This is a genomic window from Bacillus sp. RK1064 (assembly GCF_051488405.1).
Classification (GTDB): domain Bacteria; phylum Bacillota; class Bacilli; order Bacillales; family Bacillaceae; genus Bacillus.
The window spans coordinates 863,964-978,587 of the sequence record NZ_JBPSCZ010000001.1 but is presented as its reverse complement, the minus strand read 5'-3'; the positions used below and the strand labels follow the sequence as shown (position 1 = coordinate 978,587).

120 protein-coding genes, 1 pseudogene and 1 riboswitch (2 of these 122 running past the window's edge) are annotated in these 114,624 nt (G+C 41.0%); of the genes and pseudogenes, 88 read left to right on the top strand and 33 right to left on the bottom strand.

Annotated features, from left to right (window positions below; all coding sequences use genetic code 11):
- From ACSSTM_RS05125 to ACSSTM_RS05110, 4 genes are all read left to right on the top strand, one after another.
- Positions 1–144: the end of a 2-hydroxy-3-keto-5-methylthiopentenyl-1-phosphate phosphatase gene (locus tag ACSSTM_RS05125; RefSeq protein WP_034662901.1), read on the top strand. It extends 552 nt beyond the left edge of the window; the window shows 144 of its 696 coding nt (coding positions 553–696); its start codon lies off the left edge, out of view; it ends in the stop codon at positions 142–144.
- Entirely contained in the window at positions 108–746 is a 639-nt protein-coding gene (locus ACSSTM_RS05120) for a methylthioribulose 1-phosphate dehydratase (protein WP_437404009.1), read from the top strand. Before ACSSTM_RS05125 ends, ACSSTM_RS05120 begins: the two co-directional genes overlap by 37 nt.
- 16 nt (positions 747–762) lie before the next feature.
- On the top strand, positions 763–1,293 hold the full coding sequence (locus ACSSTM_RS05115) for a 1,2-dihydroxy-3-keto-5-methylthiopentene dioxygenase (protein ID WP_034662895.1): 531 nt from the start codon (positions 763–765) through the stop codon (positions 1,291–1,293).
- A 301-nt stretch (positions 1,294–1,594) separates the two neighbouring features.
- Positions 1,595–1,837, top strand: a complete 243-nt coding sequence (locus ACSSTM_RS05110; RefSeq protein WP_034662891.1) for an aspartyl-phosphate phosphatase Spo0E family protein — start codon at positions 1,595–1,597, stop codon at positions 1,835–1,837.
- Between the two features lie 46 nt (positions 1,838–1,883).
- On the opposite strand, the gene ACSSTM_RS05105 is transcribed toward ACSSTM_RS05110, so the two are convergent.
- Positions 1,884–3,389: an ATP-binding protein gene (locus tag ACSSTM_RS05105; protein ID WP_034662888.1), complete on the bottom strand. Its 1,506-nt coding sequence runs from the start codon at positions 3,387–3,389 to the stop codon at positions 1,884–1,886.
- Positions 3,390–3,594: 205 nt separating this feature from the next.
- Here ACSSTM_RS05105 and ACSSTM_RS05100 point away from each other — a divergent pair, with 205 nt between their 5' ends.
- Positions 3,595–4,050 (top strand): MarR family winged helix-turn-helix transcriptional regulator, encoded by a 456-nt coding sequence (locus tag ACSSTM_RS05100; RefSeq protein WP_034662884.1) that lies wholly within the window; start codon positions 3,595–3,597, stop codon positions 4,048–4,050.
- Between the two features lie 29 nt (positions 4,051–4,079).
- On the opposite strand, the gene motB is transcribed toward ACSSTM_RS05100, so the two are convergent.
- The 3 genes from motB to ACSSTM_RS05085 form a co-directional block, all read right to left on the bottom strand.
- A complete protein-coding gene (gene motB, locus ACSSTM_RS05095; protein WP_060596120.1) occupies positions 4,080–4,844 on the bottom strand; it encodes a flagellar motor protein MotB in 765 nt (254 codons plus the stop codon).
- Positions 4,837–5,631: a flagellar motor stator protein MotA gene (gene motA, locus ACSSTM_RS05090; protein ID WP_034662877.1), complete on the bottom strand. Its 795-nt coding sequence runs from the start codon at positions 5,629–5,631 to the stop codon at positions 4,837–4,839. Before motA ends, motB begins: the two co-directional genes overlap by 8 nt.
- A 375-nt stretch (positions 5,632–6,006) precedes the next feature.
- The gene (locus ACSSTM_RS05085; RefSeq protein WP_309415478.1) at positions 6,007–8,109 is read right to left on the bottom strand and encodes an ATP-dependent Clp protease ATP-binding subunit; all 2,103 of its coding nucleotides are present in this window, start codon (positions 8,107–8,109) and stop codon (positions 6,007–6,009) included.
- Positions 8,110–8,352: 243 nt separating this feature from the next.
- On the opposite strand from ACSSTM_RS05085, the gene ACSSTM_RS05080 reads away from it, so the two are divergent.
- The 6 genes from ACSSTM_RS05080 to ACSSTM_RS05055 all read left to right on the top strand — a co-directional run bounded on the left by ACSSTM_RS05080 (position 8,353) and on the right by ACSSTM_RS05055 (position 12,496).
- On the top strand, positions 8,353–9,396 hold the full coding sequence (locus ACSSTM_RS05080; RefSeq protein WP_309415479.1) for a YkvI family membrane protein: 1,044 nt from the start codon (positions 8,353–8,355) through the stop codon (positions 9,394–9,396).
- Between the two features lie 71 nt (positions 9,397–9,467).
- Positions 9,468–9,512: riboswitch (PreQ1 riboswitch) on the top strand.
- Between the two features lie 159 nt (positions 9,513–9,671).
- The gene (gene queC / locus ACSSTM_RS05075) at positions 9,672–10,328 is read left to right on the top strand and encodes a 7-cyano-7-deazaguanine synthase QueC (RefSeq protein ID WP_024424683.1); all 657 of its coding nucleotides are present in this window, start codon (positions 9,672–9,674) and stop codon (positions 10,326–10,328) included.
- Positions 10,329–10,769, top strand: a complete 441-nt coding sequence (queD, locus tag ACSSTM_RS05070) for a 6-carboxytetrahydropterin synthase QueD (protein ID WP_095285072.1) — start codon at positions 10,329–10,331, stop codon at positions 10,767–10,769. It abuts the gene before it with no gap.
- Positions 10,762–11,493, top strand: a complete 732-nt coding sequence (gene queE / locus ACSSTM_RS05065; RefSeq protein ID WP_034662862.1) for a 7-carboxy-7-deazaguanine synthase QueE — start codon at positions 10,762–10,764, stop codon at positions 11,491–11,493. Before queD ends, queE begins: the two co-directional genes overlap by 8 nt.
- A gap of 15 nt (positions 11,494–11,508) precedes the next feature.
- Entirely contained in the window at positions 11,509–12,006 is a 498-nt protein-coding gene (gene queF, locus ACSSTM_RS05060) for a preQ(1) synthase (RefSeq protein WP_003211403.1), read from the top strand.
- 271 nt (positions 12,007–12,277) lie between these two features.
- On the top strand, positions 12,278–12,496 hold the full coding sequence (locus tag ACSSTM_RS05055) for a hypothetical protein (protein WP_034662856.1): 219 nt from the start codon (positions 12,278–12,280) through the stop codon (positions 12,494–12,496).
- Between the two features lie 123 nt (positions 12,497–12,619).
- Here ACSSTM_RS05055 and ACSSTM_RS05050 read toward each other — a convergent pair whose 3' ends face one another.
- Positions 12,620–12,808: a YkvS family protein gene (locus ACSSTM_RS05050; protein ID WP_003211747.1), complete on the bottom strand. Its 189-nt coding sequence runs from the start codon at positions 12,806–12,808 to the stop codon at positions 12,620–12,622.
- Positions 12,809–12,976: 168 nt separating this feature from the next.
- On the opposite strand from ACSSTM_RS05050, the gene ACSSTM_RS05045 reads away from it, so the two are divergent.
- The 6 genes from ACSSTM_RS05045 to ACSSTM_RS05020 all read left to right on the top strand — a co-directional run bounded on the left by ACSSTM_RS05045 (position 12,977) and on the right by ACSSTM_RS05020 (position 19,718).
- Positions 12,977–13,171, top strand: a complete 195-nt coding sequence (locus ACSSTM_RS05045) for a hypothetical protein (protein WP_034662854.1) — start codon at positions 12,977–12,979, stop codon at positions 13,169–13,171.
- Positions 13,172–13,478: 307 nt separating this feature from the next.
- Entirely contained in the window at positions 13,479–14,132 is a 654-nt protein-coding gene (locus ACSSTM_RS05040) for a cell wall hydrolase (protein WP_095285075.1), read from the top strand.
- Positions 14,133–14,445: 313 nt separating this feature from the next.
- Complete coding sequence (locus ACSSTM_RS05035; protein WP_034662848.1) at positions 14,446–15,762, top strand: polysaccharide biosynthesis protein; 1,317 nt, start codon at positions 14,446–14,448, stop codon at positions 15,760–15,762.
- 54 nt (positions 15,763–15,816) lie between these two features.
- A complete protein-coding gene (gene stoA / locus ACSSTM_RS05030) occupies positions 15,817–16,305 on the top strand; it encodes an endospore biogenesis thiol-disulfide oxidoreductase StoA (protein WP_034662845.1) in 489 nt (162 codons plus the stop codon).
- Positions 16,306–16,599: 294 nt separating this feature from the next.
- Positions 16,600–18,519: a heavy metal translocating P-type ATPase gene (locus tag ACSSTM_RS05025; RefSeq protein WP_034662843.1), complete on the top strand. Its 1,920-nt coding sequence runs from the start codon at positions 16,600–16,602 to the stop codon at positions 18,517–18,519.
- Between the two features lie 104 nt (positions 18,520–18,623).
- On the top strand, positions 18,624–19,718 hold the full coding sequence (locus tag ACSSTM_RS05020; protein ID WP_095285079.1) for a M24 family metallopeptidase: 1,095 nt from the start codon (positions 18,624–18,626) through the stop codon (positions 19,716–19,718).
- Between the two features lie 53 nt (positions 19,719–19,771).
- On the opposite strand, the gene ACSSTM_RS05015 is transcribed toward ACSSTM_RS05020, so the two are convergent.
- Positions 19,772–19,915, bottom strand: coding sequence for a hypothetical protein (locus ACSSTM_RS05015; protein WP_162839370.1), 144 nt, complete (start codon positions 19,913–19,915; stop codon positions 19,772–19,774).
- A 93-nt stretch (positions 19,916–20,008) separates the two neighbouring features.
- On the opposite strand from ACSSTM_RS05015, the gene ACSSTM_RS05010 reads away from it, so the two are divergent.
- The 10 genes from ACSSTM_RS05010 to ACSSTM_RS04965 all read left to right on the top strand — a co-directional run bounded on the left by ACSSTM_RS05010 (position 20,009) and on the right by ACSSTM_RS04965 (position 31,563).
- On the top strand, positions 20,009–20,998 hold the full coding sequence (locus ACSSTM_RS05010) for a LacI family DNA-binding transcriptional regulator (RefSeq protein WP_034662836.1): 990 nt from the start codon (positions 20,009–20,011) through the stop codon (positions 20,996–20,998).
- 55 nt (positions 20,999–21,053) lie between these two features.
- Positions 21,054–21,908: a glucose PTS transporter transcription antiterminator GlcT gene (glcT, locus tag ACSSTM_RS05005; protein ID WP_034662832.1), complete on the top strand. Its 855-nt coding sequence runs from the start codon at positions 21,054–21,056 to the stop codon at positions 21,906–21,908.
- Positions 21,909–22,110: 202 nt separating this feature from the next.
- Positions 22,111–24,210 (top strand): glucose-specific PTS transporter subunit IIBC, encoded by a 2,100-nt coding sequence (gene ptsG, locus ACSSTM_RS05000; protein WP_095285080.1) that lies wholly within the window; start codon positions 22,111–22,113, stop codon positions 24,208–24,210.
- A 93-nt stretch (positions 24,211–24,303) separates the two neighbouring features.
- Positions 24,304–24,570, top strand: a complete 267-nt coding sequence (locus tag ACSSTM_RS04995; protein ID WP_003211078.1) for a phosphocarrier protein HPr — start codon at positions 24,304–24,306, stop codon at positions 24,568–24,570.
- Positions 24,570–26,288, top strand: coding sequence for a phosphoenolpyruvate--protein phosphotransferase (ptsP, locus tag ACSSTM_RS04990; protein ID WP_034662824.1), 1,719 nt, complete (start codon positions 24,570–24,572; stop codon positions 26,286–26,288). Before ACSSTM_RS04995 ends, ptsP begins: the two co-directional genes overlap by 1 nt.
- Before the next feature lie 112 nt (positions 26,289–26,400).
- Positions 26,401–26,628 (top strand): transcriptional regulator SplA domain-containing protein, encoded by a 228-nt coding sequence (locus tag ACSSTM_RS04985; RefSeq protein WP_003211490.1) that lies wholly within the window; start codon positions 26,401–26,403, stop codon positions 26,626–26,628.
- Between the two features lie 82 nt (positions 26,629–26,710).
- A complete protein-coding gene (gene splB / locus ACSSTM_RS04980; RefSeq protein WP_034662821.1) occupies positions 26,711–27,739 on the top strand; it encodes a spore photoproduct lyase in 1,029 nt (342 codons plus the stop codon).
- Positions 27,740–27,854: 115 nt separating this feature from the next.
- Entirely contained in the window at positions 27,855–29,816 is a 1,962-nt protein-coding gene (locus ACSSTM_RS04975; protein WP_034662818.1) for a methyl-accepting chemotaxis protein, read from the top strand.
- Between the two features lie 75 nt (positions 29,817–29,891).
- The gene (locus tag ACSSTM_RS04970; RefSeq protein WP_034662815.1) at positions 29,892–30,677 is read left to right on the top strand and encodes an SDR family oxidoreductase; all 786 of its coding nucleotides are present in this window, start codon (positions 29,892–29,894) and stop codon (positions 30,675–30,677) included.
- Positions 30,678–30,690: 13 nt separating this feature from the next.
- Positions 30,691–31,563 carry an NAD(P)-dependent oxidoreductase gene (locus ACSSTM_RS04965; protein WP_034662811.1) on the top strand — a complete coding sequence of 291 codons (873 nt, stop codon included), beginning with the start codon at positions 30,691–30,693 and terminating at the stop codon, positions 31,561–31,563.
- Between the two features lie 238 nt (positions 31,564–31,801).
- On the opposite strand, the gene ACSSTM_RS04960 is transcribed toward ACSSTM_RS04965, so the two are convergent.
- Positions 31,802–32,602 (bottom strand): CAP domain-containing protein, encoded by an 801-nt coding sequence (locus ACSSTM_RS04960; RefSeq protein WP_034662807.1) that lies wholly within the window; start codon positions 32,600–32,602, stop codon positions 31,802–31,804.
- A 336-nt stretch (positions 32,603–32,938) separates the two neighbouring features.
- Between ACSSTM_RS04960 and ACSSTM_RS04955 the strand changes: the two genes are divergently transcribed.
- Positions 32,939–35,065 (top strand): peptidoglycan D,D-transpeptidase FtsI family protein, encoded by a 2,127-nt coding sequence (locus ACSSTM_RS04955; RefSeq protein WP_095285084.1) that lies wholly within the window; start codon positions 32,939–32,941, stop codon positions 35,063–35,065.
- Between the two features lie 155 nt (positions 35,066–35,220).
- A complete protein-coding gene (locus tag ACSSTM_RS04950; protein ID WP_034662800.1) occupies positions 35,221–37,050 on the top strand; it encodes a PAS domain-containing sensor histidine kinase in 1,830 nt (609 codons plus the stop codon).
- Positions 37,051–37,075: 25 nt separating this feature from the next.
- Here the strand turns inward: ACSSTM_RS04950 and ACSSTM_RS04945 are convergent, their stop codons facing one another.
- Positions 37,076–38,245 (bottom strand): aminotransferase A, encoded by a 1,170-nt coding sequence (locus tag ACSSTM_RS04945; protein ID WP_106037807.1) that lies wholly within the window; start codon positions 38,243–38,245, stop codon positions 37,076–37,078.
- 292 nt (positions 38,246–38,537) lie between these two features.
- Here ACSSTM_RS04945 and ACSSTM_RS04940 point away from each other — a divergent pair, with 292 nt between their 5' ends.
- Entirely contained in the window at positions 38,538–39,422 is an 885-nt protein-coding gene (locus ACSSTM_RS04940; RefSeq protein ID WP_034662794.1) for a cation diffusion facilitator family transporter, read from the top strand.
- A 62-nt stretch (positions 39,423–39,484) separates the two neighbouring features.
- On the opposite strand, the gene ACSSTM_RS04935 is transcribed toward ACSSTM_RS04940, so the two are convergent.
- Entirely contained in the window at positions 39,485–39,637 is a 153-nt protein-coding gene (locus ACSSTM_RS04935; protein ID WP_437404008.1) for a hypothetical protein, read from the bottom strand.
- Between the two features lie 301 nt (positions 39,638–39,938).
- Between ACSSTM_RS04935 and ACSSTM_RS04930 the strand changes: the two genes are divergently transcribed.
- The 3 genes from ACSSTM_RS04930 to ACSSTM_RS04920 all read left to right on the top strand — a co-directional run bounded on the left by ACSSTM_RS04930 (position 39,939) and on the right by ACSSTM_RS04920 (position 42,896).
- The gene (locus tag ACSSTM_RS04930) at positions 39,939–40,478 is read left to right on the top strand and encodes an RDD family protein (protein WP_034662790.1); all 540 of its coding nucleotides are present in this window, start codon (positions 39,939–39,941) and stop codon (positions 40,476–40,478) included.
- Positions 40,479–40,603: 125 nt separating this feature from the next.
- Entirely contained in the window at positions 40,604–41,914 is a 1,311-nt protein-coding gene (locus tag ACSSTM_RS04925; RefSeq protein WP_170938378.1) for an MFS transporter, read from the top strand.
- A 73-nt stretch (positions 41,915–41,987) separates the two neighbouring features.
- On the top strand, positions 41,988–42,896 hold the full coding sequence (locus ACSSTM_RS04920; protein WP_034662787.1) for a chemotaxis protein: 909 nt from the start codon (positions 41,988–41,990) through the stop codon (positions 42,894–42,896).
- Positions 42,897–42,929: 33 nt separating this feature from the next.
- Here ACSSTM_RS04920 and ACSSTM_RS04915 read toward each other — a convergent pair whose 3' ends face one another.
- From ACSSTM_RS04915 to ACSSTM_RS04895, 5 genes are all read right to left on the bottom strand, one after another.
- The gene (locus ACSSTM_RS04915) at positions 42,930–43,391 is read right to left on the bottom strand and encodes a YkyB family protein (RefSeq protein ID WP_012009774.1); all 462 of its coding nucleotides are present in this window, start codon (positions 43,389–43,391) and stop codon (positions 42,930–42,932) included.
- A 716-nt stretch (positions 43,392–44,107) separates the two neighbouring features.
- Entirely contained in the window at positions 44,108–44,323 is a 216-nt protein-coding gene (locus tag ACSSTM_RS04910) for a hypothetical protein (protein WP_003211341.1), read from the bottom strand.
- 320 nt (positions 44,324–44,643) lie between these two features.
- Complete coding sequence (locus ACSSTM_RS04905; protein WP_034662784.1) at positions 44,644–45,921, bottom strand: MFS transporter; 1,278 nt, start codon at positions 45,919–45,921, stop codon at positions 44,644–44,646.
- Between the two features lie 73 nt (positions 45,922–45,994).
- Positions 45,995–46,492, bottom strand: a complete 498-nt coding sequence (locus ACSSTM_RS04900; protein ID WP_437404007.1) for a L,D-transpeptidase family protein — start codon at positions 46,490–46,492, stop codon at positions 45,995–45,997.
- A 156-nt stretch (positions 46,493–46,648) separates the two neighbouring features.
- A complete protein-coding gene (locus ACSSTM_RS04895) occupies positions 46,649–47,506 on the bottom strand; it encodes a metallophosphoesterase (protein ID WP_420734946.1) in 858 nt (285 codons plus the stop codon).
- Between the two features lie 137 nt (positions 47,507–47,643).
- Here ACSSTM_RS04895 and fadH point away from each other — a divergent pair, with 137 nt between their 5' ends.
- The 14 genes from fadH to ACSSTM_RS04825 all read left to right on the top strand — a co-directional run bounded on the left by fadH (position 47,644) and on the right by ACSSTM_RS04825 (position 58,132).
- Positions 47,644–48,408: a 2,4-dienoyl-CoA reductase gene (fadH, locus tag ACSSTM_RS04890; RefSeq protein ID WP_034662771.1), complete on the top strand. Its 765-nt coding sequence runs from the start codon at positions 47,644–47,646 to the stop codon at positions 48,406–48,408.
- A gap of 64 nt (positions 48,409–48,472) precedes the next feature.
- Positions 48,473–49,693, top strand: a complete 1,221-nt coding sequence (locus tag ACSSTM_RS04885) for an EAL domain-containing protein (RefSeq protein ID WP_095285090.1) — start codon at positions 48,473–48,475, stop codon at positions 49,691–49,693.
- A 260-nt stretch (positions 49,694–49,953) separates the two neighbouring features.
- Positions 49,954–50,850 carry a manganese catalase family protein gene (locus ACSSTM_RS04880; RefSeq protein WP_003210823.1) on the top strand — a complete coding sequence of 299 codons (897 nt, stop codon included), beginning with the start codon at positions 49,954–49,956 and terminating at the stop codon, positions 50,848–50,850.
- A gap of 184 nt (positions 50,851–51,034) precedes the next feature.
- Positions 51,035–51,277, top strand: a complete 243-nt coding sequence (locus ACSSTM_RS04875) for a YkuJ family protein (protein ID WP_003212254.1) — start codon at positions 51,035–51,037, stop codon at positions 51,275–51,277.
- Positions 51,278–51,422: 145 nt separating this feature from the next.
- Positions 51,423–51,938, top strand: a complete 516-nt coding sequence (locus ACSSTM_RS04870) for a ribonuclease H-like YkuK family protein (RefSeq protein ID WP_034662766.1) — start codon at positions 51,423–51,425, stop codon at positions 51,936–51,938.
- A gap of 149 nt (positions 51,939–52,087) precedes the next feature.
- Positions 52,088–52,279: an antirepressor AbbA gene (abbA, locus tag ACSSTM_RS04865; protein WP_003210802.1), complete on the top strand. Its 192-nt coding sequence runs from the start codon at positions 52,088–52,090 to the stop codon at positions 52,277–52,279.
- Positions 52,280–52,425: 146 nt separating this feature from the next.
- On the top strand, positions 52,426–52,869 hold the full coding sequence (gene cbpB, locus ACSSTM_RS04860) for a cyclic-di-AMP-binding protein CbpB (RefSeq protein ID WP_034663872.1): 444 nt from the start codon (positions 52,426–52,428) through the stop codon (positions 52,867–52,869).
- A gap of 96 nt (positions 52,870–52,965) precedes the next feature.
- Positions 52,966–53,847: a LysR family transcriptional regulator gene (locus tag ACSSTM_RS04855; protein WP_003211236.1), complete on the top strand. Its 882-nt coding sequence runs from the start codon at positions 52,966–52,968 to the stop codon at positions 53,845–53,847.
- Positions 53,848–53,969: 122 nt separating this feature from the next.
- Positions 53,970–54,446: a flavodoxin gene (locus ACSSTM_RS04850; RefSeq protein WP_095285088.1), complete on the top strand. Its 477-nt coding sequence runs from the start codon at positions 53,970–53,972 to the stop codon at positions 54,444–54,446.
- Entirely contained in the window at positions 54,436–55,329 is an 894-nt protein-coding gene (locus ACSSTM_RS04845; protein ID WP_034662759.1) for a WD40/YVTN/BNR-like repeat-containing protein, read from the top strand. Before ACSSTM_RS04850 ends, ACSSTM_RS04845 begins: the two co-directional genes overlap by 11 nt.
- Before the next feature lie 16 nt (positions 55,330–55,345).
- Positions 55,346–55,804, top strand: a complete 459-nt coding sequence (locus ACSSTM_RS04840; RefSeq protein WP_095285089.1) for a flavodoxin — start codon at positions 55,346–55,348, stop codon at positions 55,802–55,804.
- Between the two features lie 109 nt (positions 55,805–55,913).
- A complete protein-coding gene (gene dapD / locus ACSSTM_RS04835; RefSeq protein WP_034662753.1) occupies positions 55,914–56,624 on the top strand; it encodes a 2,3,4,5-tetrahydropyridine-2,6-dicarboxylate N-acetyltransferase in 711 nt (236 codons plus the stop codon).
- 84 nt (positions 56,625–56,708) lie between these two features.
- Complete coding sequence (locus ACSSTM_RS04830) at positions 56,709–57,839, top strand: N-acetyldiaminopimelate deacetylase (protein WP_034662750.1); 1,131 nt, start codon at positions 56,709–56,711, stop codon at positions 57,837–57,839.
- 50 nt (positions 57,840–57,889) lie between these two features.
- Positions 57,890–58,132: a YkuS family protein gene (locus tag ACSSTM_RS04825; RefSeq protein ID WP_003211408.1), complete on the top strand. Its 243-nt coding sequence runs from the start codon at positions 57,890–57,892 to the stop codon at positions 58,130–58,132.
- 26 nt (positions 58,133–58,158) lie between these two features.
- Here ACSSTM_RS04825 and ACSSTM_RS04820 read toward each other — a convergent pair whose 3' ends face one another.
- Complete coding sequence (locus ACSSTM_RS04820) at positions 58,159–58,968, bottom strand: mechanosensitive ion channel family protein (RefSeq protein ID WP_034662747.1); 810 nt, start codon at positions 58,966–58,968, stop codon at positions 58,159–58,161.
- 272 nt (positions 58,969–59,240) lie between these two features.
- On the opposite strand from ACSSTM_RS04820, the gene ahpA reads away from it, so the two are divergent.
- The 3 genes from ahpA to ACSSTM_RS04805 all read left to right on the top strand — a co-directional run bounded on the left by ahpA (position 59,241) and on the right by ACSSTM_RS04805 (position 61,387).
- Positions 59,241–59,783 (top strand): biofilm-specific peroxidase AhpA, encoded by a 543-nt coding sequence (ahpA, locus tag ACSSTM_RS04815; RefSeq protein ID WP_034662744.1) that lies wholly within the window; start codon positions 59,241–59,243, stop codon positions 59,781–59,783.
- 82 nt (positions 59,784–59,865) lie between these two features.
- Positions 59,866–60,324, top strand: coding sequence for a TlpA family protein disulfide reductase (locus ACSSTM_RS04810; RefSeq protein WP_034662741.1), 459 nt, complete (start codon positions 59,866–59,868; stop codon positions 60,322–60,324).
- A gap of 481 nt (positions 60,325–60,805) precedes the next feature.
- Positions 60,806–61,387 (top strand): Rok-like winged helix domain-containing protein, encoded by a 582-nt coding sequence (locus tag ACSSTM_RS04805; protein ID WP_034662739.1) that lies wholly within the window; start codon positions 60,806–60,808, stop codon positions 61,385–61,387.
- Between the two features lie 48 nt (positions 61,388–61,435).
- Here ACSSTM_RS04805 and ACSSTM_RS04800 read toward each other — a convergent pair whose 3' ends face one another.
- Entirely contained in the window at positions 61,436–62,353 is a 918-nt protein-coding gene (locus ACSSTM_RS04800) for a sigmaE regulated sporulation protein (protein WP_095285092.1), read from the bottom strand.
- A gap of 84 nt (positions 62,354–62,437) precedes the next feature.
- Here ACSSTM_RS04800 and mobA point away from each other — a divergent pair, with 84 nt between their 5' ends.
- From mobA to moaD, 6 genes are read left to right on the top strand one after another with little or no spacing between them, the layout of a single operon-like run.
- Positions 62,438–63,019 carry a molybdenum cofactor guanylyltransferase gene (gene mobA, locus ACSSTM_RS04795; RefSeq protein ID WP_268496392.1) on the top strand — a complete coding sequence of 194 codons (582 nt, stop codon included), beginning with the start codon at positions 62,438–62,440 and terminating at the stop codon, positions 63,017–63,019.
- A 29-nt stretch (positions 63,020–63,048) separates the two neighbouring features.
- Positions 63,049–64,065: a thiazole biosynthesis adenylyltransferase ThiF gene (locus ACSSTM_RS04790; protein WP_268496394.1), complete on the top strand. Its 1,017-nt coding sequence runs from the start codon at positions 63,049–63,051 to the stop codon at positions 64,063–64,065.
- A gap of 9 nt (positions 64,066–64,074) precedes the next feature.
- The gene (locus tag ACSSTM_RS04785; RefSeq protein WP_034662728.1) at positions 64,075–65,352 is read left to right on the top strand and encodes a molybdopterin molybdotransferase MoeA; all 1,278 of its coding nucleotides are present in this window, start codon (positions 64,075–64,077) and stop codon (positions 65,350–65,352) included.
- Positions 65,334–65,858 (top strand): molybdopterin-guanine dinucleotide biosynthesis protein B, encoded by a 525-nt coding sequence (mobB, locus tag ACSSTM_RS04780; RefSeq protein ID WP_034662725.1) that lies wholly within the window; start codon positions 65,334–65,336, stop codon positions 65,856–65,858. The genes ACSSTM_RS04785 and mobB overlap by 19 nt, the downstream gene beginning before the upstream one ends.
- Positions 65,855–66,346: a molybdenum cofactor biosynthesis protein MoaE gene (locus tag ACSSTM_RS04775; protein ID WP_034662723.1), complete on the top strand. Its 492-nt coding sequence runs from the start codon at positions 65,855–65,857 to the stop codon at positions 66,344–66,346. Before mobB ends, ACSSTM_RS04775 begins: the two co-directional genes overlap by 4 nt.
- Positions 66,339–66,572: a molybdopterin converting factor subunit 1 gene (gene moaD, locus ACSSTM_RS04770; RefSeq protein WP_034662720.1), complete on the top strand. Its 234-nt coding sequence runs from the start codon at positions 66,339–66,341 to the stop codon at positions 66,570–66,572. Before ACSSTM_RS04775 ends, moaD begins: the two co-directional genes overlap by 8 nt.
- Before the next feature lie 46 nt (positions 66,573–66,618).
- Here moaD and ACSSTM_RS04765 read toward each other — a convergent pair whose 3' ends face one another.
- Positions 66,619–66,996: a Rok-like winged helix domain-containing protein gene (locus ACSSTM_RS04765; RefSeq protein ID WP_034662717.1), complete on the bottom strand. Its 378-nt coding sequence runs from the start codon at positions 66,994–66,996 to the stop codon at positions 66,619–66,621.
- A 516-nt stretch (positions 66,997–67,512) separates the two neighbouring features.
- On the opposite strand from ACSSTM_RS04765, the gene ACSSTM_RS04760 reads away from it, so the two are divergent.
- From ACSSTM_RS04760 to lepB, 8 genes are all read left to right on the top strand, one after another.
- Positions 67,513–68,139, top strand: a complete 627-nt coding sequence (locus ACSSTM_RS04760; RefSeq protein ID WP_034662714.1) for a YIP1 family protein — start codon at positions 67,513–67,515, stop codon at positions 68,137–68,139.
- A gap of 9 nt (positions 68,140–68,148) precedes the next feature.
- Positions 68,149–69,255 (top strand): efflux RND transporter periplasmic adaptor subunit, encoded by a 1,107-nt coding sequence (locus ACSSTM_RS04755; RefSeq protein ID WP_437404006.1) that lies wholly within the window; start codon positions 68,149–68,151, stop codon positions 69,253–69,255.
- Positions 69,252–69,953 (top strand): ABC transporter ATP-binding protein, encoded by a 702-nt coding sequence (locus ACSSTM_RS04750; protein WP_060596154.1) that lies wholly within the window; start codon positions 69,252–69,254, stop codon positions 69,951–69,953. The genes ACSSTM_RS04755 and ACSSTM_RS04750 overlap by 4 nt, the downstream gene beginning before the upstream one ends.
- Complete coding sequence (locus tag ACSSTM_RS04745) at positions 69,940–71,133, top strand: ABC transporter permease (RefSeq protein ID WP_420734943.1); 1,194 nt, start codon at positions 69,940–69,942, stop codon at positions 71,131–71,133. Before ACSSTM_RS04750 ends, ACSSTM_RS04745 begins: the two co-directional genes overlap by 14 nt.
- A gap of 321 nt (positions 71,134–71,454) precedes the next feature.
- Positions 71,455–72,210 carry a DeoR/GlpR family DNA-binding transcription regulator gene (locus ACSSTM_RS04740; RefSeq protein WP_034662703.1) on the top strand — a complete coding sequence of 252 codons (756 nt, stop codon included), beginning with the start codon at positions 71,455–71,457 and terminating at the stop codon, positions 72,208–72,210.
- Positions 72,207–73,118, top strand: a complete 912-nt coding sequence (gene pfkB, locus ACSSTM_RS04735; RefSeq protein WP_420734942.1) for a 1-phosphofructokinase — start codon at positions 72,207–72,209, stop codon at positions 73,116–73,118. Before ACSSTM_RS04740 ends, pfkB begins: the two co-directional genes overlap by 4 nt.
- Before the next feature lie 13 nt (positions 73,119–73,131).
- Entirely contained in the window at positions 73,132–75,027 is a 1,896-nt protein-coding gene (locus ACSSTM_RS04730; RefSeq protein ID WP_420734941.1) for a PTS fructose transporter subunit IIABC, read from the top strand.
- 211 nt (positions 75,028–75,238) lie between these two features.
- Entirely contained in the window at positions 75,239–75,811 is a 573-nt protein-coding gene (gene lepB, locus ACSSTM_RS04725; protein WP_034663870.1) for a signal peptidase I, read from the top strand.
- A 65-nt stretch (positions 75,812–75,876) separates the two neighbouring features.
- On the opposite strand, the gene ACSSTM_RS04720 is transcribed toward lepB, so the two are convergent.
- A complete protein-coding gene (locus ACSSTM_RS04720) occupies positions 75,877–76,152 on the bottom strand; it encodes a hypothetical protein (RefSeq protein ID WP_060596158.1) in 276 nt (91 codons plus the stop codon).
- Positions 76,153–76,295: 143 nt separating this feature from the next.
- Between ACSSTM_RS04720 and ACSSTM_RS04715 the strand changes: the two genes are divergently transcribed.
- Positions 76,296–77,915 (top strand): ABC-F family ATP-binding cassette domain-containing protein, encoded by a 1,620-nt coding sequence (locus ACSSTM_RS04715; protein ID WP_034662692.1) that lies wholly within the window; start codon positions 76,296–76,298, stop codon positions 77,913–77,915.
- 231 nt (positions 77,916–78,146) lie between these two features.
- On the opposite strand, the gene ACSSTM_RS04710 is transcribed toward ACSSTM_RS04715, so the two are convergent.
- The 3 genes from ACSSTM_RS04710 to mreBH all read right to left on the bottom strand — a co-directional run bounded on the left by ACSSTM_RS04710 (position 78,147) and on the right by mreBH (position 80,700).
- Positions 78,147–79,379, bottom strand: a complete 1,233-nt coding sequence (locus ACSSTM_RS04710) for an aminopeptidase (protein WP_095285099.1) — start codon at positions 79,377–79,379, stop codon at positions 78,147–78,149.
- 107 nt (positions 79,380–79,486) lie between these two features.
- Positions 79,487–79,618, bottom strand: a complete 132-nt coding sequence (locus tag ACSSTM_RS04705) for a protein YkpC (RefSeq protein ID WP_003210922.1) — start codon at positions 79,616–79,618, stop codon at positions 79,487–79,489.
- Between the two features lie 74 nt (positions 79,619–79,692).
- A complete protein-coding gene (mreBH, locus tag ACSSTM_RS04700; protein ID WP_034662688.1) occupies positions 79,693–80,700 on the bottom strand; it encodes a rod-share determining protein MreBH in 1,008 nt (335 codons plus the stop codon).
- 276 nt (positions 80,701–80,976) lie between these two features.
- Here mreBH and ACSSTM_RS04695 point away from each other — a divergent pair, with 276 nt between their 5' ends.
- The 5 genes from ACSSTM_RS04695 (at position 80,977) to ade (ending at position 86,250) form a co-directional block, all read left to right on the top strand.
- Positions 80,977–81,255, top strand: a complete 279-nt coding sequence (locus ACSSTM_RS04695; protein ID WP_034662686.1) for an AbrB/MazE/SpoVT family DNA-binding domain-containing protein — start codon at positions 80,977–80,979, stop codon at positions 81,253–81,255.
- Positions 81,256–81,399: 144 nt separating this feature from the next.
- A complete protein-coding gene (locus ACSSTM_RS04690; protein WP_034662683.1) occupies positions 81,400–82,710 on the top strand; it encodes an ATP-binding protein in 1,311 nt (436 codons plus the stop codon).
- A 4-nt stretch (positions 82,711–82,714) separates the two neighbouring features.
- On the top strand, positions 82,715–83,551 hold the full coding sequence (locus ACSSTM_RS04685; protein WP_034663868.1) for a gamma-glutamylcyclotransferase: 837 nt from the start codon (positions 82,715–82,717) through the stop codon (positions 83,549–83,551).
- A gap of 37 nt (positions 83,552–83,588) precedes the next feature.
- Entirely contained in the window at positions 83,589–84,257 is a 669-nt protein-coding gene (locus ACSSTM_RS04680) for a potassium channel family protein (protein WP_034662681.1), read from the top strand.
- Between the two features lie 262 nt (positions 84,258–84,519).
- Positions 84,520–86,250, top strand: coding sequence for an adenine deaminase (ade, locus tag ACSSTM_RS04675; protein ID WP_034662678.1), 1,731 nt, complete (start codon positions 84,520–84,522; stop codon positions 86,248–86,250).
- Between the two features lie 101 nt (positions 86,251–86,351).
- Here the strand turns inward: ade and rnjA are convergent, their stop codons facing one another.
- Positions 86,352–88,019, bottom strand: a complete 1,668-nt coding sequence (rnjA, locus tag ACSSTM_RS04670) for a ribonuclease J1 (protein ID WP_012009818.1) — start codon at positions 88,017–88,019, stop codon at positions 86,352–86,354.
- Positions 88,020–88,024: 5 nt separating this feature from the next.
- Positions 88,025–88,234 (bottom strand): DNA-dependent RNA polymerase subunit epsilon, encoded by a 210-nt coding sequence (locus tag ACSSTM_RS04665; RefSeq protein WP_003211882.1) that lies wholly within the window; start codon positions 88,232–88,234, stop codon positions 88,025–88,027.
- Between the two features lie 395 nt (positions 88,235–88,629).
- On the opposite strand from ACSSTM_RS04665, the gene ACSSTM_RS04660 reads away from it, so the two are divergent.
- Complete coding sequence (locus tag ACSSTM_RS04660) at positions 88,630–89,409, top strand: Cof-type HAD-IIB family hydrolase (RefSeq protein ID WP_034662673.1); 780 nt, start codon at positions 88,630–88,632, stop codon at positions 89,407–89,409.
- Between the two features lie 39 nt (positions 89,410–89,448).
- On the opposite strand, the gene def is transcribed toward ACSSTM_RS04660, so the two are convergent.
- Positions 89,449–90,006, bottom strand: coding sequence for a peptide deformylase (gene def / locus ACSSTM_RS04655; RefSeq protein ID WP_034662672.1), 558 nt, complete (start codon positions 90,004–90,006; stop codon positions 89,449–89,451).
- 112 nt (positions 90,007–90,118) lie between these two features.
- Entirely contained in the window at positions 90,119–90,307 is a 189-nt protein-coding gene (locus ACSSTM_RS04650) for a YjcZ family sporulation protein (RefSeq protein WP_034663866.1), read from the bottom strand.
- 232 nt (positions 90,308–90,539) lie between these two features.
- Here ACSSTM_RS04650 and ACSSTM_RS04645 point away from each other — a divergent pair, with 232 nt between their 5' ends.
- The 5 genes from ACSSTM_RS04645 (at position 90,540) to lpdA (ending at position 96,580) form a co-directional block, all read left to right on the top strand.
- On the top strand, positions 90,540–91,208 hold the full coding sequence (locus ACSSTM_RS04645; RefSeq protein WP_066030955.1) for a YkyA family protein: 669 nt from the start codon (positions 90,540–90,542) through the stop codon (positions 91,206–91,208).
- A gap of 410 nt (positions 91,209–91,618) precedes the next feature.
- On the top strand, positions 91,619–92,734 hold the full coding sequence (gene pdhA, locus ACSSTM_RS04640; RefSeq protein ID WP_034662669.1) for a pyruvate dehydrogenase (acetyl-transferring) E1 component subunit alpha: 1,116 nt from the start codon (positions 91,619–91,621) through the stop codon (positions 92,732–92,734).
- A 3-nt stretch (positions 92,735–92,737) separates the two neighbouring features.
- Positions 92,738–93,715: a pyruvate dehydrogenase complex E1 component subunit beta gene (gene pdhB, locus ACSSTM_RS04635; protein ID WP_012009824.1), complete on the top strand. Its 978-nt coding sequence runs from the start codon at positions 92,738–92,740 to the stop codon at positions 93,713–93,715.
- 107 nt (positions 93,716–93,822) lie between these two features.
- Positions 93,823–95,163, top strand: a complete 1,341-nt coding sequence (locus tag ACSSTM_RS04630) for a dihydrolipoamide acetyltransferase family protein (RefSeq protein WP_034662667.1) — start codon at positions 93,823–93,825, stop codon at positions 95,161–95,163.
- Positions 95,164–95,167: 4 nt separating this feature from the next.
- On the top strand, positions 95,168–96,580 hold the full coding sequence (lpdA, locus tag ACSSTM_RS04625) for a dihydrolipoyl dehydrogenase (protein WP_003211097.1): 1,413 nt from the start codon (positions 95,168–95,170) through the stop codon (positions 96,578–96,580).
- A gap of 118 nt (positions 96,581–96,698) precedes the next feature.
- Here lpdA and ACSSTM_RS04620 read toward each other — a convergent pair whose 3' ends face one another.
- Positions 96,699–97,079, bottom strand: a complete 381-nt coding sequence (locus ACSSTM_RS04620; RefSeq protein WP_223251442.1) for a hypothetical protein — start codon at positions 97,077–97,079, stop codon at positions 96,699–96,701.
- Positions 97,080–97,395: 316 nt separating this feature from the next.
- Between ACSSTM_RS04620 and ACSSTM_RS04615 the strand changes: the two genes are divergently transcribed.
- Positions 97,396–97,515, top strand: coding sequence for a GapA-binding peptide SR1P (locus ACSSTM_RS04615; protein WP_003212464.1), 120 nt, complete (start codon positions 97,396–97,398; stop codon positions 97,513–97,515).
- 43 nt (positions 97,516–97,558) lie between these two features.
- Here the strand turns inward: ACSSTM_RS04615 and ACSSTM_RS04610 are convergent, their stop codons facing one another.
- Positions 97,559–99,031, bottom strand: a complete 1,473-nt coding sequence (locus ACSSTM_RS04610) for an aminotransferase class I/II-fold pyridoxal phosphate-dependent enzyme (protein ID WP_095285138.1) — start codon at positions 99,029–99,031, stop codon at positions 97,559–97,561.
- Positions 99,032–99,221: 190 nt separating this feature from the next.
- Between ACSSTM_RS04610 and ACSSTM_RS04605 the strand changes: the two genes are divergently transcribed.
- Entirely contained in the window at positions 99,222–99,491 is a 270-nt protein-coding gene (locus ACSSTM_RS04605) for a UPF0223 family protein (protein ID WP_034662658.1), read from the top strand.
- Between the two features lie 31 nt (positions 99,492–99,522).
- Here the strand turns inward: ACSSTM_RS04605 and ACSSTM_RS04600 are convergent, their stop codons facing one another.
- Entirely contained in the window at positions 99,523–100,158 is a 636-nt protein-coding gene (locus ACSSTM_RS04600; RefSeq protein ID WP_420734939.1) for a DUF1054 domain-containing protein, read from the bottom strand.
- Positions 100,159–100,446: 288 nt separating this feature from the next.
- Here ACSSTM_RS04600 and ACSSTM_RS04595 point away from each other — a divergent pair, with 288 nt between their 5' ends.
- Both ACSSTM_RS04595 and ACSSTM_RS04590 read left to right on the top strand, forming a co-directional pair.
- On the top strand, positions 100,447–100,635 hold the full coding sequence (locus tag ACSSTM_RS04595) for a hypothetical protein (protein WP_003211901.1): 189 nt from the start codon (positions 100,447–100,449) through the stop codon (positions 100,633–100,635).
- A 133-nt stretch (positions 100,636–100,768) separates the two neighbouring features.
- Complete coding sequence (locus tag ACSSTM_RS04590; RefSeq protein WP_034662652.1) at positions 100,769–101,575, top strand: inositol monophosphatase family protein; 807 nt, start codon at positions 100,769–100,771, stop codon at positions 101,573–101,575.
- Between the two features lie 156 nt (positions 101,576–101,731).
- Here the strand turns inward: ACSSTM_RS04590 and ACSSTM_RS04585 are convergent, their stop codons facing one another.
- Together ACSSTM_RS04585 and ACSSTM_RS04580 are read right to left on the bottom strand one after the other, a co-directional pair.
- Positions 101,732–102,367 (bottom strand): hypothetical protein, encoded by a 636-nt coding sequence (locus ACSSTM_RS04585; RefSeq protein ID WP_066030952.1) that lies wholly within the window; start codon positions 102,365–102,367, stop codon positions 101,732–101,734.
- Positions 102,368–102,642: 275 nt separating this feature from the next.
- Positions 102,643–102,822, bottom strand: coding sequence for a DUF5325 family protein (locus ACSSTM_RS04580; RefSeq protein WP_034662648.1), 180 nt, complete (start codon positions 102,820–102,822; stop codon positions 102,643–102,645).
- Between the two features lie 113 nt (positions 102,823–102,935).
- On the opposite strand from ACSSTM_RS04580, the gene typA reads away from it, so the two are divergent.
- On the top strand, positions 102,936–104,774 hold the full coding sequence (typA, locus tag ACSSTM_RS04575) for a translational GTPase TypA (RefSeq protein ID WP_034662645.1): 1,839 nt from the start codon (positions 102,936–102,938) through the stop codon (positions 104,772–104,774).
- Between the two features lie 96 nt (positions 104,775–104,870).
- Positions 104,871–105,152 (top strand): YlaH-like family protein, encoded by a 282-nt coding sequence (locus ACSSTM_RS04570; protein WP_045210084.1) that lies wholly within the window; start codon positions 104,871–104,873, stop codon positions 105,150–105,152.
- A 29-nt stretch (positions 105,153–105,181) separates the two neighbouring features.
- Here ACSSTM_RS04570 and ACSSTM_RS04565 read toward each other — a convergent pair whose 3' ends face one another.
- Together ACSSTM_RS04565 and ACSSTM_RS04560 are read right to left on the bottom strand one after the other, a co-directional pair.
- Positions 105,182–105,412, bottom strand: coding sequence for a YlaI family protein (locus ACSSTM_RS04565; protein WP_012009835.1), 231 nt, complete (start codon positions 105,410–105,412; stop codon positions 105,182–105,184).
- Positions 105,413–105,513: 101 nt separating this feature from the next.
- Positions 105,514–106,131, bottom strand: a complete 618-nt coding sequence (locus ACSSTM_RS04560; protein ID WP_034662638.1) for a YhcN/YlaJ family sporulation lipoprotein — start codon at positions 106,129–106,131, stop codon at positions 105,514–105,516.
- Positions 106,132–106,271: 140 nt separating this feature from the next.
- On the opposite strand from ACSSTM_RS04560, the gene ACSSTM_RS04555 reads away from it, so the two are divergent.
- On the top strand, positions 106,272–107,594 hold the full coding sequence (locus ACSSTM_RS04555; RefSeq protein WP_034662635.1) for a PhoH family protein: 1,323 nt from the start codon (positions 106,272–106,274) through the stop codon (positions 107,592–107,594).
- A gap of 15 nt (positions 107,595–107,609) precedes the next feature.
- Here ACSSTM_RS04555 and ACSSTM_RS04550 read toward each other — a convergent pair whose 3' ends face one another.
- Positions 107,610–108,092 carry a hypothetical protein gene (locus ACSSTM_RS04550; RefSeq protein ID WP_034662633.1) on the bottom strand — a complete coding sequence of 161 codons (483 nt, stop codon included), beginning with the start codon at positions 108,090–108,092 and terminating at the stop codon, positions 107,610–107,612.
- 120 nt (positions 108,093–108,212) lie between these two features.
- Here ACSSTM_RS04550 and glsA point away from each other — a divergent pair, with 120 nt between their 5' ends.
- The 5 genes and pseudogenes from glsA to ACSSTM_RS04525 form a co-directional block, all read left to right on the top strand.
- Positions 108,213–109,142: a glutaminase A gene (gene glsA / locus ACSSTM_RS04545; protein WP_034662630.1), complete on the top strand. Its 930-nt coding sequence runs from the start codon at positions 108,213–108,215 to the stop codon at positions 109,140–109,142.
- A 122-nt stretch (positions 109,143–109,264) separates the two neighbouring features.
- Positions 109,265–109,546 (top strand): YlaN family protein, encoded by a 282-nt coding sequence (locus tag ACSSTM_RS04540; protein WP_003212509.1) that lies wholly within the window; start codon positions 109,265–109,267, stop codon positions 109,544–109,546.
- Between the two features lie 210 nt (positions 109,547–109,756).
- A complete protein-coding gene (ftsW, locus tag ACSSTM_RS04535) occupies positions 109,757–110,968 on the top strand; it encodes a putative lipid II flippase FtsW (RefSeq protein WP_034662626.1) in 1,212 nt (403 codons plus the stop codon).
- Positions 110,969–111,048: 80 nt separating this feature from the next.
- Positions 111,049–114,495: a pyruvate carboxylase gene (pyc, locus tag ACSSTM_RS04530; RefSeq protein WP_437404005.1), complete on the top strand. Its 3,447-nt coding sequence runs from the start codon at positions 111,049–111,051 to the stop codon at positions 114,493–114,495.
- 99 nt (positions 114,496–114,594) lie between these two features.
- Positions 114,595–114,624: pseudogene (locus ACSSTM_RS04525) on the top strand (cryptochrome/photolyase family protein); it runs 1,404 nt beyond the window's last position.

The window sequence follows — 114,624 nt, the reverse complement described above, 5'->3', positions numbered from 1 at the left end:
CGCGACTACTTGCTGAATGAATGTAAGGAGCTTGGGCTTATATATCAAGAGTATGAAACATTTATTGATCTTAAAGCGCAATTTGATCAAATAAAGGAAGTGAAGGAATGGCAGACGCAAAGAGCAAGCGCTGGCAGGAGCTAGCAGACGTCAAACGTGAACTGGCACAAAGAGACTGGTTTTACGGAACAAGCGGCAATTTATCGATCAAGGTGTCGGATGATCCAATCACGTTTTTGGTGACGGCAAGCGGTAAAGATAAACGAAAAGAAACGGATGAAGATTTTGTTTTATTGAACGCAGCAGGCAAGCCTGATGATCCGAACGAACAGCTTAGACCATCAGCCGAAACACTGCTTCACACATACGTGTATGAGCGGACGGAAGCAGGTTGCTGCCTCCATGTCCATACAATCGATAATAATGTGATGTCTGAGCTGTATGGGGGTAAGGGCGAGGTTCGTTTGAAAGGAAACGAAATCATCAAGGCGCTTGGTTACTGGGAAGAGGATGCAGAAGTGTCGATACCGATTATTGAAAATCCAGCCCACATTCCGCATCTTGCAGCACAATTTGCAAAGCATCTCACTGAAGAGTCAGAATCAGGTGCGGTGCTCATTCGAAATCACGGCATCACTGTCTGGGGAAAAACAGCCTTTGAAGCAAAACGAGTATTAGAGGCGTATGAATTTTTATTTAGCTACCACTTAAAATTAATGCTTTATCAAAAGCAGCTTGTCAGATAAAAAGGAGGAAAAGCACATGGCGACGATTTTGATTCATAACGAAGAGAACACATTACTTGAAAGCGAGCAAGAGGTAGCAGCATATTTAGAAAAGCAAGGGGTCATTTATGAACATTGGGATATTGCAAAGCTGCCAAACCGGTTATCAGAAAAGTATGATTTAACAGATGAGGAAAAGGAAGAGATTTTGACTGTTTTTCAAAAGGAAATCCAGCGTATATCTGAAAAACGAGGGTACAAAGCGCAGGATGTGATTTCATTATCTGACGCCACACCAAATCTAGATGAGCTGCTCCAAAATTTTAAGCGTGAGCATCATCATACAGATGACGAAGTACGTTTTATTGTAAGCGGGCATGGAATCTTTGCCATTCAGAGTAAGGATGGCGTCTTTTTTGATGTGAGACTGAATCCAGGCGATTTAATTTCTGTCCCGCCACATATTCGTCACTACTTTACACTTCAAGAGGATCGCAAAGTGGTCGCAGTTCGCATATTTGTCACAACTGAGGGCTGGGTGCCAATTTACGAGGAAGAAACGGTTTAATGACAGGAGCTGATCATTCCGCATGAGGCGGATGATCAGCTTTTTTTTAGGAAAATAGGCATAAAATGAGAAAGAAAATAGTTGATTTTGATCTTCCGCATAGGATAAAATTCTGTTTAATCCATGTGTCAGTCCTGTCCAAATTTGAAGTTTACCCCCAAATTAGATTGGGTAAGAGGTCTTTAGGCTGTAAAAAATTAAATAAAATAAGCATATTTAATTTAATTTACAAATAAAGTATAATTTTGGTGTCGGATCATTTTGAGCATAGACAGTCGAATTCATTGCGGGAGCTGAGATCATGAATATTTATGTAAGGAAAGAACAATTGCTGATGTCCATTGATGAGAAGAGAAAACAGATGGTAGAAGCTGCTCAAGCGGAAGGCTACACTGGTGAGACGACAATTAAATATAGTCAAGAACTAGACAACCTGATGAATGAGTATCAGTATCTCCTTTTTCATGAGAAACAATCTGCCCCCTCCTTTCATGATCTTGTATCTCAAATGAGTCTTCTATCTGTGAACCGCCCTTCTTATTGACATGAAAAACCGGTCTTGCCTAAGCAAAACCGGCTGAATGTTTCAGCTATGCTGAGTGAGCAGAAGGAAGCATGATCATGACGGTTGTTCCTTTATTCACTTCGCTCTCGATATCAATTGTCCCGCCATACATCGAAATGATTCGTTTACACACGACAAGCCCAAGACCTGTCCCTTTTTCCTTCGACGTAATAAAAGGAAGGAAGATATGCTTTAACATTTCTTCTGGTATGCCTTCACCCGTATCTTTCACTTTAATGATGACATGTTCTTTTTCAGCCTCAATCAAAATCTTCAAATGACCGCCATTTGGCATCGCTTCTAACGAGTTCTTCGCTACATTTAATACGACTTGTTTAATGTGATCCTTTGTGCAATATACCCCAACATCCTGAATCGTATTAATTTGCAAATCAACCTCAACATTATAAAGGTTCGCCTCAGAGAAAACGATCGGCATGATCTCACTTACAATTTCTTTTACAGAGTTATTCTGCCATTTTTCTGCCGTTGGTTTCCCTAATACAAGAAACTCACTGACGATTTGGTTGATTCGTTTAATTTCTTCTTCAATGACAGAAAAATAGAGCTGATCTTCTTCTGAATGATACTTCTTTTGCAAAAGCTGTATAAATCCGCTGATCCCTGTTAATGGGTTGCGAATTTCGTGTGCCGTACTTGCTGCGAGGGTTCCGATTAATTCAAGCTTTTGCGCTTCATTTTGGTGACGCTCCTGCTGGGTTTGACGCCTTAAAATGATATATTGAACAAGTGTGAATAAAATATTTAATAAAATAAAAGCACTGGATAAAGGGATCAACATAACAGACAGCACTTCACCTGTAGACGCGCGCTGCGGAAAGACCTCCAGCTTCCAGCTGTTTTCATCTAAATATGTAGACACGGTGCTGCCATTTTCTGATGCTGGCTGCGGACCACTTGTAAACACCACATGTCCATTTTGATTCAGCATCTTAAAATGAAGATCAGGGTTCAATACATTCATAATATTTCTTAAATAATCAATTTGAATGGCGGCAATTAGCACATTGGTGACTTCTTCATTTTCATCCAGAACAGGCACGCAAATGGAGAGAATCCGCTGTTTTGTAATTCGGCTCACATAGTTATCTGTGATCACCGTCTGCTTGGTCACTTGAATGCGCTTAAAGTAATCTCTAAATGATAGGTTGATTTTTTCCTTTAACGGTGTGGTGCTTACTGATACATTTCCTTTTTTGTCTAGGAGATACAGACCTGAAAAACGAGGTTCTTGTTTATAGATTTTCTCTAGGATGTTTTCTACTTTTTTCGTCTCGAGAGGCTGGTCAAATCCCATGGCAAGTGAAGTTAATCTCGCTTCTGTTTCACTAATTAAATAATTCATTTGGTTTTTGTGAATATTTAACATAAGTGTAGCAGTTTGTTTGTTTTTTAAGTCGATTTTTTCCGTTTCTTTTTCGTAGATAAAATAACTAATGATTAGGGTTGGAATCATGACCAAAATAAGGTACAGCCTGATCTTTTTCCAAAACCCTTTCAGTATACTCATCATTCATCGCTCCAACGTATTACCTAATAGACTTATTATAGCATTGAACCTATCTTTATTACGATGACTTGTGTGATTTTTAAAAAATTAGGTGATTCGTTCTGGTCTCATTTTCATGCTAAAGATGGATCAAGATGTTGACATTTTACTTATTGTTTATTAATGTCACATTAGTGGGTTGCATTTCATAAAGGATGATAAAAAAATGGAAAATCATAATGTTGAGAAATCTTTGAAATTATTTATTGTATTATCACGTGCCTATCGCTCAATTAATCATCACATGAACAAACATATTGTGAAGCACGGGCTGAATCCGACTGAATTTGCAGTATTAGAATTACTGTATCATAAAGGGGATCAGCCGCTTCAGCAAATCGGTGATAAGATTTTACTTGCAAGCGGCAGCATCACGTATGTGGTCGATAAATTGGAGAAGAAAGAACTCCTCAGTCGTAGGGCCTGTGCAGAAGACCGCAGGGTGACATTTGCGCATATTACCAAGCAGGGACGAGCTTTGCTTGATGATATCTTCCCGGATCATGCGAAAGAAATTCATGAGATGATCAGTGTCCTGAGCGAAGAAGAGAAGGATGCCTGCATTGATATGCTCAAACATGTGGGACTGCGTGCAAAGCATTTATATGATCATACAGAATAAATAGAAAAGGAAGCCGAGGGCTCCCTTTTTTATTTCGCTTTTTTCTCAATCGGTAAAATGAGTACTTCTACGCGTCGGTTTTTACTTCTGCCTTCTGCTGTATCGTTTGAAGCAACCGGCTTGAATTCACCGAAACCTTTTGTACTAAAGTTCTCTTGGTCTAGATTGCTGTTCTCAAGTAGAATACTCAAAAAGTTTACAGCACGAATGGCACTTAAATACCAGTTGGATTCAAATTCTGAATTTCTGATCGGTACATTATCAGTATGTCCGCTAATGACGATGTCACGAGCGGGGTTAATGACAAGTAGTTTTGAGATTTCCTTTGCTAACGGGACATCTTGAGGGCGAATAACCGCCCGGCCAGAATCAAAGAAGATACTGTCTTCTATCGTAATGAGCAAACCTTCGTCCGTGAGCTTTGTTTCGAGCTTAGCTCCAAGTTTCTTATTGGCAATGAAGGAATCCACTTGCTTTTTGACCTTTGTGAGAACGGCATGGTCTCGAGCTTTCGCTTTGGCTTCTTCATCTTCTTCGGCTGCTTTCTTGGTCTGGTTGCTATTTTCAGTTTCTTCAGTGCTTTGCATGCTGGTTTGATCCATGACACCAGTACCGCCCGTAAAGACGACATTAAAAGACTTTGCCATCTGTTCATATTTTGCCGCATCAATCGAACTAGATGCAAAAAGCACAATGAAGAGAGCGAGTAGAAGCGTCAGAAGATCGGCATAAGGGATCAGCCAAGATTCATCTACATGGTCATCGTGATCATGTTTTTTACGTTTCCTAGCCATTTTGTTTTTCTCCTTCTTCAATGACAAGATTTGCACGTTCTTTCGCTGGTAAGTACATGAGAAGTTTTTGTTCAATCACTTTTGGAGATTGACCTTCAAGAACAGAAAGGATCCCTTCGATCATAATCAGACGAAGTTTTACTTCTTCCTTTGATTTACGCTTCAGCTTGTTGGCAAATGGATGCCATAACACATACCCGGTAAAAATCCCAAGCAGTGTGGCAACGAAGGCTGCACTGATTGCATGTCCAAGTGCTTCAATATCTCCCATGTTTGCAAGTGCGGCAATAAGTCCGACAACGGCGCCAAGTACACCAAGCGTCGGAGCGTATGTACCGGCTTGTGTAAAGATTAATGCGCCTGACTGATGTCTTTCAGACATGGCGTCAACTTCTTCTGTTAAGACGTCGCGAATAAATTCTGCACTTTGACCGTCAACCGCCATACTTAAGCCGTTCTTAAGGAAATCGTCATCTACTTCCTCAATGCTAGCTTCTAATGCCAAAAGACCTTCACGACGCGCAATTTGTGCCCAGTTTGAAAAAAGAGGGATCATTTCTTGAATCGTTGGAAGCTGGTTGTCTTTGAAAATTTTGCCGAACAATTTTGGCGTTTTCTTAATTTCACTAGATGGGAATGCGATGACAACAGCTGCAATCGTCCCAACCACAATGATCAATATAGCCGCTGGGTTGATAAGAGCGGTTAGACTTACACCTTTCAAAACCATACCGACACTCAGTGCAATAAATGCTAAAATAATACCTATTAACGATGTTTTGTCCATTATCTCACCAAATCCTTTAACTATCTTTTTCTATAGTTAATATCGGTGTCTTCTAGAAGGGTTTTAGTCAGAATATAAAATTAAGGCAGTTTCTGTGAAGAAATTTTGACGAAAGCGCTTTCTATTACCTTAAAAAAGAAACTCCCTCTGATATAAAGGGAGTTTCTTTTTAATTTCTTTGAGCAGTTTCATTTAAAAGCAGCTCTTTTAATTTTTCTTCATACATAATTTTGACAAGATCATAGCTCCAATTCATCATGTGATCCACCTCTTTTTCTTTTATCGTAAAGGAAAAGAGGCGGAGGGGGCGTCGGCGTGCGGATGGAACTTAGACACCGCAACATGATGGAGCTGTAGATCCTTCTTAGGATGTACTTATCCTTTTTTTACTACAATTTCGTCATCTTCAACATCTACAGTAAATCCTGAAAGCTTTTCTTCTTCAAGCAATATTTCCGTCATTTGATCTTCAACATGCTCTTGAATGGTTCTTCTCAGTGGACGAGCACCAAATGCAGGATGATATCCAAGTTCTGCAATTTTTTCTTTCGCTTCTTTTGTCACATGGACTGTTAAATGTTGCTCTTTTAATTGCTCTGACAGCTCATTGAGCAGAAGATCCACAATCTTCACTAAATCATCTCTATCTAATGAGTCAAACTGAATGATGCTGTCAAAACGGTTCAAGAATTCTGGCTTGAAATAGGCGCTGAGTGAATCAATGAGTGATTGTTCCTCAATCGCTTCTTCCTGATCAGACTGGAAGCCGACTTTGACCGTTTTATCTGTGCTGCCTGCGTTACTTGTCATGATGATGACCGTATCTTTAAAGCTGACGGTTCTGCCTTGGCTGTCTGTTAACCGGCCATCTTCCATGATTTGAAGGAACATATGCTGCACATCAGGATGTGCTTTTTCGATTTCATCCAGCAAAATGATGCTGTATGGTTTTCTGCGCACTTTTTCCGTCAGCTGACCCGCTTCATCATGTCCAACATAACCAGGAGGAGAACCAATGAGCTTGGATACTGAGTGTTTCTCCATGTACTCACTCATATCTAAACGGATGATCGCATCTCTTGAACCGAATAATTCTTCAGCTAGCGTTTTTGACAATTCGGTTTTCCCGACACCTGTTGGTCCAACGAATAGGAAGGAGCCTGTTGGTCTATGTTTCGATTTTAAGCCGGCTCTGCTTCTTTTCACAGCTTTCGCCACTTTTTCAACCGCATGTTCCTGACCAATCACCCGTGCTTTTAAGCGGACGTCAATTTCTTTCATTTTGGTTTGTTCGTCTGCTTGCAGTTTGCCGACAGGGATGCCTGTTTTTTGTTCCACAATGGCTTGAATGGCTTCTGCTGTGACGACATGTTCTTTGTCATTTGTTTTGTTCTGAAGTCTTGCTTCAATGGCTTCTTCTTCATCTCGAAGCTTCGCTGCTTTTTCGTATTGTTCTTCTTTTAAAGCAGCTTGTTTTTCAGCAGCGATTTCTGTCAGACGATTCGTTAGTTCATCTTCACTTGCTGCATCAATGGAGAGGTTCGCTTTTGAACCTGCTTCATCCATTAAATCAATGGCTTTATCCGGCAAATGACGGTCTTGAATATACCGGGAAGATAATTGAACACACGCTTGAATAGCTTCGTCTGAATAAGTGACGCCATGATAACTTTCGTACTTATCTTGAATGCCTTTTAAAATCTCGACCGCTTCATCTTGTGTTGGTTCATCTACAATGACGGGCTGGAAGCGTCGTTCAAGGGCGGCATCTTTTTCAATTTGACGATATTCTTTTAATGTCGTCGCACCTACTAGCTGAAGCTCGCCTCGTGCAAGGGCTGGTTTTAAGATGTTTCCAGCATCCATTGACCCTTCGGCAGATCCTGCGCCTACAAGAAGATGGATTTCATCTACAAATAAGATAATATTTTTACGGCTTTGCAGCTCTTTAATTAACTGCTTCATTCTTTCCTCAAATTGACCACGTATCCCTGTATTCGCTACAAGGGAGGAGACATCTAATAAATAGATTTGTTTGTTCTTTAATTTATTTGGTACATCGCCACTTGCAATTTTCAGTGCGAGTCCTTCAGCGATCGCTGTTTTCCCAACACCTGGTTCACCAATCAGAACAGGGTTATTTTTATTTCTTCTATTTAAAATTTCAATGACTCTTGCGACTTCTTCATCACGGCCGATGACTGGATCAATTAAACCAGCATTTGCGCCATCTGTTAAATTCCGGCCAAGTTCATCGAGTAAGCCTTTTTGCTTTGGCTGCTCTCCGCTTTGTGCATGTCCTGCTTGCTCAGAGAAGAATGAGCTTCCCCCGAACAATTGAGGTCCCATTTTCATTTTTGATTGCTCCATCAAAGAGGTGTAGCAGTCTTCACATAAAACCATTTGGCTCCGGGACGAATTCACTTGCATATTCAGGCGAATAGTTGCTTCATTTACTTGACAATGTTGACAACGCATTTGCCATAACCTCCTTAAAATAAAGTTTGACTTTATTTGACCAATGAATGTTAAAGAAAATGGTCTGTTGTTTGACCATCTTTGACTATAGTATACTCTGACCTATTTTGACTTTCAACTGTTTTGCTCAAAGGCAGTTGAAAATCCTTTTTTGCATTTAATCATGGTTTGTCCTTCTTTTCAAGGAACTTGTCTCATAGGATAAAAAAAGACAATCGAAAGTGATGGGTGCGGAGGGGTCACATGAAACGTTCAAATGAATCCGCTTTTCAGCTTGCCTTTTTATATGTAGGAACAGTGGTTGGAGCTGGGTTTGCGACAGGAAAAGAAATCGTAGAATTTTTTGTTCGTTTTGGCTGGATTGGACTATTCGGAATCTTGATTAGCGGCGCTATTTTTACTGGACTTGGTGCAAAAATGATGCTCATTTCTAAACGAATTCAAGCAGAGTCTTATCAAGATATGAACCGGTTTCTATTTGGCGCAGCTGCAAGCAGGTATATTAATGTCGTCATGTTTTTTATTTTACTAGGCGTCACTTCAGTGATGATTTCTGGCGCAGGGGCTATTTTTGAAGAGCAGCTTGGCATATCAAAGGAATATGGAATCTTTTTGACGATCATTCTGAGCGTCATTGTGCTTTTGAAAGGTTCAAAAGGATTATTTGGTGTCAATGTTCTCGTCGTCCCAATGCTTATTTTCTTTTCATTGATCGTATTTCTTGATTCATTCGTTTTTAGCAGTAGTGAAAGTTATGTTCTTGCGCTTCAATTGGGTGAGGGAGAGTGGATTTTATCAGCTATCTCATATGGAGCTTTTAATTTAGCACTTTCTCAAGCAGTGTTAGTGCCCGTCGCAAATGAAATGACCTCTGAAGCGGTGATTAAAAAGGGAGCTGTGCTTGGGGGCGTCATGCTGACCCTTATTTTACTGGCATGCTTTTTATCTCTTTCTTCATTAAATATGCTGGAGGCGTTTGATATTCCAATGGCTCAGGTAGTGTATCAAGTAGCAAACTCCATTCACCTCATTTATTTATTTGTGATCTTCGGCGAAGTCTTTACATCCGTCATAGGCAATTTATATGGACTCGAGAGACAAGTGAGGACGTATATTCGGATGAACAGTGTCTTGACAATATCCCTTATTCTCTTATGCTGCTATGTGATTAGTAAAATCGGTTACGGTACATTGATATCAACGGTTTATCCTATTTTTGGCTATGTGAGCATCTTATTTATCCTCTTTCTTTGTCTAAAAAAAGTGCCTGCATCTCTTGATAAGTAAAGAAGGGATAGCCTGCATGAAAAATATGTGGTACACTATCCTCTGTGAAAATTGAACAAAAATCCGTGTAAACGGGAGAGGTTCTAGCAAAACCCTCTATAAAAAACTAAGGACTTGCCGTATCCTTGGATGTGGCATTTTTTATTTTTTATGGCTGGGACACCTCATACACATGTAAAGGTGTCTTTTCTTTTGAGAAAAATAGGGGTTTTCAAGAGCCTTTCAGATGCAGCTTTGTACGATTGTATAGATCTGCAAAAGGAGGAGAACAGAAAATGAAAAATGAAAAAGCAGTCGTTGTCTTTAGCGGGGGACAAGACAGTACGACATGTTTATTATGGGCACTTCAACAATTCGAAGAGGTAGAAACTGTGACCTTTCATTATAATCAGCGTCATCAAGAAGAAATTGATGTCGCGAAAAGAATTGCTGACAAGTTAGGTGTGAAGAATCATCTATTAGATATGTCTCTTTTGAATCAGCTTGCACCAAATGCTTTAACAAGAGATGACATTGACATTGAGGAAAAAGAAGGAGAGCTGCCTTCCACATTTGTACCAGGACGAAACTTAGTGTTCTTATCCTTCGCTTCTATTCTTGCGTATCAAATCGGAGCAAGACATATTATCACAGGTGTATGTGAAACAGACTTTAGCGGCTATCCAGATTGCCGTGACGAGTTTGTAAAGTCTTGTAATGTCACAGTGAATTTGGCGATGGAAAAACCATTTGTGATCCATACACCACTCATGTGGCTCAATAAAGCAGAAACATGGAAGCTTGCGGATGAGCTGAATGCGCTGGATTTTGTAAAAAATGAAACGCTCACTTGCTATAATGGCATCATTTCTGATGGCTGCGGGGAATGTCCTGCGTGTAAGCTTCGGAAAAATGGCTATGACACTTATATGGAAATGAAGGAGGCAAAATAAATGCTTTCTCAAATCTATCCACAAACGAATCATCCATTTTCATTTGAATTGAACAAAGATATGCATGTATCGGCTGCCCATTTCATCCCAAGAGAAGATGCAGGTGCTTGCAGCCGCGTACATGGTCATACGTACACCATCAATATAACCATTGCGGGAGACGAGCTAGATGAATCGGGTTTCCTTGTCAATTTCAGTACATTGAAGAAGCTCATTCATGGTCAGTACGATCACACGCTGCTCAATGATCATGAGGAATTCTCATCAACCGATCCATACGCGATGCCTACTACAGAGGTTGTGGCAAAGACAGTCCATGACAAAGTGGCAGCGTATTTATCGACTTTAGCGAACAAACCGGTATGTGTTCAGGTCTTTGTGAGGGAGACTCCAACAAGCTACTGCATTTACCGGCCGAAACGAGTTGAAAACAATGGCTAAAGCGATTCCTGTATTAGAAATCTTTGGTCCGACCATTCAAGGAGAAGGGATGGTCATTGGACAAAAAACCATGTTTGTCAGAACAGCTGGCTGTGACTACTCTTGCAGCTGGTGTGATTCCGCCTTTACATGGGATGGCTCAGCGAAGCATGACATTCAGTGGCTTCACGCAGAAGACATTGTCAAAGAATTAAAAAGAATAGGCGGACAGGCTTTTTCTCATGTCACCATTTCAGGAGGAAACCCTGCCCTTTTAAAACAAATGGAATCACTCATTGATTTGCTGCACGAAGAAGGAATTGATACAGCGCTTGAAACACAAGGGACGATGTATCAGGACTGGTTTTTGAAAATCGATGATTTAACCATTTCTCCGAAGCCGCCAAGCTCAAATATGAAAACAGATTTTACGAAACTAACACGAATCATAGATGAGCTGAAAAGCGGAAATAGATTGCAGCATGCAAGCCTGAAGGTCGTGATCTTTGACGATCATGATCTAGCCTATGCAAAGGATGTTCATGCGAAATATCCAGAGCTTCCTTTTTATCTGCAGGTAGGAAATGATGACACGACGACAGGTGATGATGCGTACTTATTGACGCATTTATTAAAGAGATATGAAGCGCTTGTCGATCAAGTAGCGCAAGATCCAGACTTAAATCGCGTAAGAGTGCTGCCGCAGCTGCACACATTATTGTGGGGAAATAAACGAGGCGTATAGAAAGGAAGAGACGACATGACGACAAGAAAACCAGAAGAATTAGAAGGTGTCACTTTACTAGGAAATCAAGGGACCAATTATTTGTTTGATTATGCACCACAAGTGCTTGAAACATTTCCGAATAAACATACAAATAGAGATTATTTTGTGAAATTCAACTGCCCAGAATTTACGTCACTTTGTCCGCAAACAGGTCAGCCGGATTTTGCGACAGTTTATATCAGCTATATCCCAAATGAAATCATGGTCGAAAGTAAATCACTAAAATTATATTTGTTCAGCTTCCGTAACCATGGTGACTTTCATGAGGATTGTATGAACATTATTATGAACGATCTCATTGAATTGATGGACCCAAGATACATTGAAGTGTGGGGCAAATTTACACCAAGAGGCGGTATTTCAATTGACCCGTATACGAACTACGGAAAACCTGGTACCAAATATGAAGAAATGGCATCATATCGTATGATGAACCATGATATGTATCCAGAAACGATTGATAATCGCTAATCAATAGGAAAAGACATGCCTGATGACATGTCTTTTTTTACGGGGTTAAAATGAATCAATCAGGCTGAACTTATAAAAAAAGAGAAGAGTCATGTCGCTCTTCTCATACAAATGGGAATAGAACTTGCTAGGACGGCTGGGGGCTACCAGCTCGTAAACATATTATATATGACAGAACGTATGTTTGTAAAGGTAAATCGTGTTTTTTTGCTTATCCTATTTGCTTTGAGATAAAATAGGGGGCAATGAACGGAAAACGGAGGCGTTTGAGTTGGCAAACAAAGAAGAAAAGACAGAGAAGCTGCTGATGGAGCTAAGAGAAGAGCTTCAAATGCTCGAACATCAAAACAAAGAACGATATAAATGGAGTGCCTCCACATTGCTTGGAGTGATTGCGCTTTTGATTGATAAAGGCGTTATCACCCCCGAGGAAGTTGACATGTACAAGACGAAAGCGGAAATGCAAACCTTTCATACGCAAAAAGACTGACACCGCTTCATATAGTGTCAGTCTTTTTCATATGTGATTGTCAAAGAGAGCTAAACTGTCAAACGAGAGCAGCTTTGCTTCGTATTTACGTATGTAACGATAGTCTGAATTGAGGATTGCAAATTAATGTACGGAGTCTTTGATGATTTTATAGTTTTTATGATTAACGACTGTTAGTGAATCCAGTTCTAAATCTCTATAGTTGTCCATAATGGTGACATCCACAATGACAGAGTTTTCATTCACTTTTTCAACTACACCTGTTAAACCATTTCTAAATTCGATCACATTTCCAATTTTTGCAATCTTCAACCGATCCCTCTCCTTTAAAAACAGATTTCATTCCCTATTAAAAAGTATTTTGCAATATTTTCATACCAATGTAAAGGATAAAGACGTTTTTGTTTCGTTTTCGTTGTATGCTTTCCTAACGAATGATATATTTAATATTTGATGATGGCTGTAAAGGAGCGGTTTTTTTTGACTGAAGAACAAATCCTCACAATCCTTGAATCGTTACGAAATGGGACAGAAAAGCAAGTGACCATCCAAAAAGATGATTTTTTAACGTTTCGTTCGTTCTTGGTGAATCAAGATGATTTTAAGCATTTTCGCGGGATTGCGAAACATGGTGGAGATGTTATTTTTGAATATCTTACAGAAGCAAGAAGCTAAAGCTTTTTCTCATGAATGAGAGAAAGCTTTTTTATTTTAGTTCTTTTGTCACACTTCATACCAGCTTGATACATCTGAAAAGAAAATGTAATAACCCATAATCAGGAGCATAAGGATGATTATAGGCGGAAACAGGACCTTTTCAAGCGCTAACAATGCCAGTTGATATGAAATTGAACTAATAAATTCCATTTAATGACGGAATTTGGACAGGCATGCAAATCTTTGTGCGTGAAAATAGAAGGAGCTCTTGTTAGAGTGGACAAGTATCTTACCGCCTATTTTGATTAAAGGAGGAATGAGGCGAATGATGAAAATTCATACAGCTCTTTTTGTCATCCTTATGCTGGTCGCAGCCATGAAGATGGACAACCTACAAGAGCAGCAAGGCACATTAAGTCACGAACTTTCACAAGCACCTGTTAAGCATGAGCTTTCATATATAGATCAAGATGATCACGATCAAGTCATCCCAGCATTTTCAGAGGAGAAGCGACAGCCGAAAGTCAAAATGCTAAGTACGTCTACAGAAGAAAAGTCTTCAAAAACGAAGCAAAAGAAAAGAGTAAAATCAGAAACGACGAATGAGGAAAGCGCCAAACGCTATTCTAATGAAGAAATGGAGCTACTCTCACGATTGGTACACGCTGAAGCGAAAGGTGAATCTTACGCAGGTAAAAAAGCTGTGGCAAGCGTCGTCTTAAACAGGGTGGAGCATCGCTCGTTTCCTGACAGTGTCAAAGGTGTTATTTATCAGCGAAATGCTTTCCAGCCAGTATCGAATGGAAGTATTCATGATAAAGCAGATCAAGATTCTGTTAAAGCTGTGAAACAGGTAGTGAAAGAACATGACAGAACAACAAAGGCCATCTATTTTTATAATCCCAAAACGGCAACAGATAACTGGATTCGTTCCCGCAAAATTGTAGAACGTATCGGTCGTCACGTATTTGCCGTATAAAGAAAAGAAGCGATCAATCAGATCGCTCCAGCGTGTAGACAAACCCTCGCATTCGTTGTCAGGTCTGCGCTCCGGTGCTCACGAATGTCAAATTCGCTCCGCGCCAGTGCTCGTCCTTCCTAGACTTCAAAGGTTTTCTATCACGCTGAAAGGAAGACAAAGGGCTAAAATAAAGATCATTTTTAGCCCTTTGTCAATATTCTAAAGCGATCAATCAGATCGCTCTTTTTTTTGTCTTCAATTATCAAAATATTTTCAGGACTTGTCTCATAGAATGTGAAAAGAATTTGCTTTTAGACAAAGGGGAGGCTACATGAATCGATTTGTAAAAGGGGTCATTCTGCTATCTGTCGCAGCTTTCATTGCGGAGTGTATAGAGTTTTTAGTCAATATGATTTTAGCGAGAGAGCTTGGAGAACATGGAATGGGTCTATATATGAGTATCCTTCCAATCATCATGCTTGTCCTTGTGATCGCCAGCTTAGAGCTGCCAGTCTCCATTTCTAAATTCATTGCAGAATCGCATGAGCGGCTCCACAAAAGTATGCTCCGCCATGCGTTTAAAATGACGCTTGTGGTGACATGTACAACAACGGGGATCGCAGCGATTGTACTGCCGTTCATTCCTGTATTTCAGTCATATCATCCGCTCATGAAAGGGCTGGTGCTGTCTCTTATTCCGATTATTGCGTTTACCTCTATCGCACGCGGCTATTTTATGGGAAAGCAGCAAATGGGCAGGATCGCTCTCGCCAATATGCTGAAGAAAACGATCCAGCTTATCTGCTTGTTTTTGTTTTTTCATTGGTATTCGTTTGATATTGAAACAGCGGTACTCATTGCCATCGGTGTCATTGTCGCGAGTGATCTCGTCGTCTTTATTTATTTATACTCCCAATACGTCATGGCGAAAAATGCTGTCAATGTCAGGTCTGTTGAATTAAGAGGGATTGACGTGAGAAAGCGCCTCTTAGCCGTCTCCATTCCGACAACGGGCATGCGGATTTTTCATGCGATCGCCAATGCGGTTGAACCGTTTTTAATCAAAGGAGCGCTTATTGCAGCAGGCATCTCTGGCACACTTGCTGTTGATCATTACGGCATGCTGGCTGGTGTCGCGATGTCGATTGGTTTTTTCCCAGCGTTTATCGCCCATTCCATCATGATTGTGATGATTCCCAATGTATCTGAAGCCTATGCATTAGGTCAGTATGATCTTGTGAAAAAACGTGTCAGGCAGGCAATACTCATTACGTTTGGGTACGGGGTGCCGGCAGTGATGGTGATGTATTATTTTGCTTATCCGCTCACACATCTCTTTTTTGATTCACCGCAAGCTGCTGTCTATTTACAGCTGCTTTGGCCGTACTTTTTATGCCACCTGTTTGTGATGCCATTTCAAGCTTGTTTAATCGGTATGGGGCTCATTAAAGATGTGTTCCTACATAATATATGGGTGCATGTCGTCTCGTTTTCTATGGTCTATTTTCTTGGTTCAATTGAAAGCTTAAATATGATGGGGGTTATATTAGGGATGAATACGGGGATGCTGCTGCTGACTGCACTGCATTATGCGACGATATGTAAGGAGCTCGGCGTTTCCATGTTTCTTAGAATGAAAAAAGCTTGAATGTCATTGTGATCGAGAGGGCAAGCTATAAGAAAACTGGGAAGGAAGATCCTGATGAATCGTAAATATCTACCCGCCAGTCTTCTCATGATGACCCTGCTTCTATTACTCATAGGCAACGATGCTGAAGCAAAAGAATCCGTTATGGCGCCAAGGATAGAGGCTCCTACATTAACTGGTGATACGCAGATGATTCCGCCGAAAGGAAAAAAGACCATCCTGCATTTTTGGACAACATGGTGCCCGTCCTGCAAAATGGAACTGCCCGTATTTGACCAAATCGTGAAAGAAAATCAGAGTGATGTTGATATCTTAACCGTGAATTTACTAGGGGCTGAACAAAGTAAACATGCGGTTGCCGAATTTGTGAAAGACAGAAAGTTTACATTCCCGGTCATTCTAGATGAGCACGGAGAAATGATGAAGAAATACCAAATCATCACCATTCCAACCACCTTTTTGATAAATGAAAAAGGGGAAATAGTGAAAAATCATGTAGGTCCACTGACGAAAAAACAAATCAAAGAGTGGACGGATTTTTAGAACGAAACCTTATTGTTAAGAACCAAGGCTCATTCCTTTGGTTCTTTTTTGTGTTCAATTGCTTTTCATCTGAATAAACTGTGCTCAGAAGAGATGGAATGGTCCACATCAATAATGATAATTATTATCAAAAAGAAATTATAATAATTATTAATTGAAAATTGATCAGAACCTGTTATAATGAATGACAGACCTATAAAAAGCTTGAAATAGCAGAAAATATAGATGAAAAAAGGAAACGGGCAACGATTGATGATGTGAAAACCATTATCAATTAGAGAGGAGAAAACAATCATGAATGAGAATACAGCACTTTATCAAACAACAAATCAAAAGGAATCGAAATGGTCCCTTCATCAATGGGCACAGCACGGAGAATTAATAGCAGCAGGTATCTCGGGGATTCTCATTTTGATTGGATGGATTCTAAAGGATGAGAGCATGTGGAGTATTCCTTTATTTATCCTTGCGTTTATAATTGGAGGTTTTGCAAAGGCGAAGGAAGGAATTGAAGAAACCATTTCGTCTAAAAGCTTGAATGTTGAACTTTTAATGATTTTCGCAGCCATAGGCTCAGCTATCATTGGATATTGGGCAGAGGGCGCTATCTTAATTTTTATTTTCTCACTAAGTGGTGCGCTTGAAACGTATACGTCAAATAAAAGCAAGAAGGATTTAACAGCTTTAATGAGCATCGCACCAGATGAAGCGACTTTAATTGAAGAAGATGGCACGACCATTCAAATCTCTGCTTCATCTTTAACACCAGGTGACCGTATCATGATCAAAGCTGGGGAACGTATTGCAGCAGATGGTGTGATTTTAAGCGGGAGAACAAGTGTAGATGAATCTGCGCTCACTGGCGAGTCTGTACCACAAGAAAAAGGGCAGGGCGAAGACGTGTTTGCAGGAACAGTGAACTTAAATGGTTCCTTAACGGTAGAAGTCACCAAACATAATGAAGAAACGCTTTTCCATAAAATTATTAAGCTTGTCGAATCGGCTCAAGAAAGTGTGTCGCCAAGCCAGGCATTTATTGAAAAATTCGAAGGTGCGTATGTAAAAGGTGTACTGATCACCGTCGCGATTTTAATGGTTCTGCCTCATTTTGTACTAGGCTGGAGCATGAGTGAAACCTTCTACCGGGCCATGGTATTTATGGTTGTTGCATCACCTTGTGCGCTTGTTGCATCCATTATGCCAGCTGCTTTGTCACTGATTTCAAACGGCGCAAGAAACGGAATGCTTGTCAAAGGAAGCGTCTTTTTAGAAAAGCTAGGCACAAGCAGCATGATAGCTTTTGATAAAACGGGGACGATTACAAGCGGAAAGCCGGCTGTAGATCAAGTTGTGATAGCTAAAGGACAAGAGGAAGCTGCTTTTTATCAGGCGCTTTATCAAATTGAAAGTCAATCAAACCACCCGTTAGCGAAAGCGATCTCTGATATGGCAAAAGAGCACCACATAGAAAGATCAGCTCATGTCACCATTGAAGAAACCTCTGGTTTTGGTGTAAAGGCACAATTGAATGGAGAAACGTGGCGGATTGGGAAGAAAGACTTTGCCGGCAAGGCTTCAATGGACCGCGAGATCGAAGAGAAGGAAGATTATCTTTCTGAAAAAGGATACACAGTGGTGTATGTTCAAAAGGATCAAGAAGTCGTTGGCTGCCTTGGTCTTAAGGATCAAATTAGACCTGAAGCTAAAAAAATGATTCAAGAGCTGAATGATTTAGGCATCCAAACCGTTATGCTGACAGGAGATCAGCAAAAAACGGCTGAAGCCATTGCGCAGGAAGCCGGCATCCAAACGGTTGTCGCTGAGTGCCTTCCAGATGAAAAGGTACATGAGGTCAATCAACTTAAAAAACAAGGTAATTCCATCATCATGGTAGGAGACGGAATAAATGATGCACCGGCACTCGCCACAGCAGATGTAGGGGTTGCGATGGGCGGAGGCACAGACGTGGCCTTAGAAACAGCAGATCTGATCTTAATGAAGAACAATTTAAATAACTTAACAAAGATGATCCGTCTTTCAAGAAAGATGAATCGAATCATTAAGCAAAATATTATTTTCTCATTAACGGTGATTTGTTTGTTAATTTGTGCGAATTTCTTACAAGTGCTTGATTTGCCTTTTGGCGTCATCGGGCATGAAGGAAGTACGATTTTGGTCATTTTAAATGGACTGCGTCTTCTTCGGGCATCTTAAGCGAATCATCATAGCGCACTTGGCTTCTGCCAGTGCGCTTTTGTGCGAAATATAGCAAAAACTGATACAATAGATCAGTAGAAAAACGTGTGAGGAGGATCACGATGAACCGAATGAAGAGCTTGTCTTCTTGGCTAAAGGAAAAAGACATTCAAGGTGCATTTATACATACAAAGGAAAATGTGTTTTATCTATCTGGATACTTCACAGAGCCGCATGAAAGAGTAATGGGGCTGTTTGTGTTTCAAGAGGCAGATCCATTTTTTGTTTTGCCTAAAATGGAAGTCGAGCAGGCGAAAAATGCTGGATGGTCAGGCGATATCATTGGTTATGAAGACCATGAGAATCCATTTGATTTCATTCAGTCAGCAGTAGAAAAACGCGGTGTAAGAGCAACTCAACTTGCAATTGAAAAAGAGTCGATTCCGCTTCAAAGAGCAGAGCAGCTTCAAGCTGCCACTGGGGCAGAAACTTTTGTCCGGGCAGAAGAAGAGCTCAATCAGCTAAGACTGATTAAAGATGAATCTGAAATTGCTACACTGAAAAAAGCCGCTCAATTGGCAGATGAAGGTGTAAAAATTGGGGTGGACGCCTTAAAAGAAGGAATCACCGAAACAGAAGTGCTCGCTGTCATTGAATATGAGCTAAAGAAAAAAGGCATTCAAGGCATGTCCTTTTCGACGATGGTTCTCTTTGGCGAAAAATCAGGAGAGCCTCACGGAAATCCAGGGCAGACAGCCTTAAAAAAAGGCGACTTTGTGTTATTTGACCTTGGTGTCATTGTTGATGGATATTGTTCAGACATTACAAGAACATTCATCTACCAGGAAGCTTCTGATAAGCAAAAGAACATCTATCAAACCGTCCTGAACGCAGAAATGGCGGCACTTGAAATGAGTAAGCCGGGCGTGAGAATTGGAGACCTGGACTTAAAAGCACGCGGGCTGATCACAGAAGCTGGATATGGGGACTATTTCCCTCACCGCCTTGGGCATGGTCTAGGGGTGTCTGTTCATGAGTTTCCTTCTATGAGCCAGGCAAATGATGATCTTCTCCAAGAAGGCATGGTGTATACGATCGAACCGGGGATCTACGTCCCAGGAGTCGGCGGCGTCAGAATTGAAGATGATGTACTGATCACAGCAGATGGTCCAGTCACTTTAACCAATTATCCGAAAGAGCTGACGATCATCAAGTAATAAAAAAATCACGATGAACGTCCATGTCTTGGAAGTGTCATCGTGATTTTTTGTCACTCTTTTCGATCCTTATCAACAAAAAAATCATCAATTGATTCAAACGGTTTGATTTTATGTTCTTTTCCTAAAGGATGTAGTGCAAAACGAGCAGAAAACAAAACAGTCATACATAATATAATCCATATGATGATACCCATCTTGAATTCCCCTTTCCATCCAGTGATTTGTTCAGCTCACATACATCTTAAAGTATGAAACGCTTACCATATCAAGAGAAAGTAGGAGAAAAAATGCCAAACATAAGGGAGATTGCGAAAAGAGCGGGCGTATCTGTGACAACTGTATCACGTGTGTTGAATGATCATCCTTATGTCAAAGAAGAAAAACGAGAACGAGTGCTACATGCGATGAAAGAGCTCAAATATACGAGAAACATTCAGGCTGTACATTTAGCAAAGGGCTATTCAAATATGCTTGGCATCGTTCTTCCAACGATTGATCATTCTTATTTCAGCAGACTTGTCACAGGGATTGCCGAGAAAGCACAGGCGTGCGGTATGCATTTTGCTTTGTTTCAAACAGGGTATGATCCTTTAAAAGAAAAAGAAGCATTGATGAGTTTAAAAGAGCGCCGCGTGGATGGGTTAATCTTTTGCTCAAATGCGTTAAGTGATCGAGACATTTTAAGGTGGCAGGAATCCGGGCCTATTATTTTTTGCCATCCGGCGCCTTTTGAAGACTGCTCAACGGTGTCGATCGCACATGATCAAGCATTTAAAGAAGGGCTGCATCATTTAGCAGCATGCGGGCATCAGCGAATCGCGATTGTACTAGCCAGAATAGAAGGCGCAAACAGCCAGTCACGACTTCAAGCTTATCAAGATATGATGAAATCGCTCGGGCAGGAGATTGATGAAGAATGGATCATCGAAGGGAAGCTCACACTTTTTGATGGAAAACAATTATTCACAGAGTGGCAGGAGATGAAGAATCGCCCCACAGCATTATTCATCACAAATGACGACGTATCAGCAGGCTTTTTATTAGAGGCGCAGCGTCATGATATAAAAGCAGGAGAATCTCCAGCCATACTCGGCTTTCAAAATGATCAATTGAGTGAGGCTTTGGGGATTTCCAGCATTGATATTCCGCTTAAACGTATGGGTCAGGAAGCGTTTGACTTGTTCGACCGGGCTGTAAAGGGAGAGGCACCAGAAAAAAGAATGCTGCCATTTCGCCTGATCGAGCGTTCAACTACCGTTTTCAAAAACAATCGTTGACGCACGTTTCATCTGTTTTGTACGATAAGAGGGATTGAATAAGAAGGAGGTGGGGATGTTCATGGAATCCTTCACCGTTGATAAAGCGTTAAATAATAATGTCATCATCGCAAGACACCCTTCTTGGGGCGAAGTGGTTCTAATTGGGAAAGGAATCGGCTTCGGGAAAAAATCGGGTGATGTTCTCGATCAAGACACATTTGAAAAAATGTTTGTCCTTAAAAATACAAAAGAACAAACAGAATATAAACAGCTGCTTCACCACATTGATGAGAACATGATCGAGCTTGCCAATGACGTCATTTATCATATACGAGAAAAAATGGGGCACCGTTTGAATGAGCATATTCATATTGCCCTGACTGACCATATTGCCTTTAGTTTTAAGCGGGTGCAGCAAGGATATGATATCACCAATCCCTTTATGCTTGAGACTAAATCGCTGTATCCAAAAGAATACGAGGTCGCAAAGGAAGTCGTTGAGCTGATTAACGAGCGTTCAGATGTCGAAACAAAGCTGCCAGAAGGAGAGATTGGTTTTATTGCGCTCCATATTCACTCGGCTTTGACGAATCGGCCCTTATCTGAGGTGAACCGTCATTCGCAGCTTATTACGCAGATGGTCCAAGTCATAGAAGATTCATTTCATATGAAAGTAGACCGTGAAAGTATTCATTATTTACGCTTATTGCGCCATATTACATTTTCGATTGAGCGCATTAAACGGGAAGAATCATTAGAGGAGCCAGAAAAATTGCTTCATCTATTGAAAAATGAATATCCTTTATGCTACAATACTGCTTGGAAAATGATCAAAATATTACAACATGCATTGAAAAAGCCTGTACAGGATGCGGAGGCTGTCTACCTGACACTTCATCTGTACAGATTGACAAATAAAATTTCATAGTTTCCTTGAAACGTGTAACTGATTCGATCAGGCATGAGTGACTTAAGGTAAATACAGGATAAGATCCTGTTATTTGCGCAACCTTATATCACCATGCCTTTTTTTGTGTTTGAAGGTGAAATGTAAACGGTTAATTATGAAATGTACGTCAGGGAGCGTCCCACATGTATGTTGTAAGCGAAAACAAAAGGAGGTTCAACCAGTGTTTAAATCACTTTTTGGTGTGTTGCAAAAAATTGGACGAGCACTTATGCTTCCAGTTGCGATCCTTCCTGCTGCTGGTATTTTACTAGCACTTGGGAATGCGATGCAAAATCCGCAGCTGATTGATGTGGCTCAATTTTTAAGCAATGATACAATTCAGCTTGTTGCAAGTGTCATGGAAAATGCGGGGAACATTGTCTTCTCGAATCTTCCGCTCTTATTTGCTGTAGGGGTTGCCATCGGTCTTGCTAATGGAGACGGTGTGGCAGGGATTGCCGCAATTATCGGTTATCTTGTCATGAACGTGACAATGAGTGCCGTATTAATGGCCAATGGATCGATTCCATCCGATTCCATCAAATTGGCTAAGTTCTTTAAGGAAAGCCATCCAGCGTATATTAATATGCTCGGCATTCCGACCTTGTCTACCGGCGTCTTCGGCGGGATTATTGTCGGGGTATTAGCAGCTTATATGTATAATAAATTTTACAAAATTGAGCTCCCGCAATATCTCGGCTTCTTTGCTGGTAAACGTTTTGTTCCAATCGTTACATCTATTTCAGCACTTATTTTAGGGCTTTTGATGCTAGTCATTTGGCCGCCAATTCAAGGTGCACTGAACTCGTTTTCAACAGGACTGCTCGCAGCGAATGAGCCGCTTGCTGCCTTTGTATTCGGTGTGATTGAACGCTCATTAATTCCGTTTGGTCTGCACCATATTTTCTACTCGCCATTCTGGTATGAGTTCTTTAGTTATAAGAGCTTATCAGGTGAGCTTGTCCGTGGTGATCAGCGTATCTTCATGGCACAGATCAAAGATGGTGTTCAGCTGACAGCTGGTACATTCATGACAGGGAAATATCCGTTCATGATGTTTGGTCTGCCAGCAGCAGCACTTGCGATTTACCATGAAGCAAAACCAAAGAATAAAAAGCTTGTCGCTGGAATTATGGGATCAGCAGCCCTGACTTCTTTCCTAACAGGGATTACTGAACCGCTTGAATTCTCATTCTTGTTTGTTGCACCAGTGTTATTTGCAATCCACTGTGTATTTGCTGGATTATCCTTTATGATTATGGATATTCTAAACGTGAAAATCGGTATGACCTTCTCAGGGGGATTAATCGACTTCTTCTTATTCGGTATCTTGCCAAACAGAACCGCTTGGTGGCTTGTGATTCCAGTTGGTCTCGTACTTGCTGCTATTTATTACTTCGGATTTAGATTCGCCATTCGCAAATTTAATCTGAAAACGCCAGGCCGCGAGGATGAAGCAGCTGACGGTGCAGATAGTGCTAAGTCTGAAAAGGGTAATGACTTACCTTATGAAATTCTTGAAGCAATGGGTGACCAAGAAAACATTAAACACCTTGATGCTTGTATTACGCGTTTACGTGTCACTGTCAATGATCAGAAGAAAGTGGACAAGGACCGCTTGAAAAAGCTTGGTGCTTCGGGAGTTCTCGAAGTAGGAAACAACATCCAGGCCATCTTTGGACCACGCTCTGATAATTTAAAAACACAAATGCAGGACATCATTGCAGGCCGCACGCCTCGTCCAGCGAAAGACCCTTCTGCAAAAGAAGAAGTCAGCCAGCAGGTCGAAGAAGTCATTGCAAAACCGCTTCAAAACGAGCAAGGTGAAGAAATCTTTGCTTCACCAATTACAGGGGAGCTTCATCCGATTACAGATGTACCAGATCAAGTATTCTCAGGGAAAATGATGGGTGACGGTTTCGCCATCTTGCCAACAGATGGAACGGTGGTTTCACCGGTGAAAGGGAAGATCTTAAATGTATTCCCAACGAAACACGCAATTGGCCTGCAATCTGACGGTGGACTTGAAATTTTAATCCACTTCGGTATTGATACGGTCAGCCTTAAAGGAGAAGGATTTGAAGCATTTGTACAAGAGGGAGATCAAGTAGAAATCGGTCAAAAACTCTTAGAGATTGATATTGATAAAATTAAGTCTGAAGTACCATCTTTGATGACACCAATTGTATTTACCAACTTAGGTGAAGGACAATTTATTGACCTTCAAGAATCCGGTGAAATCAAAGCTGGTCAAGAAAACATCATGAAAATTTCAAAATAATTTTCATAACTGCCGTTCTTGTTAGATGACAAGCTCGGCAGTATGATATAATATTGTGGATGTATTAATTGTATAAAAAGGAGATTGATAAAAATGGCTCAACAAACATTCAAAGTAACTGCAGATTCTGGAATTCACGCACGTCCTGCAACAGTTCTTGTACAAACTGCTAGTAAATATGATGCTGATATCAACTTAGAATATAATGGTAAAACAGTGAACCTGAAATCTATTATGGGTGTAATGTCTCTAGGAATTGCGAAAGGTGCTACAATCACAATCTCTGCTTCTGGTTCTGATGAAAATGATGCACTTGCTGCGCTTAAAGACACAATGAAAAGTGAAGGCCTAGGCGAGTAATGCAACAACTGAAAGGAATCGGTGCTTCAGCAGGCGTTGCGATTGCAAAAGCATACCGTCTGGAAGAACCAGATTTAACAGTTCACCAAAAAGACATCAACGATCCAGAGACAGAAGTGAAGCGTTTTGAAGAAGCAATTCATGTTTCTAAACAAGAACTTGAAGCAATTAAAGAACATGCGCTAAAAGAGCTTGGCCAAGACAAAGCAGATATCTTTTCTGCACACCTTCTTGTGTTAAGTGATCCAGAGCTGCTAAACCCAGTAAAGGATAAAATCAACTCTGATAAAGTAAATGCTGAATTTGCTTTAAAAGAAACAGCGACAATGTTTGTGACCATGTTCGAAGCAATGGACAATGAATACATGAAGGAACGTGCAGCGGATATTCGCGACGTAACAAAACGTGTAACTGGACATTTGCTAGGCGTTGACATTCCAAATCCAAGCATGATTTCTGAAGAAGTCATCATCATCGCTGAAGATTTAACACCTTCTGATACTGCTCAGCTGAACAGACAATTCGTCAAAGGTTTTGCGACAGATATCGGCGGCCGTACTTCTCACTCAGCGATCATGGCAAGATCTATGGAGATTCCAGCAGTTGTTGGAACAAAAGAAGCAACAAAAACGGTGAAAAACAATGATCTGATCATTGTCGATGGTATTAGCGGAGACGTCATCATTCAGCCTTCTGAAGATGAAGTGAAAGCGTATCAAAAAAAGCATGAAGACTACTTAGCTAAAAAAGCGGAATGGGCGAAACTGGTGGACCAGCCAACGGTCACAAAAGACGGCGTTCACGTAGAGCTAGCTGCAAATATCGGAACACCTGAAGATGTAAAAGGTGTACTTGAAAATGGCGGCGAAGCAGTCGGATTGTACCGTACAGAATTTTTATACATGGGCAGAGATCAGCTTCCAACAGAAGAAGAACAGTTCAATGCTTATAAAACAGTGTTAGAGAAGATGGAAGGTAAAGCGGTTGTTGTCCGCACACTTGATATTGGTGGCGATAAAGAACTCCCTTACTTGCAGCTTCCAAAAGAAATGAACCCGTTCCTTGGCTTTAGAGCGATCCGCCTTTGCCTCGAAGAACAGGAGATTTTCAGAACACAACTACGCGCCTTACTTCGTGCAAGTACATATGGAAACTTGAAAATCATGTTCCCTATGATCGCGACATTATCAGAATTTAGAGAAGCAAAAGCCATTTTACTTGAAGAAAAAGAAGCATTGGTTGCCGCTGGTACAGACGTATCCGATTCCATTGAAATCGGTATAATGGTAGAAATTCCATCAACCGCTGTCATCGCAGACCAATTCGCAAAAGAAGTTGATTTCTTCAGTATTGGAACAAATGATTTGATTCAATATACAATGGCTGCTGATCGAATGAACGAACGAGTGTCTTATCTTTACCAGCCTTACAATCCAGCGATTTTACGTTTGATTACGCTTGTTATTGAAGCAGCGCATAAAGAAGGTAAATGGGTTGGCATGTGCGGTGAGATGGCAGGAGATGAAATCGCAATCCCACTTCTACTTGGATTAGGATTAGATGAATTCTCAATGAGTGCAACATCTATTCTTCCAGCAAGAACACAGCTAAGCAAGCTTTCTAAGGAAGAAGCTGCATCATTTAAAGAGCATATTTTATCACTTAGCACAACAGAAGAAGTGGTTGATTTCGTGAAGAAAACGTTTCAACATCACTAAGTGAATTCAAACCAGACAGTAACCCTGTCTGGTTTTTTTGTCGAATTTTATCATATTGGGTCATATCCGGCAGAGAGAAGGGCATCCTATAAGAAAAATGGAGGTGACCAGATTGCCTTTCTCAGACTATAAACCGGGTGATCAAGTATATGTGATTTATCGAAATCCACATGCTGCAAACGTAGCACAAATCAAAGAAGCAGAAATTGTTTCACATCCATATAACGAAGAGGAGCTTGCCCTATTTTTACTTGAAACGTATCATCCTTTAGCTCCAGATGATGCGGTCTTTCCGACATATGAAGAAGCAGAAGCTCTTTATCAAGATTTGTTTGAATAAGGGAGATTTTAGAAAGGATAAAAGCCATCCTGCGCGGTTAAAGTAACCGTATGAAAACCTATAAGGTAAGGATGTGCTAAATATGATCAAACCTTTTGTGCCCCAGCTTGTTTACATTGAACCAAGGGCGTTAGAGTACCCGTTAGGACGAGAGCTGAAGGAAAAGTTCGAGGGTATGGGTATTGAAATAAGAGAAACGACTTCACATAACCAAGTAAGAAATATTCCGGGTAAAAATGACTTGCAAAAGTATCGTAATGCGAAATCAACGCTTGTCGTTGGTGTGAGGAAAACGTTGAAGTTTGATACGTCTAAACCATCTGCAGAGTATGCGATCCCATTTGCGACAGGATGTATGGGGCATTGCCATTATTGCTATCTGCAAACGACAATGGGAAGTAAGCCGTACATTCGAACATATGTGAATGTTGAAGAAATATTAGATCAGGCGGAGCAGTACATGAACGAGCGTGCGCCTGAAATCACGAGATTTGAAGCTTCTTGTACTTCAGATATTGTAGGAATTGACCATTTGACACATACACTAAAGGCAGCGATTGAATACTTCGGCCAGACTGATCTTGGTAAGCTTCGCTTTGTCACCAAATTTCATCATGTCGATCATTTACTTGATGCAAAGCATAATGGCCGAACAAGATTCCGCTTTAGTATCAATGCGGATTATGTCATTAAATATTTCGAACCCGGAACATCACCGTTAGATCAGCGGATTGAAGCAGCTGTCAAGGTCGCAAAAGCAGGCTATCCTCTTGGCTTTATTATTGCCCCAATTTACATTCACGAAGGCTGGCAGGAAGGATATAAAGTTCTTTTTGAAAAGCTCGATGCAGCCCTAACTGAAGATGTCAGGCACGATATCACCTTTGAAATGATTCAGCATCGTTTTACAAAACCAGCGAAGCGTGTGATCCAAAAAAACTATCCGAAATCAAAATTAGAATTGGATGAAGAAAAAAGAAGATACAAATGGGGTAGATATGGAATTGGGAAATATATCTACCAAAAAGATGAGGAACAAGAACTAAGACAGACGTTAGAATCATATATCGATCAGTACTTTCCGTCTGCAAAAATTGAATATTTTACTTAAAGCAAGCCTTTATGGCTTGTTTTTTCTATTTAAATTTTCTTACAACTATTGAATGCGGTACCAATTTTGCCGATATACAAAATAAGATGCGAAAGTAGGATGTAGGGGTGATGAGATGTTTAAGAAACTTCAAGTGAGAATAGCTGTTTTCATCTCAGTTATTTTAATTTTAACCGTCGTGGCCGTTCAAGTGGGTTCCAACATAGTATTAACACCACTCATTGAACGGGATGCAAAAACCACCACAGCGGCAACAGCAGAAAGCATGAGAGATATTATTGCACAAAAGCTTGATAATTACGGGGGTACAATTAACAAACTGGCAACAAGTACACTGACTGAAGATTTTGCACAAAAGCAAACAAAACAAACATTAGCCTTTGAAAACGATGAACTAAAAGTCTTGCAGGAGCAGGATGAACTCATCTCACTTGCCTATATAGGAACAAGTGACGGTAAAATGTTTGCCTTCCCAGAGTCTGATTTTGGTGAAGGATATGATCCAACTAAGCGAGATTGGTTTATCAATTCGGCTGAAAAGCCTGATGAAGTCATCTGGACAGATCCGTATATTGATAAAGCAACGAATGAAATGGTTGTCTCAGCCACCAAGGCAATTGTGCGAAATGGAAAGGTTGTTGGAGTCGCAGGACTTGATTTGAAGCTGTCTTCCATTCAATCGTATATAAAGGAACAAAAGATTCCTTATATGGGAAACGCTTTCTTAGTTGATGGCAAAGGAACGATTTTGGCACATCCAACTGAGCAAGGAAAAAACATATCAAAAGTCGCTTCTGTAAAAAAAGCGATCGACAATTCCGGTCTTGATGATAACAAAGAACTGACGGTCATATCTAAAATCAAAGAGGCCGATTGGACAATAGGTGTCAGCTTTGAGAAAAAGAAACTGCTTTGGATCACAGAACAAATGAATCAGACAAGCATCATGATTTCAGTCATTGCCATTGTTCTTGCGATCATTCTCAGTTTCTTATTAGCAAGAAGCATCACAACGCCAATCAAGCGTCTGATCGAGCATGTGCGTAAGGTGTCTGAAGGTGATTTAACCAGCTCACTTGAAACGAAATCTCAAGATGAGATTGGTTTCCTCACGAAGAGCTTTAATCAAATGACCGAGGGGATCAGAGAGTTAATTGAAAAAGTAAAAGGGGCTTCAGACCAAGTAGTGACATCAACGGATGAAGTCACGCAAATTTCAAATGAAACCTTACTGTCGAGCGAACAGATTGCAACGGCCATTCAAGAGGTGGCAACAGGTGCGTCTAAGCAGGCTTCAGAAGCAGAAACGATTAATGAGAAATCAGAGCATTTATATGAAAAAGTACGTCATATGGGTGAGCTTGCCACGCAAATGCAAGCCAACTCAAAATCATCTGAAGATGCAGGCTATAGAGGGCTCGATGCACTCGGTATGCTCGTTCAAAAATCAACACAAGCGAACGAGGAATCGAAGAAAGTGGAGCAAATGCTGCTTGACCTTGAACATAAAACGAAAAATATTGAAAACGTTGTGACCGCCATCTCTGAAATCTCTGATCAAACGAATTTACTTGCACTGAATGCAAGCATTGAAGCAGCGAGAGCCGGAGAAAGCGGACGAGGATTTGCTGTTGTTGCAGAAGAAGTCAGAAAGCTTGCTGAACAATCTGCGCAATCAACCAAACACATTAGTGAAACCGTCAAACTCATTCAAGATGAATCGAAAAAGGCGGCTGAAGCGATGACGGCAGCAAGTAAGATGAATGAGGAACAAGGTGAAGCCATTAATGCAACAGGCGAGGCACTGAGCAGCATCACAATGGAAATGCAGGCACTTGTCGGCTCAATTGACAGCATTCATACACAGATCAATGAAATGACAGACGAACAGCAGAAAATGAATGACTCCATTCAAAGCATTGCTGCGATCTCAGAAGAATCTGCGGCTTCAGCTGAGGAAGTGCATGCGTCTACAGATGAACAAGTCCAAGCTTTAGAAAGAACGAAAACTTCGACTGAAATGCTGAACGAATCAAGCCAGGCATTACGTCAGGCGGTTGATCGGTTTAAGCTGTAATCAAGCGGAAAGGAACCTTGCGACGTGAGCAAGGTTCTTTTTGTATGATAAAATAAGAGTAGAGGAGGTGTTGACATGGATGTCAATCTATCTGGAAAAAAAGCCTTGGTCGCTGCAAGCAGTCAAGGTATTGGAAAAGCCATTGCCTTTGCTCTAGCAAAAGAGGGAGCAGATGTGATGCTTTCAGGAAGGCATGAGCACACGCTGAAAGAAACAGTCAAAGAATTATCTCCGCTTGTAAAAGGAAAGCTGACTTATCAAGTATGTGATGTGTCTGACGCGCAGCAAATCAAGGCGCTAGTTCAAGCGGCAGCTGGTGATGAGAAGTGTCTAGACATTCTTGTGAACAATACAGGCGGGCCTAAAACAGGGACGCTTGAAACCTTAATAGATGAAGACTGGATGGAATCATTTCAGCTTCATTTACTCAGTTATATTCGATTATTAAAAGAGGCATTGCCTTATTTGAAAAAACACGGCGCACGCGTGTTAAACATTGCGTCTATGTCAGTGAAAGAACCGATCCCAGGCTTGATGCTGTCAAATACTTTTAGACCGGCTATTGCCGGCTGGACAAAAACAGCCGCTCAGGAGCTTGCAAAGGATGGCATTTTAATCAATACGTTAGCCCCAGGGAAAATTGAAACAGACCGCGTCAAACAGCTGGACAAGCACCGCGCACAGGCAGAGCACCAAACAGTTGAAGAAATCAAAGCACAGGCTGAACGTGCGATTCCGCTTGGCCGTTACGGACAGCCAGAGGAATTTGCAGCATATGCAGCTTTTCTTTTATCTGAAGCCAATACATATATGACAGGTCAAACACTCATCATTGATGGTGGACTGACAAAGTCTCTTTAAGGAGGAACAAGTGATGACACAAATCAAAACAGTTGGTTTTATTGGAATCGGTGTAATGGGACGCAGTATGGCAGGACATTTAATGGATGCCGGATATGAAGTTCTCGTTTATACAAGAACAAAAGCGAAAGCAGATGCACTCATTCAAAAAGGCGCATCATGGAAGCCGGAAGTGAAGGAGATTGCAGAACATGCAGATGCTGTCATCACAATGGTAGGATATCCATCAGATGTAGAAGAAATCTATTTAGGTGAAGAAGGGCTTGTGGCACATGCTGCGCCTGGTACCTATCTGATTGATATGACTACATCGAAGCCTCAGCTGGCAAAAGAAATTGAAATGAAAGCAAAAGAAAAAGGGTTGTTTGCATTAGATGCACCAGTTTCTGGCGGAGACGTAGGGGCAAAAAATGGAACGCTTGCGATTATGATTGGCGGAGAAAAATCAGCCTATGAAGCGTGCCTGCCCTTATTTGAGCAAATGGGCGAAAACATTCAATATCAAGGACCTGCAGGAAGCGGCCAGCATACCAAAATGTGTAACCAAATTGCGATCGCAGCAGGTATGGTAGGCGTTGCAGAGGCCATGGCCTATGCCGAAAAATCAGGACTTGATCCAGAGCATGTGCTCAAAAGCATTACAACGGGCGCGGCAGGAAGCTGGTCCTTGTCAAACCTTGCACCAAGAATGCTGAAAGGTGATTTCGAGCCAGGGTTCTACGTGAAGCATTTTATCAAGGATATGGGCATTGCACTTGAGGAAGCAGAACTGATGGGAGAAGAAATGCCAGGACTCGCGCTTGCAAAGTCACTTTATGAAAAGCTGAGCGAACAGGGCGAAGAAAACAGCGGCACACAGAGTATATATAAATTATGGGTAAAATAAAAAGACCTGTCCCACTTAGAGACAGGTCAGCGTGTAGACAAACCCTCGCATTCGGTGTCAGTCCTGCGTGCCGGTGCTCACGAATGTCAAATTCGCTCCGCTCCGGTACTCGTCCTTCCTAGGGCTGCAAAGGTTTTCTATCACGCTGAAAAGAAGACAAAAGGCTAAAATGAAGATCATTTTAGCCCTTTGTCAACAATCTGGTCTGTCCCACTTAGGGACAGGTTTTTTAGATATCTTATTTTCCGATGAATTGCTGCGTCCAGTAGTTGCCAGATTTCACATAACCAACACCGATATGTGTATAGTTTTTGTTTAAGATATTTGCTCTGTGGCCTTCACTGTTCATCCATGCAGTCACAACTTCTTGAGGAGATCTTTGACCTTGGGCAATGTTTTCACCTGCTGTTTTGTAAGTGATACCGAATTGCTTCATTTGATCAAATGGAGATCCGTAAGTTGGGCTTGTATGAGAGAAATAGTTTTTATCTTTCATATCTTGAGATTTTGCGCGAGCAGATTTGCTTAGTTTTGAATCAACAGAAAGTGCTTTTAACCCTTGTTTTGCACGCTCTTTATTTGTAAGCTCAACGACTTCTTTTTCAAATGCATTCAAGCTGCTGTCTGCTTTTGCTGCCGTTGTGTCTTTTTGGTCAGCTTTTGTGTTGTTATTGTTGTTTGTGTTTTGTTTAGCTGGCGTACTTGGTTTAGAAGCAGTTGGTTTTTTCACTGATTCTTGTTTTTGTTCATTTTTTGCTTTGTTTACTTCTTTCACCACTTTTGTGCCAGTAACAGGTTGACCGCTTTTGATCAGCTTGTTTAAAAGAGCTTCGATCTCTTTTTGATTCGACTTGCTTAGCTTGTTTACATCTGAAGAGATATGTAATTTTGCAGCTAATGTATGAAGATCAATGGTTTGATGCTGTACATGTATCACTTGTTTCAGGTTAAGCTCCTTCGCATCAGCTGAATGTCCTCCAGTGAACGTGATGAGTGCAGCAGCCGTTAGCGCTGAAAAAAAGAATGATTTCTTCTTCATATTGTAACTCCTCCTAAAATCTTTGTTTTGTTTTCTCACAGAAAATCATAACATGGACTTTTTGTTATAAACGTACCAGCATCCTCCATTGACAATGCCTGTTTGTCATTTTTGTTAAAGTCATAAAAAAAGCCGCCTCATATCAAAGGATAGGGAATTCTTCCATTTAAAGAAAACGACATAAACATACCAATATTTTAAAGTGTTAGTATATTTTTTTGCATAATAGGGATTGACAGCTTTTTTTCACTTGTTTCGCTGTAACAACTATTACAAAAGTGTTACAATAATGAGTGGTAATTGTAAAAGATTGAAAGGATGAGAGGAGCTACATAAGTGGGAGAGAAACAGCATCAAGGTAGTGCCGAGCAGAAAAAAATCAAGCGCCGGAACGCCTGGAGGATTAATCTCTTTTTCTTCGCTGTCTTTAGTTTATTTGCTGGACTTGTGATCAAGCTTGGTGTGCTGCAGATCGTCAATGGTGAGGATTATAAAAAGCAAGCAAACCGAACAGAGGTCAAAACAGCATCATACCCGTCCCCAAGAGGAAAAATGTATGACGCGAGAGGAAGAGTCGTCGTTGATAACGAAAGTGTACCTGCCATCGTTTATACATCAGAAAGCGGTGTGAAAGCGAAGGATAAGATTAAGGTAGCAAGAAAACTTGCGACTTATATAAAAATGGATACTGATTTTTTGAGAGAGCGTGACATTCGAGATTTTTGGCTGGCGAGCCATCCGAAAGAAGCGGATAAGCTCATTTCAAAAGCAGAGAAAAAGGATCTTAAAGCAAAGGATGTCTATCCGCTTCAAGTAGAGCGTGTGCCTAAGAAAGAAGTCAAGGCGATCGAAAAGGATGCAGAGGAAAAAGCAGTTGCAGCGATCTATCGTAGATTTACAGGCGGATATGCCTTTGAGCCTCAAATCGTGAAAGCAATGGACCCAAATGAAGAGAAAAAAGGGGACGAAAAAGTTGCTTTACTCGATGAAACAAAAGAGTCAAAGCAGACATCATCCGTGAGTTTGACATATGAAGAGATTTCACTTGTGTCAGAGCATCTGGATGAACTGCATGGTGTAAATGTCATCAATGATTGGACAAGAAAATATCCGTATGAAAAGACCCTTTATAATGTACTTGGCGGTGTGACCACACCAGAGCAAGGCATTATAAAAGAGCGTGAAGATTACTATATGGCAAGAGGCTACTCGCGAAATGACCGGGTAGGGAAGAGCTATTTAGAGTATCAATACGAAGATTTTCTGAATCCAGAGAAAGCGACTGTTCAATATACACAGGTTGGCGGGAAGCTGCTCGATGAAATCAAGCGGACAGAGGGACGAAGAGGACTTGATCTTGCACTGACATTTGATATGGAGCTGCAAAAGGAAGTCGACAAGATCGTCGAATCAGAGCTTAGATCCGCTAGTGCGAGAAACTATATGATGGACCGCGCATTTGTCGTGATGATGGACCCTAACACTGGGGATGTTCTCGCAATGTCTGGCAAGAAAATGGATGGCAGAGACGTCACAGATTATGCCATCGGAACATTTACGACCCAGTACGAAATGGGCTCTGTTGTCAAAGGAGCCACAGTACTTGGCGGTTATCAGGACGGGATGTCACACAACCAATCCTATATGGATACACCGCTTTATTTTGCAGGAAGTAATGGAAAGCCGAAACAGTCTTACAAAGTTCTTGGATGGGTCAATGACCTTCAGGCTCTCCAAAAAAGTTCCAACGTCTACATGTTCCAAGTAGCGATGAGAATGGCGGGCATCACCTATCAAAAGGATGGTCCGTTACCGGCAAGACCTGAGCACCTGCAAAAAATGAGAAACTATTATGCGCAATTCGGTCTTGGCGTAAAAACAGGGATCGACCTGCCGCAGGAATCAAGCGGGATGCAGACACATCCTAAGACGGTCGGCGGACTTTTGCTCGATGAAGCAATTGGCCAGTATGACACGTATACACCGCTTCAAGTTGCCCAGTACATGTCGACGATCGCCAATGGAGGAAATCGCGTTCAGCCAAGAGTGGTGAAAAGCGTTCACCTTCCAACGAAGAAGGATGAAGTAGGCCCAGTCGTGAAAAAATATGAGCCGAAGGTGCTGAACACGATTAACAACTCGAAAGCAGATATTGACCGCGTCAAAATGGGGCTGAAAATGGTCACATCGACCGGCGGTACTGCCGCTGGCCGCTTTGGTCAGCATGATGTCGCTGGAAAAACAGGGACGGCCCAAACCTTTTACTATGGTGCCAACCGCAGCTGGTGGGGAAATCCCACATACAATTTAACCTTTGGGGGATATTATCCGTCGTCCAATCCGAAGGTGGCTTTTAGTGTCGTGACACCTTATGTCTCAGATAAAGATTCCGTCATTAAAACCATCCCAAGTAAAATTATTGATAAGTACGTTGAATTACAAAAGAAATATGAAAAGCAGTAAACAGCAGAGAGCACAGCAAGAGAATGTGCTCTTTTTTGTTGAAAATATGGACGTTTCCCTCGATGACGGAAGGAAAATACGGGTTTTCTAGCGAATCTTTTTTATACATCAATCTAAGGACAACCCTAAAAAATGAAAAGGAGGGTCGGACGACGATGGAACAAAAAATGAAAGATTCGAATCAGCTTTATTCGAATATCGATTTACATGCCGTTCTTTCTTCTAATGGCCGCTTTCTCTACATTTCTTCTAACTGTAAGCAGCTTTTGCTCTATGAACAAAAGGATTTACTAGGGTGTTTTTTGAAAGACTATGTTCATACCGAAGATCAATTTCTCGTCGAGAGTTATTTCTACAATCAGCACATGCTAGAGATTTGCCACTTTAGGCTGCTTAGAAGTGATCTAACAGCTGTATGGATTGAAGCAAGTATTGATTTTGTTGCTTGTGATGAGTTAGACAGCGAATTAAGTAGAGAAATGATCCTAAAAATGAGGGTGCTGGACGCTGAACCGCAAAAAGCAGCATTTCAAACAACATCAGAAGTGTCAGAACAGTCGTTAGGCAGTCTGCCGGCTTTCCAACATGTCAGTGAAGCTGAACAATTGATTGCCATGCTGCCAAATCCGTTGTGTATTACGATATTAGGGGAAATTGTTTATGCGAATGATGCGATGCTTCAATTAATGGGGGTATGTACAAGAGATGACATGATCGGCAAATCTGCATTTGACTTTATTGCTGAGGAGTACCATGACATTGTGAGAAGCCGAATTACGAGGCTGCAGCAAGGTCTTCCAGTCGGAATGATTGAACAGATTTGGAAGCGGAAAGATGGAAGCAGCATTCATATCGAAGTGAAGTCATCACCTACGATCTATCAAAATCAGCAGGCAGAGCTTTTGCTGTTAGTAGACATCTCATCCCGTAAGAAATTCCAAACCGTTCTTCAAAAAAGCCGGGAGCGGTATCAGCTGCTCATCCAAAACTCCATTGATACGATTGCGGTCATTCATGATCATAAATGGGTGTTTATGAATGAATCAGGCATTAAATTATTTGAAGCCGAGCATTACGATAAATTAATAGGAAAGGATATTTTCCACCAGATCCATTCCTGTGACCAGCAAAAAGTGAAAAAGAGCTTGTCGCGTATTATTGAAAGAGCATCAGATTCCGAGATTGTCACGATGAGCTGTCATACATTTAAACACAAGCTGATTTATACTGAAATGGTGTGTATCCCAACCACATTCTTTGGGGAAACAGCCGTTCAAATTATTTTAAGAGATATATCGGAACGTAAGCAGACAGAAGAGCTCATGCTCCGATCTGAAAAATTATCGATCGCAGGTCAATTGGCAGCTGGCATTGCACATGAAATCAGGAACCCATTGACCGCTATCAAAGGCTTTTTGCAGCTCATTAAACCGAAAACAAAAGATCGCGATCAATATTTCGAGATTGTTTTCTCTGAGCTGAGCCGGATAGAGATTATATTAAGCGAGTTGCTCATGCTGGCAAAACCGCAGCAAACGGCATCGATGCAGACACTTGATTTGAAAAAAATCATCAGCGAAGTCACGGCTCTATTAGAAACACAAGCGAACTTAAATGGTATTTTAATGAACACAAGTGAGATAGAAGAGGATCTCCTGATGAACGGGGATCAAAATCAGCTCAAGCAGGTGTTTATCAATTTAATCAAAAATGCCGTCGAATCCATGCCGGACGGAGGTAAGGTTGACATTACGGCCAAAGCAGAAAGAGATGGGATTCTCGTTACCATTCGTGATGAAGGGGTCGGCATTCCTGAATCGGTCATGAAGCGAATAGGAGAGCCCTTTTTAACGACAAAGGAAAAAGGCACTGGACTTGGCCTCATGGTGACATTTAATATTTTAGAAAATCACAACGGGACGATCCGTGTGGATAGTCATCCCGAAAAGGGCACCGTATTTCACATCATGTTTCCTGCAAAATAAAAACAACGGCAAGAGAGCCGTTGTTTCAGTCTGTGAAATGAATGGAACGTTTTTCAAGGACGAATTGTTCTAGGCGGTCAAGTCCTTCTTTCAGTGTTTCAAGTGAATAAGCATAGGACAGACGCACATACCCTTCGCCGAGTGGAGAGAAAGCAGACCCTGGTACAACCGCAAGTCTTGTACTTTCTAACAGCTCCATACAAAAATCAAAGGAACTCATCCCAAACGATTCAATGGATGGAAAAATATAAAAAGCGCCAGAAGGCTTAATGACCGGAAGCCCCATAGAAATGAGCCGATCATATACATAATCGAGTCTTTTCTTATATTGCTCTCTCATGATGAGTGCATCATCCACACCATTTGTCACAGCTTCAAGTGCCGCCTTTTGTGAGACAGCCGAGGCACAAGACACGTTATATTGATGTACTTTTAATACATGTTTAGCAATTGGAGCTGAAGCAAATAAAAAGCCAATTCTCCAACCGGTCATGCTATGAGATTTAGACAGTCCGTTAATCACAATGGTCTGTTCCTTTAAGAAAGAGGCAATTGAATGATGCGGCCGGTCAAATGTCAGCTCGCTATAGATTTCGTCTGATAAAATAAAGATGTCTTTTCCTTCAAGGAGCTGGGCAATCTCTTTCAATTCTTCTTCCGAAAGCGTGACACCAGTTGGATTCGAAGGATAAGGAAGTACAACACACTTTGTCTTTTCCGTTAATGCATCCTCAATCAGTTTGGCATTTAATTTAAAGCCAGCATTCGTTGTGTCGATATGTACGGGCTTCCCGCCGCACATTCGAATGATCGGTTCATAGCCAGGGTAGACAGGTCCAGGTAAAATGACCTCGTCACCCTCTGACAAAATGGTTCGAAACGCAGCATCAATCGCTTGACTTGCACCTGTCGTCACAATGATTTCTGACTCTGCATCATAATCAAGATTGACTTTCTTCTTGATGTAGTGCTGGATCGCTTGTCTTAGCTCTAGGAAACCAGCATTATGAGTGTACGAGGTGAAATTCTCGTCAATGGCTGCTTTGGCAGCTGTTTTGACATGATGCGGCGTATAAAAATCGGGCTGGCCTATCGTCAAAGAAACGACATCCTCATATGACGATACGAGATTTGAAAATGTTCGAATGCCTGAAATTTCAATATCCTTTACTCTTGGATTCAGCAAATGCTCCATTTCTCATCACCTTAAAAATTTATGTTTTTATCCTATTTTACCATTCACTGCATAAATGTCACCCGCGAAAGGCACTGGATATCATTATCTGTAGTCTATTCTCCTATTCATCACAGCATGAGTGATATATTGAAGAAAGAGCAACATTTATTATAGCGTAACCTCACTAGAAAATACAGGCTGCGGTGAACAGGATTAGAAAACGTCACAACTGTGTAAACTGAAAGAACGTGAGAATCAGGTCATGGGAATTGCTTTCATAGACATACGATCTCCTAAAGGAGGACGATAGATGGAACAATCAGCGAAGACATCGAAAATCGCGTTTCTATCCGTGATGAGTAACACATTTGTTGTCATCTTAAAAATCATTGTGGGGCTGTTGACTGGATCTGTTGCGGTTTTATCAGAAGCCATTCATTCTTTTCTCGATTTAATGGCATCTTTTATTGCATTTATTTCTGTTCGTATTTCAAGAAAGCCAGCAGATTCTAAACATCCTTATGGACATGGAAAAGTCGAAAATATTTCAGGAACGATTGAGACCTTGCTGATTTTCGTTGCTGGCATTTGGATCATATACGAATGTGTTCACAAATTAATGCACCCAGAGCCAGTCAAGCTGCCTGTGCTTGGCATTGTGGTGATGCTGATAGGCGCGCTCATCAATTTTATCGTATCGAAGGTTGTGAACAAAGAGGCGGAGCGAGTGCATTCTGTTGCCATGAAATCGAATGCATTGCACCTGTTAACAGATGTGTATACGTCACTAGGGGTCGCATTCAGTTTATTGCTTGTAGCATTAACCGATTGGTATTTCTTAGATCCGATCATTGGAATGATACTCGCTCTCTTTATTATGCGTGAAGCATTTAAACTCATGAAAGAAGCCTTCCCGCCGCTTGTAGACGCCCGGCTAACACCCGAGGAAGAACAATCGATAGAAGCAATCATTCAAGGATTCAGTCAAGAGTTCATCGAATATCATGACTTTCGAACAAGACGATCCGGAGCAGAGGAATATATTGATTTCCATTTAATTGTAGATGGCAAGACAACCATTGAAGATGTTCATCAATTATGTGATCGAATTGAAGAGAAGATTCAGCAAGAATTTCCGCATGCACAAATCTTTATTCATGTAGAGCCTGAAAGTGAAAGAACATCACAAACGTAAAAAAGACGATCAACCAACTTAGGTTGTATCGCCTTTTTTTACGCTTCATCTATGAAATGAAATCAATATCCATAAGCAGTATCGTAATCTTCATACCAAGAGATATAAGCTGCGTCATCATTTGACAAATCATGCTTCATGTCCAAAAAATCAGCTTCGCAAATATCTTCAATTACAGTCATCTCTTTGTTCTTTAATAGTACGACAGTTCCCATCATGAACACCTTTCTTTAAAAAATCCTTGACTATTGTACCATGTGAAGAGCGGTTGTCAACAGCAGAATGGAAACAAGACGAAAATATCACAAAATGTTAAAAAATCAGGAGGTAAAAGAACTAGAAGTGCCATGATTTTCACAAATTTTCAGTATTTATTCACATAAAACATTAAGAACAAACTGATCTAAAATATATGTAAAAGTGTACAGCTCCATTGATCTTACTATATTCATAAGATATAATAACGAATGATTATAAGAAATTTATAGAAAACATACATAATAAAGGAGAAATAGGATGGAAACAAACATAACAGAACCACACATTCAAGAAAAGAAGCATCCTGAGCTAGCAGGCGTGGGCTACCGCTTTCTTGCCCACCTTTTGGACGGCGTCATTATCAGTGTTCCTTATGCCTTCATCATGTTTATTTTGTTCACACTCTTTTTTGTCTCAAGCCCAGAGGCAGCATTTATGCTAGAGGATGACAGCTATTACTATTCCACAACCGTCATGACGGATGAAGAATGGGCTGTCATTATGGGACTTATCTTTTTCTACGTAGCATCGATCTTAATCGGTATCGTGTTGACATGGCTTTATTACGCTATTATGGAAGCATCAAAACTGCAAGGAACTCTTGGTAAGATGGCTCTTGGGATCAAAGTGACAAAAGTAACGGGCGAAAAAATAACATTCGGACGAGCAACTGGCCGCTTTTTTGCAAAAGTCTTTTTGTCTCCAATCTTATGTATTGGGTACATCATTGCCTTTTTCACAGAGAAAAAACAAGCGCTTCACGATTTAATTGCAAGTACGATTGTTGTGAAGAAATAAAGAAAAAAAGCACCTCTGCTCAATAGTAAGGGGTGCTTTTTGTATAGATTGCTTGTATGGAAGAGGGAAGCATGACATAAAATAGAATGATAGTGAAAAATCAGGCAGGGAAGGGAGACAAACGATTGAGAACAGGAAAAAAGACCATGCAGAAAAAAGGGGCAGGCTTCGGGTTGTTTTTGACAGCACCCGTTTTGGCCTGGGCATTGTATGACTTTGCAAATACGATATTTTCATCCAATATGATCACCATTTTCTTCCCGTTCTACTTGCAGGAAACGATTGGAGACAGTGCGAGAATGGATCAGATCGCCAGTACGTTTATTTCTTATGCAAACGCACTAGCCAGCATTTTTCTCGTCATTTTTACACCATTATACGGGGTTCTGATCGATCGTACAGGAAAAAAGAAGCGCTACATCACAGTGTTTACTTTAATATGTATATCTTGTACGTTTTTGATGGGGATCTTTGCTGGAATTGATTTCTCAAGCGAATGGTTTGGGCTGCCTGTCTCCTTATTAGTAGTGGTCACCTTGTTTGTGATCGCAAAATTTTTCTATCACTCGAGCCTAGTGTTTTATGACACCATTCTGCCCGATCTTGGGACAAAGGATGAAATACCGCTTATTTCTGGGTTTGGCATTGCCGTTGGTTATTTAGGGACACTTGTCGGTCTCTCAGTTTATTTACTTGTTGGCAATGACCAATTTCATGAAGCATTTATTCCGACAGCGCTTTTATTCTTTCTCTTTTTCCTGCCCTTTCTCTTTTTTGTAAAAGACCCTCATCCGCTGCCGCAGCAAGAGAAAAAGGCGTCATTTTTCAGCGGGTATAAAGAAATTATTCGCACGTTTAAAGAGATGAAGCAATACAAGCCGGCTTTTATCTTTATGATTGCTTTCTTTTTTATGAATGATGCCTTACAGACAGCGATTGCGATGATGGCTGTTTATGCCAAAATCATCATTGGCTTTACCGCTGGGCAATTTATTCTGCTTTATCTGGTGTCGACCATTTCAAGTATCATTGGCTCCTTTCTATTTGGATATATCACAAAGGCGATTGGGGCAAAGCGCTCGATTACAGTCGTGTATGTGATTTTGATCGTGGCCCTGATTTTGGCTGTGACAGCCACAACTGAATGGGTTTTCTGGGTGGCCGGCAGTTTATTCGGAATTTCACTCGGCGCAAGCTGGGGGGCATCACGAATATTGATAATTGAGCTGACACCTAAGGAAAAGAGAGGACAGTTCTTTGGTCTCTTTGCATTCTCAGGGAAGGTGTCTTCCATTATTGGACCCATCATTTATGGCTCAGTCACTCTGCTGTTTGCAGAGCACGGAAATCTCGCAAGCCGTCTTGCACTTGGGTCTTTACTCATTCTTGCAGCGATAGGACTTGTGATTCATCAATTCGTACGAGAGAAAGCGTAAAGAAACGTCAACTTTTTACCTATGCTGCCGATATAAAAAGTACAATCTTATATTGAAGAATAGAGGGATTTCCGTGGCTTTAAACAAACAAGAAATTTTACTTGACTCTGGTACCAATGAATTGGAAATTGTGAAGTTTGAAATTGGTTCAAATCAATTCGGCATTAACGTCATGAAAGTAAGAGAAATCATTCAGCCGGTTGAGGTGACGGTTGTACCGCACTCTCATCAAGATGTAGAAGGGATGATTAGTTTACGAGGCGAGATTTTACCAGTCATCAATCTATTTTCCTTTTTTAATGTCGAGTCAGATCAGTCAGAACAAGAGAAATATATTGTGACTGAATTCAACCAACGGAAATTTGTGTTCCATACAGGAACGGTATCACAAATTCACCGCGTCAGCTGGGAAGAAATTGAAAAGCCAACTGCACTCAATCAAGGGATGGACCGTCATTTAACGGGCATCATTAAGCTTGATGAAAAAATGATTTTCCTTCCAGATTATGAGAAAATCATTTATGATATTGAATCCGCTTCTGGAGTAGAAACGTATCATATGTTTGACGGTGAGAAAGACGAGAGAAGAACAGGGAAGAAGCTTTATGTCGTTGAAGACTCTCCGCTTCTCATGCGTTTATTAACAAATGAATTAACCGAAGCAGGCTATAAAAACATTGTGACCTTTGAAGATGGCAAACAGGCATATGACCACGTCATGGACCTTGTCAGCAAAGGAATCAGTGTGACAGAAGAAATTGATATGATTATTACGGATATTGAAATGCCAAAAATGGATGGTCACCGATTAACGAAACTGTTGAAGGAAAATCCTTTAACGAGTTCCATTCCGATTCTCATCTTCTCTTCGTTAATCACTGAAGATTTGCGGCATAAAGGGGAAACAATCGGTGCAGATGATCAAATTAGTAAACCAGAAATTCATCAGCTGATTGAAAAAGTCGATCACTTTATTATCTAAACAAAAAACCACTCGGCATGAGTGGTTTTTTGTTTAAAAATAACTTTCCCCGAGTCGTTTGAAGACGGGCTTTGTGTAATGTGATTTTTGTTTTGTGGCGGTAGGTTTTTCTTTTAAACCGACATACGTTTGAAGTAGTTGCTTTGCTCGGTTTAATGACATATTCGCTTTCGGATTGCGATATGATTGATTTAAATTTCCTAAGTGTGGCAAAAATTCGAAGTCTTCTTTGGTTGGTGGCAGGTGAAAATAATAATCTCCAATTTCAATCAGCACGTCGGACTGTTGTTGACTATATTTGGGATTGTTAGAGAAATGTAGGCCCACTTTTCTTCCTTTACCTTCTTGCAATAGTTTTTGCAGCGCACGTTTTTTCAAAAGATAAAGAAACTTGGGATTTGGTGCGGTTTTAGCATGGCGGTTAACGGTATAAATGGCTTTTGCGATGTTTTCTGCTGTAGGTTCTATGTCTTTAGTATGAGCATAATCGTCCATTTTTTCTCTCCTTTGTCTTTCGTCTTCCTGTGCTTAGTATAAATTATACGTTTTTATTAGTAAATTGCAAATAGAGTTATTGTAAAAGCGATAGGATTCCTAGCTCTCTTATCTACAATAGCCATTCAGGAGGGTTCTAAAACGTGGTTGAATATAAAAATGGCAGAATGATCAGCAAAGACACAGCATCTATTCACTATGATTTTTCTTCTATCTGTTTCAGGTGGAAAGAATGCGGCGCATTTCATTTTCTATATGCTAAAGGTGTTGTATATTCATTCTTTTAAGCATAGTTGAAGCTGCATTGGTAAGCAATTTCTGTATTGAAGTCCGTTTTTTGAAGCAGGATGAGGCTTTGTTGAACTTTCACATAATGAGGAGGTAACTTCTATAAACTTCTTTAATTGAAGGATCTGCAGCATACAGAGCGGTAGCTGACTTGCACGAGCGATATCTTGAAGAAGCACTTTTTCGATAATGTTGGCAAATCCATTGCTGACGGTGTCATTGGTGGGCAAAGGAGAAGAGACGTTCATTGCAAGAAGGGCAGAAGAATTGACTGAATGAAATATATATGAAGTGAACTATTAGTTCATGATAACTACCTATTTTAAATAAATGGGTAGTTTCTCAATTTGGATTCATTTTTACATATTGCGTCTGAAACTTTACCATATGCCTGACAACATGTCGAACATATGGTTTAACAACATGGTCTATTTCTTATGACTTGAATAAGCGCAATAGAAGCAACCATTAAAATCAGTTTCATTCGTCATTTGTTTAGCTTCATCAATGGCGCTCTCGCCACTCATGTGCAGACCAATCAATTTACGGCTTGCAGCATCACCTAAAAATGCACAATCTTCTGTATGTACAACATACTGTCCTTGATCATCTTTTGTATGAATAAAATAATAACTTTTTAGCATACCCCTCACCTCCAACCTGACTATCCTACTATAAAACTTCCAAAGATGTAAAGAAATTTTATGAAAATTTTTGCAATTTTATACACGTTCCTGTTTTTTGAAAAAAAGAAATAAAGGCTAAATAATGAAAGGGATTGATAGAATGGATGTAAGAGGTAAAAGTTAAAAGAGAAGAAAGGATCGATTGAAGGGCATGTTGACTCCTCTATTGGTTGTTGTTGCTTCAAATAGCTTCAATCAACAGAGTAAATAACGTCGTAGGGCGTTTCAGCTATGAAAAAAAGGACTTCCTTTTAAAGAAAGCCCTTTTTCCTGTTCAATTATTGCGCTCCCTGGCCTTTTAGTTCTCGCTGCACGTCTAAGTCGGCAGCTTCTCTGCTGAACTTCGGCAGTGTAATGAAGTAAAAAAGGAAAACGAGTAAAATAATAACGCCCATTCCGTAATAAATATAAGAAACGTTTGTAATGAGTTTTGGAAATAGTACCGCAATCAGACCTAATGTCATGGATTGAGCAAACATGGTAAGCGGATCAACCCATCCTGACACACGTCCCATCAGGCGAGGATGGACGATTCTCGGCAGCCAGCCGCCAATGACAATGTTGACCGGTCCAATACATGTACCAATGACAAATGATGTGACATAAAACAACCATAGTGTATGGGTGGAACCAAGTACAAAAATCAGAATGCCTGCAACCAGAATTGGAAGCGACATGAGATATTGCATCTTTACTTTTTTAGCGAGAACAGAGCCCATTAAGCTGCCAACAAGCAGGCCTGCACCGATCGCGATTGTAAAGAAGGATGTATGCAGTTCAAAATGGTCCGGTGAAAGGCCATATTTCATTGTAAACATCGGAAGTACAGCAAATGCGCCATTGACTAGACCAAAAACAAAAAAGCCAAAAATTAAAGAAGCCAATAATTTATTTTTTATAATGTAAAGAATGCCTTCTTTAAAATCTTTTAGAGACGTTTTAATGGTCATGCCTCTCCAGCCTGCTTGTCCATTTGGCTGACGTGCTTCAATTGGAATGTTACATGAACGAATCAGGATGCCTGAAACAATAAAACTGATCAAATCAATGGTAATGGCACCGTGAAGTCCAATTGTCTTATACATAATAGCACCGATTCCAACACCAAATACCATGAATAAACTAAACAGCATTTGATTTAAGCCAGCGGCTTTGGCATATTGATCTTTATTTAAAATCGCCTGAACGAGAGAGGCTTCAGCTGGATAGAAGAACTTCGTAATGGCACTTCGTATAAACAAGATCAAGAAAATAAGTGGAAGTGAATTGAAATAAATCACAATGAATAAAACAATCGTCAGCCCAGCTCGTATCCAATCGCAATTCTCTGCGACTTTTTTACGATCAAAACGATCTGCTACTACACCAACCATAAAAAAGACAAAGATCGTTGGAAGTGAATACATGAGCTCTGCTAATGTGGCATAGGCGGGCTGATGACTAAAATGATCGAGCAAATAAAAGGCAAACGCCATATTGCCTACTGTTGTCCCCATTTGCGAAGCAAGTGCTGCAAAAAAGAGACGAACAAAATTTCTGTTTTTAAAAATATCCATAAATACGCTCCTTACCCTGAAGATCCCACTTTATATCATATAAAATTTTAAGCATTCATACAATTAATTTCTCCTACTGGCTAATGGTCACAGGTGTTCCATTTGGAACGATTGAAGCAAGTTCGATGACATTCTGATTATACATACGAATGCATCCCCTAGACACAGCTTTACCAATTGAAGACGGGTTATTCGTACCGTGGATGCCGTAATGAACTTTCGAGAGGCTCAGCCAATAGGCGCCAAAGGGACCTCCTGGGTTTGGCTGTCTGTTGACAATATAATAAGAACCTGTCGGTGTCATATTTAAAATTCTTCCTGTTGCAATCGGATACGACCGAATAAGCTGTGATCCAGAAAACAATACGAGACGTTTCCTTGAAATCGAAACAGAGATGCGGTAAGGGATCGAACTAAGATCGGGCAGACCAGGAATGATGATGACCTCATTTTGTACCGGCTCTTGACCTTGAAGTGACGGATTTGCAGCCTTTAAGGCATCTGTTGTTGTTCGGAAATCAAGCGCTATAGAAGCAAGGGTTTCTCCATTTTTCACCGTATATCGCAGCACCAAAGTACACTCCTTTTGCTCAAATAAAAGAAGCCATGATGCCCATCACTTGATCTATATATTGACGGAATCAGGCTAAGGAAGGTTTCTCCTAACATTTGTCATGAGAAAGATCTTTGATTATACATATGCAAATAGGAGCGGTTTGGCTTCTGTCTAAATGCGAGAGGAGAGGGTGAAAAAGGTTAATTCAGGTTTGGCTAAAAATCGAAGCGGCAGTCTTGTTGTCCCAAGTCCGCGGTTGATATAGATTCGGTGCTGATAACTTCCGTATAAACCTTCCACATATGTATGGCCGTAAGGTGCTGTGAGAATGGGTCCGTAGAAAGGAAGCTGCACTTGTCCGCCGTGGGTATGTCCAGAAAGCTGCAAGTTAATGGGAGTTGTATTTAACTCCAATGCTGCATCAGGCTCATGTACGAGCAGTAACGTAAATAAATCAGAGGATACTTCCCGCTTAATCAGGTCATAATCGGGCACACTCATCATCAGGTCATCCAATGTAGCAATCTGAATATGCGCCCCTTCTTTTTCTAATTGAAACACATCATTTTTACATATTGTAAAACCGCAAGCTTTCATCGTTTGCTCATAAAGATCAATGCCAAATGGTCCGTAGTCATGATTTCCGCATATCGCGAGCTTACCAAACGGAGCATGGAGCTTGGTTAAATATGCTTTCGCTTTTTCATGCTCTTCAATCGATGCTTGAAAATCAACGAGGTCACCTGTGAACACAATGAGGTCTGGAGACTCAGCGTTGATTTGCTGGACGACGGATTCTAATTCTTTCGCAGGAAATGTATCACTTAAATGAACATCACTAAATTGAGCGATTTTAAACTGGTCAAATGAAGCTGGAAGCTGAGCATCCTGAATGGTCAGTGACACGGTATCGATCATGCGTGGTTCGATGTATCTGGCATATCCGTATCCACATGTTGTAGCTAAAAAACCGAGAATGCTCGCGCCAGCTGCTCCTTTTAAAAACTGTCTCCGAGAAAGTTGCTTCATATAAGACTCCTTTATAAATAAAATTAAGTATAGCATCATATTTGATGAATCTCCCATATGGTGCATCTAGGGTCAATCATGATATGATAGAAAATAATGAATGAATAGTCATTCAAAACCACAGAGGGGGAGAACAAATGACGAAACAAACAGTGATTGTCACAGGGGGATCAAGCGGAATGGGGAAGGCGATGGCTGCCCATTTGGCACACGGAGGCTGGAATGTCGTGATTACTGGAAGAACGGAAGAAACGTTAGAAAAGGCGGCAAATGAAATAAAGCAGAATGGCGGCTCGATCGCTTACTTCCAAATGGATGTGCGAAACCCAGAGGATGCAGATCAAATGGTCAAGTTTGCGGTAGATACATTTGGTGATGTGGACGCTCTGATTAACAATGCTGCAGGAAACTTTTTGGTTCCAGCAGAAAAACTGTCTCCTAACGGCTGGAAGGCTGTCATTGATATTGTATTAAATGGAACATTTTTTTGCAGTCATGCAGTGGGCAATTACTGGATTCGTCAAAAGAAAAGGGGAAGTATGATCAATATGGTGGCTACCTATGCATGGGGTGCTGGTGTAGGTGTGGCGCATTCAGCGGCAGCAAAGGCAGGTGTTTTATCTCTGACTCGAACGCTTGCAGTGGAGTGGGGAAAGCAATATCGAATTCGCGTCAATGCCATCGCACCAGGACCAATCGAGAGAACAGGCGGTGCGGATAAACTGTGGGAATCGGAAGAGGCAGCGCAAAGAACATTAGATAGTGTTCCTCTTGGCAGACTGGGTACACCAGAGGAAATTGCAGAGCTTGCGAGCTTTTTATTATCTGAGCAAGCTTCATATATAAATGGAGATTGTATCACAATGGATGGGGGTCAATGGCTTAACCAATCCCCATTTTGAATGACGATGTAAGACCTGCTTTTGATGTGTTATAATCACACAAAGAGAGAAGCAGGTGATGAAAATGGTCGATCCATTGGATATTTTAACGAATATTGAAGATGTTTTCCCGCACTATCAAGCCATATTCAGTGCGGAAGAGCAAAAAGTGATAGGCTATGAAATTTTAGGAAGAATGAAGCTTGAGTCTGAAACAGTTAGCCTAGGCTCCTTCTTTACGGATTCATCTATTCCTGACGAATATAAAGTGGAAGTAGATCATAAAGTACTGACGCAAGCACTCGATCTTTTCACAACAGCAGATGATGATTTGCTCATTTTTATTAATCATGATGCCAATATCCTGATGCTTGATCATGGTGAAAGCTTTTTAGAACTTTTGAAGGAATATGAAGCAAGGGGCATTCAGCTTAATCGGTTTGTTATCGAATTTACAGAGCATACGTTTAGCGGCGATATTGAACAGCTTTACCATACGTTAACGTATTTTCGTACATATGGTATTAAAATCGCCATATCGAATATCGGAAAAGAAAGCAGCAATCTTGACCGGATTGCCTTGCTCTCACCCGATCTATTAAAAATAGATTTACACGCATTAAGGGCATCGGCTCCTTCTCCTTCCTATGAATATGTCTTGTACAGTATTTCATTGCTTGCGAGAAAAATAGGGGCGGCTTTAATTTATGAAGACATTGAAGCAAATTTCCAGCTGCAGTATGCTTGGAGAAATGGCGGCAGATATTTTCAAGGGTTCTATCTTCACGAGCCTGCGGCGGAATTAATCGACCGCAATAAACGAAAAGATCAGCTTAGAGAAGAATTCCAGCAATTTATTGCCCATGAGAAAAAGAAACTTCAAACTGTCTACGAACATTCTGAAACATTTTATAAGCGAATTCATCAAGCGGTCACGACCTTAAAAAAATCATGCAGCACAAATGATGAACTTATACAAAAGCTGGCATTAGAATTAACGGATTGCAGCTTTCGGATTTATATGTGTAATGAAGAAGGCTTTCAAATCACTGGAAATGTGTTTAAAAAAGAAAAAGAATGGCTGTTTCAGCCTGAATATATCGAGAAAAACTGGAGCTGGCGCCCTTATTTCCTAGCGAATATTCTCCAAATGAGAATGAGCGGGAAAGGATTTTTCAGTGATATTTACAGCGATTTAGAAACCGGTGAGAGGATACGTACGTTTTCTTATCCGTTAGAGGGAGACATGTATTTGTTTATAGACCTTCCGTATGCCTATTTATATGAGCAAGATGGATTAATTTAAAAGCAGCCGTTTAGGCTGTTTTTTTTAATAGAAAAAAGAAATAAAAAATGGTTGACAATGAAACTGATAATCATTATCATTTAGTTATAGAGAGAAGCTACTCTCTGTTCCCCAACCCCTCTATCAGATCAAGATCCAAAAAACTTGGCGCTACCCCCGCCAAGTTTTTTTTGTGCTTTTCATCTTCCCCTCATGCATAGGACATCCCAATCCCTCCATACATCTTAAGTGATGATAGTTAGACGGTAGGAGGGAACGTCATGATCAAACGCGACAAGCGGCTGCTGATTGATTTGCCAAGACCAGATCACCCAGATGCAAATGGTGCTGCTGCTGTGCAAGAATTACTCGGCGGAAAATTCGGTGAAATGTCCACATTAAATAATTACATGTTTCAATCCTTTAACTTTAGAGGAAAACGAAAGCTCAAACCGTTTTATGACCTCGTATCCAGTATTACGGCTGAAGAATTCGGTCATGTAGAACTTGTGACCACAGCTGTGAATCTTATGATTACAGGGACCACTCATGGCGGAGATCCAGATACGACACCGATGAAAGCGGCTGTCGATAAACGAAATACACAGCATTTTATTCAAACGGCTCAAACAGGCTATCCGTTTGATTCCATGGCAAAACCTTGGACCGGAGAGAATGTGTTCTCAAGCGGCAACCTGATTCTTGACCTCCTTCATAACTTCTTCCTTGAATGCGGAGCTCGTACGCACAAAATGCGCGTATATGAAATGACAGATCATCCTACAGCAAGAGAGATGATCGGTTATTTACTTGTGCGAGGCGGTGTGCATGTTGTGGCATATGCAAAGGCGCTTGAGGTAGCCACAGGAGTAGATGTAGGAAAGATGCTGCCGATCCCAAACCTCGACAACAAATACTTTGATTCAGCGAGGAAATTTGAAGACCAAAATGTTCATACAAAACTGTACACATTTAGTGATACGGATTACAAGGACATTAATAAGATTTGGAAAGGCAGCCATCCGATTGATGGAAAGCCGCTCACAGTGATTGAGGGTACGCCTCAAGGAGCACCTGTGCCAGATTATAGAGAATTACCGGAAGAGTTTGCCCCAGGCATTTCCAAAGAGGATTTTGACGAAATTGCCAAACGGCTGATGAGATCTGCGGGTTTATAAAAAACATGGTGCATGAGATCAGAAAAAAGACTCAAACTAAAAAAACAGATTCTTTTTCTTTTTTTGAATTCAAGAGGAAAAATATCATCTGAGAACACTTTATGGTATGATGCTTTGTAGGACTTGTGTATAATCAATACGGGTTCATCTTGAGTTGTTTTTTTGAAAGGAGTCTTTTTTTAGAATGTCACAATTAATGGGTATCATTACAAGGCTGCAAAGTCTTCAAGAGACAGCAGAAGCTGCAAACGAACCGGCACAGCGTTATTTCGAAGTGAACGGTGAGAAAATCTGTAGTGTTAAGTATTTCGAAAAGAATCAAACGTTTGAATTGACTGTTTTTCAACAAGGGGATAAGCCAAATACTTTCCCATTTGACAACATTGATATGATTTCGATTGAGATTTTTGAGCTTCTACAATCCTAAGCTGAATCGTATGAAATGTTTTTTCTAAGGATTCCTTCGTTTATTTGCGGCAATATACATGTGTCATTATTGGCGGTGTACAAATGGAAGATGATCAATCAGCGCATATTTCGGATAAGAGACCATTAAAAAGGAGTTCCTTTCTGTGAGTGATTCTTTTTACTACAATCTTTCTGAAGATTATTTAGCGTTTTCTGATGTCGTCATGAGAATGAAAGACTTTATTCGAAAAGACCCTAGATCCGCCTATGTGTTATCAATTGGTACGGACTCTCAGGTCAATCAAAATGTCACAAGATTTATGACTGCAATTCATCTCCACCGGATTGGCAAAGGGGCTTGGGGCTGCCTCACACAACAAGTGATCAGCAGGCCTGTGCAAAGTCTTAGAGAAAAAATTTCATTAGAGACAGCGTTTAGCCAAAAGGTATGTGCAGACATCCTTGAGGGACCTTTAACAGAACTGATGGATTTGCTTCTTCCGTTTGCTGAGGAAGGGGCAGACCTCCGTTTTGAAGCCCATCTAGATATTGGCAAAAAAGGAAGTACGAAAGAGCTGATCCAGGAAATGACCGGAATGATCACAGCTATGGGAATTGAAGCTAAAATAAAACCCGACTCATACGCAGCATTTTGCTATGCCAATCGATACACAAAATAAATTCCGTCATTTTTCTCCAAACCTTGTCGAAACGTGCGGTTGACGATTCGATTCTAGTTCCTTATTCTAGCTGTATAGAGAGGAAGCAGACATTCAAAAGCCTGCTAATCAATATAAAAGCATATATGAAACAGGGGGCCTGATGTTGGATGAGCGTCATCGAAAATCGTTTTAATGAAGAAGAGAAAAAGCTATTATTAAACGTATTGCTGAATCAGGAATATGCTGTCGAATTACTAAGCAGTGAGATCAATGATATAGAATGTGGAACAAAAAATGTCGATGACAATACGTATAAGCAATTGATCACATTGTATGACAGAGTAAGGTTTGAGAATTAATATTGATTTAACATTCTATTAGATACTCGGGAGCTGAGTATCTTTTTTATGCAGAAAAAATCTTTCGACAAATTTCGTTTTAGTTTATGCTTAATGATAAAGGGGAATGTATGATTGATGATCGAGAGAAAAGGGGTCGAAGAAACATGATAGAGATAGAACCAACTCAATTGCTTGAGTCAACAATAGCCGAGCATATGATTGATGCAGATAAAGTGGCACATGTTCAAATTGGAAATAACCTTGAGCATGCCTTATTGGTCCTAACAAAAACAGGATATACAGCCATCCCGGTTTTAGATCCTTCTTATCATCTGCATGGGTTAATTGGAACGAATATGATCATGGATAAGATCTTTGGTTTAGAACGAATTGAATTCGAAAAACTGGACCAACTGAAGGTAGAAGAGGTCATGCTGACTGATATTCCAAGACTTAAAACAACGGACCCTGTGCTAAAAGGCGTTCACGCTGTGACGAATAATGGATTTGTTTGTGTAGAAAATGAGGAGCAAGTCTTTGAAGGAATATTTACACGACGTGTTGTATTAAAGCGCTTAAATGAAGTGATTCATGCCGCGAAAAAATGAGCTGAAGCCCAGCTTATTTTTTTTGCCTTCATAAGCTATAATTTATATAATGACCATATGAAATAAGAAAATCTTATAGAGAGAAAGGGGACGCCCATGCAGCTTCAGGAGTTACATATGCTTGTTGTGCTTAGTGAAGAATTGAATATGAGAAAGGCTTCGGAGCGGCTCTTTGTCTCTCAGCCTGCTTTATCCCAAAGATTGCAGACGATCGAAAAAGAGTGGGGAACCAAAATCTTTTTTCGTTCTCAGAAAGGGCTCACCGTGACTTCGGCAGGTGAACAGATCATTCAATTTGCAAAAGAGGTGACGGTTGAGCAAGATCGAGTGAGAGAACGAATCGATGAACTTGAAGGGGAAATTCACGGTACACTAAAGCTTGCGGTTGCATCCATTATTGGACAGCACTGGCTGCCGAAAGTGTTAAAGCGGTATGTCGAAAAATACCCAAATGCGAAGGTATCACTTGTGACCGGCTGGAGTAGTGAAATGCTCAAAAGCTTATACGAGGACCACGTGCACATTGGAATTATTCGCGGAAACCCTGATTGGAAGGGAACAAAGGAATATTTGATGACAGATCATTTATATTTAGTCGATTCTGTCATCAAAGACGTGGACGAGTTAATCGAGACAGAACGCCCGTTTATTCAATTTAAAAGCGACAGCACGTATTATCAGGAAATCCAGCACTGGTGGCACCAAAAATTTAAAGTGTCTCCAAAGCAGACGATTCTAGTGGACCAGATTGAGACATGTAAACAAATGGCCTACCACGGCATCGGCTACGCCATTTTGCCTTCGGTCACCTTATATGACCACGAAAAAAGTGTTCATAAAACACCGCTTGTTGACGTGAATGGAGAGCAAATCGGACGTGACACATGGCTGCTAGGCTATGAAGCTTCTTTTCAATTAAAACAGGTGCAAGCATTTGTCGGTGTGGTCAAAGAAATGCTTGAAAGTGATGCGGTGTAAGTACCTTCTTGGAAGAGGAAGGTGCTTTTTTTATGAAATCATTTGACAATGAAAATCATTATCATTTAAAGTGTACATATAATAATTGAAAATGATTATCATTTAGATGAGGTGACCGATAGATGAAAGCACTAATTGCATTTGCGAGTATGTCTGGTAATACAGAAGATATGGCAGCAATCATAAAGCAAACACTTGAAGGAAAAGGGATAGACACAGAGATGATGGAATTTGATGATACAAGCGCAGAGGACCTTTCTTCATACGATTATGTGTTCATCGGTTCTTATACATGGGGTGATGGTGATTTACCTTATGAAGCTGAGGACTTTTATGAAGAGGTCTCTACGCTTGAACTAAGTGACATCAAAGCAGCTGTGTTCGGATCTGGAGATTACAGCTACCCGAAGTTTTGTGAGGCTGTCCATACATTTCATAACATGCTCAAATCAACCGGGGCATCCGTATTTCCTGAGACATTGAAAATGGAGCTTGCGCCAGATACAGATGAGGATGTCGCGTGCTGTCAGGAATTTGCCACGAGCTTCTTAACTTGGGCCACTTTGTCTGAGAAACGAGTTGAAAATCATGTTTCATAAAGGAGCGACAGCTGTTGCTGCTTCTAAAAATGGTGGATACTTTGTCGCTGTAAAACGTGAAGGTATTTTTCACTACAGTGTGGAGAGCGGGTGGCAGCAGCTCTTTAAGCTCAAGCATAAAATTCATGCCATCAGCTATATCGGACCTTATTTATTCGGTGTTGGTGAAAATGGCACAGTGATTAGATCAGGAGATGAAGGCAATACATGGGCGCTATCATCATTTCCAACAAATGCAGTCGTTTGGTCTATTACAGGACGCAAAGACGGGTTTGTGTGTGCACATGGAAAACATAGTATTTATGTGTCAAATGATTTCGGGATTTCCTGGGAAATTATGAAGCCATTTGCTCATGTGAACCACCCGCCTGTTATTCGTTCTTTATGTGCTGCAGGTGATCACCTTTATATTGGAACACAGATTCATGAGGTTCACGGAGGAATATGGATGTATGACTTGGAGAGTGAGCAGGTTTTCCTCCTAAACAGAGAGGAGCACCGGATGACAGCTTCTATGCTGCTCTGTCAGGAACATCTTCTTGTTTGCGCATTAGGATCAAAAAAAGGAAAAAAGGGATCTGTTCAAATTTTAGATTTACATACAAATATGCTGCATGATATTCAATCACAGGCCTTTGCTAGAGAGGAATCATTTTTGGATGTGTCAGAGGATAATGGCATTGTATATGTGACCACCTCACAAGACGAACACGGATTTTCTAAAGTGTATCAGCTTGATATTGAGCAAAAAGAGCTCAAATGGTTTGATACGATCAAAGGACACGGTTTTCGTGTAGCCAATCAAAATGAAAACTTTTTCTGTGCTGGTTTATATGAAAGCAAGTTTGTGAGGCCATATGAGGAGCCGGCATTGATTCATTGATAAGGAGGAAGAAAAAGTGACAGAAAAGGTTTTATTGGTGTATGCCACGATGTCTGGGAATACAGAAGCGATGGCAGATTTAATTGAAAAAGGAATAACAGAAGCGGGAGCTAGCGTGGACCGGCATGAAGCGATGGATATTGATGCAGAGCTTCTCGATGATTACACGCACATTATGTTAGGTGCGTACACATGGGGAGATGGTGACCTTCCTGATGATTTTATTGATTTATATGAAGAAATGGAAGAGCTTGATTTAACGGGAAAAGCATTTGCTGTATTCGGTTCTGGGGATACATCTTATGAGCATTTTTGCGGAGCTGTTGACCTAATCGAAGAAAAAGTGAAGGAACTTGGCGGTGACATTGTCTTGCCATCAGTCAAGATTGAGCTGAATCCAGAAGGAGAAGAAGAAGAGAAATTGATTTCTTTTGGCAAACAATTTGTTCATCTTCACCAGCAGGAAGCGGGGTAATCGGTCCCGCTTGTTTTATTTTCCATTGAAGAGTCAACTCTTTCACTTGTCATTAAAACTCTCCTTTGGTACAGTAATGAAGTATAAATTAAGAGGAGGACATACATACATGAAACAAATGGACGCTAATGAAATTATTTCATTTATTCAAAATAGTACAAAATCAACACCTGTGAAAGTCTACATCAAAGGTGATTTAGAAGGTATTAAATTTGGTGAACATGCAAAAACGTTCATCACAGGAAACACTGGAGTTGTTTTCGGTGAGTGGAGCGAAATCCAAGAAGCGCTGGAAACGAACAAAGACAAAATTGAAGATGTTGTCGTGGAAAATGACCGCCGCAACTCTGCAATCCCGATGTTAGATTTAAAGAACATTAAAGCACGTATTGAGCCAGGTGCTATCATTCGTGACCAAGTAGAAATCGGTGATAATGCAGTCATCATGATGGGAGCTTCTATTAATATCGGTTCTGTGATCGGTGAAGGTACGATGATTGACATGAACGTGGTGCTTGGTGGCCGTGCAACAGTAGGTAAGAACTGTCATATCGGTGCTGGGTCTGTTCTTGCAGGTGTCATTGAGCCGCCGTCTGCTAAACCAGTTGTTGTAGAAGATGATGTTGTCATCGGTGCGAACGCTGTAGTTCTAGAAGGTGTGACAATTGGTAAAGGTGCAGTCGTAGCAGCTGGTGCGATCGTTGTGAACGATGTGGAGCCTTACACAGTTGTAGCAGGTACACCTGCAAAGAAAATCAAAGACATTGATGAAAAAACAAAAGGTAAAACGGAAATCAAACAAGAACTGCGTCAGCTTTAATTCACATAATTCGCAGTTGAAGACATAGACGTGGATGATATATATCCACGTCTTATTCGTATAGAGGAAAGGAAGCGAGTTCACTTGTTAAATCGTGAGCAATTAATATCCATTCGAAGAGATTTACACCAAATCCCTGAGCTTGGTTTTAAGGAATTCAAAACACAAGCGTATCTCATCAAGCATCTTGGTGCTTATTCAAAAGATCGAGTTGAGATGGAAACGTGGCGTACTGGACTTTTTGTCAAAGTAAAGGGAACAAATCCTGAGCGCGTTTTTGCTTATCGTGCAGATATGGACGGCCTCTCTATTCCTGAGGAGACAGGGTATCCATTTCAATCAGTACATGAAGGGAACATGCACGCATGTGGACATGACCTTCATATGACCATCGCACTTGGAATCATTGATCATTTCGTTCATGAGCCAATCAAAGAAGATCTATTATTTATTTTCCAGCCGGCAGAAGAAGGTCCAGGCGGAGCTGAACCGATGCTTACAAGCGATGTGCTGAAAAAGTGGACGCCAGACTTTATTACAGCGCTGCATATTGCACCTGAATATCCTGTCGGAACGATAGCCACAAAAACAGGGCTGTTATTTGCTAATACGAGTGAGCTTGTGATTGATCTTGAAGGAAAAGGCGGGCACGCTGCTTACCCTCATTTAGCGAATGATATGGTTGTGGCTGCGAGTGCACTTGTAGGTCAGCTGCAATCGGTTATTTCTCGTAATGTCGATCCTCTTGATAGTGCGGTCATTACGATTGGCACAATTACCGGCGGAACGGCTCAAAATATCATTGCCCAGCATGCAAAGCTTGACGGCACTATTCGTACACTTTCACCAGAGTCTATGGATAAGGTGAGGAAGCGAATTGAAGCACTAGCAAAAGGGATTGAAATTGGCTACGAATGCAAGGCAACCGTGCGATACCCTTCATCTTATTACGAAGTGGACAATTCAAAGGATCTGACAGAGGAATTTATGTCATATGTTGCCGGAGAAGGGCTTGCGAATGTGGTTGAATGCAGAGAAGCCATGACAGGAGAAGACTTTGGCTACATGTTGAAAAAATACCCTGGATTCATGTTTTGGTTAGGGGTCGATTCAGAATATGGCCTGCATCATGCAAAACTCATGCCTGATGAAAAAGCGATAGAAACAGCTGTAAACGTTATGACAGCTTATTTCAAAAAGCAAGCAGGTGAATGAATAATCAAGCTGCCTCCTGTACACCTTATGAACAGGAGGTGTTCTTGATTATGACAAGAATTGGTGTAGAACCATCTTTATCCGATGTAGAAGAACTACTGAAGCAAAAAGGGTATGACGTCGTACGTATTCAAAATGAACAGCAAATGGATCAGTGTGACTGCTATGTGGTCACAGGGCTAGATTCAAATGTTCTTGGCATTTCAGACACAACGACAAAAGCATCTGTGATTACTGCGTCAGGTATGACGGCTGATGAAATTTGTCAAGAAGTAGAACAGCGTGTTCAATAAAACAAACAAGAAAAAGAACCGGTAGATTATAACCCCGGTTCTTTTTGCTCTTTTTCTATATCGAGTACTTCTTTCATTTTTTTGCGCAAGATTCGTTCTACCCGCCATTGCTCCATTGTTTCGGTTTTAGCTATGATGCGCAGTACGAGGGAAGAGGAGCCGAACGCCTCCACGCCGACAACTTGAGGCCCTTCGATAATTTGAGGGATTTCTTCCCGTACCTCATCACACGCAGCTTGAAGGGCTGTGATCATTTGATCCACATTCTCTTCTGGAGATAACTCGATATCAACGAGTGCCTGCATCGTCCCTCTTGAATGGTTGCTCACGTTCAATATACTTCGATTTGGGATAAAATGAAGGGTGCCGTCAAAGCTTCGAAGCTGAGTGGTTCTAAGTCCAATTTGTTCTACGATCCCATCAAAGCCAGCAACTGTTATATATTCTCCCACATCGAATTGTTTCTCTAATAATATAAAGAATCCTGTCACAATATCACTCACTAGTCCTTGAGCGCCAAAACCGATCGCAAGCCCCACAACTCCTGCGCCAGCTAGCAAAGCGGTCGGGTTATAATGAAATAAGTCGAGGATCATGACCACTAGAATAAAAATCAATATGTAGGCGAAAATATTTAACGTGAGACTTTGCAGCGTCTGAGCTCTTGATAAAGAGACGTCATGCTTTTCAGAGAATGTGGAATAGGCACGCCTAATCATCTTGTTTCCGATGGCTCTGATGATAAAATAAATCGCAAAAATAACGATTAGTTTTAGCAAAATCATACTGCTATTGAGGATAATGGAAACCCAATCTACTTGTTCAAATGCTTTCATGTTCTTCAAAACCTTTCTATGTATGCTCTAATAGAGAAGCTAATCATTTGTTCCCTTATGCAAGACATGTTAAACTTTTGTTAAGTGGAGCAAGAGATTGTGACAAATCGTTAATTAAATTTATTATTAATTAATATTGACTAAAAACCGCTTAAGTATTATAATTGTAATTGTGAAGTTATTAACTAAATGAGAATTTCAACTTTTGATTCTCATTTTATATACAGCTTAGAAGTCTGTATAAAGATATTATTTTTTGGAGGGATTTACATATGGCAGAGCGTTTTGTAGGAAAACAAGCTCCACGTTTTGAAATGGAAGCAGTACTTGCTAACAAGGAATTTGGTAAAGTGAGTTTAGAGGAAAACATGAAGAATGACAAATGGACAGTTCTTTTCTTCTATCCAATGGATTTCACATTTGTTTGCCCAACTGAAATTACAGCAATGAGCGATCGTTATGATGAGTTCGAAGATTTAGATGCAGAAATCATTGGTGTATCTACTGATACAATCCATACGCATCTAGCTTGGATCAACACAGACCGTAAAGAAAATGGTCTAGGTGAATTGAAATATCCGCTAGCTGCTGACACAAATCACACAGTATCTAGAGAATACGGCGTTTTAATTGAAGAAGAAGGTATTGCACTTCGCGGTCTATTCATTATCAACCCAGAAGGCGAACTTCAATATCAAACAGTATTCCACAACAATATCGGTCGTGATGTAGATGAGACATTACGTGTTCTTCAAGCATTACAAACTGGTGGACTTTGCCCAGCTAACTGGAAGCCTGGTCAAAAAACACTTTAATTGATAGCTGAAGAAACAGGAGGGTCTAACTGATGTTAGACCTTTTTGTTTCGACACATACAATGGATGGAGGCGCTTCAAAATGAAATTACGTCAACCAATGCCAGAACTAACTGGTGCAAAAGAATGGTTAAATGGAGAAGTAACAAAAGAAGATCTAATTGGTGACAAACCAACATTGATTCATTTCTGGTCAGTCAGCTGTCATCTTTGTAAAGAGGCCATGCCTCAAGTCAATCAATTCCGTGATGAATACAAGGATCAACTAAACGTTGTAGCCGTTCATATGCCGCGTTCAGAGGATGACCTAGATCTAGATAAAATCAAAGAGGTTGCGAAAGAGCATGAAATCACGCAGCCAATTTTTGTGGACAGTGATCATCACTTAACAGAAGCCTTTGAAAATGAATATGTACCAGCATATTATGTATTTGATAAAACAGGTGCTCTGCGCCACTTCCAAGCTGGCGGAAGCGGAATGAAAATGCTTGAGAAACGTGTCAATCGAGTGCTTTCTGAGTCTGAAAAGGCTGCAGAATAGGCTTTCCCCCATAAATGGGGGTTTTTTCATGGACAAAAATAGGCGACCTATTGCACGGAATGGACTTTTTATGTACGTGTCCTTCCTAAGAAAAGAGAAATTGAGGGAGTTTATTAAAAAATATTCCTGAAATAAAAAGGTATTAAGACCTATTTACATTTTTGTTTTGAAATGAAAATGTAAAGATTTTAACTTTTTACTATTCAGAACGTTTTTTCACAAAAGAAATTTCAGTTTGGTAAATAACGATGTAAATCAAGTAGTATAAGTGTTTATTCAAATTTTTTACAATATTTTAAAGTTTGTCAAAAGCCTTTAGTGGCAATGAAATGGATGCCGATTGTTCCTCTTTGGCAAAATTTTAGTTGAAAATACCTATCTGATAGCAAACTGTAAAATGATAAAAAAATAGTTGATAAAATTAGTTTTCTAATCTAATATTTACTATAGAATATTTTTTATATGATGAGGGGGAAATCCATTGTTTAATGAGAGGGAAGCGTTACGATTACGATTGGAACAACTAAACGAAGCAGAAGTAAAGGTCATCCGTGAATATCAAATTGAGCGAGATGCGATTTATGCAAAATTAAGAGAATTAGACCGTCAAGGAACAGGTCTAGTGTCAGATACAAAAAAAGAAGTGCGTACAGAAAGAAAGACGGATTCGCTGCCTGTATTAGCTGAACTGGCTGCACAAGAAATGAGAAGCTACCAGCCGCCGGCACAATCACAATCAAATCCTGCATCATCTTTAGGAACAGGACAGCTAAACGGTGTACCTGTAGGTATTCCTGAAGGATCTACAAGACGCAGAAGAGGCACAGCCCGCCCTGGTTCAAAGGCAGCTAAGCTTCGTGAAGCTGCGATTAAAACGTTAAAGCGTCATAATGCGGCGATTAAAAGCTCTGAGCTTCAAAAAGAGATTGAAAAAGAGAGCGGTCTTGAAATTCCAAATATGACAACGTTTATGCAAAGCTTAATTAAAATGTATCCTGAAGTGAAAAAGCCATATCGCGGACAGTATATTTTAGAAGGCGACATTCAAACAGAAGACGAATAAATAAAAGAAACTGCTGACGTAAAAGCCAGCAGTTTTTTATTGCGAGAATTACTTTTTTTGATCAACTGTATAGACAATTTTTCGTTCCTTTGACAGGTGATCACGCTGTTTTTTGAAGCCGTCGATCTTCACTGTCATGACCTCTCCATTTCCCTGCACCGCATCGACTTGTGCCTGGAGTATTTGAACTTGTTCGTTCAGCTTTTTCAAGATGGGTTCGATTTCTTCCGTTGTTTGCAGGACGCTGTCTCGAGAGAATGGCTGTGAATTTGTTTGAGCTGACTGGTCAATATCAGCAAAATGAGATGCGATCCATTCCTCGCTTTCTGCTAACTGCTTTTGATAGCTTGTGAGCGTTTCATAAAAAATCGCTTCCTTTGCTTTTTCAATTTGCAGTAATTTCTCTTGTGTTTCATAAAAACGCTCCTGCAGGTGTCTAACGCCTTCCTGTAATAGATGAAGCTCTGCATTTTTATCACTTAATGTTTGCTGCAGTTTCTCAATCACAGCGGATAAAGTATTTCCTTTTTTCTCCTCTTTTGCAAGCCGTTTATCTTGATCCTGCATCCGTTCATTTAATTGTTGAGAGATTTCTTTATATTTGATGACTTTTAAATGCAGCCGATGTTTTTCTTCCGTTTCTTTCCTTCTATGAAAGGTTTCCTTTTGGAGCATTTCATGAAGAAAGACTATTTTATGTAATAATTCAGATTTGCTTGAGGAGAGATCCTGTATTTTTGAGGCTGCATCGTCTTGATCAATGGTCATTTCATCCAATTGTTGTTTTAATTGCGTGTAATCCTTTTTCATCTCATGATATTCTTGAGTTAACTTCTTATTTTTAGAATACGTATATGAGGACTGTAAATCAGAGATCATTTGTTGATATTTGGCTGTTTCAGCTTTTAAGTATAAATTCTCTTGAGATAGGTCATGGAATAGGGGAGAAGCATGGCGCCTGTTCATGGATAGACCCTCCTTATTCATGTTACCAATAAAGTATGCGAAATGAGTGCGATTAGAACAACCATATCCAAGGAGGGTGAGAGAATGGATGTAGTGAATGTCATTTTAGCTGGAGGAGCTTCCAGACGTTTTGGAGTGCCAAAGGCAAGCCATATGTATCAAGGAAAACCACTATATGAGTATGTGAAAAAGCAGCTTTTGAAAGGACAGATGGTCATCATCAGCCATCCATCACTTCTGCCCTTTTTTAAAGAAAGAGGTGAACGAAGTGTGTGGTTAGATGATGAACAGGTGCGCGGATGCGGGCCGCTTGCCGGCATGTATACGGCGATGCAAAAGCAAGAAGCAGCATGGTATTTGGTGACGGCATGTGACATGCCCTTCATACGGAGGGAGACCGCCGAAGCATTATCGTCCTATTGCAGCGAGCACGTAGATGCTATCATCCCGCTTGTTCAGGGCAGATTACAGCCTTTATTTGCGCTTTATCACCGCCGCTGTCTGCCGTCCATTGATGCGTGTTTAAAAGAGAATCAATTAGCCATCAAAGAGTTACTTCAAAGGCTTAAGGTGCGCATCGTCCCAGAGGAGGAACTGAACGTAACACCAATTGAATTTCGAAATATCAATAAAAGAAGCGATTTACCTGAAAACGGTATGATATGATACATAAAAATGGTGAGGAGAGAACAGCATTGAATGACCGATATTCAAGACAAATCTTGTTCCCTCCGGTTGGGGAAAAGGGTCAGCGTGCGCTTGCTGACAGTCATGTTCTGATCGTTGGAGCCGGTGCACTTGGAACTGCCTCCGCTGAAGGGCTTGTCCGGTCTGGGATCGGCACGTTGACGATTGTTGATCGTGATTATGTAGAGTTTTCAAATTTACATCGGCAGCAGCTGTACACAGAACATGATGCAAAGGCACATGTGCCAAAAGCAGCTGCGGCAAAAAAACGTCTCCAAGAGATCAATCATGAAGTGATCATACACGCCCTGATTGAAGATGCAGGGGTGGAGCTGTTAAGACCGTTATTTCAGAGCGCAGATATTGTCATTGATGCGACGGATAATTTTGAGACGAGAATGGTGATGAATGATTTATCGCAGGAAACGAAGACGCCGTGGATATATGGCGCTTGTGTGAGCAGTCAGGGGATGTATATGACCATTTTGCCGGATAAAACGCCGTGTTTATCGTGTGTCTTTACAGAACTGCCTGTTGGCGGCTTGACGTGTGATACAGCGGGGATTATTTCTCCAGCAGTTCAAATGGTTTCTGCTTATCAGCAAACAGAGGCGCTAAAATATTTAACAGGACATGAAGATCAAATCGAACGGAAATTTGTCACATTTGATCTTTGGCAGGCGACATCGTTTAAAATGGATTTGTCTCGTACTAAGCAGAAGAACTGCCCATCCTGCGGTGAAGAAAGAACCTACCCTTATTTACATGAGCAGCGTAAAAAAACGACGATTCTTTGCGGACGGGATACAGTTCAAGTTGTATCTAAAGATTTAGCAAATCTATCATTTCAGCATGTGAAAGAGAGGCTGTCATCTATTTGTGAGGTGGAAGTGAATGACTTCTTAATCCATGTCCGCTATGAATCTTATCGTATTGTCTTTTTCAAAGGTGGACGTGCATTAATCCATGGGACGAATGATGAAAAAGCAGCCAATTCATTACTAGCAAGACTGCTAGGGATATAGGAGTGAAGTGTGATGGAAAGACGTCAGCCAATTCCAGTAGAAGAAGCCATTCAGAAAGTCCATCAATATGAAAAGCATGGAGAAGCAGAATGGGTGCCTTTAAAAAATAGCCTTGAAAGGTTCATTGCAGAAGATATTTTAGCAGATCATGATGTTCCTGCATTTGATCGTTCCCCGTATGATGGTTTTGCACTTCGGGCAGAAGATACAAAAGAAGCGTCAAGCGAGCATCCGGTTGAATTTGAGGTCATTGACCATATTGGTGCAGGAATGGTCTCAGCAAAAACCATCGGTCCCTTTCAAGCCATCCGTATCATGACAGGAGCAAAAATCCCGGATGGAGCAAATGTCGTCATCATGCTTGAGCTGACTAAGACCTTCGAAAAAGACGGCAAATCATACATGTCACTTAAAAGAACGCTGAAAAAAGGGGACAATATTTCTCGTCAAGGAGAAGAAGTACTTGAAGGAAATGTGATGGTCAAAAAAGGAACCAAAGTAACTCCGGGCGTTACGGCCCTATTGGCGACATTTGGATATGGTGTAGTGCCAGTTGTCAAAAAGCCAGTGATCGGCATCATCTCAACAGGTACAGAGCTTCTTCAAGTGAGTGATGCGATGGTGGACGGTAAGATTAGAAACAGTAATCTTAGTATGGTTTATGCCCAGGTACTTGAGGCCGGGGGAGAGCCGCTAGATTTAGGCGGTGTGTCCGATGATTTTGACAAAAGCTATCATGCAGTCAAAGCAGCCTTAAGTAAGGTAGATTTTTTAATCACAACAGGCGGTGTGTCAGTAGGTGATTTTGACTTTCTCCCTGCGATTTATGAAAAGCTGGGAGCTGAGGTGCTGTTTAATAAAGTGGCCATGAGACCCGGAAGTGTGACGACGGTTGCTGCAATGCCAAATGGTCAACTGCTGTTTGGGCTGTCAGGAAATCCCGCTGCCTGTTTTGTTGGCTTTGAATTATTTGTGAAACCGATGATCTATAAATGGTCTTTGAAGAAGCAGCCGTTTCCTGCTTTTGCTGAGGCGAAGCTGACACACGATTTTCCAAAAGCCAATCCGTTCACTCGATTTGTCAGAGCGGCACTACAATTCACGGGCAGTCAGCTCAGTGTGACCCCAACAGGTCTTGATAAATCAAGTGCCGTGACCTCTATTGCAGATGCTAACTGTTTCATCGTGCTGCCCGGAGGAACAAGAGGTTTTAAGGCCGGTGATCAGGTCCATGTTCTGCTGTTTCAGCACGAAGGAGAGGGTTCCCCATGCTGGATGACACATTAAGCATATTACAGGTGGTCGGTTATCAAAACAGCGGCAAGACTATGTTGATTGAAAAGCTCTGTCAGCTGGCTGTACTTGACGGGCTGAAGCTAGGCTGCTTTAAACACCATGGACATGGCGGGAAACCAGATCGTCTTTTGAAAGAAAAAGACACCGATCGATATGTTCAAGCAGGTGCATTTGCCGCTGGCGTGGAAGGAGAGGGTGAATTTCACTTTTCAATGCAGCACATCACGTTAGAGCAGTTGCTCAACATGTGTCAGCATCTTCCATTAGACGCTGTCTTGATAGAAGGGTATAAACAGGCACCATACCGCAAAATCGTTTGTGTAAAGAATGAAGAGGAGCTCATTGATCTTTCAACTCTTTCCAATATACAAGCAGCTATTTATTTTTCTCAAGAGTTTCAATTAATCGAAAATTACTCGTTTCCTGTGTTTTCAGCCTTTGAAAAGGGCGCAGTCACATTTGGTTTTAACTTATTGAAGGGAGGCGTCTCTGCTTGAGTGAATTTTTTAAAATAACAAAAACGCCGATTGATGTAAACGAATTGATTCAGCATGTGACAAGGCGAAAGGCAGGGGCCATTACGACGTTTATCGGGACGGTCAGAGAGTGGACAAACGGCAAAAAAACATTGCGTTTAACTTATGAAGCATACATACCAATGGCTGAAAGCATGCTAAGTCAAATTGGACAAGAAATCAAGAAACGGTGGCCTGAAACTGAAGCAGCCATTGTGCACCGGATCGGGACACTTGATATAACGGATATTGCTGTTGTGATAGCCGTTTCATCTCCTCATAGGAAGGCTGCATACGAAGCGAACGAATATGCCATTGAGCGAATTAAGGAAATCGTTCCAATTTGGAAAAAAGAATATTGGGAAGACGGGGAAGCCTGGATAGGTGATCAGCTTGAAACGGTTTCATATCCAGAGGGGAAACCTAGCGATCTTCAACTTGCAAAGAAAGAAGGTGATCAGTTTGATTAGTGTATTATTGTTCGCCGGCCTTGCTGAGAAGGCCGGTAAACAACAAATCATCATTCAAAAAGATCAAACAACGGTTGATGAGATTAAATTAGAATTACAGGAGGTATATGGTGTTGATGCTGCACAAAACGTGATGGTTGCAGTCAACGAACTATATACGAGGGAAAACGCTGAAGTGCATAGCGGGGACACTGTTGCATTCATTCCTCCTGTAAGCGGTGGATAATAGATATTAGAGGATTTGGTTATGGCCAGCGGCTGTAACCAATTTTTTATGTGTGAAAAGATTGTAGAGGTATTTGGGTGTGATCTTCGTAAATAAAACATCCCCTTCGTGCTTTAGAAATGTGAGGGTCGAGCTGCTGGATCAGATCATACAATTCGCTAATTCGTCTCACATTGAAATCTGTCTGGGCGTGAAGCTGTTCTTTTAATTCTTTTGTACTCACAATGCTTCCCTTTTTCTCTTTAATAATATCTACACATCTAGCAGCGTAGTATATTTTGTCATTAGAGGGTCTGCTTTCTTTCATATCAAGTAATTTGAGCTCATGATAAATCAGTTCTCTTTCCTTTCGAAAGTATTGCCATGCTTCTTGTTCCTTTTCATAAAGTAAAATCAATTGTGTTTTCAATTTTTCTCTTAACATTCACTTGACTCCATTTCCACTATCATTTAACCTACCTCTATTTTACATTATATGAAAAAATAACTTTTGATCAAGTAAAAACCTTATATTTTTCATTTTTTAATATGAAAGTATTGATACTAAAGGCTCATTTGTTCTATAAAAGAAACCAATCATAGTCCTATAAAGCCGGGATTTGTCGAAATTACTAGGATTATTTTAACAAAAAATTGTTGTGTCTAACTAAGACCATCCGAATTCAAAGGAAAAGGATATTTATTCCGAAAGACATGTGGTTTTTTGATAAAATGTTTTTAGGTCAGTAAAACCTCTATTTTTTGATATGAATATGGTCTGGTCATGGTGTCATTTGGAGGATGTCATTCGTGATAATAGAATAATAGATAAATTTTTTCCTCAATGAAAATAAGAAAATCAAATCATCCATCACTTATTGGCAATCTTTTGATAAAATAGAAAGAACAAGAGAGAACATGTGCGTTTGCATACTTGCATGACATAGAGAGGAGACATTTGATGAAAGAAAATATGCAAAAGCCCACGATCATTGGAGTGAGCACAAGACCTTCAGAGCACCTGAAAAGAGTATGGGAAAACCCGGTGGTTTGGTGGCCTTTATCCTGTGTGCTTCTTTTAACAGTGATTGTGACTTATTTGTCAGAGCTAGTGAATGAAGGAATGTGGGCAGATTTAAGCTTGCCGGTATCGGTCGTTTATGTGGTGACGCTAATTGGTCTAATTCTCGGGCTTGTGATTAATGCTGCTATATATAAGTTCATCGTATTTTTAGCAAAGGGTGATGCATCGTTTCAGCAGCTGTTTTCAGCGGTCCTGTTTATTACACCAGTTACGATCATTGGTACGATTATTTCTCATCTGTCCGTCATCCTGTTCCATGTGCCAAAAAACATCACAATCACCTCATTAAATGCACTCATTCAAACTTCTGGTCCATGGCACGGTGTGTTTGCTAATATTGATCTCTTTGTGATCTGGAATCTTGTTTTAACAGGCTTTTTATTGATCAAAGTCGGTCATATATCTCCAAGAATATCTTGGATCATGATAGGAGTCTTTTATGTCATTTCTTTCATTCTTCAATATGTAGGAACCGCAATCAACATATCAGTAAGCTGGGGGTAGAATGTCTTTATGAGAAAGAAAATCATCATCGGATCCATTTTTATTATTGTCATCGGTCTATTTATTGGCTTTAACATTGCGAAAAATCAATCAAAGCCTGCTTCGACAGCAGCTATTAAAACAGTAAAACCCACACAAAAAGAAATCACCACTACGGTAATGACGCCAGGGACACTTTCATTCTCTGAAGAGCAGTTCATTTATGCAGAAGAGGAAAAAGGACACTTGAAGGGGATTTCTGTGAAAGAAGGAGAAAAGGTAAAGGCTGGAACGCCGCTTCTTACATATGAAAATAGGGAGCTGGAGCTTGAAGAGCAGCAGCAAGCTCTTGCGGCTGAATCAAGTACGCTAAAACGCGAACAATTACAAAATAGACTGAGCGAATTAGATGAAAAACAAGCAGGCGACTCAGTCGCCCATCCTAAAAACGAGCGAGACCAGCTCGAATTAGAGCTGAAAGCGGCTGAATTAGAACAAAAACAAGCAGAGATCAGCCAAGAAAAAGTAAAAGCACAAATAGAAGATTTAACCGTACATAGTAAAATTGACGGTACAGTGATTTCCATTGAGCAAGAAGAAGGGGCAGGAAAGCCGGAAGAAAGACAGCCGATCATTCATATTGGCAATGAGAAAAAAATGATTGTGCGAGGATTGATTTCTGAGTATGACGCCATAAAAGTGAAAAAGAAACAAAAAGTAAAGGTTACATCTGATGTCATTCGCGGAAAGAGCTGGCAAGGGGTCGTGAAAAAAGTGGGGGCTGTACCTGCTCAGGCAGCATCCGAAACAACTGCGGGTGATCAAACGGTACAATATCCTGTTGAAATCGAAATAAAGGGAAAAAAACCTGAAGCGAAACCTGGTTTTAAAATGATCATGGAAATTGAAACAGATAAGCGTCAAGCCCAAACGATTCCTGAATCAGCTGTAAAAAAAGAGGATGATGGACAATACGTTTATGTTGTCAAAAAGAATGTACTTAAAAAAGTAAAAGTGGTGCTAGGGGAAACGTCAGGTAATGACCTTGAAGTGACAAAAGGTGTCAAGGCAGAGGATCAAATCATTGCTCATCCATCAGATGACATGTATGACCGAATGGAAGTGAATGCTGAATGATTCAGCTTTCAAACGTGATAAAAAGTTATGAGGTCGCCCAAGAAACATTTGATGTATTAAGTGAGATCGATCTTGTCATTGAAAAAGGCGAGTATATGTCCATTATGGGCCCGTCCGGCTCTGGAAAATCGACGTTAATGAATATCATTGGCTGTTTAGACCGACCAACCACAGGACAATATCATTTTCAAGGAAGAGAGCTGTCAGCTGCAAAGGATCAAGAGCTTGCAGTGATTCGAAATCAATTCATTGGATTTGTCTTTCAGCAATTTCACCTGCTGCCGAGGTTAAATGCGAGGCGTAATGTTGAGCTTCCGATGATTTACGCTGGTATCAGTCAAAAGGAAAGAAAAGAACGCGCAGAAATGGCACTTGAAAAGGTTGGTTTGGCAGACCGAATGAAGCATATGCCAAGTGAGTTGTCTGGAGGGCAAAAGCAAAGGGTGGCTATTGCTCGTGCAATTGTCAATAAGCCGCAGCTTATCTTAGCAGATGAACCAACAGGCGCTCTTGACTCAAAAACAAGCTTCTCAATCATGGAACAGTTTACTAAGCTGAATGAGGAAGGGACAACGATTGTGCTTGTCACCCATGAAGAAGAAATGGCTGCGTATACAAATCGGACGGTCGTTGTAAGAGATGGACGGCTCGTTGAAGATAGATTGACACAAGGGGACGCTATGAATGAAACTCTTTGAAAATATCAAAATAGCGATGAATTCTGTTTTAGCTCATAAATTACGTTCTATTTTAACGATGCTTGGGATTATTATTGGTGTTGGATCGGTCATTGCGGTCGTGGCTATCGGTCAAGGCGGCGAGCAAATGTTAAAAGGGTCGATTTCAGGTCCAAACAATACCATTGATATGACATATACGCCTTCTGACGAAGAGTTAAATGCAAATCCAAACGCTTTATTCGACGCCACATTTACTGAGGAAGACATAAAAAGCATTAAGACAATCAACGGGGTGAATCAGGTCGCCTCTTCGACTGCACAAGGAATGCAGCTGAGATTTCAAGATACGACAGTGGATGCGACAGTTAACGGTATAAATGAAGGGTATACGAATGTCCATTCATTACAAATAGCAGAAGGACAGAATTTAAGAGATGTTGACTTTAGAAGCGGCAGAAGAGCCGCTCTCATCTCTGAAGGCTTACAAAAAGAATTATTTAATGGACAGAAGGCATTGGGCGAAATGATTTGGATGAACGGACAGCCTGTTGAAGTCATCGGTGTTTTAGCAAAACAGAAAGGGATGTTTTCATTTGATATGAACGAAATATTTGTCCCGTTTGCTATGCTCACCTCCACATTTGGGATCAATGAATATGATAAGGTGTCAATTCAAGTCGCACATGCTGATCAAATGAAGGAAGTAGGAAAGAATGCGGCTGCATTATTAAATGAAAATCATCATACAGAAGATGCTTATGAAATGATCAATATGGAAGAAATCGCAGAAGGCATTGGTCAAATCACATCTGTTATGACAACAATCATTGGCTCAATAGCTGGGATTTCTTTGCTTGTCGGCGGTATCGGTGTGATGAATATCATGCTTGTTTCTGTGACAGAGAGGACAAGGGAAATCGGTATCCGAAAGGCGATTGGAGCAACAAGGGCTCAAATACTCGTTCAATTTTTAATTGAATCTGTCGTCTTAACATTGATCGGCGGGTTGATGGGGATCGCACTTGGCTTAGGTGGCGCCGCGCTAGTATCACTAGTTGCCGGCTGGCCGTCCTTAGTATCTTGGCAAGTCATCTGTGGCGGTGTGCTGTTTAGTATGCTTATTGGGATTGTTTTTGGGTTAATTCCTGCGAATAAAGCAGCAAGACTAGATCCTATTGATTCTCTTAGATATGAATAATTTGGAGAAGAACAAAAGCATACAAACAGTGTGAATTCGCCTGTAATCCACCATCAAAAGCTTTTATGCACATCGCATAAAAGCTTTTTTTAGTTCCATTGAATGAAATGAAAAATGATAGAAATGCTAAGATCATGACTTTCATCTTAATGTCACATATTTTTCAGTTTACAAATGGTACATATAAAGGTAAGATGACCATGGTGAAAGATTTTGATAGTTATTGAATGTATTTGATTGTTTTGTATTGATAATGTTGAAAAAAGCGATTACAATAAAGGTGCGCGCAAAATGAATACGTTTTCAAAAGGGGGTGTTTTCATGTTGACACCGGAAAGACATCAACTCATTATCGACTGTTTAGAAGAAAATGATGTCATCAAAATACAGGACTTAACGATTATGACGGATGCTTCTGAATCTACAATTAGAAGAGATTTATCAGCCCTTGAAGAAAAAGGATTTCTTAAAAGAGTCCATGGGGGAGCAGCCAAGATATCAAGTATCCGTCTTGAACCAGATGTATTTGAGAAATCTGCCAAAAACCTTCAAGAAAAGTCATTGGTTGCAGAGGCAGCTGCTTCACTTTTAAAACAAGGCGATTGTATTTATTTAGATGCTGGTACGACCACACAGCAAATGATTGAATATATCGATCCCGATCAAGATATTGTTGTGGTGACAAACGGTGTTATGCACATTGAAGCACTCATGAGAAAAGGCATTTCTTTTTACCTGATAGGCGGATCAGTGAAACATCGAACAGGAGCCATGGTGGGAGCCGCAGCTTTGACAGCGATGGAAAATTACCGTTTTGACAAAAGCTTTGTTGGGACGAACGGCATTCATCCCGAGGCGGGGTTTACAACACCTGATCCAGAGGAAGCGCTCATGAAAAAAAGAGCCATGAAGCAGGCGAAAAAAACCTATATCTTATCAGATGCCTCTAAGTTTGGCGAAATATCGTTTTCAGCCTTTGCTAGTTTACAGGAAGCCACCATTATCACAAACGACGCAAAAGAGGATTCATTCGATAATTACCATGAAAAAACGGTTATAAAGGTAGTGAAAACATGATTTATACAGTTACTTTAAACCCATCAGTTGATTACATCGTACACGTGGAGGATTTCGCAGTCGGCAGTTTGAATCGTTCAACCTATGACAAAAAATATCCAGGTGGAAAAGGGATCAATGTCTCAAGGCTTTTAAAACGTCACGGTGTTGAATCAAAAGCGCTTGGATTTATAGGCGGATTTACAGGAAAATATATTCAAGACTTTTTACAAAACGAACAATTACAAACAGCCTTTCACGAGGTGTCAGAAGATACACGAATTAATGTGAAACTAAAAACAGGTGAAGAAACCGAAATCAACGGACTCGGCCCATCTATTACTGAAGCGCAATTTGAGTCGTTTCTGTCTCAATTTTCTTCATTGACTGAAGGAGATGTCGTTGTCTTAGCTGGCAGCATTCCTTCTTCATTGCCTCATAACACGTATGAACGTATTGCTGAGGTGTGCGAAAAGCAAGGTGTCAGAGTTGTCCTTGATATTTCCGGGGAAGCACTAAAAAAAGCAGCAGGCTTGAAACCGTTCTTAATGAAGCCAAACCATCATGAGCTAGGTGAAATGTTTGAGACAAGCATCTCATCTGCGAAAGAAGCCATTCCTTATGGGAAGAAGCTGTTAGAACAAGGTGCTGAACATGTCATCGTATCAATGGCTGGAGATGGAGCTCTCTTATTCAGTAAGGAAGGGGTTTATCAGTCCAATGTTCCAAAGGGTACGCTTGTTAATTCAGTTGGTGCAGGGGATTCAGTCGTTGCAGGATTTTTAGCCGGCGTTTCGAAAGGCCTTTCGATTGAAGAATCATTTAAGCTTGGCGTCACATCAGGCAGCGCTACAGCATTTTCTGAGGAGCTTGGAACTAAAGAGCTTGTCGACACACTATTACCACAAGTAAAAGTCACACGCATTTAAAGGAGGAGTCATCATGAAAATTACAGAACTACTCACAAAGCAGACAATTAAGCTTCAATTAGACAGCCAGCAGAAAGAAGCAGTCATTGAAGAACTAGTCACTGTTTTAGATACAGCAGGCAAGCTAAATGATAAAGAGGGCTACAAAGAAGCAGTGATCAACCGTGAAAAACAGAGCTCTACTGGTATTGGCGAAGGAATTGCTATCCCTCACGCTAAAACAGCAAGTGTAAAAGAGCCTGCCATTGCATTTGGCCGCTCGACAGCTGGTGTAGATTATGAATCACTGGACGCGCAGCCGAGTCATCTTGTCTTTATGATTGCAGCAACTGAAGGCGCAAACAACACGCACTTAGAAGCACTTTCTCGTTTATCAACACTTCTCATGCGTGAAGAAATCCGAAAGCAGCTTCTTGAAGCGGCTACTGAAGATGAAATCATCGATATCATCAATACGCATGACAAGGACGATGATGAAGAAGAAGAGGAAGTTCAAGAAGAGCCGGCTGTATCAGGTAAACCAGCTAAGATTTTAGCAGTAACAGCTTGCCCAACAGGTATTGCGCATACATTTATGGCAGCAGATGCTTTGAAAGAAAAAGCAAAAGAAATGGGCATTGACATTAAAGTCGAAACAAACGGATCTGGCGGTATTAAACACGCCCTTACGGCAAAAGAAATCGAAGCAGCACCAGCCATCATTGTGGCAGCGGACAAGCAAGTTGAAATGGAACGCTTTAAAGGCAAACATGTCATTGAAGTACCTGTGACAGCTGGAATCCGCCGTCCTCAGGAATTAATTGAAAAAGCAGTCAATCAAGATGCGCCGATTTATAAAGGCTCAGGCGGCAGTTCTTCAAAAGACGAAAATGAGTCATCTGGCAAAGGTAGAAGTGGTTTCTACAAGCACTTAATGAGTGGTGTAAGCAACATGCTTCCATTTGTTGTCGGGGGCGGTATCCTTGTTGCAATTTCATTTTTCTGGGGAATTAACTCAGCAGATCCTAAGGACCCTTCATTTAATTCATTTGCAGCTGTATTAAAAGGAATTGGCGGAGATAATGCGCTTGCCTTAATCGTTGCTGTTTTAGCCGGATTTATTGCAATGAGTATTGCAGATCGTCCAGGTTTTGCGCCAGGTATGGTCGGTGGATTTATGGCGTCGGCAGCAGGTGCAGGATTCTTAGGCGGACTAATTGCCGGTTTCCTTGCAGGTTATGTCGTTGTGCTACTTAAAAAAGTATTCACATTCGTACCGCAGTCACTCGACGGAATTAAACCGGTTCTGCTGTATCCATTGTTCGGTATTTTCTTCACAGGCATCATCATGCATTACATTGTTAACACACCGGTAAAAATGGTGATGGATGGATTAACTCACTGGCTTGAAACTTTAGGTACTGGAAACCTTGTCTTAATGGGCATTATTTTGGCAGGTATGATGGCGATTGATATGGGGGGCCCAATTAACAAAGCGGCTTACACATTCGGTCTTGCGATGATTGCTGCTGGAAACTATGCACCGCATGCTGCCATTATGGCAGGCGGAATGGTACCACCATTAGGTATTGCACTTGCTACAACAATCTTTAGAAATAAATTCTCAAAACGTGACCGAGAAGCAGGGATTACATGCTACTTCATGGGAGCTGCCTTCATCACTGAAGGGGCGATCCCGTTTGCAGCGGCTGACCCTCTGCGCGTAATTCCTTCAGCTGTCATTGGAGCAGCCGTGGCTGGCGGATTAACGGAATTCTTTAGAGTCACGCTTCCTGCGCCACACGGCGGACTATTCGTTTTCTGGGTAACAAATCATCCGGTTCTTTATATCATCAGCATCTTAATCGGTGCCGTTGTAACAGCGATTTTACTGGGTATTTTGAAAAAACCAGTCAAACTAGAAGCGTAATTCAGAAGAGAAGCATCGTGAAGAGCGGTGCTTCTTTTTGTTTAATCATGAACAAATTAGGAAAAAATATCTAATTGAATGGTTGTCTTGTGAATTTTTAAATGACATGTGATAAAGTAAAGTTATTCAATTCACGTTTCAAGTCTTTTAGCAGAAAGTCTTAGGAGGAAGCAGTATTTTGAACGAAGAAAACAAACAAAACGAAAATGATATTCAATCTGATGCAAAGCAAGACAAAACAGAGAAGAAAAGTTCACTGTTTGAATGGATCAAAGCCATTTTAATTGCACTTGCGCTCGTCCTGCTCATCCGTACGTTTATATTTGAGCCGTATGTGGTGGAAGGAGAGTCAATGGAACCGACTCTTCATGATGGGGAAAAGCTGTTTGTCAACAAAACCATTAACTATCTAGGTGGTGTCAAACGAGGTGACATCGTGATTATTAATGGAAAAGATGGCCAGAAGATTCATTATGTAAAACGATTGATCGGCCTTCCGGGAGACACGATTGAAATGAAGGATGATACGCTTTACATTAATGGTAAAAAAGTTGATGAGCCTTATTTAAAAGAGAACAAGGCACATGCGAAAGAGTATGAAGTGCATTTAACAGGGGATTTTGGTCCAGTGAAAGTACCGAAAAACGATTACTTTGTGATGGGGGACAACAGACTCAATTCTATGGACAGCAGAAATGGACTTGGACTCATTGAAAAGGATCGGGTTGTCGGGACATCAGAATTTGTTTTCTTCCCATTTGGCGACATTCGGCAAACAAAATAAAAGCACCCTTCTCAGGTGTGTGAGAAAAGTGCTTGAATGGACGACCCTTTAAAAGAAGGGTCGTTTTAATTTGGCGTGAGCACCGTAACAATGATCACAATCGCCAACACAGAAGCGAAGACAGACCCAGTAATGGCTAAAACGGACCGAAACAATCCGACCTTTTGATTTTCTTTCCCTCGCTTTTGTAAAAAGCGTTTCGAAAAGATGTGTACCAGTGTGTAAATAAGCACAAGCCCAATATAAAGGCCAAAATCCCTCGCATTAAAGCCTGTTGCAGATAAATAAATACCCATAAAGAAAATCAATAAACAGTATTCCATAAGTGTAAGTAATCTCAAATCGCACGAACTCCTTCAATAAATCATTCCCATTTATTATACCATAATGGACAAATTGCCTTCGTTCTTAGCTAGAGACGTTTCTATCAAACGTTATTCATGTTATACTTCATAATGATGAATGAGTGATGGAGGATTAATAAATGATTGCAGTAAATAATGTTAGTTTGCGTTTTGCTGATCGTAAACTATTTGAAGAAGTAAATATTAAATTCACTCCTGGCAACTGCTACGGTCTAATTGGTGCCAATGGAGCTGGTAAATCAACGTTTCTAAAGATTCTTTCAGGTGAAATTGAAGCTCAGACGGGCGATGTTCATATGAGCCCTGGTGAGCGTTTAGCGATTTTAAAACAGAACCATTTTGAATACGAAGAATTTGAAGTATTAAAAGTCGTTATGATGGGTCACAAACGTCTATATGATGTGATGCAGGAGAAAGATGCGATCTATATGAAACCTGATTTCTCAGATGAAGACGGGATTCGTGCAGCAGAGCTTGAAGGTGAGTTCGCTGAGTTAAACGGCTGGGAAGCAGAAAGTGAAGCAGCGATCTTATTAAAAGGTCTTGGCATTCCAGAGAGCCTTCAATCGAAGAAAATGTCTGAGCTTGGTGGTTCTGAAAAGGTAAAAGTACTACTAGCCCAAGCTTTATTTGGTAAGCCTGACGTTCTTCTTCTTGATGAGCCAACGAACCACTTGGACTTACAAGCAATCCAGTGGCTGGAAGAGTTCCTCATTAATTTTGAAAATACCGTGATTGTCGTTTCGCATGACCGTCACTTCTTAAACAAAGTATGTACACATATTGCGGACCTAGACTTCGGAAAAATTCAAGTATATGTCGGTAACTATGATTTTTGGTATGAGTCCAGCCAGCTAGCGCTGAAGCTCAGCCAAGATGCGAATAAGAAAAAAGAAGAACAAATTAAGCAGCTTCAAGAGTTCGTTGCCCGGTTCAGTGCGAACGCTTCTAAATCGAAGCAAGCGACCTCAAGAAAGAAATTGCTTGATAAAATCTCTTTAGACGACATTAAGCCATCTTCACGTAAATATCCGTACGTTCATTTTGCGCCAGAGCGCGAAATCGGAAATGATGTCCTTCAAGTAGAAGGTCTATCGAAAACAATTGACGGTGTGAAAGTACTTGATAACGTCAGCTTTATCATGAATCGCGAGGATAAAATTGCATTCTTAAGCCGTAATGAGCTTGCTGTATCCACTTTATTTAAAATTCTTGCTGGTGAGATGGAGCCAGACAGCGGGACGTTTAAATGGGGCGTTACAACATCTCAAGCCTTTTTCCCGAAAGACAATAGTGAATACTTTGAAGGAAACGATGTCGATCTAGTGGATTGGCTTCGTCAATATTCTCCTAATGATCAAAGCGAAAGCTTCTTACGCGGGTTCTTAGGACGTATGCTTTTCTCTGGGGAAGAAGTAAAGAAAAAAGCAAGCGTCTTATCAGGAGGAGAGAAGGTTCGTTGTATGTTATCGAAAATGATGCTGTCAGGAGCGAATGTTCTGCTGCTGGATGAGCCGACGAACCACTTGGATCTAGAATCCATTACAGCGCTGAATAACGGTTTAATGAGCTTTAAAGGAGCTATGCTCTTCTCATCTCATGACCATCAGTTTGTTGAAACAGTGGCAAACCGTATCATCGAAGTGACGCCAAATGGCATCGTCGATAAACAAACAACATATGATGAGTTCTTATCAGATCAAGACATTCAAAAGAGACTCGATGAGCTTTATGCGTAAATAAGAAAAGACATCCAAAAGTGGATGTCTCAGCGTGTAGACAAACCCTCGCATTCGGTGTCAGTCCTGTGTGCCGGTGCTCACGAATGTCAAATTCGCTCCGCTCCTCGTCCTTCCTAGACTGCAAAGGTTTTCTATCACGCTGAAAAGAAGACAAAAGGCTAAAATGAAGATCATTTTAGCCCTTTGTCAACAATCTGAGACATCCATAAGTGGATGTCTTTTTTTCGATTAAATCGCCCAGTTTCCATTACGGAAGATCGGTTCGCGTTTCCCGTCTTTTGTAATCCCGTCAATATTCATTTCCTTTGAACCAATCATGAAATCGACGTGTGTAATACTGTTGTTCACACCAGCTGCATCCAATTCTTCACGATTCATCTCTTTTCCGCCTTCGATATTGAACGCATACCCGCTGCCGATGGCAAGGTGATTCGATGCATTTTCATCATAAAGGGTATTGTAATAGAGAATATTCGAGTTTGAGATTGGTGAATCGTCTGGTACGAGAGCAACCTCACCTAGATAATGGGAGCCTTCATCTGTTTCAACGAGCGAAGTTAAAATGTCTTCGCCTTCCTTCGCTTTCACATTGACAATTCGTCCATTTTCAAATGTTAATGTAAATTCATCAATGATATTTCCTGCATAACTGAGCGGTTTTGTGCTTGAGACAGTCCCATTTACACCGTCTTTTTTAGGTACGGTAAATACTTCTTCTGTCGGCATGTTGGCCATGAAAGAGACGCCGCGCTCGCTCACGCTGCCGGCACCTACCCAAATGTGCTGTTCTGGGAGCTCAATCGTTAAATTTGTGCCAGGAGCATCATAATGAAGCTTGTGGTAGTGGCGCTCATTTAGTATTTTGACCTTTTCATTTAGTGACTCATCGTGCTTTTTCCAAGCCTCAACAGGATCTGCTTGATCAGCACGTGCGACTTTAAAGATTTGATCCCATAATAAAGCGACAGCTTCTTCATCTGTATGGTCAGGAAAAATCTTTTTTGCCCATTCTTTTGATGCAGCGCCTACGACCGTCCAAGCAACTTTGTCTGATTGAACGAATTGGCGATATGTATGAAGGGCTGATCCAGCGGCCTTTTGCTGTGCAGCGATTTTTTTCGAATCAATGCCTCGCAGAAGGTCAGGGCTTTCTGACAAGATCGTGATAAAAGCGCCGCCGCGTTTTGCGATGGTTTCCATCATCTGTGCTTCCCATTCTGGGAATTGGTCAAACACATCCTGCGGTGCATGTTCATATTTTAAACGGGCAAGAACACCATCACTCCAGCGGATATGTACGTTTTTCGCCCCGCGCTCATACGCATGTTTCGCGACAAGACGAACAAGGTCTGCAGATTCAGTAGATGCAGATACGACGACTTCTTGTCCTTTTTGTACATTCACACCGACTTCAACGATGGTCTTAGCATATTGATCTAGTTGTTTTTCAAATGAACTCATAAAAAACCCTCCTTTAGTCATGTTCATCATATCAGATTTAAGACCGAAAAGGAAAATGGGGAGCATGCTTAAAGCCAAAATAAAAAAGCCGCTTTCGTGCGGCTTTTTTAGCGGTTCAGTTGTTTCACAGGCTGTGCATTAGAAGGGGGCATATGTGAAAACGACAGGCTCATTCCTCCTAAAATAATACCCGTTAAAATGACTGTGACAACGACTCGTTTACCTAAATCAAGCAACATGTTCTTCCTCCTTCACGTTTATCCATTTCTCACGATATGATCGAAATGATAAAAAAAGAAGTAGAACAAGAAGATTATTTTAATGTTTTTTGCAATTTATGAATGACTTCTAGTGAACGACCTGTTCCGATTGCGACAGATTCAAGTGGATTTGCTGCAATATGAACTGGAACGACAATCTCCTGTGAGAGCCATTCTTGAATCCCATTTAACAAAGCGCCGCCGCCAGTTAAGATCACGCCGCGGTCTACAATGTCACCACTAAGCTCTGGAGGGCTGTCCTCTAATGTGGCACGAATCGCCTCTAAAATATGAAGAAGTGATTCTCGCATGGCACCTTGAATTTCATGAGATTTAAGTGTGATCGTTTTTGGAAGACCTGTCACCAGATCACGTCCACGTACTTCTAATGATTCCGGCTCATGCTCAATGAGACCATAACCAATTTCCATTTTAACCTGCTCGGCTGTCCGCTCGCCGATTAATAGATTATATTTCTTTCGGACAAACGTAATGATATCTTCATCCAGCTGATCTCCGCCAATTCGAATGGAATGACAAGAGACAACGCCGCCAAACGAAATGATGGCAACTTCCGTTGTTCCTCCGCCAATATCGACCACGACGTTTGCAACAGGCTCATCTACCGGGAGATCAGCGCCGATTGCGGCTGCAACAGGTTCTTCTATTAAATGCACGTGCTTTGCTCCGCAGTTTTTCACAGCATCACTGATGGCACGGCGTTCAACAGCTGTTGAACCAGAAGGTGTACATACTACGACCGTTGGTTTTCTGAAGGTAAACCCGATATTTTTCCCTGCTTTTTTCATGATTTGTTTGAGTAAATCTGTTGTCATATCATAATCAGCGATGACACCGTCTTTCATCGGACGGATCGCCACAATTTTACCAGGTGTTTTCCCAATCATTTCTTTTGCTTCTGCTCCGACTGCAAGTACAGTTTTTGTTTCTGTATCGACTGCCACGACGGACGGTTCATTTAAAATAATTCCCTTATTTTTACTATAAACCAATATGTTAGCTGTTCCTAAATCAATTCCAATTTCGGCATTTTGAAACATGTTTTCACCCAATCTCTATTTTTGCTGTTTTAAACAATTTTACATTTAAAAGTTCAGAGGGTTGATGTCATTTGTGGGGGTTTGTGATGACCTTGAAATGAACTTGTAAAATTCAAGTATCATTTTGACAATCACAATAAATTTTCCCTTTGTTTTTTCTTTTATGAAAAAAATTTTTATAGAGGAGAAACCTTTTGAGAATCTCTTACGTCTACGATATATCAATTGGTGCAAAACAGATTGATCTTGAGCTAATGAAAGAAAGAGGGAACGAAATTGAAATCTATCGGAGTCGTAAGAAAAGTAGACGAACTAGGGCGTATTGTGATGCCAATCGAATTAAGAAGAGCACTTGATATTGCTATTAAAGACAGTATGGAATTTTTTATAGATGGGGAGAAAATCGTCTTGAAAAAATACCAGCCAGAGGGCGTTTGCCTCATGACTGGTGAGATTACATCGGAGAACCATGATTATGGAAATGGTCAAATTACATTAAGCGCTGAAGGCGCAGAACTACTGTTAAAAGAGCTGCAAGAAGCTCTTCAGCAGTAATTAAAATAGCCTGCTCTCTTCCTTTGTGCTGAGAACAGGCTATTTTTTTCTGAAAAAGTTCCTTAAAAATGCCCCATCACCCTCAAAAAATAAGTGGAAAATGGTACAATTGACAAAGAATCTCAGGGCGGCAGGTGGAATCATTTGAACAAAACATATCAAGTGCGGATCGTGTTGTCTGTTCTTGCATTTATTTTAATCTTAAGCTGGGATTTCTTTTATTATCTAGGCGGCTATCAAATTAATTGGCCGCTCGATCTAGCCTTTACAGTCTTGGTTTTAACAGGGATCTGGGTTGTCTCAGGCTATGTAGACCGCTTAAATCTACTTGTGTCAGACTTAAATAAGAGAGAAAAAGAAGCACACGAACTGACAGAGCGGCTGAATCGAATCACAGATAACTTGCAAGAAATCGTCTTTGAAACAAACGAGAAAGGTGAAATTATTTTCTTAAATCAAGCATGGACACAAATGACAGGCTATGACATAGATGAATGTCTAGGCACAATGTACAATCAGTACTTTGATCAAGAGGAGCGCGTGGTCCAGCATTTGTTATCTGTGATCAAGGAACATAAGGATGCGGGGCGGGTAGAACTGCAGCTTCTCCATAAAGAGGGAAAGAAGGTATGGGGAGACGTTCATTACAAGCTCTATTTTGATGAGCATCACCAGTTTACCGGAGGGATTGGGACGGTTGCTGATATTACGAAACAAAAGCAGGCAAAGCTTGAGCTTGAAAGATCCAATCAGCAATTGCAAATGCAGGCGCAAAAGCTGGCTGTTGCTGGACAAATAGCTGCTGGGATCGCCCATGAAGTCAGAAATCCACTGACATCAGTAAATGGCTTTTTGCAGCTGATGAAGACACAATATCCTGAAAGAACCGATTATTTTGACATTATCTTTTCCGAAATTAAACGGATTGATTTTGTTTTAAGTGAGCTGCTTGTATTGGCTAAGCCTCAAGCGGTCCATTTTCAAGAAGTCCAGCTTCATGAGCTCCTAGAACAGGTGATTACCTTATTAAAAACAAATGCAGTTCTTTCAAATATTGATCTCAAACAGCCATTTAAAAAGCAGGATGCCGGTGCTATCCTAGCAGACGCTAATCAAATGAAGCAGCTGTTCATTAATTTAATTAAAAATGCCATTGAGGCAATGCCTGAAGGTGGCAGCATATACATATCTACAGAAAAAGTATTGAATGAATGGAAGATTACCATTCAAGATGAAGGAAAAGGGATGTCTGAAGAGGATATTCAAAAAATATATGATCCTTTCTTTTCCACGAAAAAAGAAGGGACAGGGCTTGGTTTGACCATCTGTGCGACGATTTTAAAAGATCATCACGGAAGAATGGACGTATCCAGTGAGCTTGGAAAAGGCGCAGCTTTTCAAATCTATTTGCCTGTGTGTCAAAAAAGCAGGCAGCAGCAAGTTGAGAGGACGTGATGTCATGACGATGAAAGCTTTATTTGTATATGGGACGCTATTGCTGCATGAAGAGCACCACGAAGCGTATATGAAGGAAAGCAGGCTATTAGCTAAATCAGCTTGGATGAGTGGAAGGATCTATGATACAGGTCAAGGATACCCAGCGTGCGTTCCCGCAGAAAAAGGCACTGTATACGGGGAATTGTACGAGGTGGCCGCTGATGCGTTGAATAAGATAGATGTACTAGAGGAAGGGTATGACAAGCAGGAAATCAATGTCATGACGGATCAAGGTCAGGTAGAGGCCATGACATACACTTTGCCAGAGCAGAAGACATCAGCTCTGAAAGAAATAAAGAGAGGGTGCTGGAAAGCTTATAGACTGTGGCAGCAGAAGCCGTCATCCTTCTATTATTTTGCCTATGGCTCCTGTATGGATGATGCAAGATTTAAGCTGGCAGAAGTCGATCATCACTTCAAACAAATCATCGGCGGAGGAGTACTAAACGGTTTTACCACGAGATTTACATTGGTGAGGCCAGATGGATCAAGAGCTGATATGGTAGAAGACGGCGGCGAAACAGAGGGTGTTTTATATGAAGTTCCTTTTGATGCCATTCGTTATTTGTATAAACGAGAAGGAGTATATGAAGGTACATATCGTCCAGCTTTTGTCGATGTCAAAATAGGTGATCAAATTTATGAGAACTGTTTAACCTTTCTTGTGCTTCAAAAGAGCGAAGAAATCGCTCCGCCAGCTCATTATCGCAGTGAAATTGAAAAAGGAGCAGACCTTTACTTAAGTGAAGCGTTCCGTAAAAAAATTCGTTCGCATATGGATTCATTAATCAAACCGTAGTAAAATGCATGTTAAGTGAGATAAAAGGAGTCTGAACATGAAAAAGGAATATGCAGTCATTGGTCTTGGACGCTTTGGCGGAAGTATTTGCAAGGCGCTGAGCGAAGAAGGACTTGAAGTCATGGCCATGGATATGAATGAAGATCGAGTGAACGAATACGCGAAAATTGCCTCACACGCGGTCATTGGCGATTCGACCGACGAATCCGTTTTAAAAAATCTTGGTATTCGTAATTTTGATCATGTCATCGTTGCAATTGGCGAAAACATTCAGGCAAGTATTTTAACAACGATTATGCTGAAAGAGCTTGGCGTCAAAATGGTCACCGTGAAAGCGCAAAATGACTACCATGAAAAGGTGCTCAACAAAATTGGAGCGGATCGCATCGTTCATCCAGAGCGAGATATGGGCAGACGGATTGCACATAAAATTATTTCAAATAACGTGCTCGATTACCTCGAGCTGTCAGATGAGTACAGCCTGATTGAGATTGTTGCAAACAACAGGCTTGCGGGGCATTCTCTTTTAGATCTTGATATTCGGGCAAGATACGGCATCAACATTGTGGCGATTAAGCGCGGAAAAGAAGTCATCGTTTCCCCTCTGGCAGATGAAATGATTCAAAAAGAAGATATCCTCATTGTCATAGGGGCAGTAGCCGATATAGGACGCTTTGAAAAACGAGAAATGCAGAACGATTATTAAACACTCCGATGACGGGGTGTTTTTTTATATGAATGTGTACATGACAGGTGGACATTGAGACGGAAATAGACACTGAAAAGGGTTGCTTTGTTCATGTATAACCTCAAAAATGAGTCATCATATTTTTCGTGCAATTATCACTATTCAGAAATAAAAAACAGTGTTTTGAGATGGTTGATTTTCTCTAAATGTCATTGACTGGGCAAACAGATTCGTTTACGATAAGAAACATTATATTGTTTACTTGGAGGAGGCAGTGTCGTTGGATAAGGAGCTTTTCAGACATCAAATTGAGGTAGCAGCAAAGAGAAAAAAAGCAGCCCTCGTGATTAAACATGCGAAAGTCATGGATGTGTTTAACCAGGAATGGATAGACGCTGATGTCGCTGTTGAAAATGGACAAATAGTCGGGATAGGGGAGTACGAGGGAGAACAGGAGCTGGATGCAGCAGGTCAAATGCTTGTACCTGGTTTTATTGATGGCCACGTTCATATCGAGTCCTCTATGGTCACCCCTGCTGAATTCTCCAAAGCTGTCGTTCCGCACGGTGTGACAACTGTCGTAACAGACCCGCATGAAATCGCCAATGTGTCAGGTATAACAGGCATCCGTTTTATGCTGGAAGAAGCGAGAAAAGCTGCCTTACATATTTATTTCATGCTGCCATCCTGTGTACCAGCAGTCAGTTTTGAACGATCAGGTGCTATATTAAAAGCGAAAGATTTAAAGCCCCTTTATCAAGAGAAGGAAGTGCTTGGTCTTGCTGAGGTGATGGACTATGTCGGTGTGGAGCAGGCAGAAGAAGATATGCTTCAAAAGCTGCTTGATGCTCAAAACGAGAATAAATTAATTGATGGCCATCTAGCAGGCTTAACAGACCGATTAATAAACGTCTACCGGACGGCCAATGTCCAAACAGACCATGAGGTGACAACAGCAGAGGAAGCCCTTGAACGTGTGAAAAGGGGCATGTATGTCATGCTGAGAGAGGGATCTGTTGCCAAAAACGTGAAAAACGTTTTACCTGCTGTGAATGAGAAGAATGCGAGACGTTTTTTCTTTTGTACAGATGATAAACATTTAGATGATTTAATGGCGCAGGGAAGTATTGATGAGCAAGTACGGATGTCCATAAAAGCAGGCTTAGATCCATTTTTAGCCTATCAAATGGGAAGCTTAAATGCCGCAGAGTGTTTTGGTCTTAAAACAAAGGGAGCCATTGCACCAGGCTATGATGCTGATTTTATGCTCGTCTCAGACCTTCATCATGTAGACATCTCAAGCGTATTTATTGCGGGAGAATTGGTTGCGCAGCATGGAGAGTACAAACCGAGTGTCGAAAAGATCGCACCGAGCCCAGCATTATTACAATCTGTTCATGCAGTAGACGTTCAAGAGCAAGATATTGCACTGCCTATCACAGACGATCAAAAAATGAATGTCATCCGTATTATTCCGAATCAGCTTGAAACAAAGTTAGAACAAGTCACTCCTTCAGAAACGAACGGACAATTTACAAGTGATACAGAGAGAGATGTATTAAAAATGGTGCTTGTCGAACGTCATCAAGGTTTATCTGAAATGGGGGTAGGGATTGTCAGCGGCTTCGGCATCAAACAGGGCGCGATTGCAACAACGGTTGCACATGATTCACATAACTTAATTGCAGTTGGCACAAATGATGCCGATATTATTAAAGCGATTGAGGCGTTAAAAGAAGCAGGCGGCGGTTTGACCGTTGTCAAAGAAGGCCAGTCTCTTCATACGCTGCCATTACCGATCTCCGGTTTATTGTCAGATCAGCCGGCACATCTCGTCAATGAAAGCCTCCATGAACTCCATGAAGCACTAAAAGAAACTGGTTTTTCCTTAGACTTTAATCCGTTTTTGACGCTGTCCTTCTTGGCACTTCCAGTCATTCCTGATGTGAAAATGACGACAAAGGGCTTGTTTGATGTCAGAAGCTTTCAGCACCTCCCAATTCAATCATAAAAGAATGAGAAACTGCATGTATACCTTGTATATGTGCGGTTTTTTTCAATGCTTGATGAAAAAAAGAGACACAGCCAGTCGGCTCGTGTCTCTTTTTGTTATTACACTTCCATAATAATCGGTAAGATCATTGGGCGGCGTCTTGTTTTTTCATAAAGGAAAGGTGCAAGTGTGTCCGTAATTTCGTTCTTAATTTCCGACCACTGAGTTGTCTTACGTTCCATTACTTTTTCAAGATGCTTTGAAATCAAATCTTGTGCGTCGTTGATGAGGTCTCCAGATTCTCTCATGTAGACAAAGCCTCTTGAGATGAGATCAGGACCAGCAGAGATTTTGAATTCTTTCATGTCCATGCTGACGACCACAATGACAAGACCTTCTTCTGAAAGAATGCGGCGGTCTCTTAAGACGATATTCCCGATATCGCCAATTCCGCTTCCGTCGATATACACGTTACCTGATGGAATTTTGCCAGCGACACTTGCTTCGTCACCTTTTAGTGCAAGAACTTCACCGTTATCCATGATAAAGCAGTTTTCCTCAGGAATTCCGCAATCATTCGCAAGCTTAATATGCGTTTTTTGCATGCGGTATTCACCGTGAATCGGCATAAAGAATTTTGGTTTAATTAAACGGAGCATCAGCTTTTGTTCCTCTTGTCCGCCGTGACCAGATGTATGAATATTATTGAGTGAGCCATGAATGACCTCAGCGCCAGCACGATAAAGCTGGTTAATGGTGCGGCTTACGCTAATATTGTTACCCGGAATCGGTGAAGATGAGAAGACAACAGTGTCTCCAGGATTAATCGAAATCTGGCGGTGAGTGCCGTTTGCAATACGTGAAAGAGCAGCCATCGGTTCACCTTGGCTCCCAGTACAAAGAATGGTCACTTTGTTTGCTGGTAGACGGTTGATTTCATTATGTTCAATAAACGTGTTTTTCGGACATTTAATGTAGCCAAGATCTTGTCCAATATCAATGGCAGACTCCATACTGCGTCCAAACACAGCAACTTTTCGGCCGTTGGCAACAGCGGACTCAATGACTTGCTGAAGTCTGTGAATGTTTGAAGCAAACGTAGCAAAGATGATACGTCCGTCGACTTTTCTAAAGATGTCATCAATGCTTTCGCCTACGCGTCTTTCAGACATCGTAAATTCTGGAATTTCACTGTTTGTACTATCGGATAAAAGACATAGAACGCCTTCTTTCCCGATTTCAGCCATTTTTGTTAAGTTGGCAGGCTCGCCAACAGGCGTAAAGTCAAACTTGAAATCACCTGTATGTACGATGTTACCAGGAGGTGTCTTCACGACAATTCCATAAGAATCTGGAATACTGTGTGTTGTTCTAAAGAAAGACACAGCTGTTTTTCTAAATTTAATGGTATCTTCTTCTTCAAAAATGTGAAGTTTTGTTTGTCTCAAGAGACCGTGCTCTTCCAATTTATTACGAAGTAGGCCGATTGCGAGTTTGCCGCCGTAAACTGGAATATTCACTTGCTTGAGAAGGTAAGGGATACCGCCGATGTGGTCTTCATGTCCGTGAGTGATGAAAAGACCTTTGATTTTATCTTCGTTTTTAACTAAGTACGTATAGTCAGGGATGACGTAGTCAATTCCAAGAAGCTCATCTTCAGGGAACTTAATACCAGCATCAATTAAAATGATTTCATCTTGAAATTGAACGCCATACGTGTTTTTACCGATCTCGCCTAAACCGCCGAGCGCAAAAACTGCCGCCTGATCGTTTTTAACAAATTTCATTCCTCTCATAGCTCCAATACTTTAAAATTTTCACTTTCTCGTTCATAGTCTAAAAAAGCACCGTCTACAGGCTGAATGAATTCAATGTTGTAGCTATGTTTTTTCAACTTATCGCGTACGTCTCTTTCAGAAACCGCTTCAACGTATAGTGAATCTGTGTGTTCTCTTACAGGTACCTCAGTAGTACTTGCCTGAAAAAATACCTTATATATCATCCAAATCTCTCCTTAAATACCGTATGTTACACTCGCTAATTCTATTATATTAAAAAAACGCGCATAAGAAAAGTCTCTGAGAAAAAAGGACCTTCGGCAAATGTGCGGAAGATCCTTTTAAGCGATCGATTTTTTACGAAGCATGTCCTTCCATTGTCTTCTAATTTTCTTGCGCAGACGACGAAGCATCACAGGTCGCCTCCTTTCGGTTTGAAGTCAGATTAGACCATGTATTCCGTTCTCTCTTTATACTTGTATTATATGACGATTCCATTGAATGTTACATGGTTATATGTGGGAAATAGGCGTTTTCATAGGAAGTGGTTTCGAAAGAGGAAATCTTTCTGTATGATGAAAGGGAGTGGGTATACATAACAAGAGACAGGAGACGGGATATGAATAAAAAAGTCATCTTCTTTGATATCGACGGTACTTTATATGATCATGATAAAAAAATACCTGAATCAACGAAGCGAGCGGTTCGCTTATTAAAAGAAAAAGGCCATCATCTCTTTATTGCATCTGGGCGGTCGCCTTTTTTGATTCAGCCTATTTTAGAGGAATTAGGGCTTGACTCCTTTATTGCTTATAACGGTCAGTATGTCATGTATGAGGGAGAGGTCATTTACGGCAATCCGCTGAAACTGGAGCTGATGGAGCAAATTTATGAAACGGCGGATCGTCATGATCATCCGCTTGTTTTCATGGGGGAAAAAACGATGAAGGCTTCTGTGCCAAATCATCCGTTTATCCATGAGGGGATTGGGACTTTAAAAACAGAGCATCCTGAGCATGATTTGTCTTACTTTAAAGAAAACGAGATTTTTCAAATGCTGTTATTCTGTAAGGCTGAAGAGGAAGTCCAATACGAGGCGTTCCGCGAAGAAATTGATCTTGTCAGATGGCACGAGCTGTCAACAGATGTCCTGCCAAAAGGCGGGTCGAAGGCTGAAGGCATTAAACGAGTCATCGAAAGGCTGCCTTATGATCAAAAGGATACCGTTGCCTTTGGAGACGGTCTGAACGATCGAGAGATGATTTCATTTGCTGGAACTGGCGTTGCCATGGGTAATGCTGTGAATGAATTAAAAGATTTGGCTGATTTTGTGACAAAGCCAGTAGATGAAGACGGCATATTCCATGCAGTGACTCATCTAGGCCTCATTGAAGAGTAAAAAAAGAAGACCCTTAGGCTAATGGGTCTTCTTTTTATTTTATGATCTGCCGATCGCAACAGAGTTGTCTGGCTCAGCGAAGGGCTGATCCTTTTGAATATGATCATAAAACATAATGCCGTTTAAATGGTCGATTTCATGCTGAAAAACAATGGCCGGGAAACCTTTTAGGCGAATATCAATGTCTTCTCCTTCAAGCGTTGTGGCCTTCACCCTGATCTTTTGATATCGAGGGACAAATCCAGGAATGGCTTCATCAACAGATAAGCAGCCTTCACCAGTTGCTAAATAAGCTCTTTTGACCGAGTGGCTGACAATGCGCGGGTTGAAAAGGGCATAGCTGTATTCCTCTCCATCTTCGTCCTCACAGTGAACAGCGATCATCCGTTTACTGATATTAATTTGCGGAGCTGCTAGTCCAACGCCGGGTCTGAGTCCATACTTTTCAGCCATGTCAGCATCCTGACTATTTTTGACGAATTCAATCATGTCAGCTAATTGCTGTTTTTCCTCTTCTGTCGGCGGGAGCTCGACCGCTTCAGCTGTTTGTCTTAAGACGGGATGTCCGTCCCGTACGATATCTTCCATGGTAATCACAAATCTTCACTCCTATTTCCTTTGTATGTAAAGTATATAAAATGATACACATCATATGCAATGAAATAAAGAAGACCGGTCCTATGAGACCGGTCAGAGGCTTAAACAGCCATTAGCAGCAGCCGCCACCGCCGCCTAAGAATGCTGCGCCAACGATGATTAATAGGATGAAAAGGACAACGATTAAAGCGAATGTCCGTCCTCCGCCGTATCCGTAGCCACCGCCATAACTTGGGTAACAACAGCCACCGCCATATCCACCACCGTATCCATACCCGTGACCGCCGTATCCACCATACATACTTCCATGACTATAATTAGACATACTTTTGACCTCCTTTGGAAATACACTCGGCCTCATAAGTGAAGGCGAAGCGTGTAATATAAACTATGTATGAATGCACTATTTGTATAGTCATACGCCTATCACTTGAAAAAAATCTTCTCCGGCTCATCAGGATGACCTCTTTCCTTGTCACAAGCGCCTATAAAAATTATAGTGGTATGTGGAGATGTAAAGGGGGAACCTTGTGATGAGACAGATGAGAAGAAGCATGAAAGCATGTGCTGCTTTAGCGGGGATATGTACCCTTTTGCTGGCGGGATGCGGAGGTCAAAGTCCATTTCATGACATGCAAGATGCGATGACGAAAATGAGCGAAAAAGAGGCATCCTTTGAAAAAGAGCAAGGTACACTGCAAAGCTATGAGAAAAAAGAGCAGCAGCTCTATACAAAAATGATTCAAACCACAAAAGATCATACAAAAACAGTGTCAAGCCTTTCTGATCAGGCGTTAGCATCTGCAGCGAAACGAAAAGAACATTTAAAAACAGAAAAAGACAGCATGGATGAATCGAAAAAAGAATTGAAAACGGTAAAGGAATCTGCCGGACGTATAAAAGATACGGATTTAAAAGAAAAAGCAGATGAAACGGTCAAATCGCTTGAGAAAAGATATGCGTCGTATGACCAGCTTTACAAGGAATATCAAAAGGCGCTGAAACAAGATCAGCATTTGTATCAATCTTTAAAGAAGAAGGACTTAGGATATGAAGAGTTGAAATCCAAGCTGAAGACGGTGAACCGTTCTTATAGCAAAGTCAGAAAAGAAGGTAAGAAGTTCAATCAATATACAAAGCAATTGAATGAGCATAAACAGGCTTTGTCTAAAGCGGCAGATCAAGAATCCCAAAAGAGCTGAAAAAACAGCTCTTTTTTTATTTTTCGACAAAAACAAACATTTTCTATTGTAGTACAGCAGTATACTCTATACTAGTACAGTTCGAGGTGTTTGTTAAACAGATTGATACAGCTCACTATAAAAAGTAAAGCGAATACATTTATTTAAATAAAGCCGTTAAATCAATTGACGGACTATTTTTCTTGTTGTAAACTAGTCCTTGTTAACAGAAGTTGTATTAGTTTTTTGTGAACTATCGTTAATACAGTTAGAAGAACTCAAAAACGAGCGATCATCTAATGTTTCGACAACGATCCTAGTGGCTATTAAATACAGGAGTCATATGTGTATTTTGGGTTATCCTATATCTGTATGTATAAATGGATTCACGACAAATTGACTGTTAAAAGAAAGGAAGAGGTGACTTTAGAATGGCTGCAAAAACAAAAAAAGCAATTGTTGATAGCAAAAAGCAATTTGATGCCATCAAAAAGCAGTTTGAAACGTTTCAAATTTTAAACGAAAAAGGCGAAGTCGTAAACGAAGCGGCAATGCCGGATCTCTCAGATGACCAATTAAAAGAATTAATGCGCCGTATGGTGTTTACACGTGTATTAGATCAACGTTCAATTTCATTGAACCGTCAAGGACGTCTTGGCTTCTATGCGCCTACAGCTGGACAAGAGGCTTCTCAGCTTGCAACTCACTTTGCACTTGAGAAAGAAGATTTCATTCTTCCGGGATATCGTGATGTACCACAATTAATCTGGCATGGCCTTCCATTAACAAAAGCGTTCTTGTTCTCTCGTGGACACTTTGTTGGTAACCAAATGCCTGAAGATGTGAATGCACTTTCTCCACAAATCATTATCGGTGCACAAATCATTCAAGCTGCTGGTGTAGCTCTTGGTTTGAAAAAGCGCGGTAAAAATGCTGTTGCAATCACTTACACTGGTGATGGCGGAGCTTCACAAGGTGATTTCTACGAAGGTATCAACTTTGCAGGGGCTTACAAAGCGCCAGCGATTTTTGTTGTCCAAAACAACAGATATGCGATCTCTACACCTGTTGAGAAGCAATCTGCTGCACAAACAATTGCACAAAAAGCAGCTGCAGCTGGTATCGTAGGCGTACAAGTTGACGGTATGGATGCATTAGCTGTATATGCAGCAACTGCTGAAGCTCGTGAGCGTGCTGTAAATGGCGAAGGTCCAACATTAATCGAAACTCTTACATTCCGTTACGGTCCACATACAATGGCTGGTGACGATCCAACAAGATATCGTACAAAAGAAGATGAAAATGAGTGGGAGCAAAAAGATCCATTGGTACGCTACCGCAGATTCTTGGAAAACAAAGGCCTATGGTCTGAAGAAGAAGAGAATAAAGTCATCGAAGATGCAAAAGAACAAATCAAACAAGCGATCAAAGAAGCTGACGAACAGCCTAAGCAAAAAGTCACTGATTTGATTGATAACATGTACGATGTGAAACCATTCAACTTAGTTGAACAGCTTGAAATTTACAAACAGAAGGAGTCGAAGTAAGCCATGGCGCAAATGACAATGATTCAAGCGATCACTGATGCGTTACGCACAGAACTGAAAAATGACGAAAACGTTCTCGTTTTCGGAGAAGACGTTGGTAAAAACGGCGGCGTATTCCGTGCGACTGAAGGATTGCAAAAAGAGTTTGGTGAGGATCGTGTATTCGATACTCCACTTGCTGAATCTGGTATTGGCGGTCTTGCAATTGGCCTTGGACTACAAGAATTCCGCCCAGTAATGGAAATTCAATTCTTCGGATTCGTTTACGAAGTATTAGATTCTGTTTCTGGACAAATGGCTCGTATGCGTTACCGTTCTGGCGGACGCTGGCATTCTCCAGTGACAATCCGTTCTCCATTCGGTGGAGGGGTTCATACTCCTGAGCTTCATGCTGACAGCTTAGAAGGTCTTATCGCACAACAGCCTGGTATCAAGGTTGTCATTCCTTCAACACCTTACGATGCAAAAGGACTATTAATTTCTGCAATCCGCGACAACGATCCGGTTGTGTTCCTTGAGCATATGAAACTTTATCGCTCTTTCCGTCAGGAAGTTCCTGAAGAAGAGTACACAATTGAAATCGGTAAAGCTGACGTGAAACGTGAAGGTTCTGACCTTTCAATCATCACTTATGGTGCAATGGTTCACGAATCACTTAAAGCTGCTGAAGAACTTGAAAAAGAAGGCGTTTCTGCTGAAGTGATCGACCTTCGTACAGTAAGCCCGCTTGATATTGAAACAATCATCGCTTCTGTTGAAAAAACAGGTCGTGCGATCGTTGTTCAAGAAGCACAAAAACAAGCTGGTATTGCTGCAAACGTAGTAGCTGAAATCAATGACAGAGCAATCCTTAGCCTAGAAGCACCAGTACTTCGTGTAGCTGCACCTGATACTGTATTTGCTTTCTCTCAAGCTGAGAGCGTATGGCTTCCAAACCATAAAGACGTGCTTGAAACAGCTAAGAAAGTTCTTGAATTTTAATTAAATGACAGAGGGGAAAAGAATTTATTTCTCTTCCCCTTTATCAATTACATGACCGTGTAAATATACACAACAAGGATTCAACAAAATCTAGGAGGCGAAAAACAGTGGCATTTGAATTTAAACTTCCGGACATCGGAGAAGGTATCCACGAAGGTGAGATCGTTAAGTGGTTTGTAAAACCAAACGACGAAATCAATGAAGATGACGTTTTAGCAGAGGTACAAAACGATAAAGCAGTTGTAGAAATTCCTTCACCTGTTAAAGGAAAAGTATTAGAATTAAAAGTTGAAGAGGGAACAGTTGCAACAGTAGGACAAACAATCATTACGTTTGATGCACCTGGTTACGAAAATCTTCAATTTAAAGGCAGCGAAGAAGAAGGCGAAGCAAAAACTGAAGCTCAAGTACAAGGTACTGCTGAAGCTGGTAACGAGCCAGAGAAGAAAGAAGTGGCACAAGAAGAAGCGGCAGCAGCAACTGGTGCAGGCGCACAAGAGCAAGTAGATGCTGATCCAAACAAACGCGTCATCGCTATGCCATCTGTACGTAAATATGCTCGCGAAAAAGGCGTTGAAATTTACAAAGTTGCAGGTTCTGGTAAAAACGGACGTGTGTTAAAAGAAGATATCGACAGCTTCGTTAATGGTGGTTCTGCAGCTCAAGCAGCAGCACCTCAAGCAGCTGAAAGTGCGAAAGAAGAAGCAGCTCCTAAAGCGGCAGCAGCTCCAGTTCTTGAAGGAGAATTCCCAGAAACTCGCGAGAAAATGAGCGGCATCCGCAAAGCGATCGCGAAAGCAATGGTGAACTCTAAGCATACAGCTCCTCACGTAACATTAATGGATGAAGTTGATGTAACGAACCTTGTTGCACATCGTAAACAATTCAAACAAGTTGCAGCTGATCAAGGAATCAAGTTAACTTACTTGCCTTACGTTGTAAAAGCTCTAACTTCTGCTTTGAAAAAGTACCCAGTACTTAACACTTCTATCGATGATAAAACAGATGAAGTTGTTCAAAAGCATTACTACAACATCGGAATTGCAGCTGACACTGAAAAAGGCCTGCTCGTTCCAGTTGTGAAAAATGCAGATCGCAAAGCGATTTTCGAAGTGTCTAACGAAATCAATGAGCTTGCAACAAAAGCACGTGATGGTAAATTGGCTCCAGCTGAAATGAAAGGTGCATCTTGCACAATCACAAACATCGGTTCTGCTGGTGGACAATGGTTTACTCCAGTCATCAACCACCCAGAAGTAGCGATCCTTGGTATTGGCCGTATCGCTGAAAAAGCGGTTGTTCGTGATGGCGAAATCGTTGCAGCTCCAGTCTTAGCTCTTTCCCTTAGCTTTGACCACCGTATGATCGACGGAGCTACTGCGCAAAATGCCCTTAACCACATCAAGCGTTTATTGAATGATCCACAATTAATTTTAATGGAGGCGTAATGTCATGGTAGTAGGAGATTTCCCAATCGAAACAGATACTCTTGTCATCGGTGCAGGTCCTGGTGGATATGTAGCTGCTATTCGTGCTGCACAGCTTGGACAAAAAGTAACAATCGTTGAAAAAGGAACACTTGGCGGTGTATGTCTAAACGTTGGCTGTATTCCTTCAAAAGCATTAATCAATGCTGGCCATCGTTTCGAAAATGCTAAGCATTCTGAAGACATGGGTATCAAAGCTGAAAACGTAACAGTTGATTTCACAAAAGTTCAAGAGTGGAAAGCTTCTGTTGTTAACAAATTAACAGGTGGAGTTCAAGGTCTTCTTAAAGGAAATAAAGTAGACATCGTTAAAGGTGAAGCTTATTTCGTAGACAGCAACTCTGTACGTGTAATGGATGAAAATTCAGCACAGACTTACACTTTCAAAAATGCAATTCTTGCAACTGGATCTCGTCCAATTGAATTGCCTACTTTTAAATACACAGACCGCGTGATCAACTCAACTGGTGCTTTGGCGCTTAAAGAAGTACCTAAAAAGTTAGTTGTGATCGGTGGTGGATATATCGGTACTGAGCTTGGAACTGCTTATGCAAACTTTGGAACAGAAGTTGTCATCCTTGAAGGTGGAGACGAAATCCTTCCAGGTTTCGAAAAGCAAATGAGCTCATTGGTTAAACGTAACCTGAAGAAAAAAGGAAACGTTGAAATCCATACAAACGCTCTTGCAAAAGGCGTTGAAGAAAAATCTGATGGTGTCACTGTTACTTTCGAAGTAAAAGGTGAAGAAAAAACAGTTGATGCTGATTACGTACTTGTTACAGTTGGTCGTCGTCCAAACACGGATGAGCTTGGTCTTGAGCAAGTTGGTGTTGAATTGACTGACCGTGGAGTTGTCAAAACAGACAAACAATGCCGTACAAGCGTATCTAACATCTATGCAATTGGTGACATCGTTGATGGACCACCACTTGCACACAAAGCTTCTTACGAAGGTAAAATTGCAGCTGAAGCAATCGCTGGAGAGCCAGCTGAAATTGATTACCTTGGTATTCCTGCTGTTGTATTCTCTGAGCCAGAACTTGCAACTGTTGGGTACACAGAAGCAGAAGCAAAAGAAGAAGGAATCGACATCGTTGCAGCGAAATTCCCATTCGCAGCAAACGGACGTGCACTTTCTCTTGATGCAACTGATGGCTTCATGAAGATGATCACTCGTAAAGAGGATGGTCTTGTGATCGGTGCACAAATCGCAGGTGTTGGCGCTTCTGATATGATTTCAGAGCTTAGCCTTGCAATCGAAGCTGGAGTGACTGCTGAAGATATCGCAATGACAATTCACGCTCATCCAACTTTAGGTGAAATTACAATGGAAACGGCTGAAGTAGCAATTGGAAGCCCAATTCATATCGTAAAATAATGAACCTATTAAAACCCTCTCCTTGATGGAGAGGGTTTTTTTGAGCGCTCCCATATGAAAAACCCCTCATGAGATGAGGGGCTTTTTCATATGGATATATAAGTGCAAGGTTAGGCCATTAATTTGTATTCACGCGGTCTAAAGCGTGGCATAAGGGCGATAAAATATCCTCTTTGCTGCTGACATTTCCTTCAACCTTCACAATGACTTTTTCATTATTTACAAGTAAAATAGCCGGCAATTCGTCTACTTCATTTTTCCAGCCTTTACGATCTTCTTTCACAATCATCTTTGACATTTCCTTCGGATATTCATTCTTTAAATCGAGGACTGCATCATAATAAGGACTTTCTTTATCAAGATTTTCTGCATCTGTAAAAAAGAGAATTCTTGGTTTCTGAATATGACTGACTTGGTCGGTCTGATTCGGTATGATATACGCAAATGAGCATGAACTAAGTACAAAGAGCATGGGGAATATAATGAGAAGTGACCTCATAAAATTCAATCTATTCACCTCAAAATCCTTTGGGGTTGTCCCAACATTTTTAGGAGCTGGTTACCTGTTAGTCACTCTAGTGTATCATGTCCTTTTTGACAATTTTCGATTGTTACTCAATTGTTACAGAATTGATATGAAGCAAAATACAATTGAAACGTTCCCTCAATATGATGAGAAAAAAGCACATAATCATAAAAAATATTTAAATGTGTCATACAATTAACCGTTGACAACTTAAATGTGACATCATATTATAGAGATATGAAATAGATTAAACGCTTTCAAATTATGAATGAAGAAAAGGGGAATGTACGTGGGTACAATTATTTGTCAAGATTGCAATGAAACCATTGATCAATTTGAAAATGAAAAAGTGACAACGCTATACGGAACGTGTGGTCACTGTCATTGCTGTGATGAAGCCTCTGAATAAATAAAAAAGCATGCAGCTCCATTTGGGGCTGCATGTTTCTTTTTTATAAAATTGGTTTTTGTTCTTTAATCACGCGGATCATTTCAAGCGTTGAATCTTCTGGTCCTTGGACAGGGAGACCAATTTCAATGTTTTTAAAGATATATGAGATATTTTCTTCTGTGATAATTTCTCCTGGTATAAAAATAGGAATGCCTGGCGGGTACACCATAACAAACTCTGCGATGATGCGGCCCGCTGCTTCTTTAAACGGAACCACTTCTGTTGTGGCGTAAAAGGCGTCACGCGGCGTCATGGCAAGCGATGGAATCTCAGGCAGCAGGACTTCTGTGACCGCTTGTGTGCCGCTCTCACTTGTAGAGGTTGCGGCAATTTCCTTCATAGCCGTTATAAGCGTATCGATTGTTTCATCAGAATCACCAGGGGTCACAATACATAAAATGTTGTAAAGGTCAGAGAGCTCCACTTCAATCCGGTAGCTTTCTCTCAGCCATTTTTCGACATCATGGCCATTTAGCCCAAGGTCTTTAATTGAGATAATTAATTTCGTTGGGTCATAATCGTACGTAGAAGCTGAAGCGAGTATTTCCTTGCCAATACACGTAATGCCATCAATTTGGTTCAAACGGTTTCTCGCTGATTCAGCCAAACGGATGGCTTCATCTGCAAGTGCCTTTCCTTCAGTGGCTAATCGCTTTCGAGCGACATCAAGTGACGCCAAGAGCAAATAAGAAGTAGACGTTGTCGTCAGCATGCTCAAAATCGATTGTACGCGATCTTTTGAGACAAGCCCTTCCTTCATATTTAAAATAGAGCTCTGGGTAAGGGAACCGCCGAGTTTATGGACACTTGTTGCTGCCATGTCGGCACCTGCCTGCATCGCAGATAGTGGAAGCTCATCGTGAAAATGAATATGCACGCCGTGTGCTTCATCGACAAGGACAGGCACATGAAATGAATGGGCAATGTCTACAATCGATTTTAAGTCTGCTGAAACCCCAAAATACGTCGGATTAATCACAAGCAGACCTTTTGCATCTGGGTGCTCCGTGAGCGCCTTTTTCGCTGATTCTGGTGTAATGCCGTGAGAGATGCCAAGCTCTTTGTCTATTTCTGGGTGAATAAAAACAGGAACTGCGCCAGAAAATACAATGGCGGACATAATCGATTTATGGACGTTGCGCGGAATGATGATTTTATCTCCAGGTCCGCATACGGTCATCACCATTGTCATGATGGCGCCGCTTGTTCCTTGAATGGAGAAGAATGTATGGTCAGCACCGAATGCTTCAGCAGCGAGCTCCTGTGCTTCTTTTATCATCCCTCGAGGTGAATGTAAATCATCGAGAGGTTCTATATTAATGAGATCAATGCTTAATGCATTGTCGCCAATGAATGCTCTAAATTCAGGGTCCATTCCGGCTCCTTTTTTATGGCCTGGAATGTGAAATTGGACTGGATTGGTTGCTGCATGCTTTTTTAGTCCAGTGTATAAGGGTGTATCATGTTGTGACAATTGCTTTCCCACCTTCATCGAAATACCTGCTATTATTGTGCCAATAATGGCAGATTTCATTGCATAAAACAAAAGAATTATATTATGAACTGATCGGAATGTAAAGCATAAAATCAATCGGTTTCTGATCGAACAGATGCTATAATAAAAGTTCAAATAAGAAATGAGTGTTAAAGTGAGGGACAAGTAAATGGAATATCAATATCCAATGGATGTCGACTGGACGACAGAGGAAAAGATTGCCGTTATTTCGTTTTTTCAAGCTGTTGAAAAAGCCTATGAAAAAGGAATTGCGAAGCAGGAGTTATTAGATACTTATAAACGATTTAAAGAGGTTGTGCCATCAAAAGCAGAGGAAAAGACGCATTGTGCAGCGTTTGAAAAGGAAAGCGGGTATTCTCCTTATCGTACAGTGAAATCTGCAAGAGAGGCAGAAGAGACAGCCATTATACGTATGTAAGAAAAAACGAGCCTGCATGGGCTCGTTTTTTTTATACAGAATCTTTTTGTGTAAAGCGGTATAGAAAAGTCAACGTGCGGAAGGCATCTTCGATTTTTGATAAGAATTCTTCATTATTCATTTGAACGACTTCTTCTCTAGGCAGCTGAATGCCGCAAAGGAGCTCAGCTTTTTTCACCGTTTGGACACGTTCAAACAGCGTTTTCAGCTGTTCTGCATCAAGCTCGCTGTGACGCATGACATCTGGTTTCATATGATCTTTAGACCAAACAAAATCTTGTGGTATTTTCTTCTGAATGGTATCTAGTTCTTTTTCGAACAGCTGACCATACTCGCCTTTCACAGGAGATTCATAAATGAGCGCAAACCATACAAAGACATGTGTTTTCCAAAGCCCAATTTGAAAATGAGGGAGTTTTTTATACCCACGCTTGCTGTTTGCAAAAGCAACCCACGTATCATTTGGCGGATTGACTGACCTTCTAGCGTGCTTTGCGACATGTACAAACATTTCGTCTCCTGTAATAGAAGAAAGAAGTGGTGCAAAGTGTTCACCAAGTGCCTCAAGCTTTGGACGGACTCTTTCTTTTAATACGGTCATTCGTTCATCTAAACCGTCAACTGTAAATGTCTCAAAATCTTCATCTCTAAAACGCATTTCACTCATATTATGCCTCCTGTATTCTTTCGCTGATCATATTTTATCATAGCTTGGGTTAAGCTCAAAAAAAGATGCACCAACAGATCAAAGATTGTAGAGGAAATAGGGCAGCGTTTAAAAACAACGATTTTGTGGTACATAACAAATAGGTAAAGACACAATTTTCAGAATGTCGTTGCGGTTATGCGATCGCTTCATACGATATAAGCAAGAACCAATTCTCTTATCGATTGAATTTTTTATCAATGAAAACTGACAAGGATTGAATCATTCTCTGGAAGGGGCGTTGACCAAATGAAGCAAATCGTGAAGCAGGGGTATAGACAGGAGAAGAAGAATCGCATCGCTGTGTGGAGATTAGAGGTGGATTATGAGCTTTCTACGCTTCATGAAGCCATCGAGCAAAAAGATGACATCCAAATCGAACGCAGCAAACGAAAGCTTGAGCGCCTAAGAAAAGAATGGGAGCAGCTTAAAGGGTAAAACAAGGTGAGGTAAAAACGAACCAATTCATCGGTTCGTTTTTGTATGAAGCTGCTTTTTTCTTGCTTTTACGTACATAATATCAGTATGCTAATACAAATAGGTATTACATAGAAAAGAGGTTTACAGTCTGATGACAAACTGGGTGGAAATTGACCGTCTTGCAAAGCTTTGGGTAAAAGAAGCAGGAAGCCGTATTAAAGCCTCCATGCAGGAAGGTCTATCAATTGAAACAAAATCAAATCCAAATGATCTTGTCACTAATATCGATAAAGAAACAGAACGTTTTTTCATTGAAAAGATACAATCGACATTTTCAGATCATCACATTTTAGGAGAAGAGGGACAAGGGGAAGAGGTGACCTCACTTGATGGGATCGTGTGGATCATTGATCCGATCGATGGCACAATGAACTTTGTCCATCAAAAACGCAACTTTGCCATTTCCATCGGGATATTTGAAAATGGCATAGGGAAAATCGGTCTTATTTATGACGTCATTCATGACGAGCTTTACCATGCGGTCAAAGGAGAAGGGGCCTATATGAATGATACCCTGCTTCCGCCATTAAAAGATGTAGCGATTGATAAAGCCATTGTCGGCATTAACCCGACCTGGGCGATCGAAAGCCCTTATTTTGATGCTAAACCGTTTGCCCGTCTCGTGCGTGATGTGAGAGGGACGAGAACGATTGGATCAGCTGCCCTTGAGCTCGCTTATATCGCAAGCGGCAGAAGTGACGCATACGTCACGTTAAGGCTTGCGCCATGGGATTATGCAGCAGGCTGTGTGCTTCTAGATGAAGTAGGGGCAGTCTACTCAAATATACACGGAGAACGCCTAACGTTTCTAGAGAAAAACAGCATCGTCGCCGGAAATCGATCCGTTTGTGAAAAGATCTTGCACGATTACATAAAACGCAGTGAAAATAAAAAATAAACCAAATCACTTCATGAGAATGAAGTGATTTTTTGTGTTTGATGAAACTTTTTGGTAACAAATGACTAGTTGTCGATATGAAAAAGTCAAGTGATCATTCTTTATTGGCTGAAATAAAAAACCCCCATCTGGGCGAACCAGGTGGGGGTTTTGAGCTTAGCTTAATTTTTCTTTTGCCATTTGAACTGCATCATAGAACGTTTTTAATTGCTCTTGAGGAATTTTCTTAAGCATTTGGTTGAAAACAAGTAATTCAGTAGAGCTGAATCCAAGACCTTTTGCAATTTTTGAATCAATTACAACGTTTCCTTTTTTGTCTAGAACAAGTGCATCACCAGCAAGATCAGCAAGTCTGATCACTGATTTGAAAAGCTTTTCGAATTTAGCTGCTTCTTCTTTCGTAAGACCAAGTTCAACAGCTTTTGCTGAATCAAAGATCAATTTCCCTTTTTCGTTTTTAGTGATGCTTTCACTGAAAACGATTGTAAGAACAGCTGCGCGATCTAAGAATTTCTCAGCAGTCGCCGCTTCTTCTTCAGTTAGTCCGAGCTCAACAGCTTTTTTCACATCAAATGTGTAGCTATTGTCTTCTTCAACAAATGAATTGATGAGAATGTTGATGACGCGCTCGTTTTTCTCCAATAATTCTTTAATGATTTGCTGCTGCTCGAAAGGAATCCCTTTGAAAGTTGCAGCACTTGCTTGCCCAGGAGCTACTGTTGTGAAGGTAAGGATAATAGCTAAAGCGAAAAATACAACAGAGCTGAGCGATTTACTCAAAAACTTCTTCATGCTTCTTTTCTCTCCCTTTTCTGTTAAATTTTGTTGCAAGAACAGCATACCATGAGAAACTTTGTGGAAGAATAGGAAAATTGTAACTTTATGTTTGGTTTTGGAGAACTATAAACGTTATTGTCGAAAAATGAAGAGGTTCAGATTGCTTACTTTTGCCAATTCTATATGATATGTTTTGTCTCTACACTCGAGCTTTCATAGGTGGTTGGTCTTATTTTTACTCAAAATAAAAAGCCTTCTACATGTAGAATGTAAAAGGCTTTTGAGGAATTTTATGATTGCACGTTTAATTTTCTTTTTAATGTAAATCCTGTACCCATGAAAATCATGGCGAACATAATACTTAGACAAATACCCAGCACGTTTTTTTCTGCAAGAGATACCCCAATAAACGCCATACTGACAACTGCAAGTAATGCACATAATAATAGAAGCCATTTGATTTGTTTCATTTGTCTCCATCCCTTTTTTTAGAGTTAATATAAGTTTACAGAAAAACGATCGGCATTTAAAGGGGATTGTGATATAATATGAAAGTTATCTAATTATTTTAGGAGATGAAAATGTGAAACTTCGAAAAGATCTTCGCAACATCGCAATTATTGCCCACGTTGACCATGGTAAAACGACGCTTGTTGACCAATTGCTCCATCAAGCTGGTACTTTCCGTGCGAATGAAAATATCGCTGAGAGAGCCATGGATTCAAATGATTTAGAGCGAGAGCGCGGTATTACGATTTTAGCTAAAAATACTGCGATCCATTATAAAGATACACGCATTAATATTTTAGATACACCAGGACACGCCGATTTCGGTGGTGAAGTTGAGCGTATCATGAAAATGGTAGATGGTGTACTTCTCGTTGTGGATGCTTATGAAGGCTGTATGCCTCAAACACGCTTTGTGCTGAAAAAAGCACTTGAGCAAAACTTAACACCAATCGTTGTTGTCAACAAAATTGACCGCGACTTTGCTCGTCCGGCTGAAGTAGTCGATGAAGTAATTGACTTGTTCATTGAATTGGATGCAACAGAAGAACAGCTTGAATTCCCAGTTGTCTATGCATCAGCAATCAATGGTACAGCAAGTAACGATGCGAGCAAGCAAGATGAAAACATGGAATCTTTGTTTGAAGCCATTGTGAACCATATCCCTTGCCCAGTTGATAACCATGAAGAGCCGCTTCAATTCCAAGTGGCACTACTTGATTACAATGATTATGTTGGAAGAATCGGGATCGGCCGTGTATTCAGAGGAACAATGCAAGTAGGACAGCAAGTGGCCTTAATGAAAGTTGACGGCAGTGTGAAACAATTCCGTGTGACAAAGATTTTTGGTTTCCAAGGGTTAAAACGAGTGGAAATCAACGAAGCGAAAGCAGGAGATCTTGTTGCTGTATCGGGAATGGAAGACATCAACGTAGGTGAAACGGTTTGTCCGGTAGAACACCAAGAGGCCCTGCCAATCCTTCGTATTGATGAGCCGACACTTCAAATGACGTTTGTTGTAAACAACAGCCCATTTGCAGGCCGTGAAGGAAAATACGTGACATCACGTAAAATTGAAGAGCGCTTAGAGCAGCAGCTTCAAACAGACGTCAGTCTTCGTGTGGATCCAACTGATTCACCTGATGCTTGGGTTGTATCTGGACGCGGAGAGCTTCACTTATCCATTCTTATTGAGAATATGAGACGTGAAGGATTTGAATTACAAGTATCGAAGCCAGAAGTTATTGTAAAAGAAGTTGATGGTGTTCGATGTGAGCCTGTTGAACGCGTTCAAATTGATGTACCAGAAGAGCACACTGGCTCTATCATGGAATCAATGGGCGCAAGAAAAGGTGAAATGATTGACATGATCAATAATGGTAACGGTCAAGTTCGCCTGATCTTTACAGTGCCATCACGTGGTTTAATCGGATATACAACTGAATTTCTTTCATTAACTCGTGGTTTTGGTATTTTAAACCATACGTTTGACAGCTATCAGCCAATGCAGTCTGGCCAAGTTGGCGGACGCCGTCAAGGTGTACTTGTTTCAATGGAAACAGGTAAAGCGACTGCTTACGGAATCCAAGGCGTTGAAGAGCGCGGTGTGATCTTCGTTGAGCCGGGTACTGAAGTATACCAAGGAATGATTGTTGGTGAGCATAACCGTGAGAACGATCTTGTTGTCAACGTGAGCCGTATGAAACAACAAACAAACGTACGTTCAGCGACGAAAGATCAAACGGTGAGCATGAAGAAACCACGTATTATGTCACTTGAGGAATCTCTTGAGTACTTGAATGAAGACGAATACTGTGAGGTTACACCTGAATCGATTCGTTTAAGAAAGAAAATTTTAGATAAAAACGAACGTGAGAAAGCAGCGAAGAAGAAAAAGCTAGCAGGATTATCGTAATTCCATGAAGAATTAAAAAGATAGAACCCTGAAAGATAAGGGGAGGGAATCTTTTTGAATGATCAGGAAGTAAGTGAAAATCTATCCTTTTTCGCGATGCTGTTTCGTGTCGATGAAAATCCGCAAACAGGGATGTGGCTCCTATATGGTACCATCCTTGTTTTAGCGATTATTGTTTTTAAGCTCGGCTTTGCTAGACGTTTACCGATTTTAAAAGCACTCGTGATTTACTTGTTTTTGATTTTTGGCTGCACGTTTCTCACATTTCTAGGAATCTTTCTGCCAGTAGCGGAAGGCCTAGTCGTGGCAGCTGCCATTTTGATTATTTATAAAATACGGCTGCATCGTGCAAAAAAAGAAGGAAGAGTGAATACGTAAAAAAGACCTGAACATGTGTCAGGTCTTTTTTATGTCTTTTGTTCTTTTTTTCCTTTTTTCTTCTTTTTCTCTTTCGTCGCAGGATCTTGATAAAGAGAGAATCTGCCAGTTTTGATGCGTGCTTCTGTCTTTACTTTAATGCGTTCCTGACAGTCATCGCACATATATGTATGAATCGGTCGATTTCTTAACCGCTTAGCAACGAGTGTATCATCATCAATGGTTTCAAGCTTCTCACATAATGAGCACTTCACTCTCATCATTTTCACCTCACTTATTGCATTTATTATAGCATGTTTTCTAAGCACTTGAAATCAGCGTAGAAAAAGGCTTATATCACAGGAGATATAAGCCGTTCTCTTTATTTCTTCTGATTCATATGATGGTTTGATTGATCATTTTGATGTTTGTCTAACTGCTTTTGATCGTTTTGTTTGAGCTGATCATTTGGCTCATTCGTCGGGTCTTTTTCGTGACGATCGATTTCATTTCTCGGCATCTCTGGCATCACGCGGCCGACAATGGCAGCTAGTTCATCCATAATACCACTTACAGGACGGCCTGCTTGTATTTCTTTGCCCATTTCTTTTAACCGGCTGACTGTATCCGGATCAGCGACTACAACAGCATTCGCACCTTCTGGGTCATTTTTCAGCGCTTTTGCAACTGAATATTTAATGGTTTCTACTTTGCTTCTATCTAAATCATCTTTTACATCAATACCAACAACAGCATAGCGGCCGATGACGATCGCCGTTGCATCATTGACATCTGCTACGTTCTCTGTCACTTTGACAAGATGCTGCGCAACATCTGTGGATGAACGGGCTTGATTGGTCTTTTTCTTTGTTGAGTCTGACACCCGTACTACGTGCTGGCGTCCATCTTGCTTGTCCAGTGCTTCTGGCTTTTCCTGCTGCTGGCAAGCGCCCAACAGAATGATGGCTTGAATCATGAATAATGTCATAAATAGTCGCATCTATATTCCCTCCTTCACAAACTGCATGATTTATTTTATTGTTGAATTAACCTTCTAACTTTATTCATGAAAACATATATTTTAACAATCGTTTTGGGAAAGACAAGGATGAATGAAACCCCGATCAGGAGGCGAAGGACCTGAGTAAAATTTATGTATTAGACACAAATGTGTTATTACAGGATCCGAATTCAATCTTTTCATTTGAAGACAACGAGGTCGTCATACCAGCCGTTGTGTTAGAAGAAGTAGACTCGAAAAAGAGATATATGGACGAGGTTGGGCAAAATGCCCGGCGTGTCTCACGCTTAATCGACGGTTTAAGATCGAAAGGGAAACTGCATGAAAAAATTACACTAGAATCAAAAGGGACGCTGCGCATTGAACTGAATCACCGCTCCTTCCATGAGCTTCAAGAAATTTTTATTGAAAAAACGAACGATAATCGGATTTTGGCAGTCGCGAAAAATTTGAGCTTAGAGGAAGAAACAAAACCTCATGGCCGACCTGTCATTTTGGTCAGCAAGGATGTCTTAGTGCGGGTAAAGGCGGATGCCATAGGGCTTCAAGCAGAAGACTTCTTAAGTGACCGTGTTCTGCAAAATGAAGACATCGATAATGGCTATCATGAGCTCTACATTCCGACTGAGCAATTGAATACATTTTATAAGCAAAATCAATTACCAATAAAAGAGGTCACAAGTGCACCATTCAACCCTCATCAATTTGTCATCATGAAGGGAAATGAAGGCGGTTCTGCTTTAGGAATGCTTGATCTAAAGGCAGAGCATGTGAAACGTCTCGTTTATGATCAAGAGTATATTTGGGGAATCCGTCCAAAAAATGTCCAGCAGACGATGGCACTCGAGCTGCTTTTGCGCCGTGACATTCCGCTCGTGACGCTGATCGGAAAAGCGGGGACTGGTAAAACATTGCTTGCACTTGCTGCCGGATTAATGCAGACAGAGGACCTCGGTATGTTTAAAAAATTGATCGTGGCGCGCTCAATCGTACCTGTTGGGAAAGACTTAGGCTACTTGCCAGGAGAAAAGGAAGAAAAGCTCAGACCATGGATGCAGCCGATCTATGACAACCTAGAGTTTTTATTTAATACAAAAAAGCCTGGTGAGCTTGATGCGATTTTGGCGGGAATTGGATCTATTCAAGTCGAAGCATTAACGTATATCCGGGGAAGAAGTATACCTGATCAATTTATTATCATTGATGAGGCGCAGAATTTAACAAAGCACGAGGTGAAAACATTATTAACGCGAGTCGGAGAAGGAAGTAAAATTGTGCTGATGGGAGATCCAGAGCAGATTGATCATCCTTATTTAGACAGCTTAAATAATGGGCTTACGTATGTGATCGAGCGGTTCAAAGGACAGCAAATCTCTGGACATGTCAAGCTTGTCAAAGGAGAAAGGTCTGGACTTGCACAGCTTGCCGCTGATTTGCTATAGTCCAGACCCTCTGACTTATGTAATCATCAGCTCTTTGACACCTTTTATCGGCTGAGTGAGGTTGGACTGATCCGCGAAATAGACGTGGATTGGTCCTTCTTCTGTGATTGGCTTACCATTTTGGCTGAAATGAGCAATACTCTCCATTGCCTGAGAAAGCGGCACAGCAATTGTACCTGTTTCTGTGACAAATTCGCATGTATCCGCATGTTCAAGCGGCTCAGCATTTTTTAGCATATCGCCAAGCTTCATCCCGAAGCTGCCTGTGACGAGTCTTTCCTTTTCGTACTTCTTCTCTGTTTTTAACGTGGGTGGAAGTGTTTGACCTTCTCTTATGACCCGCTCTTGGTCAAGCTCCTGATCTAGCTGATTCTCTTCACTTTCTGCACTTTTTTCAAAGAATGAATCCATTAAAAATTTACGGTCATCAAAAATCCATACACTTGGATCAATGGTGATCTTGTACTGTACGTTCCCCTTGATTTGAATGATGCTCATGTTCAAGACAACCCCTTTCCAACATAAATTATAGAAGTTTTCCCCCGCTTTGTCACTTTCATAAACATGCGTCTCCTTGTACACACTAATCTTACATGAAAGATAGGGAGGATATTAGGCATGGCATGTCGCGACAATGAAGAGCTTCAGCGATTTGTAGAAGAAGCAAAAAAAGTGGCCAAAGATGGTCAAGTAGCATCCTATATTCCCGCACTCGGCAAAGCGGATCAGACGGATTTATCTGTGGCTGTGTATCATGTGAGTAATACGTGCCACTCGGCAGGAGATGTAGATAAACGGTTTACTCTTCAAAGCATTTCAAAAGTATTAGCACTTGCGCTCGTGCTCTCAGAAGAAGGACCAAAAAAAGTATTTCAATTTGTTGGACAAGAACCAACAGGTGACCCGTTTAATTCGATGATCAAACTGGAAACAGCGAGCCCGAATAAACCGCTGAATCCAATGATTAATGCAGGGGCGCTCGCAGTCACGAGTTTAATCAGAGGAGCGACTCCGCAAGATCAGCTGAGCCGTTTGCTTGGCTTCATTAGAGAGCTGGCAAATGACAAAAGCATTACATACTGCAAAGAAACAGCTGCCTCCGAATTTGAGACATCCATGATTAACCGGGCGATGTGCTATTATATGAAGCAATATCATATTATTAGAGGGAACGTAGAAGAAGTCATGGACGTCTATACGAAACAATGTGCCATCATGATGAACAGCTTGGATTTGGCGAAAATTGCTTGTGTTTTTTCATTAGACGGCAGACATCCAGAGACGGGTAAGCAGATTCTTTCGAAAGATGTCGCTAGAATTTGTAAAACCTTTATGGTGACGTGCGGCATGTACAATGCGAGCGGAGAATTTGCCATTAACATCGGAATTCCTGCAAAAAGTGGTGTCTCAGGCGGTATTATGGGGGCGGCACCATATGATTTTGGGATCGGTATCTTCGGTCCTGCTCTGGATGAAAAAGGGAATAGTATTGCTGGGATTAAGCTGCTTGAGCTGATGAGTGAAAAATACGAGATGAGTATCTTTTAATGAAGGAAGGCTTCTTTTTATTTTTACAAAGCGAACTGTACAAATCTGCTTGCAATTTTGGGCGTTTCGCTTTATGATAAATAGAAGAATTAGGTACTCGCCTGGGGAACGGAGGGATACTTTTGGCGTCAGAAATTTTAGTCGATCATCGGCAAAAAGCACTGGCTTTATTAAAATTGGATGCAGATAAAATTTTAAAATTGATCCAAGTGCAAATGGACAACTTAACGATGCCGCAATGTCCTCTTTATGAAGAGGTTTTAGATACTCAAATGTTCGGATTATCGAGAGAAATTGATTTTGCTGTCCGGCTTGGATTAGTTGATCAACATGAAGGTAAGAAACTACTCGATAAACTTGAGAGAGAGCTTTCCGCACTTCATGATGCGTTCACAAAAAAATAATGATTGAAAACTCAAACTTCCACAACATAAGTTTGAGTTTTTTTGTCCTCTATTTTCTTTTCATTGATTGATGTCAAACGGACTTGATTCTTTCATGAATGACGAACAATATAAAAGAGGTAAAACGAGATCAAACGGAGAAAATGTAGTAGAATAAAAACAGCTAAGAGGATATCAAGCAGTAGAAACAGACGTTAGGAAGAGGATTATATGTTAAAGAGAATGCTAAAATCGTATGACTACTCATTATTGTTCGCCATTATCTTAATTAGCGCATTCGGTTTGGTCATGGTGTATAGCTCAAGTATGATTACATCTGTGATCAGATACGATGCCGCGCCAGATAATTTTTTTAAGAAACAGCTTTTATTTATGATCGTTGGAGCGGTCATCTTGTTCTTTACAGCACTAGTTCCATATCAGCTGTTTTCAAATAAGAAATTCCAGATCGGTATGCTGCTGCTATCAGTGTTTTCACTCATCTATGTGTACTTTGGCGGTCATATTGCAGGGAACGCAAGAAGCTGGATTAAAATAGGCCCATTTAGTCTTCAGCCAGCGGAATTTGTGAAGATTGTCGTCATTATCTATCTTGCTGCTGTGTATGCAAAAAAGCAGCATTATATTGATCATATTTTACGAGGAGTCACACCTCCCATCGTGATTGTCTCGATCTTATGCGGATTTATCATTTTGCAGCCAGACTATGGGACAGCCTTTATCATTGGCATGATTGCCCTTGCGATGATTTTATGCTCAGGCTTTAGCGGGAAAACACTTGCGAAGCTGCTGGCGCTATTTAGTGCCGTGATGGTCGTCGTGACCCCATTTATTATTCTTTTTTGGGATAAAATTTTCACGCAAAATCGTCTCGGGCGTTTTGAGAGTTTCCAAGATCCATTTAAAGATGCAGGGGCGACTGGACATCAATTGATTAATTCCTATTATGCCATTGGATCAGGCGGCTTTTTTGGACTGGGTCTCGGAGAAAGCGTTCAAAAGTACGGATATCTTCCAGAGCCGCATACAGATTTTATCATGGCGATCATTTCAGAAGAGCTTGGCTTTTTCGGTGTATTTTTTGTTCTCGCTCTCCTTGGCTTCATCGTCGTGAAAGGTTTTTATATTGCAAGAAAGTGTGAAGATCCATTTGGAAGTTTGCTTGCAATAGGAATTTCCTCCATGATTGCGATCCAAACATGCATTAATTTAGGCGGTGTTTCAGGTCTGATTCCGATTACAGGGGTCACACTTCCATTTATCAGCTACGGGGGATCGTCCATCATTTTACTTAGCGGCTGTATGGGAATATTGCTGAATATCAGCATGTTTACTGAATATAAAGAGCGTTACAAAAAGAAAAAATCAATGAGCAAGCCATCAGTTCAAAAAAATGGATTGCAGAAAACTTTGAATCTTTAGAAAACAAAAGTGTACAGTTTTCATTTCTTCCTTTATTATAGAGTACATATAAAATTTTAAGGGATATGGAGGAGTGAGAAATGTCACAGAGAACAATTCAAAAGGTTCTAGTTGCAAACAGAGGGGAAATTGCTATCAGAGTCTTCAGGGGCTGTACGGAGCTCAATTTACGTACAGTGGCCATTTATTCCAAAGAAGACTCGGGCTCTTATCATCGCTATAAAGCAGATGAAGCATATCTAGTTGGAGAAGGGAAAAAACCGATTGATGCCTACCTTGATATCGAGGGGATCATCGAAATTGCAAAACGAAATGACGTGGATGCGATCCATCCAGGTTACGGATTTTTATCTGAAAATATTCATTTTGCAAGACGATGCGAAGAGGAAGGCATTCAATTTATCGGTCCAACTTCTCAGCATTTAGATATGTTTGGAGATAAAGTAAAGGCAAGAGATGAAGCGAAAAAAGCTGGAATTCCAGTCATTCCAGGAAGTGACGGACCAGTTGATTCGGTCAAAGAAGTCGAAAAATTCGGTGAAGAATACGGTTACCCGTTTATTATTAAAGCTTCACTAGGCGGCGGCGGCCGAGGTATGCGGATTGTCAGAACGAAAGAGGAGCTGAAGGAAGCCTATGACCGTGCGAAGTCAGAGGCAAAAGCTGCTTTTGGAAATGACGAAGTATACGTTGAAAAACTGATTGAAAATCCGAAACATATTGAGGTGCAGGTGATTGGTGACAATCACGGCAATATCATTCATTTATATGAGCGTGACTGCTCTGTTCAAAGGCGGCATCAAAAGGTCATTGAAGTGGCGCCAAGTGTGTCTCTTACAGATCAACTGCGTGAAGATATTTGCGAAGCGGCTGTTCAGTTGGCCCAGAATGTATCGTATATTAATGCAGGGACTGTAGAATTCCTTGTCGCAAATGGAGAGTTTTACTTTATTGAAGTCAATCCAAGGGTACAGGTAGAACACACGATCACTGAAATGATCACAGGTGTCGATATCGTCCAAACCCAAATTCTTGTCGCAAAGGGTCATGACCTTCACAGCAAGGAAGTCGGTATACCAAAGCAAGAAGATATTTTTACACATGGCTTTGCCATTCAATCAAGGGTCACAACAGAAGATCCTTTAAATGATTTTATGCCAGACACAGGAAAAATTATGGCCTACCGTTCAGGTGGGGGATTTGGTGTACGACTTGATACAGGGAACAGCTTTCAAGGTGCAGTCATTACACCTTATTACGATTCACTATTGGTCAAGCTGTCCACATGGGCGCTCACATTTGACCAAGCGGCTGCTAAAATGGTCCGAAATTTACAGGAATTCAGGATTCGCGGGATTAAAACAAACATTCCGTTTCTTGAAAACGTGGCAAAGCATGAGAAGTTTCTAAAAGGGGAATACGATACGTCGTTTATCGATTCAACGCCAGAGCTATTTAATTTCCCTAAGCAAAAAGACCGTGGAACGAAGATGCTGACTTATATTGGTAACGTGACCATTAATGGATTCCCTGGTATAGCGGAGAAAAAGAAGCCTCATTTTGACAAGCCAATTGTACCGAAGCTTCCTCTACATCAAGAGATTCCGTCTGGGACAAAACAATTGTTAGACACACATGGACCTGAGGGCCTTGCCAATTGGGTGAAAGAACAAAATAGCGTCCTTTTAACAGATACAACCTTTAGGGATGCGCATCAGTCTCTGCTTGCGACACGCTTCAGAACACATGATTTAAAGAAAGTTGCCCAGCCAACAGCAGGTTTATGGCCAGAGCTGTTTAGTATGGAAATGTGGGGCGGCGCTACATTTGATGTTGCGTACCGTTTCTTAAAAGAAGATCCTTGGGAACGATTAAAAGAGCTACGCCAAGAAGTGCCAAACACGTTGTTCCAAATGCTTTTAAGATCATCAAACGCTGTCGGATATACAAACTATGCGGATAATGTGATTAAAGCATTTGTAAAGGAGTCGGCCGAAGCAGGCATTGACGTCTTCCGTATTTTCGATAGCTTAAACTGGGTCAAAGGCATGACGCTTGCCATTGATTCTGTTCGTGAATCAGGCAAAGTGGCAGAGGCAGCCATTTGTTATACGGGGGACATTCTTGATCCATCTCGTCCGAAATATGATCTTGAGTATTATATATCTCTTGCGAAAGAGCTTGAATCTGCCGGTGCACATATTTTAGGTATTAAAGATATGGCGGGATTATTAAAGCCGCAGGCAGCTTATGAGTTAGTCTCTGCTTTAAAAGATGAGCTCACGATCCCTATCCATCTTCATACACATGATACGAGTGGAAATGGACTGTTCACCTATGCAAGAGCGATTGATGCAGGCGTTGATATTGTGGATGTGGCCGTCAGCTCTATGGCAGGACTCACATCGCAGCCAAGTGCAAGCTCACTGTATTATGCTTTAGATGGACATGAAAGAAAGCCAGACATGAACGTCCAATCTGTCGAACACCTTTCTCAATACTGGGATTCTGTCAGAAAATACTATCGTGAGTTCGAAAGCGGCATGAACTCACCTCATACAGAAATTTATGAGCATGAAATGCCTGGCGGTCAGTATAGTAACTTGCAGCAGCAGGCGAAAGGTGTTGGCCTTGGCGACCGCTGGAACGAAGTAAAAGAAATGTACAGACGTGTGAATGACATGTTTGGTGATATTGTGAAGGTCACACCTTCCTCTAAAGTAGTTGGAGACATGGCACTTTATATGGTGCAAAATGATTTAACAGAGGAAGATGTCTATGAAAAAGGAGCAACATTAGACTTCCCGGATTCTGTTGTGGAATTATTTAAAGGCTATTTAGGCCAGCCGCATGGCGGATTCCCTGAAAAATTACAAAAGCTGATTTTAAAAGGAGAAGAACCGCTCACTGTCAGACCTGGTGAGAAGCTGAAGCCAGTGGACTTTGAAGACATTAAGCAGCAGTTCAAAGAATCTCATGACCTGACGCTGACAGAGCAAGACGCGATTGCGTATGCCTTATATCCAAAAGTCTTTTCTGAATTTGTCCAAACAGCAGAAAGCTATGGGGACATCTCTGTTCTTGACACTCCAACGTTCTTCTATGGGATGAGGCTTGGTGAAGAGATTGAGGTAGAAATCGAAAAAGGAAAAACCCTGATTGTCAAACTCGTGTCGATTGGAGAACCGAATCCAGATGCCACAAGAGTTCTTTACTTTGAGTTAAATGGCCAGCCGCGTGAAGTGGTGATTAAGGATGAAAGCATCAAATCCTCCGTTCAAGAAAAAATGAAGGCGGACCGTTCAAATCCAAATCACATTGCCGCATCAATGCCAGGCACTGTCATCAAAGTGCTCGTGGAAAAAGGACAGAAAATCTCGCAAGGTGAGCATTTGATGATCAATGAAGCCATGAAAATGGAAACGACTGTACAAGCGCCATTCACTGCGGTCGTAGATGAAATACATGTGACAAATGGAGAACCGATTCAAACCGGTGATCTGCTGATTGTGTTAAAGCCTGAATAATAAGTGAGACACATCCATCGTGATGTGTCTTTTTTTGAGCGCATTAAAATGTGCAGCAGCCTGCGAGAGTGATTACACTATAGAGTGAGGTGAAGAAAGTTGGAAATTGTCGTGATTTGGTTTCGCCGA

What these genes read in the sequence shown, in the direction of transcription:
- ACSSTM_RS05120 (WP_437404009.1), top strand. Translation starts at nt 108, where the DNA reads ATGGCAGACGCAAAGAGCAAGCGCTGGCAGGAGCTAGCAGACGTCAAA.
- ACSSTM_RS05115 (WP_034662895.1), top strand. Translation starts at nt 763, where the DNA reads ATGGCGACGATTTTGATTCATAACGAAGAGAACACATTACTTGAAAGC.
- ACSSTM_RS05110 (WP_034662891.1), top strand. Translation starts at nt 1,595, where the DNA reads ATGAATATTTATGTAAGGAAAGAACAATTGCTGATGTCCATTGATGAG.
- ACSSTM_RS05105 (WP_034662888.1), bottom strand. Translation starts at nt 3,389, where the DNA reads ATGAGTATACTGAAAGGGTTTTGGAAAAAGATCAGGCTGTACCTTATT.
- ACSSTM_RS05100 (WP_034662884.1), top strand. Translation starts at nt 3,595, where the DNA reads ATGGAAAATCATAATGTTGAGAAATCTTTGAAATTATTTATTGTATTA.
- motB (WP_060596120.1), bottom strand. Translation starts at nt 4,844, where the DNA reads ATGGCTAGGAAACGTAAAAAACATGATCACGATGACCATGTAGATGAA.
- motA (WP_034662877.1), bottom strand. Translation starts at nt 5,631, where the DNA reads ATGGACAAAACATCGTTAATAGGTATTATTTTAGCATTTATTGCACTG.
- ACSSTM_RS05085 (WP_309415478.1), bottom strand. Translation starts at nt 8,109, where the DNA reads ATGCGTTGTCAACATTGTCAAGTAAATGAAGCAACTATTCGCCTGAAT.
- ACSSTM_RS05080 (WP_309415479.1), top strand. Translation starts at nt 8,353, where the DNA reads ATGAAACGTTCAAATGAATCCGCTTTTCAGCTTGCCTTTTTATATGTA.
- queC (WP_024424683.1), top strand. Translation starts at nt 9,672, where the DNA reads ATGAAAAATGAAAAAGCAGTCGTTGTCTTTAGCGGGGGACAAGACAGT.
- queD (WP_095285072.1), top strand. Translation starts at nt 10,329, where the DNA reads ATGCTTTCTCAAATCTATCCACAAACGAATCATCCATTTTCATTTGAA.
- queE (WP_034662862.1), top strand. Translation starts at nt 10,762, where the DNA reads ATGGCTAAAGCGATTCCTGTATTAGAAATCTTTGGTCCGACCATTCAA.
- queF (WP_003211403.1), top strand. Translation starts at nt 11,509, where the DNA reads ATGACGACAAGAAAACCAGAAGAATTAGAAGGTGTCACTTTACTAGGA.
- ACSSTM_RS05040 (WP_095285075.1), top strand. Translation starts at nt 13,479, where the DNA reads ATGATGAAAATTCATACAGCTCTTTTTGTCATCCTTATGCTGGTCGCA.
- ACSSTM_RS05035 (WP_034662848.1), top strand. Translation starts at nt 14,446, where the DNA reads ATGAATCGATTTGTAAAAGGGGTCATTCTGCTATCTGTCGCAGCTTTC.
- stoA (WP_034662845.1), top strand. Translation starts at nt 15,817, where the DNA reads ATGAATCGTAAATATCTACCCGCCAGTCTTCTCATGATGACCCTGCTT.
- ACSSTM_RS05025 (WP_034662843.1), top strand. Translation starts at nt 16,600, where the DNA reads ATGAATGAGAATACAGCACTTTATCAAACAACAAATCAAAAGGAATCG.
- ACSSTM_RS05020 (WP_095285079.1), top strand. Translation starts at nt 18,624, where the DNA reads ATGAACCGAATGAAGAGCTTGTCTTCTTGGCTAAAGGAAAAAGACATT.
- ACSSTM_RS05015 (WP_162839370.1), bottom strand. Translation starts at nt 19,915, where the DNA reads ATGGGTATCATCATATGGATTATATTATGTATGACTGTTTTGTTTTCT.
- ACSSTM_RS05010 (WP_034662836.1), top strand. Translation starts at nt 20,009, where the DNA reads ATGCCAAACATAAGGGAGATTGCGAAAAGAGCGGGCGTATCTGTGACA.
- glcT (WP_034662832.1), top strand. Translation starts at nt 21,054, where the DNA reads ATGTTCATGGAATCCTTCACCGTTGATAAAGCGTTAAATAATAATGTC.
- ACSSTM_RS04995 (WP_003211078.1), top strand. Translation starts at nt 24,304, where the DNA reads ATGGCTCAACAAACATTCAAAGTAACTGCAGATTCTGGAATTCACGCA.
- ptsP (WP_034662824.1), top strand. Translation starts at nt 24,570, where the DNA reads ATGCAACAACTGAAAGGAATCGGTGCTTCAGCAGGCGTTGCGATTGCA.
- splB (WP_034662821.1), top strand. Translation starts at nt 26,711, where the DNA reads ATGATCAAACCTTTTGTGCCCCAGCTTGTTTACATTGAACCAAGGGCG.
- ACSSTM_RS04975 (WP_034662818.1), top strand. Translation starts at nt 27,855, where the DNA reads ATGTTTAAGAAACTTCAAGTGAGAATAGCTGTTTTCATCTCAGTTATT.
- ACSSTM_RS04970 (WP_034662815.1), top strand. Translation starts at nt 29,892, where the DNA reads ATGGATGTCAATCTATCTGGAAAAAAAGCCTTGGTCGCTGCAAGCAGT.
- ACSSTM_RS04965 (WP_034662811.1), top strand. Translation starts at nt 30,691, where the DNA reads ATGACACAAATCAAAACAGTTGGTTTTATTGGAATCGGTGTAATGGGA.
- ACSSTM_RS04960 (WP_034662807.1), bottom strand. Translation starts at nt 32,602, where the DNA reads ATGAAGAAGAAATCATTCTTTTTTTCAGCGCTAACGGCTGCTGCACTC.
- ACSSTM_RS04950 (WP_034662800.1), top strand. Translation starts at nt 35,221, where the DNA reads ATGGAACAAAAAATGAAAGATTCGAATCAGCTTTATTCGAATATCGAT.
- ACSSTM_RS04945 (WP_106037807.1), bottom strand. Translation starts at nt 38,245, where the DNA reads ATGGAGCATTTGCTGAATCCAAGAGTAAAGGATATTGAAATTTCAGGC.
- ACSSTM_RS04940 (WP_034662794.1), top strand. Translation starts at nt 38,538, where the DNA reads ATGGAACAATCAGCGAAGACATCGAAAATCGCGTTTCTATCCGTGATG.
- ACSSTM_RS04935 (WP_437404008.1), bottom strand. Translation starts at nt 39,637, where the DNA reads ATGGGAACTGTCGTACTATTAAAGAACAAAGAGATGACTGTAATTGAA.
- ACSSTM_RS04930 (WP_034662790.1), top strand. Translation starts at nt 39,939, where the DNA reads ATGGAAACAAACATAACAGAACCACACATTCAAGAAAAGAAGCATCCT.
- ACSSTM_RS04915 (WP_012009774.1), bottom strand. Translation starts at nt 43,391, where the DNA reads ATGGACGATTATGCTCATACTAAAGACATAGAACCTACAGCAGAAAAC.
- ACSSTM_RS04910 (WP_003211341.1), bottom strand. Translation starts at nt 44,323, where the DNA reads ATGCTAAAAAGTTATTATTTTATTCATACAAAAGATGATCAAGGACAG.
- ACSSTM_RS04905 (WP_034662784.1), bottom strand. Translation starts at nt 45,921, where the DNA reads ATGGATATTTTTAAAAACAGAAATTTTGTTCGTCTCTTTTTTGCAGCA.
- ACSSTM_RS04895 (WP_420734946.1), bottom strand. Translation starts at nt 47,506, where the DNA reads ATGAAGCAACTTTCTCGGAGACAGTTTTTAAAAGGAGCAGCTGGCGCG.
- fadH (WP_034662771.1), top strand. Translation starts at nt 47,644, where the DNA reads ATGACGAAACAAACAGTGATTGTCACAGGGGGATCAAGCGGAATGGGG.
- ACSSTM_RS04885 (WP_095285090.1), top strand. Translation starts at nt 48,473, where the DNA reads ATGGTCGATCCATTGGATATTTTAACGAATATTGAAGATGTTTTCCCG.
- ACSSTM_RS04880 (WP_003210823.1), top strand. Translation starts at nt 49,954, where the DNA reads ATGATCAAACGCGACAAGCGGCTGCTGATTGATTTGCCAAGACCAGAT.
- ACSSTM_RS04875 (WP_003212254.1), top strand. Translation starts at nt 51,035, where the DNA reads ATGTCACAATTAATGGGTATCATTACAAGGCTGCAAAGTCTTCAAGAG.
- abbA (WP_003210802.1), top strand. Translation starts at nt 52,088, where the DNA reads ATGAGCGTCATCGAAAATCGTTTTAATGAAGAAGAGAAAAAGCTATTA.
- cbpB (WP_034663872.1), top strand. Translation starts at nt 52,426, where the DNA reads ATGATAGAGATAGAACCAACTCAATTGCTTGAGTCAACAATAGCCGAG.
- ACSSTM_RS04855 (WP_003211236.1), top strand. Translation starts at nt 52,966, where the DNA reads ATGCAGCTTCAGGAGTTACATATGCTTGTTGTGCTTAGTGAAGAATTG.
- ACSSTM_RS04850 (WP_095285088.1), top strand. Translation starts at nt 53,970, where the DNA reads ATGAAAGCACTAATTGCATTTGCGAGTATGTCTGGTAATACAGAAGAT.
- ACSSTM_RS04845 (WP_034662759.1), top strand. Translation starts at nt 54,436, where the DNA reads ATGTTTCATAAAGGAGCGACAGCTGTTGCTGCTTCTAAAAATGGTGGA.
- dapD (WP_034662753.1), top strand. Translation starts at nt 55,914, where the DNA reads ATGAAACAAATGGACGCTAATGAAATTATTTCATTTATTCAAAATAGT.
- ACSSTM_RS04825 (WP_003211408.1), top strand. Translation starts at nt 57,890, where the DNA reads ATGACAAGAATTGGTGTAGAACCATCTTTATCCGATGTAGAAGAACTA.
- ACSSTM_RS04820 (WP_034662747.1), bottom strand. Translation starts at nt 58,968, where the DNA reads ATGAAAGCATTTGAACAAGTAGATTGGGTTTCCATTATCCTCAATAGC.
- ahpA (WP_034662744.1), top strand. Translation starts at nt 59,241, where the DNA reads ATGGCAGAGCGTTTTGTAGGAAAACAAGCTCCACGTTTTGAAATGGAA.
- ACSSTM_RS04810 (WP_034662741.1), top strand. Translation starts at nt 59,866, where the DNA reads ATGAAATTACGTCAACCAATGCCAGAACTAACTGGTGCAAAAGAATGG.
- ACSSTM_RS04800 (WP_095285092.1), bottom strand. Translation starts at nt 62,353, where the DNA reads ATGAACAGGCGCCATGCTTCTCCCCTATTCCATGACCTATCTCAAGAG.
- mobA (WP_268496392.1), top strand. Translation starts at nt 62,438, where the DNA reads ATGGATGTAGTGAATGTCATTTTAGCTGGAGGAGCTTCCAGACGTTTT.
- mobB (WP_034662725.1), top strand. Translation starts at nt 65,334, where the DNA reads ATGCTGGATGACACATTAAGCATATTACAGGTGGTCGGTTATCAAAAC.
- ACSSTM_RS04765 (WP_034662717.1), bottom strand. Translation starts at nt 66,996, where the DNA reads ATGTTAAGAGAAAAATTGAAAACACAATTGATTTTACTTTATGAAAAG.
- ACSSTM_RS04760 (WP_034662714.1), top strand. Translation starts at nt 67,513, where the DNA reads ATGAAAGAAAATATGCAAAAGCCCACGATCATTGGAGTGAGCACAAGA.
- ACSSTM_RS04755 (WP_437404006.1), top strand. Translation starts at nt 68,149, where the DNA reads ATGAGAAAGAAAATCATCATCGGATCCATTTTTATTATTGTCATCGGT.
- ACSSTM_RS04750 (WP_060596154.1), top strand. Translation starts at nt 69,252, where the DNA reads ATGATTCAGCTTTCAAACGTGATAAAAAGTTATGAGGTCGCCCAAGAA.
- ACSSTM_RS04745 (WP_420734943.1), top strand. Translation starts at nt 69,940, where the DNA reads ATGAAACTCTTTGAAAATATCAAAATAGCGATGAATTCTGTTTTAGCT.
- ACSSTM_RS04740 (WP_034662703.1), top strand. Translation starts at nt 71,455, where the DNA reads ATGTTGACACCGGAAAGACATCAACTCATTATCGACTGTTTAGAAGAA.
- pfkB (WP_420734942.1), top strand. Translation starts at nt 72,207, where the DNA reads ATGATTTATACAGTTACTTTAAACCCATCAGTTGATTACATCGTACAC.
- ACSSTM_RS04730 (WP_420734941.1), top strand. Translation starts at nt 73,132, where the DNA reads ATGAAAATTACAGAACTACTCACAAAGCAGACAATTAAGCTTCAATTA.
- ACSSTM_RS04715 (WP_034662692.1), top strand. Translation starts at nt 76,296, where the DNA reads ATGATTGCAGTAAATAATGTTAGTTTGCGTTTTGCTGATCGTAAACTA.
- ACSSTM_RS04710 (WP_095285099.1), bottom strand. Translation starts at nt 79,379, where the DNA reads ATGAGTTCATTTGAAAAACAACTAGATCAATATGCTAAGACCATCGTT.
- ACSSTM_RS04705 (WP_003210922.1), bottom strand. Translation starts at nt 79,618, where the DNA reads ATGTTGCTTGATTTAGGTAAACGAGTCGTTGTCACAGTCATTTTAACG.
- mreBH (WP_034662688.1), bottom strand. Translation starts at nt 80,700, where the DNA reads ATGTTTCAAAATGCCGAAATTGGAATTGATTTAGGAACAGCTAACATA.
- ACSSTM_RS04685 (WP_034663868.1), top strand. Translation starts at nt 82,715, where the DNA reads ATGACGATGAAAGCTTTATTTGTATATGGGACGCTATTGCTGCATGAA.
- ACSSTM_RS04680 (WP_034662681.1), top strand. Translation starts at nt 83,589, where the DNA reads ATGAAAAAGGAATATGCAGTCATTGGTCTTGGACGCTTTGGCGGAAGT.
- rnjA (WP_012009818.1), bottom strand. Translation starts at nt 88,019, where the DNA reads ATGAAATTTGTTAAAAACGATCAGGCGGCAGTTTTTGCGCTCGGCGGT.
- ACSSTM_RS04665 (WP_003211882.1), bottom strand. Translation starts at nt 88,234, where the DNA reads ATGATATATAAGGTATTTTTTCAGGCAAGTACTACTGAGGTACCTGTA.
- ACSSTM_RS04660 (WP_034662673.1), top strand. Translation starts at nt 88,630, where the DNA reads ATGAATAAAAAAGTCATCTTCTTTGATATCGACGGTACTTTATATGAT.
- ACSSTM_RS04650 (WP_034663866.1), bottom strand. Translation starts at nt 90,307, where the DNA reads ATGTATGGTGGATACGGCGGTCACGGGTATGGATACGGTGGTGGATAT.
- ACSSTM_RS04645 (WP_066030955.1), top strand. Translation starts at nt 90,540, where the DNA reads ATGAGACAGATGAGAAGAAGCATGAAAGCATGTGCTGCTTTAGCGGGG.
- pdhA (WP_034662669.1), top strand. Translation starts at nt 91,619, where the DNA reads ATGGCTGCAAAAACAAAAAAAGCAATTGTTGATAGCAAAAAGCAATTT.
- pdhB (WP_012009824.1), top strand. Translation starts at nt 92,738, where the DNA reads ATGGCGCAAATGACAATGATTCAAGCGATCACTGATGCGTTACGCACA.
- lpdA (WP_003211097.1), top strand. Translation starts at nt 95,168, where the DNA reads ATGGTAGTAGGAGATTTCCCAATCGAAACAGATACTCTTGTCATCGGT.
- ACSSTM_RS04620 (WP_223251442.1), bottom strand. Translation starts at nt 97,079, where the DNA reads ATGAGGTCACTTCTCATTATATTCCCCATGCTCTTTGTACTTAGTTCA.
- ACSSTM_RS04605 (WP_034662658.1), top strand. Translation starts at nt 99,222, where the DNA reads ATGGAATATCAATATCCAATGGATGTCGACTGGACGACAGAGGAAAAG.
- ACSSTM_RS04600 (WP_420734939.1), bottom strand. Translation starts at nt 100,158, where the DNA reads ATGAGTGAAATGCGTTTTAGAGATGAAGATTTTGAGACATTTACAGTT.
- ACSSTM_RS04595 (WP_003211901.1), top strand. Translation starts at nt 100,447, where the DNA reads ATGAAGCAAATCGTGAAGCAGGGGTATAGACAGGAGAAGAAGAATCGC.
- ACSSTM_RS04590 (WP_034662652.1), top strand. Translation starts at nt 100,769, where the DNA reads ATGACAAACTGGGTGGAAATTGACCGTCTTGCAAAGCTTTGGGTAAAA.
- ACSSTM_RS04585 (WP_066030952.1), bottom strand. Translation starts at nt 102,367, where the DNA reads ATGAAGAAGTTTTTGAGTAAATCGCTCAGCTCTGTTGTATTTTTCGCT.
- ACSSTM_RS04580 (WP_034662648.1), bottom strand. Translation starts at nt 102,822, where the DNA reads ATGAAACAAATCAAATGGCTTCTATTATTATGTGCATTACTTGCAGTT.
- ACSSTM_RS04570 (WP_045210084.1), top strand. Translation starts at nt 104,871, where the DNA reads ATGCTGTTTCGTGTCGATGAAAATCCGCAAACAGGGATGTGGCTCCTA.
- ACSSTM_RS04565 (WP_012009835.1), bottom strand. Translation starts at nt 105,412, where the DNA reads ATGAGAGTGAAGTGCTCATTATGTGAGAAGCTTGAAACCATTGATGAT.
- ACSSTM_RS04560 (WP_034662638.1), bottom strand. Translation starts at nt 106,131, where the DNA reads ATGCGACTATTTATGACATTATTCATGATTCAAGCCATCATTCTGTTG.
- ACSSTM_RS04550 (WP_034662633.1), bottom strand. Translation starts at nt 108,092, where the DNA reads ATGAGCATCATTCAAATCAAGGGGAACGTACAGTACAAGATCACCATT.
- glsA (WP_034662630.1), top strand. Translation starts at nt 108,213, where the DNA reads ATGGCATGTCGCGACAATGAAGAGCTTCAGCGATTTGTAGAAGAAGCA.
- ftsW (WP_034662626.1), top strand. Translation starts at nt 109,757, where the DNA reads ATGTTAAAGAGAATGCTAAAATCGTATGACTACTCATTATTGTTCGCC.
- pyc (WP_437404005.1), top strand. Translation starts at nt 111,049, where the DNA reads ATGTCACAGAGAACAATTCAAAAGGTTCTAGTTGCAAACAGAGGGGAA.